The sequence below is a fragment of the Bacillus sp. GW823-FHT06A11 genome (assembly GCF_058795355.1).
This window is the reverse complement of the sequence record NZ_JBXAHS010000005.1, coordinates 115,343-215,118: the sequence shown is the minus strand read 5'-3', so window position 1 is coordinate 215,118 and position 99,776 is coordinate 115,343. Positions and strand designations below refer to the sequence as shown.

The window sequence follows — 99,776 nt, the reverse complement described above, 5'->3', positions numbered from 1 at the left end:
ATACCACAGTCAGGAACGACACCATTACAATCGAATCCGATGGAAAGCAAACCAATCACAATACCACAGTCAGGAACAACATCGATACCAGCGAATCCGATGGAAAGCAAACCAATCACAATACCACATTCAGGAACGACACCATTACAATCGAATCCGATGGAAAGTAAGCCAATCACAACACCACAGTCGGGAACAACGCCATTACAATCGAATCCGATGGAAAGTAAGCCAATCACAACACCACAGTCAGGAACAACACCATTACAATCGAATCCGATGGAAAGTAAGCCAATCACAACACCACAGTCAGGAACAACACCATTACAATCGAATCCGATTGAGAGTAAACCAATTACAGCACCACAGTCAGGAACAACATCGATACCAGCGAATCCGATGGAAAGCAAACCAATCACAACACCACAGTCGGGGACGACACCATCACAACCGAACCCGATAGAGAGTAAGTCAGTCACTACTTCCCAGGTGAGTACACCACAAAAACAAGTAGAGGTAAAACAAATTAATCAACAACAAACTAAAAGTGTTCCTAAAGTAAATAATCAGCAACAGGTAAAAGAAGGGGCAGCAATTAAAAAAGTTGAAACGAAAGCACAAACGCAACAAGAAGCCTTAAAAAATGTAAAAGCAAAAGAGACCATAAAACCAAAATAATTCAGCTCGTGAGGGAGGGTTTATACATTGAGTGCGGAACCAAATCGCGACTTTGAAAATGAACATCATCCTGAAGCTGAGCTAGGGAATGCTAAGCCTGCCTTGAAAAAGGCAGGCCATTCTTTAGGGAAGACGGCTGGTAAAGGAACAAAAGTAGCGGGTAAAGCAGTTGCACAAGTAGGGAAGAAAGTAGCAGTTAAAGTAGCTCAAAAGGCAGCTACAGTTGCTGTTGCAAAGCCATTATTAATAATAGCCGGTGTTATTCTGGCTGTTGTTGCAGGTTTAGGTATAGTCATATTTTTATTAACTGCTAGTATGAGTGAAGATGAAGTCAGTCCTGGAGGAATTGGTGGTCCTTTTGCCCCAGGTACAGCAAGTGTTAGTCCTGAAGTAATGAGATGGGAGCCATTGGTAAGGAAATATGCGGCACAGCATGGTATTGAAGCAATGACTCCTTTAATTCTTGCTCTTATCCAACAAGAAAGTTCTGGAACACAATTAGATGTAATGCAAAGCTCAGAATCACAAGGGTATCCTCCAGGGTATTTTACTGATCCAGAGGAAAGTATAAAATATGGTTTAATGCATTTTGCTGATTGTCATAAAAAATCCAATGGGGATCAAAATATTACATTACAATGTTATAACTATAGAACTGGCTACGCTAACTATGCAGTTTCGAAAGGTGGATATACTCACGAGAATGCAAGGGCATTTTCTGCAGAGCAATCAGCTAAAAATGGTTATAAATGTGGTTCGTGGCGAAGTGCAGAGGCTGTAGCTAATAATTGGTGCTATGGTGATCCCGATTATGTCCCACATATTATGAGATACTATCAACCTGGACAAACTCCTGGTGGTTCTGGTGGAATTGCTGGTGGTAGTGTTTTAGGTGATGATGTATTCCAAGCAATTATGGCAGAAGCACTAAAGTATCAAGGATGGCCATATGTTTTTGGAGGGCGAACGCCAAATACATCATTTGACTGTAGTGGAATTATTGAGTATACGTATTCAAGGGTTGGTATTAATTTATTTGGTACTGCACAAACCCAATGGGATAAAACCCAACGTGTAACAGATCCTAAGCCAGGAGATTTAGTATTTTTCCATAGCACTTATGCTACAAGTAACTACATTACGCATGTTGGCATTTATGTAGGAAATAATACAATGTATCATGCTGGCGATCCAATTGGCTATGCTGATTTAAGTAAACCATATTTTCAACAGCATTTTGCGGGATATGGTCGTGTAGTTAGATAATAATGCATGTAACATCTAGCAACTTATGAAACTGCGAAAAGGAGGTAAATCATGAAGAAAATCACCATTATAATAGCAATTTTATTAATAGCTAGTGTAGGGTTTTTAATAAAATATCAATCTGATAACGAAAAACTTAAAACTGATAATATAAAATTAACGAAAAAAGTGGAAAAGGTGGAGGCACAATACAACGATACGAAAAAAGAATTGTCAGCTCTAAAGAGTAATAATCAACAACAAGTAAAGGAAGCTGCAGAACGATTTCTTAAAGCTTTCCGTACTTATGATACAGGTAAAGGCGAATCTTACCTTGCTAATATCGATGCATATATAACACCAAATGCAAAGAAAGAATTAACACCACCAGGTGGACCAACGCAATCTGCTCCTGGAACTGGAGATGAGAAAGAAAAGAAGAAAGTTTCATTTCAATCTGAATACACAGGTGGCGAGTTGTATTATGCATTTTTGGATACTACAAAAGCAAATGTATTGGCAAAAGTGAAAAGTAAAATTACAGTTAATGGTGTTTCATCTGATAATATGTCATTAATGCAAATAAATCTTATCTATGATGGAAATAAGAAATTATGGCTTGTCGACAAGCTTATACCTTTAGCAGATTTAAAAGATCGTATGCCTTAGGATTTGTACACACTTAACATGTAGATTAATAAAAAAATTCCCCTCTTTTTATTTTTTACAAGAGGGAATTTTCGGGATTTTGTAAACTTAAAATAGGGACGTGAAGTAATTACTAATGTAGGGGTGTTTTATCTCTTCAATTATGTAGATAACAACTGATTTTAAGGGGGGATAAGTTGAAGAAAGGCACCTTAGGGTTTCTTTTTTTATTTACCTTCGACATAATATGACAACATGCGAATAAATAGTTTGCTATTATCATATAGAAATCTTACATTTATCTACATAATATTATTATATTTTAAAGTTTTTAAATGTGAAAATTTCCGATGTAAATACATACCATTTAGGGAGATGGGGAAAATCATGAAAAAATTATTAGTTTCAGCAACAGCGGTAACACTATTAACAGTGGGGTACAGTTCTGCTGCATTTGCAGAAAAAAATCCAAACGACAAGGATTGCGGTCACTTTAAAAACAAACAAGAGGTTATGGAATTCTGGCACAGCAATGGATACAGTGCAACTAACGATCCTCATGACTTAGATCGTGACAATGATGGCTTACCTTGTGAAGTGAAAAAAGGGGACTACGATCAATTTGTAGCTAGCAAACAAACTACTAAAAAGGATGAAACAAAACCACAAGAACCAGTTAAACAGGAAGATACTAAAAAAGAACCTGTAAAACAAGAAAATACACAACAAAACAACCAAGCAACTAACAATAAACAAGAGCAAACTAAACAAACAGCTGTAAAGAATGGAACAAAAAAACAAGGTGAAAAATTACCTAATACAGCATCAAACGGTGTTACGATGATGCTAGCAAGCGCTGCTCTAGTATTAGCAGGTTCAGTTCTTGTATTCCGTCGTAAAAAAACGAATGCCTAAACTAATATCTAAAAACGGCAGGAATATTCCTGTCGTTTTTAATGTGGAGTGATAAGTTTGAACAAACTTGTTTGGTTAGGAGTTTTATTAATTACTATCGGCTCTTTTACTTTTGTTTATTACTTTATAGATTGGTATGATGCAAGAAAAACTGTTGAAGCCTTAACAAGTACTGAAATTCAACAATATAAAAATATACAACCTGTTACTAATGATAAAAAAGATGTCAAAAATGAATCAAACAAAGAACAATCCCAACATAGTCTACCAAATCAAGAACCTAATTTTACAAATACTAGTGAACCATTACCAGAATCACCAAAACAGATTCCAGCTTCTCAAGTTCAACATCAAAAGGGAGAACAAATTGCCTACATGGTGATACCGAAAACTAAACAGAAATATCAAGTTTACTGGGGTGCTGATGCTAAAACTTTAAAAAAAGGGGTAGGAATGTTTGTTAGTGACATTACAACCACTCCTTCTGGAAATGGACATACTGTTTTAAGTGGACATCGTGATACGGTATTTACTAATTTAGGAGATTTAGAAGAAAATGACTATATTTTAGTTGAGTATGATAAAAAAATATATATCTATCAAATTCAAAAACACTGGATTACAGATGCGAATGATCGTACCGTAATTATCGCAAGAGATACACCAACATTAACACTAACTACATGTTATCCATTTAACTATATTGGGGATGCACCTGAGCGATACATCATTGAAGCATCTTTGGTTGCTATTAATTGAGAGTGAGAGCTATTGCTCTCTTTTTTTATTTTCTTCGACATGATACAACAAAACAGTTATTACTGGATTTGTTATGCTTGGAGGAGAAATTCTACATTCCCTATAATCGGAGGAAACGAATTATGCAAAACTCATTTTATACAAAGTGGTGGTTTTGGTTTATCATTGCCATTGTCGTAATTGTTGTTGTTGGCGGAAAAAACACCAAAGAAGAAGCTACAACAACTCCAACCGAACCAAAAAAAGAAATAAAACAAAAACAACCCAAACAAGATGTTCAAGTTCAACCAGAAAAGAAGGAACAGCCTAAACAAGATATTCAAGCTCAACCAGAAAAGAAAGAACAACCTAAACAAGATGTTCAACAATCTGCATCGGGATTTACAAATCCTATAAAAAATATCGATAAAACAGCTGCTATGAATGCCGTCAAAGAAAAAGCAAAGAAAGACTTCCCAGATGATTACATGACACAGAATTATGTAGCAGATGAACAATCTAAGGCGTTTGATTATCTAAATGGTATTGACCTCAAATCTCAGGAAGAACTAAACGTTATGAAGAAAGTGATCAACGACTTCCCTAATGACTTCATGACTACTAAATATGTTTATGAAGAACAGATAAAGGCTATGAACAAACAGTAATAAGATACTATACTGTTCTTTTTTTCTAATTGAAGATATGGATAAATACGGTGAAATAATATTCGGCTGGGGATCCAATACATATTATTAAAATTAAGATGGTTCAAGTCGGAGGAAGGCACCTTAGGGTGTCTTTTTTTCTACCTATAAATGCTTAATTGATATATAATAATATTATTGTATTTTAGGAGGAACATAAATGAATAAAAAACTAATCATTGGAATTATCGCTGTACTAGTAGCTATCATTGCTTCCGTAGCTATTTTTAAAGATTCCAAATCAGAAGATATGAAACCTAAGTATTCACAAAAAGATATGGATAAACTTATCGATCAACACTTTAATGAACAGCAAGAATTAAAAACACAAATCAAAGAGTTGAAATCTAAAGTAGACTCCTATGAAAAAGAGCAAACTAGGTCACTTCAAAAAACTACACAGCCGAGTCAAGAAACACCTAAACCGCAAGAACAAGAACAGCCTAAAAAAGAAGACGTAAAGCCGGAGTCTCAACCGGAAAAGAAAGAAGTACCTAAACCAGAACAAACTACTGGAACATTAGCGAACCCAGTAAAGAACATCGACAAAACAGAAGCTATGAATAAGGTTAAAGAAAAAGCTAAGAAAGACTTCCCAGATGATTATTCTACTCAAAATTATGTTGCAAATAAACAATCCAAAGCATTTGACTATTTAAATAACATTGAAATTAAATCGCAAGAAGAATTAAATATTATAAATAAGGCACTACGTGATTTTCCTACTGATTTTTCAACAGCAAAATATGTATATGAAAAACAAATGAAAGCTAAAGGTGAGCAAGAGGCCCAGTAATAATTTAATAAAATAGATAATAAATATTATTAAAATTAAAGTGGTTCAAGTCGGAAGGCACCTTTGGGTGTCTTTTTTTATAAAAAAGGACTCATAAAACGCCTTGAATTATTTAATTCAAATATTTGTATTATATTAATACATTATAACTAAATATATTAATATAAACACTAAAAATTTGTTATAATTAGTAAAGAATTCTATTAATTAGTATAGAGAGGATACAATATTATGGGTTATAAATTTCGTAGAATTATCCAGTTTTCCCCGGGTGTGAAAATTAACTTTACATACACAGGTATGGGAGGGAACTCTATTTCACCTGAATCAAGAACAACAACTTATGTACCTGGAACTGGAATCTCGTATACACCACGAATAGCTGAGTCAAACAACTATTATATACAACGAGGGTATCAAGGACCAAACACTTCCTATCCCACTATGGATGAACAAGATTACAATACGGTAAATGCATTTGAGCCAATAAAAGAAACCCAAACTTACCTTGTTACTGCTTTTCGTAAAAAGGATAATCAAGTAAACTCCGTAGGTAGAAAACTAATGAAACCACTTTCCATAATTACAGGCTTGTTTGCGGGCCTATTCTTAATTATGATGCTTATTATACCTGCTCTAATCATGGCATTCTTTTCTTTCCTATGCTATAAAAATATAAAAACACCATTTGCAGTTGTATGCCCAGAATGTGATGCTGAAAATCTATTCATTTTTGAAGAAGAGAAGATTGCTTGTCGTAAATGTGAGAGTACTCTTATAATCCAAAAATAAATGGTTCTCAAATTAACGTCACTTTATTAGTCAAAACAATATAAATCTAATCATAAATATAAATAGATAAAAAAGAGGGATAAGTGAATATTATTAACTTTTAAGCGTTTAATCCAACTATAAACGACTTAGCTATCAAACTTGCTATGGTACTGTTTATACCGTTATTCTTAGCATTGATTGTCAAAGTGATACTTATGAAATTTATGAAAGAATCAATTGCTGGCAGATTAGCAAGTCTATCTTTGTTATTCTTTATGTACTATGTATTTAAATTTATTACAGCGTAAAAGGCACCTTTGGGTGTCTTTTCTTTATGATTAGCAATAATTTTTAAATTTTGCAACGACATCCAAAGAGCTTATGAGAAGCTAGACGAACGTTAGCAATGCCGTTTTGCAAAACAAGTTTCATTGTACGTGAAAATGTTGCAAAACAAAGAGGATATACTGTGATTTGATTTCATCATAAAAGAAATCATTTCCAAAGGGAAGAGGTGATATTTTATATAATTTTACCAATTATACCAACAGGACTAATTGGTCCTGTTTTTTATTTTTCTCCGACAAAATATGACAATATAGTTGTAACTGTTTTTGTTATGCTTGCTGTAAATCTTACATTTTGAAGGGGAGTAAAGTCAAGGGGAAAAAGAAAAAAGAAAAACAGCCAAGTGAATTAGAACTTGCTAAACAAACTATAGCTGCTAAGTATCAAAAAGAATATGGAATTACCCCTATTATCGTAACTGTTGCTCTTGGGGGAATTAAAACAGGATACGCTGCGGTTTCAAAAGAACACATTCAAACATTCACTTACGATAGAGATGCAAAGGATGTAGTTAGTATCTCTACACATTATTTCAATGACTATACTGATGTGTTTATTGATCACTACGCTATTAAATCTAACTTTGAGTTCAAGGGGATAAAAGATACTTTCGCCTTTATTCCAAATGGATCTGGAAAAGAAATAGAAAGCTTGATTAAAAGCTATACAGATATTGAAATACATAAAACTGAGCGTAAATGGTATCAAAAGATACTTGGATACCGCTCTGGTAATAAAGCGAAAATGGTGCTTGCTTCTTTAATTTACCTGGTCATTGTTGTTTCTATCTTTAATACGGTTACTGGAAAGAAAGAAGAACCAAAACAAGAAGTGAAACCTGCTGTCACTACAAAAACAGCCCCTGTAAAGGAAGAAAAACAAGTTGAACCGAAGCTGGTAGAACAACCAGTTGATAAGAAACAAGATAAAATTAATAAATTTAAAGATGATACTCAAAAGAAATTAACAGAAACCTATAAGAAGATTGATGGTGTTAATCCTATGGTAGCTATTAGTGATGATGGGAAATTAATTACTTTGGCTTTCGATTTGGATGCATATGCAAAACACGATAAGGTAGACAAAGAGTTGTCTGTGTCCACTTTTAAAACATCTGCTGGACCATACGAAAGGTATAGAGGTACAGCATTCAGAGCTTATGGAAAAGAAGCCAATATTGCTAGCAAAGATGACATTGTGGTTAAAATTGTAGATTCATCTAATAATCAAGTGGTAATTGATGATGTAAGGAATTATAAGGAAGAACAAAAACAGACTACTACTCCAGCAAGTCAGCCTGAGGAACAACAAAAACAATCAGAGCAAAATAATGTGGTGTACGAAAATTGTACGCAAGTGAAAAAAGCCGGTAAAGCTCCAATTAAACAAGGAGAACCTGGATATAGCAAGAAATTAGACAAAGATGGCGATGGGATCGCTTGCGATAAGTAATGGACACTCCAAAAAAGTGCTTTTCTTTATTTATCAATGAATAAAACAATTTAACATGGTAAAATAATAATTGAATGGGATTCCAATACATATTATTAAAATTAAGATGATTCAAGTCGGAGGAAGGCACCTTAGGGTGTCTTTTCTTTATTTTCAAAAGGACCTGCTCAATTCATTCTTAAATACATAAGGTAATGTAAACCCATTAAATCACATGGAATGAACCCTAGTTTTTCCCTCTGAGCTAAAGGAGGCACTATTGTTATGGGATATGGTGGTAGTTGCGGCGAAGGCTGCGGTTTCGCTGGAGGATTTGCTTTATTAGTTGTATTGTTTATTTTATTAATCATTATCGGATGCAGTTGCTTCTGCTAAAAAAACTATTGGAAAAGGCACCCTTATATGGGCGCCTTTTTGTATATTAAAAACCTACCTATTTTCATAGGCAGGCTAAATATAATTTTGCACATTTGAATTATAGCAAAATCATTTATATTGAAAGTAATTAAATTTAACTTAGTAATCCTAATACCCTAATAATCTCAATTGTTTTATTATCTTTTATTTTAAAATGAAGTCTTTTCCCTATACGTTCACTAATTACAATATTTCCAGAGGCTAATTTACGTAAATGTTGTACAATCAAATCTTCTGTAATTTTTGTTTGCTTACTTAAATCAGAAACTGACAACGATCCATATGTAATCAATTTACAAACAATTGATAATCGAGTAGAATTCCCTAATAACCCTAAAACTTTTATATTTTCTGTATAGAAACTAAAATCCATATGAAAAGCATGTAACAGATCTTCCAACCTCCTAAAATAAGATGAGTATCAACCAAAATATCTTAACATTAAAAATAGTAAAAAACACCCTAAAATATACCAATTATTCATTGAGAAAAATGATACTTGAATGGGGTTCCAATACATATTCTTAGAATTAAAGTGATTCAAATCGGAGGAAGGCACCTTTGGCGTGCTTTTTTATTTATGGATTTTTTTAGAAAATATTTGAAATATAATACAGTATATTATATTATTGTGCGTATGATTTCTGGTTTTAAAAATTACAAAAATTAATAGGGGGAAACAATAATGAAGTTAGGAAAATTAGCATTAATTGGGGCGTTAACTTTTAGCGGTTTTACTGCAATAGAAATGAGTAAGCCTACCTCACAAGCAGCTGCAGCTTACTCAGATCCACTTAATGATGATTGGGGATTTAAAACCATTGTGGATTTACAAAATTCAGAGGAAAGTACATATCAACCAGATTGGAAGATTGGGAATTTAATAACTGGTGATACATTTTATTTAACACAGCACTTTGGTAGAGAACATTTTGGTGCGCAAATGAAAATTTTTAAAATCCACACAAATGGTACCCTAGAACGATTCCAAACAATAGCACCAGAATTTATTCCTGGAACAGAAATTTGGCAAACCCCTATCACAGATAGCTATACAAGCGGTACTTATGTCGCTGCAATTAAATATCGTGGTGAATTCACGTATTCAAACCAATTTACAATCAATTAGGGATGTAATAAATTGAAAAAAGGCACCCTTGGGTTTCTTTTCTTCTGTACATTATATCTATTACGTGCTCATTGATTTTTTATGTACGTTTGAATTACTGTAGTAGTATTACAGTAATAGCTTGTGTATATAATAAAAGAAGAGATGCGCTAACATCTCTTCTAATAACTGCTACCGTCAGGGTGGTGGTTATATCATTAATTTTTTACGAAACCCACCCTTTTGCTTTGGACGGCGACGAGGAGTGGGTCTTTGTTATCTTTTTCTAAAATTTGTTTCCTAAAAACTTACCCAGAAACTTCACGTACAATGGCTTTTACAAATTCTTTTAGAAGCTCCAACAAAAACTCCATAGGTATATCACCCGCTTTCCTATCAAATGGAAAGAAGGGATAACTAATCACCTCACAATATACAGTTAAAACTACCTAAAAAAGACCACCAATACTGGCAGTCCTTTTTAGGTAGTTTTAGAAATTAAATTATAACATATCGATATACGGATTATAAATATATTTTTCCAAAAGATACTATAAGTTTTTGATAATTCTTGATTTCTCAATCTTCATTGCATGATAAATTTTCCTATAAGGATTAACAAATAACATTAAAATTATCAATCCACTAGATTATTAGAAAAAACTGGTTATCTATATAATTATTTGGTAAAATATTGATATAATTTAAGAGAGTAAAGTTAATATAGCTCAACTAAGTAATGGAAAGAAAATGTTTTATTGCATAGAAAAAGGCTCCATTGCTGGAGCACTCAAAATAAATAAACGAATTAAAACAAGAAACAGACAATTTAATTATATAGATAAAATATAAATAAATCTATATATATGCAAAATTACATATAAAAACTCTATTTATTAATGCTATAATAAACTTACTCGATGAATGTTATATTTTTTTATGGTTTTTAAGCAATACAATACCTTCTTAAACCAAGTGTACAAGTAAAAGAAGACATCTAAATCAATGTCTTCTTTTCTTATATAATAACAACACAATAAAATTAAGATGGTTCAAGTCGGAGGAAGGCACTTTTGGGTGTCTTTTTTTATTTTCATTCGACACTATATGACAATATACGAATATCAATTTTGATAAGATTGTGCAGAAATAGTACATTTTATATATCTTGGAGGAATTAAATTATGAGCAAAAAATTATTAATGGCTTTAGCATGCAGCGTGTTACTTATGGGGTTGGCTGCTTGTGGTTCAAATGATAAAGCGAGTACATCAGAAGAACCAAAACAAGAGACTAAAAAAGAAGATGAACAAAAGAAATTAGATGAGCAAAAACAGGAAGAGGAACAAAAGAAAATAGAAGAACAGAAAAAAGCCGAAGAACAAAAGAAGTTAGAAGAACAGAAAAAAGCCGAGGAGCAAAAGCAATTAGAAGAACAGAAAAAGGCTGAAGAGCAAAAGCGATTAGATGAACAACGCAAACAAGAAGAGACTCAAAGACAACAGGAAGAACAAAAGAAACAACAAGAAGCAGCTCGAGCAAAAGAACAGGAACAACAAAAAGCTGCAGCTAATACAGTACCACAGCAACAAGCTGCACCTAAGCAAGAGAAAGTTCACTTTGCAAACTGTACAGATGCAAATAATGCTGGTTACTATGATATAACTCCAGATAGCCCAGCTTATGCTTCGCATCTAGATCGTGATGGCGATAGCGTGGCTTGTGAACGAAATAAAGGACATAAAAAATCTAGTAAAAAACATTAGATTTATGGAAAAGCACTCTTATGAGTGCTTTTTTCTTTTCGTTCGACAGAATATGACAATATTCAGATTGATTGTTTGCTATGATAGGCTCGGAAATCTTACATTTCATTTAAAAAATACCAAAAAAGGCGGATTGCATATGGAAACACTAGCGGTATTAATTTTTCTAGCTTCAATAGTGCTGTTTGTATTATTTATCATTGCTCTGTTCAAAAGAAAACCTAAGGCGAAACTTTTTATTAGTTCGATTGTATGCCTTGTGTTAGCTATGATATTAATACCAACAAAAGATAAAGAAGAGAAACCTAAAGCTAAAGAAACAACTCAACAAGCTTCTACAGAGGTAAAAAAAGAGCCTAAAAAAGAAGAACCTAAAAAGAAGGATGAGCCAAAGGAAGAGGAACCTAAAAAAGAAGAGCCTAAAAAGGAACTTTCTAAAGAGGGAGAATCCTCTAAAGTGAAAATTACTGTAGGATCTGTTGAATCAGTAGACTCTGTTGGTGGAGAATATTTAAATGAAAAGGCAAAAGGTATATATAAAGTAGTTGAAATTTCAATTACTAATAACCAAAAAGATGCTATCACTGTAGACGCAAATAGCTTTAAATTAATGGATAATCAGGACCGTGAATTTAAGTATTCTACACAAGCTCAAACAGCTTATGATATTGGAAATAGTGGTAAATCAGATTTCTTCTTAAAACAACTTAACCCCGGTTTAACTCAAACAGGTAAAATTATTTTCGATGTTCCTGCTGACGCACAAGGCTTAGTTTTAAAAGCTCGCGGCGGAATGATGGGTAAAGAAATTAAATTAAAAGTAGAATAGTTGAAGGCACTCGAAAGAGTGCTTTTATTTTACTCTCTGACATAAATAAAATTAGAGGTGATGTGGTTGAAAAAACTATTACTTATTATTTCTGTTCTTGGAATACTAACGGTGGGTTGCGAAAATAAAACTGTTGAAAAAAAAGAAAAACCAAGTTCAAGTGAAACAACCTCTAGTAATACAAACGATAAGAAAGAAACCTTAACCGATTCTGAATATAGAGCCAAACTGGATCAATCGTTTAACGATATTGATCCATATACAACAGCATACTTAAAAAGTGTAAACTCAGGATCTATACAGATGGATAATGAAGACTGGAGAAAAGAAGTAATTACTATTTTAAGAGGATTTGAAACAGTATCAAATGATATGCTATCAATTAGCGCATCTAATAAGTACAGCAAGCTACATAGTACGATGGTAGAAGCAATGCAAGGATTCTCAGATGCATCTTTTATTATGAAAAACGCATTAACAGCTAAACATGTAAATGAATTTTAAAAAGGTCATGATTTGATGCAAAAATCAGCTAGAAAATATACAGAAATTTTCCCTTTGTTACGCGAAATCGACGGAAAACAAACTACTACACCAAATATCCCTAATCCAACACCAAAAACAACACCAGTACCTAAAACAGAAGAGCCTGCTGTTCCTAAAGAACAAGTTCCACCATCTACTTATGACCCTAAGAAAGATTCGGCCAACTATGATAAACACGGAAATTATAAACCAGTTGACCAACTGACTCCAGAAGAGATAAAAAAAGAAGCCGAAGAATTCATGACAGATTATTTAAATCGATAAAATATAGATTTTGTTCACTTTTACGATACATTTATGAAACATTCGTATGTTATGTTATATAAGTCCTTTTTTAAAATCATTTTCATTCTGTCAAAAAGTCCTAGTCCCTCTAGGACTTTTTACATTTAGATAAAGAGGTATAACAAATTTCTCAATGTACAACATTACTTAATGTGGTAAAATAATAATTGGATTGGCGTCCAATACATATTATTAAAATTAAGATGGTTCAAGTCGGAGGAAGGCACCTTAGGGTGTCTTTTTTTTATGAAAAAATCCCCACACATTGTGAAGGGATTATCATGCTACGAATATATATAAATAATTATTTAATATATAACTAATTATTTAATATATAACGAAGTGCGCCACGTATCTCTTGGATAGTTTATTGAAGTCTTTTGATATTCAAAAGTCCCTTCTTGATGATTTGATGCGTCCCATTTATATTCCCAACCTACAATAGGATTACCACCAATTATTTGTGAACCAATACTTTTTACATCAAATCCATTCATTTTGGCAAAAGGAAACTGTCCATACCCTATTTCTTTTGTGTAAACATATAAGTAACTTCCCCCATGATCTTTAGTTGTACTAAAACTATTAGGGGTAATGTATTCAACTCCACCCAATTGTGATTCTACTTTTACTACACTTAAAGAAGTTAGAGGTGCTGCTGGCCCTGCTGATGCCTCCGATGCCATTCCTAACCCAACTACTGTTGCCACCGCTAATGATGATATCCCCAATGTAACTTTTTTAAACATATAAACATCCCCTTGTTTTATAATAAGTACAAGTTTGATATTAACAGAAAATTATAATAATATTCCTTATTTTGAAAACGTTAACAAATTCTACTTTTTTAGATATGCAATTTAGCATATTGATTGACATGCAGGATAATTAATCCTCTACTTTCGATATACAAACTATTTTCAAAAGGACCTGCTCAATTAATCCATAAAAACATAAAGTAATTTGAATCCATTAAAATACATGAGTGACTCCTTATTTTTCTCCTACTATTTAAAGGAGGAATTATTATGGGCTTTGGTGGTAGCTGCGGTGGCGGCTGTGGCTTTGCAGGAGGGTTTGCTTTATTAGTTGTATTATTTATTTTATTAATTATTGTTGGAGCTTCTTGCTTCTGCTAAAAACTATGGGAAAAGACACTCTTATTTGGGTGTCTTTTCTTTTTTCTCAATATAAGAGCTATAAAAATATGCTATGGTTTTAATAGAAATTCCCTTTTGTGCAATGAGATAGAAATACCCAACAAAAAACCCACCTATTTCCGTAGGTGGGCCTTATCTTTATTACACAATACCAAATTATACTCTCATTTTTTCATAAACTTTATGCAATTATACATATTCATAAAAATTACACCAAATAAATATTACATATAGTAAAATATAAAATGTGGATACATTCTATAAAGCAGATTCTTTTGAAAGGCGTAACATGTCGATCGTTATAGAAGGTGTGGCGTCACTCTAATACTGATCTCAAATCTCTTGTACTTTATGAACTAACAATCTGGTGTATATAGACGATTCTGCTTTATAGGATGTGTTTACACGTATAACAAAGGGGTAATACGTGTATATTTATATAAAATTAAAGTGGTTCAAGTCGGAGGAAGGCACCTTAGGGTGTCTTTTCTTTATGCATACAAAAGCCTTATCTTCCTATAAAAAAGATAAGTCCTTTATATACTACCTATTATCCGATTCATCAGTTTTATTATAAACACATTTAGCTTCTCCAAAAAGACCATCTGTGTCCCATCCTCTACCATAATGAGCACATCCTAAAGGATTACGATCGTCTCGCATACTTGGATGTGTATTTGGTTCATAGCCAGTATTCACAATACTACCAACAATAAATACGCCTCCAATTACAAATACCACAGCAACGATTAATAGTGTCTTCCCATTAAGACCAGTAACAATGTCGTTTATAACTTCTTTTGCTTCTTGCTGAGTTCCGATTTTTGAAAATAATGAAAAAATAATAGAAGGTTATAAATATGAAAAATAGCACAATTATAAATTTCAGAAAATATTTCTAAAAAGCTTAGTTTCTTAGCTAAAAGTAACAATAATTCAAGTAGAAGTATTATTTTTGAACTTTATAAATATTGAACGAGGGAGAGGAGATATTTTTATGGATTCAAAAACGTATAAAAAGCTACAGGGACTACGTAGATATAAAGAGCCAATTCAAGCCGTATTGAGAACGGTTAAAAGACACGATAAAGACGATCCAGATACTGAATATGCTGAGTTCGCCCTTGAAAACGGAAAGATTATAGGTATTTGTAAAAAAGAGGACTTCTCAGATTATTCTTTTAGAAGTATTACACAATTCACAGGTAATATTTTTAACGTAGTAATTACTCAAATGTCTGATGAACTGGATGGAAATAAAGTTCAGGTTTCAGTAAAAGAAGCAAGTAGACGATCTGCAGATGCTTTAATGCGTGAGTTAATAGAATTGGAACAAGATGAAAGACTGCAAGAGCCAATCTACGAAGCAGAAGTAACTGGATACAACATGAATGCTCAGGTTCCAACTATATTCTTACGCATCAATGGTGCCGAATGTTTCATGAAATTACATGAACTAAACTATGGAAGAGTGTATAAAAACGCTGTGGATCGTTATGCACCTATTGGTGAACGCATCCCAGTTAAGGTTCTACAATTTAATCCAGAGCAACGATTAATCCACGTTTCTAGAAAAGCAGCAGTGGAAAACCCTTATCAGTTATTATCTGAATTAGCTGAAGGAGATACAATTGTAGGAAGGGTAGTAAATGTTGACCCGCGTTTTGGAGTTTTTGTTGAATTGGACCAAGGCTGCACAATTAAAGGAATTGTCCCTAAAACAATCGAACAGCCAGTATTGGATGAAGTAGTAAGTATGAGAATTGTGAATGTGGATGTAGAAAAAGAGCGAGGGTCGGGGGTTATCTTCAAGTTTCCTTTTGGACGCAAAAAAGTTAACGACCCAACGGCATTTTTATATAACTAATGAGTGCGCCGCAGGTTTCCGTACAAGAGAATGGAAAGGCGGTTCAATATTGGCTTAATAGGGATCAATCTTTATCACTTTGGGATGACCCCTCTTTGCAGGGGGGACCAATTCTTCCAGATAAATTCAAACCACTCACAGATTTACGTAGTATTTATGACAGAATTAATTCAGGTTTTATAAATGAAAAAGATAATTTAATACTAAAGCTTATTTGAGATTCATTAGCGATTACTGAAGCTCAAATTAAGAATTTTGTGGAATCTAAAATTAGTAGGTCACAGGTTTCAGAATCGCTGAAAAAACTGGTACTGTATGGATTTGTTAGTAGATGGGAGATAAAATCGGAGCTATTTCCGGATCAGCCCAAAACCTCTGCTCCAATCACTTTAAATACTGCTGGTCATTTGATGATGTGGGCTTATCATAACCGTAATACAAACTATTCTTTAAAGCCAGAACAGTGGTTAAGGCTTGGAGTAGCAGGGGTACAAAGATTTGTCACTATGAATCAAATAAAATATGAGTTTGCAGTAGGCCAACAGCTATTAAAAAACTGGTGCTGGTATCCAAGGCTAAAAGGTACTGGTAATGGATATAATCCAATTGCTGTTGGGGAAATTAAAACTCCGATTGGAAATCAAAACTTCATATTTGAAAGGGTACAACAAGGTCAGCGATATGCACAACATTTAAAATCGCGATTGAAAATTTGGGAAGATCAGATTCAAAATGGACCAGATAATTTATTGAATTTCGAAAATACGAAGAGTTTACCAGGTATTTTTATTTTATCTATATCAAATCTCGCTTTAGCAGAACATGTTAGAAAGGAGCTAATGTTAGACTTACGAAAGATTCCTATAATGCTCATAATAGACGAATGTATTCACAGTGAGGGATTCGCAAAATCTTTTTATATTTCAACTCAAAACGGAATTCAGCAAGCACCATTACCATTTTTAAGATAACAAGAGCTGCTTCAGGTAAATATGCTGAAGCAGCTCTTTTAGTTAAAAGGTAAAGTAGATAACAGTCATTTATAGTGTACTAAATAAGATGAAGATGAATGAACTGAATGATTTAAATTGAGGTCAAAAATGATTAGTAAGATACAAATATAAAACTAACTTTGAAGATTGGCAGTTAGAGTTAAGTGCCGATGAAGAAGAATTATATTATTTTGAAGAAGCAAAACCAAAAAAGGAACCTATAGAATTTGCAATTTATATTTAATATAGGAATTGTTTAACAGGAAAGGCGGTAGTGAAAAGCATTGAAAAAAACAGTTGTAGTAAAGGGAATTACTGTTTTATATGGTTATAGATATGTATCACCACGTTGAAAATATTTTAACTTTTAAACAAAATAAACAACAAGGGGTAGATAAAATGGGGAAATATGTGAAAGACCAAAAGGTAGTTGCCTATACACTATTAGGATTAGAACCTTGTACAGTTGTAAGAGTTGGTTGGATTTTTATTACGGTAAGAGAAGAAGAAACGGGTCATCTATATTCTGTTAGAAAAAGTAAAATGACACCTATAGAGGAAGAGGAACACTATCTTGTAGAAGAAAGTATTGATGATGAAGGGTTATTCGGTATAGGTAGATTGTTTGCTAAAATAGAAGCAGAAGACATGGAAGTTGCAAAGAAATCATTTGAAGAGAATGAAGACTTCCCTAAATACGAAGATTTCCATAAACCATCAGAAGGGAAACTGTATGGTGGAGAGTACTATACTACAATTAAAACAGGTAAAGAGTTACTAGAACAATACTTTAATCGAGAAGAGCTAGAACGTAATGGTACTAATTAAATTAGATGTGTAAACAGTTAAAGGTCAAATCTTATTTATGTTAGGTATATAGACTAAGAAAATTTATATTTGTTTTTTGGGAGGACAAAATAATGGATTTGGTAAACAAATTTTTAAACGGTTTGAAAGCAGCGTTATCAACAGATGATCTCGAAGCATTAAATAAAGCATACGGTGCTACAAAAGGAGATATTGATATATTAAGGACGAAATATCCAAATTGTCCAGAATCATTAATCACTTTACTTGAAAATATCGATGGTACATATTGGCGGAAATATGGAGAAAACGAAGTCACGGTATGTATTTTAGGTTCAGATGTTGAAGAGTATCCATATTATTTGCTTTCTACACAGGAGATGATTGAAAGTTCAAAAGAAGAAGAAGACGTCTCCTATCTTTTAGAATACCAAGATGACGAGGATGCTGTTGACTCCAAGATAAATCCAGAAGGACTTCTCCCTGGCACGTATATTCACTTTTCAGATTGTATGAACAACGGTGGAACATCAAAGCTGTATATTGATTTTAACCCTTCTGATGAAGGTGTATGTGGTCAAATCATTCGTTTTTTACATGATCCTGATGAATATGAAGTGATTGCAAACAGCTTTGATGAGTATTTACAGAATCTTATTGATGGTAATTTTAATTTTCTAGACGAAGAAGAATCTTAATAATGTGTGAAGAATTTTACTCAAATATTGGAGGAGATTGCGATGAATCAAGATCCAATTTTACAAAAGGAAATAAATAAAGGGGAAAATATGAGCTATGATTCTTCTTTCCGAACAGCATATGAAGCTCGAGAGAAATTACTTCTAGATGAACAAGCTAAGTTAGCGCATGCAGAACAAGAGGGCATGGAAAAAGGAATTGAGCAAGGTAAGATGCAGATAATCCGAGGGATGTATGAAGTTGGTGTACCGCTTGAAACTATTGCAAAAGCAAGTAAGTTGAGTGTGAAGGAAATAGAACGTATCTTAAATCTAAAATAAATATATGTGAGTATATAGAACTCATGAGTAGAAAAAAATAGACGTTCGTTATCATAGTACGTTTAATGGGAAAGCATTGCTGAAGATTTTGGCAGTGCTTTTTCTTAATCAATTTTTTGATGTTTTTCATGCTGCTCACAATTATATAAAAAATTCGAAAGAAGAACGTGAAATGTATTCACGATTAATAAATATGATGCAAATCTAATGTAATGTTGAGAACAGAATTCTTTAGTAATTCAATATGTTTTTTAATGATTCTTCTCCCTGAGATTTTGTAGGAAGAAAATACAAAAATGTTTACTATAAGGTCTCAATATATGAGGTTTTTTATATGTGTAAAGTTACTTTCCAAAAAGAATAGTTAACTTAAGGAGCCCTTCTCAAACTTGAACCGTCTTAATTTTATTTTATGTATTGAATTCTCATCCACATCTTATTTTCCCGCGTTATGTAATGATGGTCAGTGAGAAAAAAGGTACTCTTTCGAGTACCTTTTTTCTATTCTACTTTTAACTTAATTTCTTTACCCGTCATACCACCACTAGCTTTTAAGAAAATTCCTTCAGCATCTTTTGGTATATCAAATACAATTTTACCTGTTTGTGTTAGACCAGGATTCAATTGTTTTAAGAAGAAGTCAGTTTTTCCACCGTTAGCTAAGTCAAAAGATGTTTGACCTTGTGTTGAATATGTGAATTCGCGACCTTTACTATCTACTAATTTAAAGCTGTTAGCATCAACAGTGATAGCGTCTTTTTGATTATTAGTAAGTGTAACTTCTAAAATTTTAAATACACCTTGTGCTTGTTCTTTTGTATATTCATTGCCTACAGAATCTACTGTTTCCATAGATCCTACAGCGATTTTCACATCAGAAGATACCCCTTCTTTTGATACTGCTTTAGTGTCTGTTGAAGTTGTTTCTGTTGAATCACCGCCACCAGCAACCATAGCAATTATTCCGATTACAAATAAAACTATAATGCCTAGGCATCCAAACTTAAATATTTTTCCCACGTTTGTTCCTCCAATTATGTAAAATTTAAGATTGCAACAGTAATAATAACACATCACATATCTTTATATTGTCATATTATGTCGAATGGAAATAAAAAGATAGTTTGGAAGTTTCAGATTTCATTTCTGTCCTATGACCTATTTTTCCCCGTATTTCGTCTGTATCTCATATTCATAAAGGTAAATGCGCTATAGTCAAAAATTTTCGTCTATTTTTGGTAATTGATTCATGTAAAATTTGTTTGTTGGTACATAACTTCATCTATTTTTTACTATTGTATTATTAGGATACTAAGGTGAAAATAATTATGTATATGGGTTTCGACAATCAGGAAGATTGACAAAGTATTGAGAATTACTGGATTGTCTGGCCAAATTTAAGAATTTAAACAAATGCATTATTAAAAAAAGAACTCTTATGGAAAGATAAGAGTTCTTTAAAAAATGTTGTATTTGAAACCCGTGATGTTTCACAAAAATATTACGTATATGTAATATAATGAGTCAATGAAAATAATAAAGGTGCATATAATCTATATTTTAATTAGTTCAGCCCCTTGGAGGGCGCTCCAAGGGGCTGAGATTCGAGAATTTTTAAACTCTTGTTAATTTATATGAGAACTCCGTGAACTACTCGCCACTTAGCAAAGCTTGAAGTGGGAGCTTCTCAGTTCCACGACGAAAGTAACCTTTCGTCTCCCTGAGCGTTACTTCGGGGTGTTCCACCCCTAGATGTCCAACGCATGGATGCTCTGTTGGTACGGTTGATATTTTATGCAGGAACCGAATGGCTTGGTTTTCGCACTCTATTTTCTTCCTGCAACCTTCTATACCAAGTTATCAAAGAACTTCATATAGCAAGTTTATCAAAAGTTTTTGGCTATGCCAAACCGAAAGTCATCTCCCACCTATCGTAGGGCTACGCCCTTCACACGCTTGAGGAAGGAGAATTCTTTCGGGGAATACGTTAAAGAGTACCTATGCAAATTTAACACTCAACCATATATTTTTGAAACTATATATAGAGATTTATATGTTAGTAGGTATCATGTTGCGTAACCATAATTGGTGAGAGAAGGTGAGGGGACAAAAGAAGTACTGACTGGACCTACGGAGTATAAATGAGAAGATTCTTGGTTTTCTCCCAACCACCAAACATAAAGCGATTAGTTAAGAAAGATAGAAAGTTATATGATGCAGGTGCTTTTTTTAGTTATATAGAAATTATACATTAAACATACTTAAGGAGTCATTTAAGTATAAAGATAATTGATAATCATACAATGATATGGAAAGGTCTTTTCGAACATGTTAGTTAATTCAAAGTATATGTATTATTTGGAACCTGTGCGAGGGTGCTTTTTTAATTCACATTATTATAAGGACAAGCATATTATGTAATAGGACGAGTTCCTCGTGTCCTATTCAATGCTCAGGATAACCCCGATTCACATTGAGAGCACCGGTAGTGGGGGTGCTCTCTTTTTATTGAAAAATATATTTAAATGTATATAATATGATTATTAAATTTATTTTTCAATATAAGGGGTACAAATTCGATGCGACGTAAAGAGGATTTGTTAAAACAATGGAAGGTGGATCTGCAAGCTGTTCAAGAAGAAAAGAGGATGAAGAAGAAAGCTAAGAATAAAAAATATAGCATTCCTGGTAATACAGCGGGATTCATGAATGGAAAGAATACTTATCGTAAAGAGAATGGGGTATGGAAACAAAGAAATAAATGACGTGAAGGTAAATAAGTTTAGTTAAGTTTATAGCAAGTATTGTAGGCGCTTCCGTGATCTGGTTGGCGTCTTGTTTGTTGTTAAGGAAAAATAACAAAATCAAAGAATATAAGTACGGGATTAGGAGAAAAAATAATAGTCTTGTCGTTTGCTATAACCCACTAGGAAAAAGCGAATAACAAGACAATAGACAAGTAGTGAGAGGGAATTCCCATTCTCAATTGAAATTACATCGCAAAATCCAAATGCCGTATAAGAAATATTAAACTTATAAATGAAAAAAGAAACATGCTAGTGTCCCAAAAATATAAGTTTTTAAGGCTCTACCAGGATATGAATTGCAGGTACATCCCCGTATCGGTATAACGCGGAACACAATGTTCTTGGAACGGTGGACAGTAGTTGCCACGGAGAAGTCGGGGTGTTGGTTGTTAACAATGAAGTTCCTAAAGAAGAAAATTATGCAAGATCATGAAATTGAAAGAGGTACTCGTATTGCTAAAGGCGACATAGCTTCGGTGGAAAAAGCTCATTTATAGAAAAAAAGAATGAGGAAAGTGGATTGGATTATTAGCTAAATCCAACCATAATCATTTCTTCATTTTTTATTTCAATATCATAAGCAACCCAATTATTATATAGAAATACAAATTCAATGACTTGAATTCAATGTTTTGTTACGCTATAAATAGCTTGATTTGTTTTTGACTTAAACATATTAAGAGTACTTAATAATTTTTAGGAGGCTTTTTTGAATGAAGTTATGTAAGGCGAAAACCTGGTTACCATTATCTGCTGCAATGATTACAGTAGTATCAAATCCAATAGGGACTGCGGCTTCAACGGTTTATACGGTTCAAAAGAATGATACCCTAGAAGCGATAGGTAAACAATATGAGGTGTCCGTACAATCACTTAAACAAGAAAACAATAAAGCAAATGATCAAATTAATATTGGAGAACGTTTAACAATTCCAGTATCATCAACTGCAAACAAATATTTTCAAAAAACTAATTCAACAGTTTCAACTAATACATATCAAGCAATTTACCAGGTGAAAAGCGGGGATACATTAAGTTCTATATCACAACAATATAAGGTTTCAATACAGTCCATAAAACAAAACAATAACGTAGAAGAAAATCATATTTTTGTCGGTCAGCACTTAAAGATTGATACTGGTATTTCATTACAAGAAGTGGATTTAATGGCTCGATTAGTAAATGCAGAAGCAGGGGGAGAACCGCATGCAGGAAAGGTTGCAGTTGCAAAGGTAGTATTAAATCGTACTAACGCAAATGGTTTTCCAAATACAATTACAGGCGTAATTTATGAACCCATTAAAAATGGTTATGCATTTACTCCTGTTACAGACGGTAGAATTAATCAGCCTGCTACACAGGAAGCAAGAATGGCAGTAGAAGAGGCTCTCACTTCAAAAGGAACAAATTCTGATTGGCTTTATTTCTACAATCCAAAAACCTCGACTGATAAATGGATTACAACACGTCAAACCGTTGCACAAATTGGAAACCATCTGTTTGCTAAATAAAATAATCGTACATTAATAGGTTTCCAATGAGATAAGGAGAGGTTATTTTTGCGTGTAGTTCATTCACTATTAGCAATATTAGCAGTTATATTTTTAATTTGTGGTGTTATTATTCACGAGTATGTATTGGTGTTTTTGGTAGGGATTTGTTGCATGGTGATAGTAAGTTTTATAATTTCCAGTATACGTAATTGGAAAGAGAATAGAAAGCGTATTTCTATCGTGTATTTTACTTGTGTATTAATATTATTGCTATTGACAATATATCTTTTGTTTGTCACTTTTTATACACGTTCTGTGGAATTTTAGCACTTTTATATAAGCTAACGCGGCACATAAATCAAAAAGAATGATGAATTCTTCAAAAAATAATCAGCTGGGTTTAACGAGCTGATTATTACATCCAGAAATCCTCAAAGTCTACGCTGTAACCTTTTCTTTTTAAGGCCCTAATTAATTTTTGGCCATTCCCTAATGAAGGTTTGTATGTATTTGAACGAGAAATACGACTAATTGTATTTTGATTTACTCCGCTCCATTCCTTTAATTCGGTTTGAGTAATACTATTTCTTTTTAAAAATTTACCAAACCTTGATAATGGTTTCCCCAAGCCAAACATTGTGAACACTCCTATTCATAAATTCTCTATTAATCACATCTTTACCAAAGCATGATTTTTTTAAACAAAAGTGTTAATAATGTACAAGCCCCACGCAATATGATGTATCAAGGTAGCCACTCTGGTATTTAGCAAACTTATTACCAAATTAGATACCAAATCAACCAGCCTATGTACTAGAAAGGTATCTACCAAGTTAACAGTCAAGATAGTGTTATCAAGGTAATAGGCACATAAACCCTATATTTTATCTAGTTTGTTCATTTTGTTTATAGAGGAGGGCAATTAAATGCGTGGTAGGAAGGAAACAATTTCTTTTCGTGAGTGTATGAATCGATCTTACGAAGAGAAAGAAAAGAAAATACGTAAATACAATTCAGTTAGTCCTTTCGCATTTCTTCATATGTCGGATCAGGTACTACATACTTACATTGCATTAGGAGTAATGGGAACGGTTTTAATAGGGGCAGTCATATTAGAAAAATATTTAGTGCGACATGACCATATATCAGCAGCTAAATTTATAAGTGAAGGTATTTATTACGGCATGCGAATAGTTGGAGTTTGTTTGATTGGGTATGTATTTATTCGCATCCTAATCATGTTTTAGGGGGAAGTATATGAGAATGATAAAGAATTGGCTTCATGCAAAAAGGTTAAGGAATCAACTTATAGAGATATTTGGAAAAGCAGGTCTATATACGGAACATCAAACACGCGGGGGAAAAGTGCCTATTTATCCAAAGATATATAATATATCTTCTTCAGCGGAAAGCGTGAGGTATGTATTTACCATACCAAACGGATTAGATCCACAGAAGATTGAAAAGAAGTGGTTTTGTTTTCAGCAAATATTAGGACGGAATATTACGATTGAAGGGGATGTGAAAAAGTTTGTCCTACATGTATTTCATTCGAATGCTGGGCTAAAGCCGTATACTTATTGTTATAGAGAATGGCAGCCTCAATTAAAAGGTTACGGTTTACCTGTTGTGGTAGGCAGGGACCAATACGGAAAAATAATTGCGTACGATATGATTGGTTCCAATTCACCGCACTTATTAATCGCAGGAGAAACGGGAAGTGGGAAAAGTAGTATGGTACGTGTTGTACTATCCACACTCATTCAATATATGTCTCCTGAAAAGTTGCATTTGTATCTTGGTGACTTAAAAAACTCTGAATTTCATTTTTTACGTAGAGTGAAGCATGTAAAAGAAGTTTGTATGGAAGAAATCGAAATGAAAATAATGCTCCAAAAGTTATGGAAGGAAATCAGGGAACGAAGAAAACTTATGGAAGAATATGAAGTTGATCATATTGATACGTACAACAAATTAAATCCAAATCATCAAAAGCCATATATCCTACTTGCTATTGATGAAGTGGCTATGCTTAAAGATGAAAAAGAGTGTATGGCAACGATTGAAAAGATTTCAGCAGTCGGGCGATCACTTGGGGTTTTTCTTTTGCTTAGTATGCAGAGGCCAGATGCCAAGGTGTTAGATGGTAAGTTAAAACTTAATATGACTGTAAGAATGGGCTTTAAATGTGATAGTGTGATTAATAGTAATATTATGGGTACTCCTGGTTCAGAGTATTTAGAGCAAACTGGACAAATGATTTTTAAACGCAATGGATTAAAGAAAGTGCAAGCTCCTTATTTGGAATTAAGTAAGGCGAAACAAATTGTTGAACCATATCTCATGTCTAAAGGGGAGAAGATACTCAAAAATTCATCGCAAGTAGAAATGCCGTTATTTGGGGTGTTAGATGATGAAGAGTAGAGATAAAGGAATTCTGAATGATTTGAAGCAATTTAGATGCATGTCTCGAGATGATATTATTGACTTGCATTTTCAAGGCTTAAAGAATGCGATAACCTGCTGTAATACGGTTATGAAACGATTAAGAAGAGACGGCCATGTTGATGCTAACGTATTGCAACACCCATACATTTATTTTCCGCAACCTAGTTCTATCAGAAAAACCAGTCAAAAAATCCCTCATTTCCTTGGTATTGTGGACGTATACAAACAACTTGTTCATTATGAAAATCCTAAGTTATTCAAAGTGGAACCAAAGTATGGGAAGGAATATATGGAGCCGGATGCTTTTACTATATGGCGTAGGTCGCCATTCTTTATTGAAGTTCAAAAGTCAGTGTACAGTAAAAAGATAATGCAAGATAAGATAAATAGATATGAGTTATACTACCATAGCCAAGAATGGCATAATGAACCTTGGCAACCGAGAACTTCTAAATTCTTTCCTTCAATTCTTATCATTACCGATAAATATTACGACGTTCAATCTCCTTATTTCCTTATATTTCAGGCGAATTCTATAGAGAGTTTTATGAATAATTTAATAGTGAAATCATAAAGAAAGCCTGCATAGTGCAGAGCTTTTTTCCTTTCAATAATGTATTAAGTCATGTGTGATGATCGTTAGACGGCAATAAATGCGAAGAGTGAATTTGAAGCAAGTTATGAAATAGTAAAAAAATGAAGAAAGTAATCGTTTAAATAATTTTTAATGGTTACGCGAATATCTCATTTATAAACATTGATATAGGTAACTTTATTATCTTTCGAAAATGTAATGTTGACGTAAGGTTTTTGAATTTCTCTTCAACCGAAAACAGATTAAGATTACAGTAGCATAGAAAATCAATGAGGTGAACAATATGAAAAAATATATGGCACTTTTTAGCCTTTTAGTTGTATTTGCAAGTCTACTAGTTGGATGTGATATTAATCGTATGGGTAAAGATGAATATTACGTCCAAATTACAATGGATGGAAAAGAGGGAGTTTCAAAATCTATGGATGGGAAAGTGATGGGAAAGGAGTATGAATATACATTATCGGGTTTTGATAAGGAAGGTAAAGAAAAAGAGTTACAATTTATGGCACAAAAGAATCTTCGTAAAGAAGCATTCCTACGTGTATATCATTCAGATAAAAAAGGTGTAACAGCTTGGGAGGAAGTGCAGGAAGACGAGCTTCCTAAGAAAGCAAAAGAAAAACTAGGTGTGAAATAATCATTTATTTGTGATGGTGGATTCTCCTACGTGGAGGGTTCACCGTTTTTTATTATATGTTATTTTGTAGTTTTTTATATAAAGCATATTGAAAAAATAAGGTAAATTTTCCGGAATGAGATCTCCATAATTAATAATTTGTACGTTAACCTTTCCGTTATTACTAAATCCATTTATATCAACAATTTGTCCCACATATCCCGTTGTACCAATATCTTTTAAAGTACGTATAAAAAATGCCCTTTATCTTATCTTTATCTTATCTTTACCTTATCTTTAAACTTTTATATTAAACTTAAAACCTTAAAGTATTGATGTTTGAGTCTAAAGAGGGCGGGAGATAGATGTCCATTACATAGTTTGTAAATAACCAATTACCTTTGAAAAATTGAATTTTTTATACGAGGAGGAATATATGAAGGATACAAGTAAAAAACAAATTATAAAAGTGTTCCTTATTAGTATTTTGGGCTTAGGAATTATACTTGGAATGCTATATTTTAATCATAAAACCAATATTCAACAAAATAAAGCGCTAGCCACCGAAAAACGTGTATTGCAATATGAATCTACCTTGAAAAAAGAATTAGAAAAATATAATTTAGGAGAGAAAACAGCAGTTTTATTAGGAATTATGTACCAAGAGAGTAGAGGTGAGGGAAACGATCCTATGCAGTCATCCGAATCACTTGGATTAAAGCCAAATGAAATTCAAGAGACAAGCTTGAGCATTGAACAAGGAGTAAAACACTTTGCTAAAATGTACAAATATGGCACGGACAAGGATGTTAGCATGGATACAATTATTCAAAGCTATAATATGGGGCCAGGGTATATTGATTTTGTTGCTAGTCAAGAAGTTAAACAACACTCGGAGGATTCAGCCAAAAAGTTTTCTAAGATGAAAGTTGATCAAAATCCAGCGATGTATACTTGTGGTGGAAATAAAAATAATTTTAGGTATCCATATTGTTATGGTGATTTCACATATGCCACAAAGGTAAATGAAAAAACAAAATTTATTGAAGAACTTCTTCGAAATGTACATGCCTCTTCTAAATAAGCTGTAAAATGATACTGTCAGTTATCAACAATAAAATATTAGAATGTAACTTATACTTTAAATAATTCTTTTTTGCTTATATTTTTGTTATGCTCTGATGCAGGATTCTTATAATAGGGGTCACGCAATATAGCTATCAGGCTAACAATACAAAATATTCCCTAAAATAAAAAAAGACGCTATTCTTTCTGAGAAATCATTGGAAAAAATAACGTCTTTTTATCGATGTGAAGGTATCCTATATAAAAAATTTCAATCTTATTTCAATAAGGTGAAATAAGATTGAGACTCTTTTGTTATTTACTTTATGGATAATGGAATGGTAATTAAAAATTGTACGCCTTGTTTTGTATTACTCATAGAATACGTGATAAAAAGGGATTCTAAAATTTGTTTTACAATATATAACCCTAAGCCACTCCCTCCTGTATTTCGATTTCTTGACTTTTCGATTCGATAAAATGGTTTGAAAATATGTTGTATTTCTTCTTCTTTTATTTTGACACCTGTATTGATAACTCGTATTTGGATGTTGTTTTGTTTAGAATCCTTTGTTAACTTTATATAGACTTTTTCGTTATAAGGTGAATACATAATCGCATTATGAATGATGTTTTTACAAGCTTTTTCTAAAAGAACATAATCCGTATAAACAAAAATGTCAGAATCGACTTCTTTTATTATTTGAATGCCTTTTTGAGAAGCAAAAAATTCGAGTTTTTTTGTGATTGTATCTATTGATTTCGAAAGATTTACTTCTTCCACTTGAAGTTTAAAGGTATGTTGTTCTAATCTTGACATGCTTAAAATTTCGCGAACTAGCTGTTCCAGATTTTCGATTATTTGGAAATTTTTATTTAAATATTGGTCGCGATTTTGATAAGGACCGATATTATATATCATCCCTTCTAAGTATCCTTTCATAACAGTAAGAGGAGTTTTTAATTCATGTGCTACAATAGCAAAGAATTCCCTTCGCTTTGTTTCTATTTCTCTTTCTTTTTCAATATCACTTTTTAATTGCTGATTAGCTTTTTGTAAATCAAAAATTGCCTGTTGTAAATTTATAGACATATCATTCAAGCTATTGGACAATTCCCCTAATTCATCCATAGAGCGAACCTCAATTTTTTCGGAGAAATCCAAGTTTGCCATCTTTTGTGCACCTTTATTAATATAAATAAGTGGTTTAGTAATAAACCTTGAATAGAGATAAGCACTTCCTAAACCAATAACTAGTACAATGATACTAATATAGGGTAGAAAACGTACTAAGACCTGTGAAGCTTCATCAATCGGCTGAAATGTTGCGAACACCACAAGCGTTAAGTTAACATCTTGGAATTGTATTGGCTTGCTAACCTCATATGAATTACGAGGATTATCTAAACTCCTTGCTGGTACTGTTTTAACAAAACCTTTTGCTTGAGTACCGCCTTGAATAGTACCCTCTTGAATAGTACTTTGAAGAAAAGCAATAGAAGGAGAATAAATAAGTCTTCCCTCATTATTTTGAAGGTAGATCACCGCATTATTTTTTTGTGCGTATTCATCAACAAGTGGTATTGCATTTTGAAGCGTAAGATCTTTAGATTTATCAATTATTTCTTCGATTCCCGTTTGAAGCTGATCTGTTTTGTATTGCTCATAAAATTTAGGGAGAAAGAAGTATAAAGTTACATAAATCAAGGTTGCAAAGGCTAACAAAATGAGGGATGTAGTCATAAAGAGTTTATAGGTAATTCTCTTCATCTTCATGATTTTTACAATCCTATTCATCAATTTTATAACCAATGCCCTTTACTGTTTTAATATAGGGTATATCTAGTTTTTTTCGTATGTTTTTCATATGCGTATCAATCATTCGTGTGTCCCCGGCATACTCATATCCCCAAATTTTTTCTACGATATTATCTCTTGTGAGTACCTTTTTTTCATTTTGAAGTAGTAGTTGCAAAATTTCAAATTCTTTTGTCGTTAAGGGAACTTCAACTTTATTTACATATACTTTATATGCATCGCCATCGACATGTAGTTCTCTAAATACAAAATGATTATCCGTACTTTGATTATTACTTCTTCTCAGTACTGCTTCGACTCGTCTCATCAAAACATGGAAAGAAAAAGGTTTCGTAATATAATCATCGATTCCAAGATCAAATCCTTTCATTTGATCTTGTTCTTCTTCTAGCGCAGTTAGCATAATAATTGGTATATTTGACTGACTTCGAATCATTTTGGCAACTTCAAATCCATTCAGGTTTGGCATCATCACATCTAGAAGAATTAAATCGAAGGACTGCTTATTAAATTGTTTCATGCCCTCTAATCCATCTGATGCAACTATAACTTTATACTGTTGTGTCATTAAAAATTGTTTGATTAATTCTTGTATTTCTTGATCATCTTCTACCACCAGAATGTGATAGTTCTTCATAATATCACCTCTTGTAGTCATTATAACCTTCTAATCTGGAGTTGATGTGGAGACGTATTAGAAACACTATAAAAACTTCACAAGAAAACTACATGTATTTCAGATTAGCTCCAGATGCATGAGATAGGTTATATACATAACAAGACAGAGGGAGGTAATTAAGATGTCACTAGAAGCAAACATCATTCTTTCTTTATTAGATGTACAACTGTGGATAGCTCCTCATTCAAATAATAGACGCATAAAAGAGAAATAACAAAAATTGAAACCAGCATCGTGCTTAAACAAATACACAAGTGTAAATAAAAGAAAGCTATATAAGTCTATTTTTGTATTCCATAATTAGGTACTGAAAGTCTTTACTATAACTCTAGATTAACTCCATATAGAATACAGATTAAGTTTGTATGATACATGTACCAAATAGAAAGGAATGATACATGATGTTGACGACTTACACAATCTATCAAATTTTATCCCTTCCTTCTTATTTACACACAAACCTATTACCATCCATTCTCACGAGAATGCTAGGATCTAAGTTTATAACAAAAGAATAAATAGGATAATGGATGTTTATTGTCCCTTGTTTCCACTTTTTGCAAAACACCTGTATAAACACACATGCTACTTTGTACATTGATTACACTATTTGTTGAGAGCCGAATAGGCTCTTTTTTTAGAAACAAGTTCAAAGTGTGTTTGAATATCGTTATACATATATTCATAGGAAATTTCAAATATAATGTTACCCCTACGAAAAAACAGTTGATTTATGTTTAAACCATGCCCAAAGGTAAAATTTTCTTTTTTTGAAATGATGATTCTTAAATATTACATTCATACATCGTATTTCAAATATCAAGATAAAAATATTCAATTGTAAATTAAAGGAGAAAGGGATGTTCACAATGGGATACTATGATACAAATCAAACAGAAAGCAATAGGAATAAAGCCTATAAAAAAACAGGGTATTTTTTCACAGGAATAATTGGTGCAGTGATTGGTGCAATTACCATTGGATTGACCACGCCTTATATAAATGAAATCAAAGGAAGTGCAGGTCAATCTCCTAAGCATAACGAAGTAAATCAGGCTACGCCGATCTCTTACAAACCAGAAGATGTGAGCAATCCTCAAAATATGATTGAATCTGCAAAAGAAGTTGTCGTAGGTGTCATTAACTATAAACAAAATGCAGATTTATTTAATACGCAAGACCAATCAGAAGAAGCTGGTTCGGGGTCGGGGGTCATATATAAAAAAACTGGCAATAAGGCTTTTATTGTTACAAATAATCATGTGATAGACGGTGCGAATAAAGTAGAAGTGAAATTGAATAATGGTAAAAAGGTTCCCGCTAAAGTAGTAGGGACAGATCCATTATTAGATTTAGCGGTATTAGAAATTGACGGGATAGATGTAAAAAGAGTCGCAACACTTGGAGACTCAGAAAAAATTCGTACAGGGGAAACGGTAATAGCCATTGGGAATCCATTAGGACTAGAAGGTAGTGTAACAAAGGGGATTATTAGTAGCAAGGAACGAGAAATACCTGTTAGTACCCTCGGAAATCAACAAGTGGATTGGCAAGCACAGGTAATTCAAACAGATGCAGCTATTAATCCTGGGAATAGTGGAGGAGCTTTGTTTAATGAACAGGGTGAAGTCATTGGAATTAATTCGAGTAAAATTGCACAACAAGCTGTTGAAGGAATTGGATTTGCAATTCCGATTCATATAGCCAAAATGATCCTAGAGTCTCTTGAGAAAGATGGGACAGTTAAACGTCCGATGATGGGTGTACAGTTATTAGATGTGGAGAAACTGACAGATTCTGCACGCCATCAATTAAAATTACCAAAAGAGATATCGAATGGTGCAGTATTGAGGAATATCTCAAACCAATCACCAGCAGAAAAAGGTGGATTACAACAATATGATGTTGTGATTGCATTAGATGGACAAAAAATAGAAAATGTCGTTCAATTCCGTAAATATTTATATGAAAAGAAAAAATTGGGGGATACAATTAAAGTAACAGTTTATCGAAATGGTGAAAAACTAACAAAAAACGTGGAATTAACGGATTAAATAAGTGACGCTTAAAAATATAGCCACCTTTGGGTGGTTTTTTTATATGTGCTTTTTGTGTGGGTACTAGATAGATTAGGAGTGGTAAATGTAATGAACCAAAAAGAATGCCCACATTGATATTCCATACAGGAGGTTAATTTGCCAGCTATAGAATCTCACCCTGTACTGTATGGGTCAAAAATAAAAGGAGTTATCCCTTGTTTGAATTCCTTCCTCTAGTTAATCAATCGGTGACCGTATTTATTTTATATTTATTATTATTCCGTTTGTCCTCATTCCACAATAAATGGACTGATTCCTTACTAATGTTCAAAATTGATTACGTATTTTAATTTGTGTTCCAGTTTCTCTTACTATATTAATGAATCACTACATATAAACTCCAGATAAGTCCTAATATCTTTAGATAATCTACTGAATATCTTCATATAAACTCCAGATAGTGTATTTAGAATAACAACTATCAAGGAGGTTAGGAAAAATGAATTTTATAAAACGTGCAATTCTCAGTATGAAAAAAAGAATAGGAACATCATTAATTTTGGTGGCGGTCTTTCTGATTGTTACAAACTTAGTGCTGGCAGGATTTGCAATCCAAAATGCATCAAAAAAAGCTGCGGATGCAGCAAGAAAAAAATTAGGTGCAGATGTCACTTTAGGTCTTGATTTTGATAAATTAGGTCAACAAGCTAGGGAAACTGGAGAGATGCCTAAACCACCAAAGCTTAACACAAAAGAAGCAGATCAATTAGCTAAGTCCAAGTTTGTAAAAGATTATAATTACATAACCAATACTTTCGGAATTTCGGATGGATTTAAACTAGTAGGTGCTTCAGAAGGAGAAGACGAAGGAAAAGGTAGAGTTGGAATGGTGGCAGCAGCGGGTGGATCAGGTTCGGGCTCAGAAATAGATATGAATTCTTCTCTTTTAATAGAAGGAGTTCGTAAAACTGTATTACAAGAAACTTTTAAAAATGGGAAAAGTAAAATCATTGATGGGAAACCAATTACAGAACAGATGAAAGATCAGAATGTAACTTTAATGGAAAAACGATTAGCGGAACAAAACAATTTGAAAGTAGGAGATAAGATTAAAATTCAATCAGGGGATAAGAAGCAAACTCTTGAATTTGAAATTATTGGTATTTATGAAACGAATGAGCAACCAATGGGTCAGCATGCTCCTCCTATGATGGATCCAGCTAATAAGCTATATATGCCTTACTCTACTTTAAAAAAATTAGAAACCGATGACGGTATGGGTAATAGTATTCAAGCCGTGTACTTTTTGAACGATCCACAATACATTGATGGATTTAAAAAAGAAGCAAAAAAATCTGATATTGATTTTAATTATTTTAAGTTAGATGCACATGATTCATTGTACAAACAAATGATTGGTCCTATCGAAAATATCGCTTCTACTTCTCAAATGATTATCTATATGGTATCTATTGCAGGTGCAATTATCTTAGGATTAATTATTATGTTATCGATTAAAGCACGTCGTAAGGAAATGGGAATTTTATTGTCCATTGGAGAGAAAAAATGGAAACTGATGGCACAGTTCGTAGTAGAAGTAGTATGTATCGCTATTTTAGCATTTGGATTATCTCTAACAACAGGAGCTAAAGTTTCTCAATTCGTAGGGGATAATTTACTTTCGAGTGAAGTTGCTACAGCAGGCGAAGAAACAGACACTTCACAAAATGGAACTGTAATGGTGGCTGGACCAGGTGGAACTGTACAAAATCAAAAAGAGGATCCAATAGATAAAATTAATGTAAGTGTAACTGGGGAAGACGTAGGGAAAATGGGGGGGATTGGACTAGCTATTGCTATATTAGCAACGCTTCTTCCGGCATTATCTATTCTACGCTTAAATCCAAAACAAATTCTTTTAAAAGATGAATAAGGAGGCTCGATATGGAGACAATTTTACAATTTAAAAACTTAGATTATTATTATGAAAGTAATGGAAAAAAGGTAACGATACTAGATAATGTGAATTTTTCTTTTCAAAAAGGGCATTTCTACACGATTTTAGGGCCATCTGGATCTGGTAAAACTACAACTCTTAGCTTAGGTTGTGGGCTGGATATACCTAAAAATGGTTATGTACTGTATAACGGGAAGGATATTCGAAAAATTGGTTTGGATCGATACCGTAATCAACATGTGTCTGTAATTTTTCAATCGTATAATTTAATTACCTATATGACTGCCATTCAGAATGTACTAACGGCAATGGAAATTACAGGTGTAAAGGTAAAAAATAAAAAAGAAAGAGCATTAGAATTATTAGAGAAGGTAGGACTCACTGAAGTAGAAGCGAAACGAAATGTCTTGCAATTAAGTGGCGGGCAACAACAACGTGTAGCAATTGCTCGAGCGCTATCTTGTAATGTCGATTTACTAATCGCTGATGAACCAACCGGAAACCTTGATGGAGAAACAGCGAAAGAGATTATTGAGTTATTTCAGGAGCTCGCCCATCAAGAGAATAAATGTGTAATCGTTGTTACACATTCACAAGAAGTTGCAAAAATATCAGATAGAGCAGTTTATTTAAGTAAAAAGAAGTTAGTAGTAAACGAAATTAATAATAGTTAAGAAAAAGGTTACTATTGTTCTTAATTCACATAATTTTCTAAATTTAAATCCGTGGCTGTTAATATTTGTTATATAATGTATTTGTCAAAGCATTATCCCTGTAGTTTCTGTGATGAATCTGTAAGATAGTTTGTTTGTCACTTATATTCATCTGAAACTAAAAAGAACTTGTAGAGATTTCTACAAGTTCTTTTTGTTTTAAGGGTTAAATATGGATTTAAAATATAGTTGCAATTTTTTGAGGGGGGAAAAGTACATGTTTGTAAAAGCAGAAAGATTATTAATACGTAAATTTGAGTTCAAAGATTGGCAAGCTGTCCATGAGTATACATCAGATATCAATGTCATGAAATACATACCTGAAGGGATTTTTACAGAAGAAGATACAAGGAACTTTGTGAATGAAAACATTGGTAAAAACGCTAAGAACTTTCCTGTGGTATTAATAGATGAAGATATCCTGATTGGTCATATAGTATTTCATAAATATTTTGGTGAGCATACTTATGAGATTGGTTGGGTGTTCAATCAAAAATACTGCAATAAAGGATATGCTTCTGAAGCAGCACAAGCTACATTGAAATATGGTTTTAAGGAAATGAAATTACATAGGGTTATCGATACATGTCAGCCACAAAATATCCCCATCTTATCGAGTAATGGAGAAGATTGGAATGAGAAGAGAAGGATATTTCAGGAAGTGTATACCACATGGGAATGAATGGTGGGATGAATATTATTACGCTATTTTGGAAGAAGAGTAGTGTCTCAGAACGCATTTTTTAAATTGGGAAATTTATAGTTTTTATCATATTTTATTAGATTCATTCTATAAAATTCAAAAGGATTTCTCATTACAGCCTTTCCCGAACGAGAAAGCCCCTCGCCTTTAGGCATGGGATGAAAGTGAGGTTGGATAAGGAGTGCTACTAAAAACCGCAAGGTTTGTGGCACTCTAAGTATCCAAAATGTCGGTATCTTTTATTTTTTCATCTTTTGCGTTGCAGTTTTATAATCTAACTGATACAATGCAAACGTGATGAATGATTATAGAAGAACCAAAACAACCGTGTCATTAATTAACTATCATTTTGTGTTTTGCCCACGATACAGAAGAAAGATTTTTCTTAATACAAAAGTAGAAGAACGTTTCAAAGAGTTGGTTCAAGAAATATGCGGAAAATTGGATATTTCTATTGTTGCAATAGAATGCGACAAAGACCACGTTCACTTGTTCTTAAATACACCACCAACACTTAGTCCTGCTGATACAATGGCAAAAATTAAAGGAGTGACATCAAAACGTTTGAGAGAAGAGTTTCCTCATCTTCAACACTTGCCGAGCCTATGGACGCGTTCTTATTTTGTTTCTACTGCTGGAAATGTATCAAGTGAGACAATAAAACATTATGTTGAAAATCAAAAAACGAGGGGGTGAAACTTGTGCCACAAACCATCACAGTTAAAGTTAAATTGCTTCCAACAAAACAACAAATCATGCTATTGGAACAAAGTAGCCACGAGTATATAAAAGTCATTAATGCCCTTGTATCTGAAATGGTTGAAGCAAAGAAAAGCACGAAGAAAAGTACAAAGGATATTGAGGCTAATATCCCAAGTGCGGTGAAAAATCAAGCAATTAAAGATGCGCAAAGTGTATTTTCTACAAAGGTAAAAAAGAGTAAATACAAAATCGTTCCGATTCTAAAAAGACCTGTTTGTGTATGGAATAACCAAAACTATTCATTTGACTTCACGCACATTTCAATTCCGTTTATGGTAAACGGAAAGTCAACTCGTTTAAAGGTTCGCGCTTTATTAAACGACAAATATAATCGCAATTTCGAATTGTTGAAGCACAAGTTAGGTACACTCCGTATCACTAAGAAATCTGCTAAATGGATTGCTCAAATATCTGTCACGATTCCTACAAACGAAAAAACGGGAACAAAGATTTTAGGAGTAGACTTAGGTCTTAAAGTTCCTGCGGTAGTCATCACAGATGATGATAAAGTTCGTTTCTTCGGGAACGGTAGGCAAAACAAATTTATGAAACGTAAGTTTCGCAGTGTTCGCAAGAAGTTAGGAGAAGCTAAGAAACTAAATGCCCTTCGTCAACTTGATGATAAAGAACAAAGATGGATGCAAGACCAAGACCACAAAGTAAGTCGTGAAATTGTTGATTTTGCAACGGATAATAATATTTCTGTCATTCGATTAGAGCAACTAACGAACATTAGACAGACGGCACGAACAAGCCGTAAAAACGAAAAAAATCTACACACTTGGTCATTCCATCGTTTAGCACAATTCATCGAGTACAAAGCAACATTAGTTGGCATAAAGGTCGAATATGTGAACCCTTCTTATACAAGTCAAACATGTCCGAAATGTTCTGAAAAGAACAAGGCGCAAGACAGAAAATACAAGTGCCAATGTGGATTTGAGGAACATCGTGATATCGTTGGGGCGATGAATATTCGCTACGCAACTGTGGTTGGCGGTAATAGTCAATCAGCCTAAGAACCTATATGGTCTGTCTTAGGAGGGGTGATGGCGCACCCTCATCTTGAAGGCTGTTCAAAACAGAAATGGACTGCGAATGCTTAGTCATTCAAGAATCCCATCCGTTACACCGTAAGGTGTAGGACTTGCGGCTTTAGCCGTGGGAGTGTCAATCTGTCTATTATAAAATGTTAATATTGTTGTTGATATTGTCTTATAAGAAGGAATTCATTTAAGATATTAATTGAAAATATTAATTGGGAGGATGTTAGAAATGGAATTAAATAATGGGGATAGAATTAATATAGAAAAAAGTACAAGTATTAACATGGAAGAAATGGAGTTATTATTGCTAGCCGATCCCTCAACAGAAGTAGTTAATGGGTATCTTAAAAAGGGAGATTGTTTTGTTTTAAAAAAAGATGCTGTTACTGTAGGTATTATGATTTTAATTCCTACCCGAACTGAAACAATTGAGATTATAAATATAGCAGTTTCCGAAAAAGAGCAAGGAAAAGGATATGGGAAATACCTACTTAAATTTGCTATAGATTATGCTAAAAAAGAAAAATATAAAACTATAGAAATAGGCACAGGAAATTCTAGTTTAATGCAATTAGGCCTTTATCAAAAATGTGGTTTTAGAATAACTAGTGTGGATAAGGACTTTTTCTTACGAAATTATAATGAAGAAATATATGAAAATGGTATTCAATGTATGGATATGATTAGGTTAACGCAAAATTTATAAAAATTATTTACATCAAAAAAATCGCAACCCTCTACATTTAATGGGTGTTGCGATTTTTTTGATGTAATGCGTCATTATGATTTATGGGTAGCATTATGGAGTATATGCATTTGAGAATTATTACAAAATCAACAAGTGTTAATAAATTCATCTGTTATGTCAACAATTTGAATATATTTCAAATTGTTTTTTATAATTCAGATAGTTCTTTTTCCATTAATTTTAATAAAAAGTAAAAATATGAAATTCATCCATTTTAGTTATGGTAAATGTTCATTTAAACAACCAACTGATGGGACTTATTGGATAATTATTGGCGTGTTTTTTTTATTTATTCAAGGATGAAAATCGTACTAAATGTAGATATAACAACTATTATATTGGTTTAATGATATAAAAATATTTGGGTTTTTAAAAAATAATTTTCTGAATTGTAAATATTATTATATATTGAGAAAGTAAAAAAATAGAAAAATATCAATTGAATCCCAAAAAATAACGTGTGAATATTATAGATATAAATTACACCTTGATATTTCACATGAATTTCTACAAATTTAGATGTTTATTAAATTAGGAGGATTGATAGTGCTAAAAATGTAGTTTGTTGCTAATTCAGTATTTTATATGCATCCATGGGATTTTAGAACGCACAGTTATTATTTGCTAGTTGGCATTTTAATATCAAATCTTTTGGGGAAGTGATAAGTAATGGTCACAGTATTAAATAATGAAACTAAAAGTTTATTAGTTGAAAAAATTGCAAATAAAAATGCGTGTATTGGATATGTAGGCCTAGGTTATGTTGGCCTACCATCAGCTCTTAAATGTTTAGAAGTAGGTTATGCGGTAAGAGGTTTTGATAAAAACTCAGCAAAAATAAGAAAACTAGAACGTGGAATAAGTTATATCAGTGATATTCAAGATACTGAAATCCAAGATGCTTTACATACAAATAGATTTTTTGTTAGTACAGAAATGAATGATATAAACGAATGTGATGTTGTAGTTATATGTGTTCCTACACCATTAGAAAGAACTAGTAAACAACCAGATTTAACATATATTCATTCAGCAGTTGATGAAATAGTTAAATACATTAAAAAAGGTACATTAATTATCTTAGAAAGTACTACTTATCCAGGTACTACAAGAGAAGAAGTTTTATACAAATTAGAAAAGAAAACTAATTTTAAAATTGGTGTAGATATATTTGTAGCATACTCTCCAGAGCGAATCGATCCTGCAAATCAATCGTTTTCAATTCAAGATATTATAAAAATCGTAGGTGGAGTTACATCTAATTGTACCGATTGTGCAGCAGCTTTCTATAGTAACTTAATTAAGGATATTCATAAGGTGAGCAGTCCAGAAGTAGCAGAGACAGCGAAGTTATTAGAAAATACGTATCGTTTTATAAATATCGCTTTTATTAATGAAATGACACAAATTTGTAATGAGTTAAACATAAATATTTGGGAGGTAATTGATGCCTCAGGAACTAAGCCATTTGGATTTCAAAAATTCTATCCTGGTCCTGGCGTAGGAGGACACTGTATTCCGATTGATCCTATTTATTTTAAGTGGATTGCAAATAATAAGGATTTAGCAACAAAAATGATTGATGTGGCAAGAGAAATTAATGAAAATATGCCTAAATATGTTCTTAATAGAGCACTACAATTACTAGATGATCAAGATGGTAAGAATATTCTTATGGTTGGCGTTGCATATAAAAAGAATGTGAATGATGCTAGGGAATCGCCAGCTTTGGATATTATGAATGATTTAATGATAGAAGACTATAACGTGGATTATTATGATCCGTTTATAGAGGAACTCATTGTGGGCGATAACACATTGAAAAAATCTATAGATTTAAACCTAAGTCAATTAGACAAATATGCTTTAATTATTGTTCATACGGACCATGATTGCATTAATTTTAAATTGCTTAATGAGGTAAATTGCTTAATTTTAGACACAAGAAACATATTTAAAGATGAATCAGTATATAAAAAAAATATTATAAGTTTGTAGGTGATTATATGGTAGAGTTTATTCCTTTTTATCGACCAGAAATCAATGATGAAGATATAGAGAGGGTAGTTTCTGCCCTTAAATCTGGATGGCTTTCAAAGGGGCCAAAAGTGATAGAGTTTGAAGAGAATTTAAAAGAATATCTGAATACTGAACATGTAGTAAGTTGTAATTCAGGGACTGCCGCATTACATTTAGCATTACTGTCTCTGGGAGTTGGATTAGAAGATGAAGTAATAGTTCCAAGTTTTACTTTTTGTTCTAGTGTAAACGTTATTATGCATGTAGGTGCAAAACCTGTATTTGTAGACATAGATGAAGAGAATTTATGTCTCGATCTTCAGGATGTTAAAAGAAAAATCACTAAAAAAACGAAAGCAATTATTGCAGTTCACTTTGCTGGATATCCGGCTAAATTAAAAGAACTTCAAAAATTATGTAAAGAATACGGACTGTTTTTGATAGAGGATGCAGCGCATGCATTGGGGACAAAATATGATAATACTTTAATTGGTACACATGGAGATGTTATTTGTTTTAGTTTTTATGCCACAAAAAACATAACAACAGGTGAAGGCGGAGCGTTAGTCACTAAAAATGAATCGATTGCTGAAAAAGCTAGATTATATGGTTGGCATGGTATCACCAAAAATGCATGGAATCGTTATGGTGAGGAAGGAAGCTGGCGTTATGATGTTCTACTACCTGGGTTTAAATATAACATGATGGATCTACAAGCTAGTTTGGGTATTAGTCAGTTAAAAAGAGCTGATGAAATGATTGAAAAACGCAAGAGAATAGCTGAAAGGTACCAAGAGGAATTAAAAGATGTTCAAGAGTATATAACGTTACCTAATTATACTAACGATCCAAGTGTAAAACACGCATGGCATTTATTTGTTATAAAAATTAATTCTAATTCTCCTGTTAGTAGGGATCAGGTAATTCAGGAAATGAAAAAGAGAAATATTGGGCTTAGTGTTCACTTTATTCCTGTTCATATGCATCCGTATTATGAAGAGAGATTTAACGTATATTTACCTAAAACGGAAGAAATATTTAATCAAATTATTTCATTACCACTGTATAGTGCTCTTACAGACAATGAAGTTGAACATATTATAACGTCTTTAAAAAGTCTATATCAATTAAAAATAGGGAGGTAAATATTTATGAAAATTGGGGTTATTGGTGGCAGCGGATTTATTGGTAAGCATGTTACAAAGGAGTTATTAGCAAGGGGTTATGAAGTAGTTATATTTGATAAATTTAAACCAAGTATTGATGTTCCTTTTAAGGAAATTGATATTTTAGATATTGCAACTTTAAGAGAAAATCTTATTAATGTCGATGGGGTAATTCATTTAGCTGCATTAGTGGGTGTTGATAATTGCCGTTTAAATGAAGAAGATGTAGTGAGGGTGAACTTTGAAGGTACGAAAAATATTGTACAGGTTTGTAGCGAAAATAGTATAGAAAAATTATTATTTTCTTCCAGTTCAGAGGTATATGGGGATGGCGTGAGTGTTCCGTTTAAAGAAAATGATATTAAAATGCCAAAATCAGCTTATGGAAAAGCTAAACTAATGTCCGAAGATTATTTGAAAGAATATGCTAGTGATAGTTTCAAAATCAGAGTGGTACGTTATTTTAATGTATACGGTTCACAACAAAATGATAACTTTGTAATTTCTAAGTTTTTAAAACAAGCTCATAGTGGTGAAGATATTACTATTTATGGAGATGGACAGCAAATTAGATGTTTTAGTTATATAAGTGATATTGTTAACGGAACTATACTAGCCTTTGAATATGAAGGAGAGAACTTTGCAGATTTTAATGTTGGCAATAACAAACCTATATCTATGGAAGAACTAGCAATAAAAATTAATGAATTAATGGGAAATAAAAGTAAAATTAAATTTCTTGATTTAGGTGAAGAGGGAGTCAGAAATTCTAGCATTGAAATCTTTAGAAGAATTCCTTCAATAGAGAAAGCTAAATTATTTTTAAACTATCAACCAATTATTTCATTAGATAAAGGACTAGAGAAAATAATAGGGGAGAAGTATGGAAACACAGTATCTATATCCTAAGAACCCAAAGAAAATTAAGTATCCTATATATTCTTCTTTTTGGAGTATATCTGATCATGTGTTTTTTTTGAAAAGTGTATATAGACCTAATGATTCTAACCTTAAAAAAAATCTTCAAGATTTTTATCCGGATGCAGAAATTATATTAACTAATAGCGGTACATCTGCATTAGTGGTTGGTTTAAAGTACTTAAAAGTAGCAAAGGGAGATGAAGTGATTCTATCAAACTTTAATTGTCCTAATGTGATAGAAGCAATATTAACAGTGGGAGCAAAACCTGTATTAATTGATTTAAACACAAATCATTCAATTTCTCTTAATAAAATAAAAAAACATTTGAATGCTAATACAAAGGCAATTATTCTTACACACTTGTATGGATGTCATGACGATTTAGAAATTATTGACTGGGCTAGAGAAAATAATATTTATATCATCGATGATGCTGCACAAGCAATGTTTTCTTATCAAAATGGAAAGCCAGTTGGTAGTTTAGGCGACATTGGTATTTTAAGTTTTGGTGGAACGAAACCAATCCCAAGTATTGGGGGAGGGGCGTTACTACTTAATCGTACCATAAGTGAATTGTGTGACATGGATGAAGAAAAGAAAGAAGAAGTGATTTTAGATTATAAGAATCATTTAAAAACACAATTCGCTATAAGAATAAAAAAGAGTAGAGTACTGAGTTTATTTACTAATTATTGGAGGAAATTCGAGATTCTGCCCTTCTATAATAATAGTAAATTAGATTCTTTACCGGAGAAAGCGGACGTTATAAATCCAAAAAGAATGTCTATAGTACGTTCACTATTAATTGATAAACACCTACAAAAAACAAAGAGGATTTTAGACATAAATATATGTAACGCTAGTCTGTGTTATACAATGCTGCAGGAAATTGAAGAAAAGTATGGCGTTAAGATTATATTTTCAGCTCAGAACGTTTATTTGAACTATTTTACCATTATATTCAAAGAACCATCTGATAGGTATGAGTGTTCTGTACATTTAGCGGAAAAAGGTATACAAACTTGTTGGAATTATTTACCCCTAAGTGAGATCCCTATTTTTTCGAAGTACGCAACTGAGTCAGAAAATATAGATTATTTATGGCCAAGGGTATTATCAATACCTTTTAAATATCCTTTAGTAGACAAGGACCTTAAGTATATATGTAGTCATATTCTGAAATATTTAGAGAATAAGAATTAAAAGGTGATTATATGGAAATCGAAATATGTACTGACGCCCAATATTGGGATGCCTGTATGGAAGAATACAATGGTTCTGTATTTCATAGTTACGAATGGGGAAAGTTAATGGAATTATTACCTGGTGTTCAATTTTTCCCAGTACTAATAGAAACACGAGATACAGTAGTTTTAACTCCTATGTATGTACAGGATGGTAGGCTTTTGGGAAGTTTAATTGGTTATGGAGGTCCAATAATAATTGGCCAAGACAAAATAGATTTTTCAGTTTATGAATCCATAATAAATAAGAAGTTTGAAAATAAAATTCAAAAGCTTTTATTACCTATAACGATAAATCCTTTTCAAAGTTATAGTAAGGAAAAGTGGGATTATAAAGAAACTTATATGTTAGACCTACCAAATAGGTTTGAGGATTTATGGACATCGTGTTCTGGTAAAGCTAGGACAAGTGTTAGGTATGCACGTAAACAGAATGTTGAAGTTCGTCCTATAACTGTAGCGGAATTAGATGAGTTTTACCAATTATATCAAGAACATAATAACAGTATAGGAGCTAGTTATTCATTTAGTAGAGAGTTTTTTTATCATTTAGTTCTTAATTTACAAGAAAAAATTCTTTTTTTAGGGGCATTCTTAGAAGAAGAACTAATTAGTTCCAGCCTTTTTATAATGGATAAACAGGTTTTATATTACTGGATTAATATTAATAATACCAAAGGAAAAAATTCGCAATCTTCATATTTACTACTAAATGATGCGTTTGAATTAGCAATTCATAATAAATTAAAGTATGCGGATTTAGGATATTCACATAATAAAGGGATTGCTAGACCTAAGATATACTGGGGGGCAGCTTTGAAAAAATGTTTTTGTTTAAAAGAAAGGATTTAAACTATGATTATTAGTGGCCACCAACCAAGTTATTTACCTTGGTATGGTTTTTTTGAAAAAATTCATAAATCAGATGTGTTTGTATTTCATGATATAGCACAATTTGAAAAAAAAGGTTTTTTAAATAGGAATCGTATTAAGACTTCACAAGGAGCGTCTTGGCTAACGGTTCCAATACAAACGAAGAATTATAAAGAAATTCCATTTAATGAGTTAAAGATAGACAATACTCAAGATTGGGAACGGAAGCATTGGAAAACGATAAGAATTAATTATTCTAATGCACCTTATTTTAATGTATATAAGGATTATTTAGAAGGTTTTTATTCAGAAGATTGGATTAATTTAAATGATATGAACATGAATTTTATTCATTTTATTATCCGTGAATTAAACATTGATACGGAGCTATATTATGTATCAGATCTAGAAGGGATTACAGGTAAGAAAAGTGATTTTGTATTAGAATTGTGTCAGAAATTTAATGCCAGTACTTATTATTCTGGAAGTTTAGGGCAAGATTATTTAAACGAAAATGACTTTGAGAATGAGAATATAGAAATTATCTACCAAAGAATAAGAGATTATTCCTACAAGCAATTATTTGGGGAATTTATACCACATTTGTCTATTTTAGATATTTTACTAAATTGTGGGCCAAAGGAAACAGAAAAATTAATTAAAGGAGTCTAAAATTCTATGAATGTACTTGTATTTGCCGCTCATCCGGATGATGAAATAATTGGTGTTGGTGGAACAATAGCGAAACACGTGAAACAAGGTGATGATGTACATGTTGTAATACTTGCAGAGGGAAAATCTTCTAGAGCTAAAGAATATAAAGAGCTAGATTTAGAGGTTAAGAACTTATCTTATAAAGAAACAGAGGGGGCATGTACTACACTTGGTGTAAAGAGTTTTGCAAGACTAGATTTCCCTGATAATCGTCTTGATACATTACCTTTACTTGATGTAGTGAAAGAGATTGAAAATCACATTGAAAAAATAAATCCTACAATTATTTATACTCAATATGGTGGAGATATAAATATTGATCATACTATTGTTTACAGAGCAGTAATGACAGCGACACGCCCTCTGCCAGATACTAATATCAAATGGGTATTTGCATATGAAACTTTATCTTCTACAGAGTGGAATTATAATGAAAAAGATAAGTTTCTTCCTAATTATTTTGTGAATATTGAAGATCATTTGGATGAGAAATTAAGTGCGATGAGACATTATGAATCTGAGTTAAGGGAATTTCCTCATCCACGCTCTATAGAAGCAATGAGACATAACGCAATGGTATGGGGTGCCAAATCTGGATACCAGGCGGCTGAGGCATTTATGTTAGTAAGGGGGACATGGTAGGTGAAGAGAATATGTTAATACCACAGGTCCCGTTCTTTGGTTTAGATAGTAAACAGATTGACTTAAAATGGGTTGAAAAAGGCTATGGATTAGAAGCAAATATTTTTGATGGAAAATCTTTATTTGATAACTCATATACAAAAAGGTTTTCAGAGGTTCTTTCTTTTGTTCAAACCCTTAATCCATCCTTGTTAACGCTGCATTTTCCTACTGATAATGCAGACTATCTCAATGATGAATTTATTAAAAAGCAACTATATGAATTTATTGACCTTGCTATAAAGTATAATGCATCTGGTATAACGGTGCATGCTAATCAATTCATGAATGTCGCGGAATTTCAGAGCTATAATCTTCTTGATAATAGAAAAAGGATTATAGAATTCTTTAACATGCTAGATGAAGAAATAAAAGGAACTGATATATGGATTGGCGTTGAAAACCTACCCATTATTGGAAACTTGGGCGATGATTTTGATCCTATATTTATATATCCCGAAGATTTTACTGATTTGGTTAATTTGGAGTTATCTAATGTTGGAATAACATGGGATATATGTCATTGGTCTATAACCTATCTTACACGTTTAGGTATTTCTAAATTATTAAGGCAAGAGGAAATTGAATATAAGGATTTTCATAAGTATTTAAGCTTAATGGATCATATTAAACATTTTCATTTTAGTTCTTTTAAGCATTTAACGATTCCTTATAGTGAGGTACGTTGCTTTGAGGGAGAGAATCCGGTTAATGGATCTATTGATGAAAATTTATTACATGAAACTTTATTAAAAGTGAAGAACAATACCTTGGATAAAAACATAGGAATTGTATTTGAGGTTCAGGAAACTGATTATACGAATAGAAAGAGGTCATGGGAGACTCTTAATTGGTTTCAAAAGAATATTGCTGGTATGCAAACAAAAATGAATTTTTTGGAGATATAAAAAGCAATATCAGTTTATTTATTTTTACATGCAATTTGAGTTAGAGATTATTTTAATGAACCTTTTCTTCTAAGTAAGTGTGTTAGGAGGGAAGGTTTTACTATTAATCTTTTTTAATTATAGGGAGGACAAATGAAGAAACTAATTCTGACAAAGAAGTCTATTGTAACTTTTGGGGTTGTATTGCTTTTCCTTTTTAGTAATTTATCTGGAAAAGCAATACCAGTACATGCTATGACTAAGAACGATCAGCGTTCTCTCATGACAGATAAGGTTCGTGCTAGTCGAGCTATTGAACATATACGTTTTCTGTCTGAGAAAATTGGTCCACGTCCAAGTGGGACTAAGGACGAACATAAAGCAGCTACATACATTGGAAATACATTGAAAAAATTAGGGTATGAAGTTGAGTATCAGGCATTTCCTGTACCAGATCAATATATTGGGAGTATCTCTTTTAGTATGTATGGAGAAAAAGAATGGCAAGTTGGAGCAGCGTCTAATGCATCTATACCTAAAGATCCTGTCGTGGGACAGGTAGTTTCTATTGGAAAAGAGAATGATATTAAAAATTTACCTGAGCCAATTCATGGGAAAATAGTATTATTAGAACAAGCTGATACGTATGAGAAATATAATGAGCAAGTTGAATATGCAGCAGAAAAGGGAGCAAAAGCCGTATTGTTATATAGTACGATTGGGGATAGAGGCAACTATGGAGAAGCCTTTAACCCAGTTCTAAAAAAGAAACAATCAATACCTGTATTTGGGCTTGCTTATAATCAGGGAATTAGAATGAAAGAAAAGATAGTGCATAATAAAAATATAGTTAGTTTAAAGGCAAAACACGAAATGAATTTAAGTTCATTAAATGTTATTGCGAAAAAAAAGCCCAAATACAAGACAGACAATGAGGATGTAGCAATAATGAGTGCTCATTATGATAGTGTTATCGGAGCACCTGGAGCAAATGACAATGCTTCTGGCGTAGGACTTTTATTAGAGTTAGCATACAATTTTAAAGATATAGAGACTAATAAAGAAATTCAATTCATAGCCTTTGGAGCAGAAGAAAATGAATCTTTAGGTGCTTACCATTATGTTAATCAGTTATCTACAACAGATAAGAAACATATTCTAGGGGTTTTTAATGCAGATATGATAGCGACAAGTTACCAGCAGGCTAAGGATTTATATGCAATGACACTAGATGGTTCTCAAAATGAAGTAACACATACTGCGGTAGCCACTAGTAAAGCATTAGGGAAATCGGTTGTATTAACTGGAAAGTTTGATTCTAGTGATCATGTACCATTTTACGAAGCTGGAATTTCCTCGGCACTATTTATTTGGATGGATGTAGAGAGTTGGAATCCCCTTGTTTATCATGTTGAAAAGGTATTCCATACACCTCAAGATACCGTTTTAGAAAATATTTCTCCTCAACGTATGCAGGAGGCACTAGAAATTATAGGGACAAGTTTGTATTACTTTATCAAAAGATAGGTTTTTTCGGAGGTTTTAGCATAGCCAGCTAAATTTAGATTTTAATAATAATATAGTAAAACTTTTGTTGGGATAAAAATATACTTTGAGCATAGGCGAGGTAACTATATGAGGAGTACATGGAAAGAATTAAGGGGGATGGACCTTAATGTCTGGATCCGCTTTATCGGGGAAGCTTTAAATGGTATTGCAATGATGATGTTAATGCCATTTTTTGCATTATATTTGAAGGACAAGGTGGATTCTCTACTTGAGGTAGGCATAATTATAGCCTTATCTCCAATTGCAGCAAGTTTTGGTTCATTAATTGGAGGGCATATAGCGGATACTTATGGACGGAAACCAACTATGGTACTCTCTATGGCCAGTAATGGGCTACTAATGCTTGTCTTTTTGTTTATTGATAGTTTTATAGGGTATGCCATTTTATCAATTGGTTTAGGGCTATGTAATTCTTTCTTTGAACCAGCGGCATCTGCAATGGTTACCGATGTAACAGAACCTGAAAAAAGAACTGAGGCATATGGATTACTTAGAATGGCTCATAATATAGGAGCTGCGATAGGCCCTATAATTGGTGCAGCAGTTGTGGTTGTATCAAAAGATGTCATATTTTTGATTACTTCTGGAACCATGCTGTTTTATACAATATTAATGTTATTGTTTCTAAAGGAAACAAAACCTAAAAATATAATGATACATGAGGAAACACATAAACAGTCAATAAGATTTACGTTAAGAGTTGTTATAAGAGATAGAATATTTCTATTCTATATAGTGACGGGAATCATTATATTTATGGGATTCTCACAATCGGAAGGTATGTTACCACTTCATTTTAGTAATGAGGATACAATGATTTTTGGAAATAGTAATCCATTTCCATATTTAATGACTTTAAATGGCTTATTGGTTGTATGTTTTCAATTTCCAATTTCAAAGTGGTTAACTCACAAATCAATTGGTAAATCAATGCTATATGGTGCCATTCTTTTTGGAATTGGCCTTTTAGCAATAGGATGGTTACCAAAGTGGTTTCATGTAATAGACGCAAATGATTTAGTTATCCTAAGCTCATTATTAATAGCTTATACAGTTTATACAGTAGGGGAAATGATTATGTCACCTGTCCAAATGACATTTGTTGCTAATATAGCTCCAGAACATTTGAGGGGGACTTATATGGGAGCAGCTAATCTGCAATGGATTACAGGTAATGTATTTGGACCTCTTCTAGGTGGTGTATTACTGGATCAGCTTTTAGGGCATATGTTATTTACAATCTTAGGTGTAGGTTGTATTATTTCTGGATTTGTTTACTTACTTTTAGATAGACTTATTGAGAATAGAAGTAAAGAATTACCTATAAAACAAACATCTTAATTTTAATATTGTTAATGAGTTGAAAATTAAATTTTATGTTTTAAGAATTAAATAAAGTGCACGTTTATTATTAGTAAACGTGCACTTTATTTATTAGTATTTAAATTAACTCATATATATAAATTTTTTAGGTTATGACCTAAGTGTATAAAGTAATTTACTGCTTCTTTTAATCAATTACAACTAAACTTCTTGACCTATCAATATGATTAAGTAACATACGATACTCTTCTTCGTACATAGTTACACGTTGTAGAAGGGACTGGTTTTCTGCTTCTAAATTTTTTATTTGGTTTTGTAAGTTTGTAAATTCATTTGTTTTTTTATAATTTTGTAGAAAGAGAATAATATCATCTAATGTCATAGATAAAGAGTTTGCTTCTTTTTTTTGTTGAGTGGGGGAAATACTGTTTCCCACTTTTCGATTTTGTTTTGCTTGTTGTATTTCCTCTTGGTATTGTTTTCGCACATATGAATTCCAACGAAATCCGCAAGCGGCAGGTGTTCTAGCTAATAATTTTGCTACTTCTTTGAATGCAGCTAACTGTGTTCCACCGTTACGAATATTCTGGAGTACTGTTGATGCGAGAAGTAAATCGTTATCGTTAGTCCAGGAATCTTGTCTTGAGAGTACCACGTTTTGCCCCCTTTATATGTTTTATATTACATATATGCAATTACCTATAATGATAGAAGCCTAACATCTATTTAAAATATTTAGGACTAAGTGGATACAATTAGACATTCTTTAAAATGCGAAATTGCATAAAAAATTAGATTGACTATTTGTTATAGTTGTAACTATAATAGTTACAGTCATGCGGCTAAATTAATAGGTTTAATGGTGTGAAGTAGTTGCATTAATGATGTTTAAGCAAATATTAAAAAATGAACGGAGTTGGAAATATAAGAAGCTTATATAAAAAGAATTAAGGCCATATAAAGCATTTTATAATCATATATAAATTAAAAGAGGTGCACATTTTGAAAATTTTTAAGGGAATTATAGTTTCTTCAATTGCGTTAACAGCATTTAATGGGGTGGGTGGACTACTTCCAAGTGAAAAATCAGAAGTTGCCTATGCAGCTACTTACAATTATTCAAATAAGCAATTAAATTCTACTGTACATAAGCAAGTTACGAAACAATTAATTTTGAAATTCAAAAATGAAGCGAATTTACCGTATCAGGATGGAATAGAAAAGTTCATTAAAGAAGAAAAACAAGATCCTGAATTAATTGGAATTTTAGCTGAATATCCAAATGTAACTATAAATCGACTTTTTAATTCTTTAAATCCTAAAGAAATTAAAAATCTTGGTAAAGAAATAAAAGATTCCAATCATATTTCTTCTAATTTGCTAAACTATTATATTGTAGAAAACCAAGGTGATATTGATGTACAAGCCTTACTTGCAAAGTTTGAGAAATCATCTCTTATTGAAACGGCGTATTTACAGGAAGAAGAAACGCCACCTGAAGAGCATTTACCAAATTTATCTGTTAATCCATATGATGAGCCTAGACTTACAAGACAAGGTTACCTTGAACCAGCACCATTAGGAATTAATGCACCTTATGCCTGGAGTATAAAAGGTGGGGACGGAAAAGGAACTACTTTCGTAGATATGGAGTATGGTTGGTTATTAAGTCATGAAGATTTAGTGAATCAAAAGATTGAATTGATGTCCGGACAGAATAAGAGTGAACACCATGATCATGGTACCTCAGTATTGGGAATTGTTTCTGCAGAGGATAATAACATAGGTGGAATTGGGATTGCACCAAAGGCTAAGGTAAAGGTTGTATCCCAGATTAGGGATAACGGAAATTATAATACAGCTGATGCTATTTTAAGTGCGGTTAACAATATGCAAGCTGGAGATATTCTTTTACTAGAGGCACAAGCAACTTACGATGGATATGGAGATAAGAACTATTTTCCAGTGGAAGTAAAACCAGACATATTTGATGCAATTCGTATGGGAACAAATAAGGGAATTATTATTATTGAAGCAGGTGCAAACGGCGGAAATGACTTGGATCAATTTAGAGACCGTAATGGTAAACAAGTTTTAAATCGTAATAGTCCTGATTTTAAAGATTCAGGGGCAATTATGGTTGGGGCAGCTTCTGCAAGGGTTCCTCATAAGCGTTCATATTTCTCTAATTACGGTAGTAGAGTGGATGTGTATGGATGGGGGAATGCAGTAGATACTACAGATGCTAAACCAAGTGAATTTATAACAAATCTATATACATCTAGTTTTGCTGGAACATCTAGTGCATCGCCTATTATTGCTGGCGCTGCAGCATCAATTCAAGGAATTGCAAAAAATAATCAGGGGAGAGTATATACACCAAGACAGCTTAGGGATATTTTAAGTGATTCTAGCACCGGAACGAAATCTAATGATCCAACTTCTGATAAAATTGGTGTTTTACCTGACTTAAAAGCCATTTTATCTAAACTTGGTTTTTCACCAAACTTAAGTAATGATTCTTCCATTGTATTTCCTGAGGAACAAGAAATAAATAAAGGGAATAAGAGAAATGAAGGATCTACTATTACGTTCCCAAAAGAAGATTCCGCTAATAGTGAAGGGGACTCTAGCTTTATTTTCCCAGAATAATTGTAGGGATATCTTCTATTTAATATAAAAGAATTTCATATAACTAGTTGAGTATAATAATGCTGAGATAGGCTCTTATGTGTAATAGCATAAGAGCCTATCTGTTATACTTTTAACTATATAAGAGGGAAAGTACTTCTTTAGATATTTACCTTGCTTAACAAACCAAACATTACAATGGACATAATGAATTCGTACTAGTGGGTATTTTTATTTGTTAAATTAATGGCGGGGCGGATCGATACGGTAGAATCCCTTATCTTAAAATAAATTAGACAACAAAGGAATGGAGAATCCATTTTAAAATGTTATATTTTCATGGGATTTATAATTTTATAAAATTATGACATTTCATGTTTTTTTATTTTAATTTATTTAATCTGCATTATTTTTTATAAGGAAGTTTTTCGTATTACTAATTGCTTGAATTGATTTAATTTTAATAGTGATTTTATTTGGAGATTGTATAATCTTATTAGTTGAATTATCTTTTATCTGTAGATTTGGCCCAGTAACAGCAATTGATTCTTTACCAATACTCATTATAAAACCTTTAATATGAATTTGTTCTAAAAATATTATGATGGGTAAATGAATTAATTGATAATTACGTAAAAGTTTTTGGATTTCATTTGTAATATCTTTAATATTTTTAGACGTGTTGATTTGATACTTAGAAATCGATTGTGGATTATTTTGTTTTATCTTGAATCTTTTTGACTCTGCTTGCGGAACAAGTGGGGATGGTAATTTTAATAAAACTGTGGAAATCTTTTGTGAACATGATGGAATATTTGTAGATTTTGATGAAACTGTAGATTTTTGTTGTGAACGTGATGGAGTATTCGTTGGTTCTGATGAAACTGAATTATTTTGTTGTGAACGTGGTAAAGTATCTGTTGGTTCTGATGAAACCGAATTATTTTGTTGTGAACGTGGTGGAGTATTCGTTGATTCTGATGAAACTGAATTATTTTGTTGTAAACGTGGTGAAGTATCTGTTGGTTCTGATGAAACCGAATTATTTTGTTGTGAACGTCGTGGAGTATAAAAAGGGATAGGATCTATATTAAACAATTTAAACTTAGGTTGTTTAATATTTTTTTGATTTGAACAAAACTGATACATCTAAACACCTCCTAAAAAGAGTTGTACTATATAGTAAACAGATTATGTAAAAGAGTGCTAATAAAAAAATAATAAACAAGCCAAAATTATTTTCTATATAAGTGATATTCTAGGCTAATTTATATCAATTAAGGTTTTGTAAAATGAAATTTTAAAAAATGCAATGGGTATTTACAACCCATTGCATTTTTGGGTTTTATTGATTATTCCCCTTGGTCATCACTAACTGATAAAATTGAACTAATTTTAACACTAATTTGGTTTGGATTTTCAAGGTCTCCACCAGTAGCATTACTTTCTACTTCGACACCTTCGCCGTTACCACGACGAAGAGTAACAAAGTTTTCTCCAATTCGAGTGATAAGACCTTCTACATGAAACGATGGTAAAAATAATACGACTCTTGCACCTACTAATTGAAATGCGTGTAACAATTCACGGATTTCATCTTCATGACGTTCTGGCATTTATATCTTCCTCCTCAAATAAATTAAAAAAGTAGAAAGGGGTTAAAAAAATACCTCTTTGCTACTTCTCAAGATAGGATATGTTGAAAATTACTAATCGAAATAGACAAAGTGGTAATTTATTTTTAATGATGCGGAATTTTACTAGGGTTCAAATATCTCTATAGTGAGAAGTTATTAAGAGGTTATTAGCCCTTAAAATAGTAGTTAATCTTGTGTTTAAGTGAGAGATTATAGACATTCTGCTAATTTTAAATGGTAAATAATCTTGTTTTGGATTCATTTTAGTCTGTTTAATATTTTTGATTTAAACAAAACTGACATATCTAAATACTCTCTAAAAAGAGTTGTATTATAAAATAAACAGTTTGTATGAAGGAGTGATAATAAAAAGAATAATAAAGGAATCAAAATCACTTTCCATATAAGTAATATTTCAGGGTAATTCATACCAATTAAGATTCTGTAAAATGAAATTAAAAAAATGCAATGGGCATTTATAATCCCATTGCATTTTTGGGTTTTATCGATTATTCCCCTTGGTCATCACTAACTGATAAAATTGAACTAATTTTAACACTAATTTGGTTTGGATTTTCAAGGTCTCCCCCATTAGCATTACTTTCTACTTCGACACCTTCGCCGTTACCACGACGAAGAGTAACAAAGTTTTCTCCAATTCGAGTGATAAGACCTTCTACATGAAACGATGGTAAAAATAATACGACTCTTGCACCTACTAATTGAAATGCGTGTAACAATTCACGGATTTCATCTTCATGACGTTCTGGCATTTATATCTTCCTCCTCAAATAAATTAAAAAAGTAGAAAGGGGTTAAAAAAATACCTCTTTGCTACTTCTCAAGATAGGATATGTTGAAAATTACTAATCGAAATAGACAAAGTGGTAATTTATTTTTAATGATGCGGAATTTTACTAGGGTTCAAATATCTCTATAGTGAGAAGTTATTAAGGGGTTATTAGCCCTTAAAATAGTAGTTAATCCTTTGTTTAAGTGAGGGATTGTAGACAGTCTGCTAAATTGAACTGATAAATAATCTTATTTTTATAGCCATAATAAACTTTGATGAATGGTATTTTTATATATATTCATAGAATGGAATTAGCGTATTGTATACTGGGAAGATTAAGAATGAATAGGGATGAAACCTTATTACATCCTGTTACGGTTGTTAAGTATGTAATTCTTGTCGAACAATTATTAAATAAAATTTGTTTTGGGATAGAATCATGAGGGAGCACTCTTTTTTCTTTGAATGGAATTTGAATATGAGGATGTTTTTCTAGTTTAATAGATAAATTCTACTAATTATTTGAGCAGATTGTACAAATAAAAAGATTTAACTCAGAAATACAACAAGCTGCAACTAATATTTGGATATTTAAACGGAAAATTCTCACATATAAATTGTCAGGACAAAATAATTTTTTACTGTTCGTTGACTATACAAGTAGGGGAACTGATTATTTTAGAAAAATGTTTTCTTGTTAAGGATTGCAGCAGAGTCTGCTAAATTTATTGTTCATCTTCTTGCTCCATCGGAAAAAAAGCTTGTAGACACGGACAGGTTAACGGTCTAATGAGCGATGATACCTCCTCATACATCGAGTTACTAATTGAAGAAGAGAATAAGGATCAGAAGGAATTATTGCATTAATCAGGAAGGAAACTTTTATAATAAAGAAGGCTCCAGAACCTTTATTTTTTGTTATCGGATATTTTATTTGCTTTAACAAATTAATTATTACAGTGGATATATTGAAAAAAGACACCTCAAAGTGTCTCTTTGTTTTTATATACAAGCCGCGTTTTAAGAAGGTTTAATTGGCATATGAATTAAGGAGATGTCTTACTTGTTCTATAAAATAATGATGGTGTATATTATTTTTTGATACTCGACTAGCCATAATAGCTCCTTCCATGGAAGAAGAAAGGAAAGAAGTAAGTGACATAACATTTATATCATCTTTAATTTCTTTTTTTTCGGTTCCGTCTTTAAGTACTAAGAAAGTTTAATTTTGTTTATGTATTTGTTGAAGCTTAATGGATTTCGTAATGATTATGATATAATAAAGTTCAAGTATACTAAGGGGGATTAATTAAATGATTTTTCAAAGCATGATAACAGCTATTATAGAAAAATTACAAGAGACGGTAAATCCCTATTGGATAATTGTGTTTGGATCAACGGCTGAGAATAGAGAACGGGAAGATAGTGATATTGATATAGCTTATGTAAGTGATACAACTTTAGGGAATTATGAACGTTTTTTATTAGCACAGGAGTTAGCTAACATTGTTCATAGAGATGTTGATTTAGTTGATTTATCCGAAGCTTCTACAGTTTTTCAAGCTCAGGTTATACATACAGGAAAGACAATATTTTGTTCTGATGAAGAACGGAAAATCATTTTTGAAATGAAAACTTTAAAAATGTATTCAAAATTGAATGAGGAACGCAAGATAGTATTCGATGATATAAAGAAAAGAGGCTCAATATATGAAGAATGAGGTTATTTTAAATAAAATCTCCACAATAGAGCGTTGTTTAAAAAGAATCCAAGACGTGTATGGAAATGACCCTGAAAATCTGGAGGATTACACAAAGCAAGATTCAATAATATTAAATATACAAAGAGCTTGTGAAGCGAGTATTGATTTAGCAATGCATATTGTTGCTGGAAAAAAACTAGGACTACCTCAATCTAGTCGAGAAGCTTTTGATTTATTGGTTACAGCAGGACTACTTAGCGCAGAGCTGGCAAATAAGTTAAAGGCGATGGTTGGATTTCGAAATATCGCTGTACATGATTATCAAAGTGTAAATTTAGATATTGTTCGGCAAATTATTGAAAAACATTTAACTGATTTTAAAATATTTACAAAAGAAGTTATGGGGATATTGGAATTATAGTGAGACACTATATAGGTGAGGAGAGATTGATATGCTCTTTTCTAATTTTAACATAACAATTTAGTTGTTTGCCTACTTGATTTAAAGATGAAAGAAGCAAGTAATATATGGCTGCATAGTGGAAAGATACTCTTTAAAGAGTGTCTTTCTTTGATTTACTGCGTTTACATCTAAACACTAATGTTTCTTTAATTAACTCTGAGTTTTATGTGTAAACAAATCCTGAAAAGCAAAGATATTTATTATGCTAAATTGTCAGCATTCAAATATATAGTTTTAAGTTTTAAGTTTTAATTATCTCAAAATAAATCTAAGGCAGAAAATAGCATAGAGAAATTTGAGGAATTACCATAAAATAAAAAGCGGACCAGATTGTCCGTTTTTTATTTTATCAGGAGAGAGTCCTAAATATTACTTTATAATAATAAAGTGAATAGGGTGTCTTTTAAATGTATTACTACTTTGTTTTTTATTATGGAAAATTTGAAAGGTGATTTTAATGAAAAAATATTGGCTTAAGCTATCGTTACTTCAAAAAAATATATTACTAACGGTATTAGTAATTCTGACGCTTGTGGGAAGTATGGGGGCGTTAAGTTTTAATATGTTTCAAAATAGTATGATGTCTATATTTGAGAGGCAGTCTTTTGAAACAGGAGATACAGTAATAAATCAATTAGATGTAGAAATAGTGAGAGATGTAGCAAAAGACCCCACGGCACAAAGAGTGAAGAAAGAAAAATTGACAGAGCAATTAGATAAAGCTATAAAAGATATGAAAAGTGTTGGACAAACATATGTTACAGGAGCCAAGCTAAATGATAAAGCTGAATTACAAATAGTAGCTTTGGATACAAAATTAGCAAATACTGTTTCTGTAAAACCAGGTGAATATTATGAGCAGCCTACTTATTGGATGAAAACATATGATAAAGTAATACAAACAAAACAGGCACAAATGACAGAAGTGTATGAAGATGAATTAGGGTTCTGGGTAACAATTTTAGAGCCAGTAACAGATGAAAATAAAAATATAATTGCAATTGTTGCAGCGGATTTGGATGCTTCTATTATTCCTCTTACAAAGAAACAATTTATGATACAAGGTTTACTATTTATTATAATTTCATTAACAATCGCAATTACAATTCAAATATTTATCTCACGAAGCTCTCTATCGCCTTTAAAGGATTTACAAGAAGGGTTACGTAAAGTTGGTGAAGGGGATTTAAGTATTAAATTGAATGAAAGATCTGATGATATAGGAATAACTAATATCTATTTTAATAATACTATTAAAAAGTTTAATAGTATTATAGATAAAGTAAGGCAGACTGCTGAACAGGTGTCTACATCTTCACAGGAATTATCGGTAAGTACAAAAGAGAATAGCATAGCCTTTAAAGAAATTGCAAGTGCTATTACAGGATTAAATTTAGGAGCACATTCTCATGAATATGTAGTGCAAAAATGTTTAGGGACTGTTCAAGAAATGGAAAGTAAGATGAAAGAAATTAAAGGAGCTGCAAAACAAGTTGGCAATGCTTTGGAAGACATGGACCAGCATTCTGCAAAGGGAAAAGATTTGATTAAGCAAATCGTGAATCAAATGAAAAGAATCAAAGATACAGTTCAGGATGTATCTTCTAGTATTTATGCATTAGAAGCACGATCTAAGGAAATTCATGAAATTCTTACTGTAATTACAACCATTTCAAATCAAACACATTCATTAGCTTTAAATGCTTCTACTGAATCCTCATGTGCTGGAGAGATGGGGGAAGAATTTTCAGGTGTTGCGGACGAGGTACGTATATTAGCGAAAAGAACCGAGGCATCTGCAAGGGATATAGCTAAATTAATTGGTGAAACCCAGGCTGAAGCAGAGAGAGCTGTAAGATCCATACAGAAGAGTTCAAAGGAAGTTGAATCAGGAATAACACTTGTTCAAAGTAGTGGTGCTTTCTTTGAAAAGATTTCAGAATCTGCAAAATCTGTTACAAATCAAATTAAAGCGAATTCGAATAATTCAAGTGACATTCTAAAAGATAATCAAACAATTGTTCAGTTTGTAAATGAATTATCACACATTGTAAATACATATGTGAATAGCAGTAGTAATGTGGAGAAAAGTATGAAAGAGCAAGAACTATATGTACAAGATATTGCAGAGTTAGCAAATTCTTTAAATTGGCTCTCGCAAGAGTTACAGGGGTTAATAGGGGAATTCAAAAGTAAGTAGGATAGGAGAAGGTGTAGGTATAGAGTATGACCTATACCTTTATTTATTCCCACATTAGAGATGAAAGCTTAGGTATATATGAAAAATAGCTAAACGAATAATTTTTTTGCATATTTTGTTGGAAATAGAGCATGATATTCCCAAATTCAACGGAGGTGTTTAAAAAATGCAAATTCGCGAAAATAATAATTCAAACGAAATCTTAATAGCAGCGGCAGCAAGTGCAATTGAGCAAATGAGGTATGAAATTGCTCAGGAGTTTGGCGTTACACTTGGACCAGATTCAACATCACGAGCAAATGGTTCAGTAGGTGGAGAGATTACGAAACGTTTAGTTCGTATGGCGCAAGAGCAGTTATCTGGTCAATATAAAATTCACTAAAGTTAAAGGTATATTCCATTGAAGGGATATACCTTTTTAATTTGCTTTTAAAGAGGATCGTTAAATTTTTTATTGTTGGTTAAGTTTAGAAACTGCAAATTTAGCTGTGAAATTCATTTTCTTCATGTAAGAAGAATTTACTCCTGCTTGAAATTGAACAGAAATATTACCTTCTTTTTGTGCTTTGAATACGCGACCATATGGTGAATTAGCATTGTATGTGCCAATTACTTGATTATCTGCATCAAAGACTGTATAAGAAATTGGGAACCCGGAATTTTGTACAAAGACTGTAAGTTCTTCCCCTTTACTAAGATTAAATGATTCTTTTTGAGAAACTTCATAGGAATTCATAGAGTAATATTTTGTAACTTCTTGAATTTCTAAATTCGTAGTTTCCGCACTCGCTTTTGGTGCCTCTGCTCCTGGTAAATTCATACCTGATAGTACTGCAATTCCTAGTGCCCCTGCTAAAATAGCTTTTTTCATAATGCTAGTTCCTCCTTTAATATATTTTGAGATTTGAAAAGGAAGTGAGGATACCACTTCTTGAAACCATTATAGTTACAATGAGAATTATTTTCAATAGAGAATAATATGTAATTCTGCATACACAAGATAGCCCTATAAGTTAATTTATTCGAAATTTGAAATGTTATTAAAAACAAGAGATCCTGCTAAACTCCTATTAATCTAAGAGTTTAAAAATATTCTAATGTGTGGAGATAATAAAATTTTTTAATTTATAATAAAGTCCTTTAAAAAATAATTAAGTTGTTTACTTCTTTTAGGACTAACGAAGTAGTTTAATGGAAGAAGAATTTATAGTAAGTGTTATAATAACCAATTGAAGAAAATAAACAAACTTCGTAAAGTTTGTAATCTAGTTACTTTAGTATAAAAGAATAAGATGGGGCGCTGTATGTGGTGAAAGTCGCACAAACAGTGCTAAGTGAGATATTGTAACTAAGAAGAAAAAAGCAGCTAGCAAACTGCAAACTGCTTCCAAATGAAATGTGTATTTATATTATATTTTAGCTGCCCATACTTCTATTTCAATTTTAATTCGTGGTAATCCTAATGCTGAAATATATCCAATTGTCATTGCTGGATATTCAGTATTAAATAATTGTTGCCATTCAGCATACATGTGTTCCCAATCAATTTCTTTAGTTGCCCATATATTTACTTTTATTATGTTAGCAGCAGTTAAATTTTCAGACTGTAAAACTTTATTTATATTTTGAAAAGTATTACTAATTTGTTCGTTCATACTTTCTGGAAATTGGCCATCTTCATTAATCCCAATCTGTCCTGATGTCACAAATAACTCTGCATTTCTAGGAATCTTAGTAATATGTGTATATCTTCCAACTGGTTGTGGCATGTTTATTGGATTTTTTCTTGTAATTATTTCATTTCTCATTTGATCCACCTCATCATAATAAAAATAACTGCAGTTTCTTCTGTAATCTGTTTGGACACACTTCACCCTATAAAAATGATTTTAGAAAAAAACAGCAGTTGAGTACCCATATCCATTTGATAGAAATTTTATCGATTTTTTCTTCATGGTTTTGATACTCTCCTTTCTTTAAAATGATAAAGTAAAATATTATTTTAAATAATAGATTAATATTATCTAAATGGCAACTAAGTTAAAAGGAAGATATTAATAAAAAAGTAAAAAAATAAAGAAATTTACAAAAAAACATTGACTTTTCTAATTTTTGGTAATTATAATACGGTGAATCAAAAATAATTAAGCAATAAAACAGGCAAACTTTATATTTTGTTTGCAACTATGTTGGTACCGCGATATAAAATTGTCCTTACTAGATTAATCTAGTAGGGGTTTTTGTTTATTTGAGAAGCAAGGAATAACCAATCTAGAAAAGGTTACATACAAATCGAGGAGGAAGAAAATATGTCAAATACAGACTTACAAGTAGTGGAAAATAAGATTGATGAGATTGATGTACAACTTTTAAAACTTTTAAAAGTTTTAAATGAGCGTGAAATCTTAGATAATATTGTAGAAAAAAACGCAGATTTATTTGATGCTCCGACAATGAAGGATGTATTCAAAACAATTTTTAAAGAGTACATAAATCTTCAAGAGGCAAATCAGCTTAAGACGTTACTTGTATCACGTAAAGCAAAATCACAAAATACAATTATTGATATTAAAGGTGTGAAATTCGGAAACGGTGAACAGAACTTCATTATGGGACCATGTGCAGTTGAGAGCATTGAGCAAGTTCGTATAGTTGCAGAGGCGATGAGGGAGCAAGGAGTAAAATTAATGCGTGGCGGTGCATTTAAACCGCGCACTTCTCCTTATGACTTCCAAGGTCTTGGTGTAGAAGGATTAGAAATTTTACGTCAAGTAGCGGATGAATACGATTTAGCAGTCATTAGTGAAATCGTAAATCCATCCGAAGTGGAAATTGCTCTACAATATGTAGATGTAATCCAAATTGGCGCACGTAATATGCAAAACTTTGAGTTATTAAAAGCAGTAGGATGTGTAAATAAACCAGTCTTATTAAAACGTGGTTTATCAGCAACAATTGACGAGTTCATTCACGCAGCAGAGTACATTATCTTGCAAGGTAACAATCAAATTATTTTATGTGAACGTGGAATTCGTACATATGAGAAAGCGACACGTAATACGTTAGACATCTCAGCGATACCAATTTTAAAGAAAGACACGCATTTACCAGTAATAGTAGATGTTACGCATTCAACTGGTCGCAAGGATTTATTATTGCCGACAGCAAAAGCAGCTCTAGCAATTGGAGCAGACGCAGTAATGGCGGAGGTACATCCAGACCCAGCTGTAGCATTATCTGATTCAGCGCAACAAATGGACATCACACAATTTAATGACTTCATGAATGAATTGAACAGATTTATAAATAAATTAGCATAATATACAAAAGGAAGTTAGTCTATCATTTTATATATGAAAATTAGCATTGTTTAAAAATATTTAAAAGAAAGGAGAAACGCGGTGAAGAAATGTATTTAACAAATAACAAATAGTTATGCGGAAACACTGCTAACAACCTTTTGGAGAACATCTATTTCTTCAAATGTTGTTAGTGGTGCTTTTTTTTTCATTTAGAGCCAATCCCTTTTTGAATTTAAAAAGTAATAAGGGGTGTAAAAATGAAGAAAAATACACATATAGACTATAATCAGCATTTAGCAAAGGATTTAGCTATACAGAAAGTGCTGAATAAGATTAGAATTTCTGATTTTGCTACTTATCCATTGTACTGATTAGCAATCTTTTCATGAAGTCTTGCGACTTGTATCATAGCTTTGTCTCTCTTAGCCGAATCTTCCTTTTTACACGATAAGGAATGTTTTAGAAACACTAATCTTTTTTCAGATTTTCTCAACCATTTAGGGCTTCCATATTTTGAACCGTTAGACGGTATTGCAAACTCTTTCAAATCAACATCGATTCTTGTTTTTGTATAGGGGATAATTGCCAGTAGGTGTTTGAGTCGTACTAATGTTTTTAATTTTTAGTAGTTTGATATAACGATTCTCAATACAGGTTATTCCTTTTTAAATATTGTTTGTATAACTTCAATGGTTATCTTTCTTAGCTTTGACACCTGGAAATCTTACAAATTTATAACGGAATAAATTGGCGTATGCTTTATTTAGATTCAGTTTGGCATTGGCTAACATCAAACTATCAACTTCTTTTAGAAAAGAAAAGTCAACCATGTATCGTGGAGGTTTGGGATGTTTTATGGATCTATCGAAGCTTTTTATGATTTCTGATAAGAACTAATTCCACCCGAAAGCATTGTATTATAAACAAAACAAACGCAACCATCAAGTTAGAAAGGGGCATCCTGACAACAGAAAGCACGTAATGTTTTAGGACAAAAGTTCAGGAGAGTTGGCATAGGATTCGGTCTTTGGATCCCCATTCATTGTGTGCCAATTGAAGGTGCATCATTTTGATCTTTATCAGAATTTCCATAAAAAAGGTTGTTTTTCCATATATTTGTGTTAATATGTGAACCAATGTTAATATTTCAAATAATTAAAAAATATGTAAATTTTTAATGTATTTTTAATAATTTTTACCATAAATGGTTTGTTTTACCTTTATTTTATGTTAATATGTGAATCGACACCGATAAATTTCTATTAATTCAAAATCATGTAAATTTAAATATGGTGGATAAGGAGATGTAACAGGAAATGTAAAAAGGAAGACAACGGAGTAGTGAAAACAAAAATGAAGATTTGCCAGTACAAGATATACAAATCTACACCTCTCTAGTTTATTTAAATTTAAAACGTAATATTTGAAACAATCTTTCAGCCCATTATTAATAATTAGAGTGTTACTTAACAAATCTTAAGTGCCTAAACTGATAGTATGTATTTCAACTGTCATTGACTCTTTAATAAGGGGAATAGTGACTTGGATATAATTAGCAATTCGCAGTAATAAGATGCTTAAATGAGCTCATTCTTACAGTATTACAGAGTTTGATTTTTAAGGTTAATTGGATTCCAAGTAATTACATAAAATCACTATAGTAGATTGATTTCCTTTTAATTAGAATTTTTCTTTTAACTTAAATGATAACAAAAAAATTTGGAGTTATATTGGAGGCTAAGATAATGATTAATACTAATTTTGATACTATTATCGTAGGAAATGGAGCAATAGGATCCTCTATAGCATACGAGCTTTCTTCTAGAGGACAAAGGGTTGCACTAGTAGGTAAAGAAACACGTGAGTCAGCTGCTTCTACAGCTGCTGGAGCGATGAATGGCTGTTATGGAGAAATTACTAAAAGTCTTATGAAAAGTGAATTTGGTCGAAAAAAATTATTAATGGATATTAAGGCTAAAAACATGTGGGAAAGCTGGCTATCCAGACTGAAGAAAGATTCAGGTGATGAAGAAGAGGTGATAATTTCCAGAGGGACGGAAGTAATCCTTAACACGGCAGGAACAAGAGATGTGGATTCCGTAAATTTTATTGAGATAGAGAATGCACTTAAAGAAAATTCGGAGCAATATGAATCGATGGATCCAGATAATCATAAATGGCTAAAACCTGATGAACAAGTAAGACCTCTTAAAGCATTATTAATAACAGACGAAAATGCTGTAGATCCCAATATTTTATTAAATAAATTATCCAAAGCAATTCATAATCTTGGGGGAATCATATTTAATGAAAATGCTTTATCAATCATTAGAGAAGGAAATAAAGTTTGTGGAATTGAACTTAACGAAAAGAAAATTTTTGCAAAAAACATAATTATAGCTGCAGGGGTTCAGTCGCTAGATTTATTAGATTTCGATATGGAATTGAAAAATAAAATACCGCCAATGTTTTCAGGTTATGGAGTATCAATACTTGTAGAATTGGACGATATGGAAAATTATCATAGGGTAATCAGAACGCCTAATAGAGCGTTTGCATGCGGTTTACATTGCGTTCCTAGAAATGAAAAGGAGTTGTACATCGGTGCAACAAATATACTATCGGAATTTCCAAAGAAAAATGCATATGTATCTGATGTACAATTTTTATTAGATTGTGCAGTTGAACAATTACACTTAAATCTATTTAATGCTGACATAAAAAAAATTCAAGTTGGAAATAGACCGATACCAGCTGATGGATTTCCATTAATCGGAAAAATTGAATATGATGGCCTTTGGCTGGCAACGGGAACATATAGAGATGGATTACACCAATCTCCTTTAATAGCCGAACATCTAGCAAACGAAATAAATGGTATTGTAAACGAAATAGACCTTTCTGATTTTAATCCAATTCGAAAGCCTCTCAATAATACAACAAGACATGAATTGATATCAGGAACAACCTCAGAAATGTTTGCAACTGGTTACGAATATCGTTGGGACATACAACCTTATTGGCATCCTATATTAGAAAAAGGAATGTTGCATAGTTTTGAAGAGATATTAGACGAGCTTCATACAGAATTCGCTCCACCACCTGAAATACTTTCTCTTTTCCTTACGCATCCTAAATCTTCTAAAGAAAAACTACAAACATACTACAATGCATGGAGTTAATGATGAATATAAAAAATGACTATATCAACCTCTTAAAAAATTCAGGAGTGTGGGACCCTGAGGGGGATTACGAAAAAATATACAATAAATATCGTTTTAGGGAAACTGGACAAGATGTCGGAAAAGAAATAAAAGAATTTGAGGCAGATATCAATGAAAGATGTAATAGAATTCCCTTGGGACATATTTTAGGTTACGTAGAACTGAATTCCAACAGATATGTTGTTGGAACAGGAGTCTTTATACCAAGAATACAAAGCTTAGGAATAATTGATTGGATAAAGGAAAATAAACGAATTGATTCTAGTTCTTTAGTTTACGACTTATGTTCTGGTTCTGGCGCAATAGGAATTGAGATGTGGAAAATGACTAATGCAAAAATTATTTGTATAGAAAAATCAGATGTAGCTGCAAAGTATCTCAAGAGAAACATTTTACGTCATAATGCCAAAAGGGTTTCAGTTTGCAAAGGGGACATCAAAGAATATAGTGACAAAATGATCCAAAAATCAGGCGAAGCGGATATAGTTATATCGAATCCCCCATATGTACCTAAAAAAATGAAACAACCTCCTGAGTGGGGGGTACATCATCCTGAAGAATCTGTATATGCAGAACAGGGTGGTCTAGATATTATTAATGCTTCGGCTCTATTTGCAAAGGAAACATTAAAAAAAGACGGAGTAGTATTAATAGAACATGACGAAAATCAAGGAGAAAGCGTCAGTGAGATATTAGCAAAGAATAATTTTTATAAAATACAAACAATAATAAATGAGAACTATTCAGACGAAACAGGTCTTTCTATATTTACTATAGGTTATAGACAATAAATAAGGATGAGAACAATGTGTTTAAGTAAGGAATGAAAAGGATTATTTAAATATCATTTATCTTTAATAAATTATCATCAATATTAGTTTTTACTAGTTTACTATTTGATACAAACATATATGAATCGCGTATTATTAAAATGAAATTTTCATCTAGCAAATTGTAATGATGAAATTATTTAATGTAGTAAAGGAGGAATAATTAATGAAGGAAGGTTTACTTGAAGAGTGGAGATCAGAAATCGATAATATAAACACTAAAATTGTTGAACTGTTATCGGAAAGAATGAGAGTGTGTACAGAAATAGCAAGGTATAAATACAAATACAATATTAATATGATGCAACCTAAAAGAATCGAAGAAGTATTAAAGAAAACAAGTATAATAGCGAAAGAAGAAAATATAAATCCGAAATATATTGAAGATATATTCAAAATTATAATTAATGAAACATGTGAGGTAGAAGACAAATTGATTAAAGGAATGAAAGAAAACAAATGAAAACACTAATAATAGACAATTATGATTCTTTTACCAATAACATTGCGCAATACGTTTATAGAGTAACTAATACCTGTCCTATAGTAATAACTAATGATTATCCTTTTGATAAAATTAATTTATCTGAATTTAAAAATGTTATATTATCTCCTGGCCCAGGAACACCAGAAAAAGATGAAGATTTTGGTATATGTAAAAGGATAATTAATGAAGTGAATATTCCCATTTTAGGCATCTGTTTGGGTCACCAAGGTATTAATTATTGTTTAGGTGGAGAGGTCGGAAAGGCTCCTAAACCAGTACACGGTTATAAAGAGTGTATTTTTAATAGTGGCGAAAATATATTTAAGGACTTACCAAATAGTTTTTTCGCAGTGCGATATCATTCTTTGATCTGTACCAAACTCGCTCCTTCACTTAAGGTAACCGCTCAAACTCAAGATGGTTTAATAATGGGCATTGCACATAAAGAGTTACCTATTTATGGCGTGCAATTTCATCCCGAGTCAATTGATTCGGAGTTTGGTGTTGAGTTAATTAGAAATTTCATTGAAATTTCTATGGAAAATTCCTACGGGAGGCAATTAAATGTACCAGATTTCGCTTAAAGAAAAGTTAGAACGTGTAGGTTGTCCAATGAGTGTGGCTTCAAAGAATATTGAACAAGATTTAGGGTTCTCTAGTATAGAAGTATATGAAAATTTATTTTATGGTTCAAAAGATAGTTTTTGGTTAGATGGAGAGTTATCAAGTGAGTTTGGCAGTAGGTATTCGATTATGGGAAATTGTGATCAAGATTCTACAATTTCCTTCATTTATTATGTTAGAGATTCAAGATTGGATATAACTGGTCCTAAAGGTCAAGAATCGATTTATGGAGACTTTTACGAGGTCATGGATTGTATATTTTCTTTAATTGACAATAAAATTTCAAAAGATGTTCTTCATCCGTTTCAAGGAGGGGTCGTTGGATATTTAGGATATGAATTAAAAGCCCTTAGAGGGATTCCAAATAAACATACATCAGATATGCCGGATGCAGTTCTTTATTTACCTAAAAATATCTTAGTGTTTGATCATAAAAATCAAAAGAGTTATATGTGTAACTTTTGGGGTGAAACTTTAAGTATACCAGACGCTATAGTTAATAAGAGTGAAAAGTTTATACAAACAAGAAAAATCGAACGCTTAATCCCCCCAACAGAAGATGAGGTTAATTTAGAAATTGTTGGTGATGATTATAAAGAAAAGATAAAATTGTGTCAAAAATACATTACTGAAGGTGAATCTTACGAAATATGTTTAACCAATCGTGCTTCAATGCCTTATAGTTTTGATCCATTATTGCTTTATAAAGAAATGAGGCTTTTGAGCCCAGTGAGATACAGTGCCTTTTTCAATACCAAGGGTTTTTCAATATTAAGCTCTTCTCCAGAAATGTTTATAAGTATTGATGAAGAGGGAGAAATGACATCTAAACCAATTAAGGGAACCAGAGCAAGAGGCACTACTGAAAAACAAGATAGTTTAGAAAAAGAAAGTTTAATGAATTCCTCAAAGGATAGAGCAGAGAATTTAATGATTGTTGACTTAGTAAGACATGATTTTAATGAAGTTTGTTATCCTGATACAGTGCGTGTACCAGAAGCTTTTGTTGTAGAAACATATTCATCTGTACACCAGTTAGTTTCAACAGTCGCTGGAAAATTAGATTGGAAAAATGGCATTTTTAAATCTATAGGAAAATGCTTTCCAGGAGGCTCAATGACTGGAGCTCCAAAACTGCGAACCATGAGAATAATAGATGAACTTGAAGAGTCTCCTAGAGGTATATATTCAGGGTCTATAGGATGGGTTGGTTTTAACGGTTATACGGATTTAAGTATTGTAATTAGAACTATAGTCCTTAAAGATCAAGTTGCAACCTTTGGAGTAGGAGGAGCTATTATAGAGGCATCAGAGCCTGAAGATGAGTTTCAAGAAACATTAATTAAAGCTTGTGTCCCGTTTCAGAGTATAAGGAGGGTTCAAAATAAAAATGGAAAATGAGAAAATTATTATATTAGGAGGAAATGGATTAATAGGACGGTTTATATCCGAATTACTAATGAAGTCTGGAAAAAATCTAGTAATTTTAGATAAAGATAAGTTCGAGTGTAATTTTTTAAGGACTGAGTGCGAAAAGTATTATTCAAACCTAGAAATCATAGTATCTGATGTACTATCTGATGATATTAATTATCTTTTCTCTTCGGGTGATGCAATTGTTTTTGCATTACCTGAAGCTGCCTGCTTAGAAGTAATGTCATCAAAGTCTCATTTAATTAAGGAAGAGGTAAAAATAATAAATACATGTTCAATACAATCTTCTTTTTTCAAGCATGCTAAGACCTTTTTACCGAATAACCCTTTGGTAGGTATTAATTTTATGTTCTCTCCCACTTTGCCTTATAAAGGAAGAGGAGTAGCCATAGTAAAGGAGGAAAATTCTGAGGTTTATACTATGGTGAAAAATTTAATTGAAGATAATGATATGGTAGCATTTGAGTTTGACCCACATAGCCATGATGAGAAAGTTTCTCTTGTTCAAGCACTTCCTCATATTTTAACTCTATCATTGATTAGTGTATTAAGCGAGAAACATAACTTTTCAATAGAAGAACTAATACAGCTCTCCCCACCACCTATGCAGATGATGTTATGTCTATCAGCTAGACTAACAGAAAATTCACCTGATGTTTATTGGGACATTCAAAAGCATAATCCTTATGCTGAGAATATTAGAGCCGATGTAATCGATTCTATATGTAATCTAATTAGGATAATAGAAGGCGATTACTTCACTGACTTTTCTATTTTGTTGAAAAATCATGAAGATGTTTTGGGTGGATCTTTAAATGAGCTCAAAGTAAAATGCAACCAATATTTTAATATTTTATAATTGATTACTCTTATGTTCACAATAGAAGGAGTCGTATTATGGAAGAAAAATCTGTTAGACCTTTTGTCTCGATTATTAGAAGTAAACCAAAATTATTGGCGCTTTTAATAATCTTATTACCTGTTTTGAGCGTTACAATTGATAATACTATACTCTCATTTTCCTTACCACAAATCACATATGCATTATCTCCTAGTGCTGCTCAACAGCTCTGGATAATTGATGCTTATGCTTTAGTACTGGCAAGTTTACTTGTTACTATGGGAGGGTTTGGTGATCGCAAAGGGCACAAAAATGTACTTTTTATCGGCAGTCTTGGCTTTTCTATAGTATCTTTTTTAATCATTTTTTCGCAAAATGCAGGCCATATTATTGCTGGAAGAGCAGCTCTAGGCTTTTTTGGCGCAATGATTTTACCAGCCACATTAGCTTTAATACGTTCAACTTTTCTAGATAGAGAGGAACGAAGATTAGTAGTAGCTGCTTGGGCTACTTGCTTAACGATTGGATCGTCAATTGGACCGGTTGTTGGTGGAGTATTGCTTACTTTCTTTTCTTGGCATTCTATCTTTTTAATTGCAATTCCTTTTTTTATTCCTGTAATATTGTTGATTCGTAATTTTATTCATGAATCAACAGAAAAGTTAACTGGAAAAATAGATTTCTTAAGTATTGGAATTAGTTTCATTGCAATGTTTGGTATTATGTTTGGTTTGAAACAAGTTGCTACAGGAGGAGAATGGCCATTAACATTTCTAAGTATATTTATTGGAGTGATTTTTGGTTTTCTGTTTGTAAAACGACAGCTTGTTTTACCTAATCCATTGTTAGATATGAGTCTCTTTAGAAATACAAGCTTTTCCTCGCTTGTATTCATCAATATGATAAGCTTAGGTTCATTAATAGGCTTTATTTTTTTTGCAACACAATTGCTTCAAATATCACATGGAATATCGCCATTAGTTAGTAGTCTTATCCTTGCCCCAGGTGAATTATTGGCTATTGTTTCTGGAATAGCAATTGTGGCAATTGCGCAAAAGGTTAAACCAAATTTTATAATTAGTGGCTCCCTTATTCTTATAGCTATTTCTTTTTTAGCTGTATATAGTTTAACACTTACACCTCTAATTATTGGTTTATCATTTCTGTTCATTAATAGTGGTGTTGGTATTATTGCTACAGTATCTAATGACCTTATCATTTCGTCAGTCATTCCCGAAAAAGCTGGAGGGGCCTCATCCGTAAGTGAAACTGCTTATGAAGTTGGAGTTGTTCTGGGTACGACTCTAATTGGAGGAGCGATAACGTGGTGGTATAGAAAATCGTTTTTGTTACCAAACTATCTTAATGATGAGATTTCAGAAGGTTCGGCAGATACGCTTGCAGGTGCTTTATCCGTAAGTAATTCTTTACCAAAAGATATAGCTAATGATTTGCTCAATATTGCGAACTCTGCCTTTTTAACTGGAGTTGAATATACGAGCTTAGCAGCATTTTGTTTTGTTCTACTTACTGCTATTCTATCTTTCTTTTTTATTAAAGAAGAGAATCCCTCTAATAATTAAATTTAGAGGGATTCTTTTAGCGGAAAATTAGCTTAATAACTAAATTACGTCTTATGAATGTAGGACGCATAAGCTATTAATCACCTAAGAGGTAATACTTACATAGAAAAGCAGCAACTAAGGTCGTTAAAGCTAACTTTAAAAACAAAGATTCCTCTTTGGAGTTGTTATAATATTTTTTATTATTAGACTTGATAAATAATTTAAAAAGAAGGATTGATTATTTATGAAAAACAATATCGATAACCTAAGTGAAATAGAAGAGAACATTGGAAAATTTATTAAATCTTTTTTATCAGATCAGCAAAATTTGCATAACCAAGATGTAATTAAATTCGCAAACGAGGATGTATTTAGTATATTGGGTGATTTAGAGATACCAAGTGAAAGTAGACCGATGAGCGATGTTATATCTGATGCAGTAGAATATATTTATAAATATAGAGCTAAACTAAATCACCCTAGATATTTCGGTTTTGTACCTGGTCCTGCGTCATTAATTTCGTGGGTAGCTGATGTTGTGACAAATGCGTATAATATGCATGCAGGGAGTTGGATGTCAACACCTACGGCTAGTTTTATTGAAAAGGAAATCATATCTTGGTTAAATAATAAAATAGGTTACTCAAATCAATCTGGTGGGATTTTTGTATCAGGTGGTTCTATTGCAAATATTACAGCTTTGACTGTAGCACGCGATAACAAGCTTAATGGAGATTTGGCAAAAGGAGTAGCATACATCTCAGATCAAACACACTCATCTATAATCAAAGGTCTAAAAATAATTGGCATAAACGAAAGTAATATTAGAATAATTCAAACTGATAAATGTTTTAAATTGAATACAAAGATGTTGTGTGAACAAATTAAAGAAGACCTAAAATTCGGTTTAAAGCCATTTATAGTTATAGCGAGTGCTGGAACCACTAATACAGGAAGTATTGATAATATGGAGGAAATTCATATCATTTGCAAAAAGTTTAATCTTTGGATGCATGTTGATGGAGCCTATGGAGCTACTGTTCTTCTTTTAAAAGATTATAAAATTAAATTAAAAGGAATTGAAAACGCTGATAGCATAAGTTGGGATGCGCATAAATGGTTATTTCAAACATATGGTTGTGGAATGATTTTGGTTAAAGAAAAAAATTTATTATTTAATAGCTTTAATACTAATCCTGAATATTTAAGAGATGCTCAAATAAATAATGAAGAAATTAATTTTTGGGATTTTGGTATAGAACTTACTCGTCCAGCTAGAGCTTTAAAGTTGTGGTTCACTTTGCAAGTTCTGGGGTTGGAAAAGATTAGAGGATATATTAATCATGGTATAAGTCTAGCAGAATATGCAGAAAGTGAAGTGTTGAAGTACAAGGATTGGAGCATCGTAACCAGAGCTAACTTAGGGATATTAAATTTTCGATTCTCACCAAAGGCTTTTGAAGATGAGATATTAAATAAAATCAATACAGAAATTTCTAGAAGAATTGTAAATAGTGGTTATGCAGGGGTCTTTACGACGGTATTAAACGGTCAAGTAGTTATAAGAATTTGTTCAATAAACCCTGAAACGAGTTACATAGAAATGAAAAATACAATAGCACTTCTGGATAAGTATGCAAGAATAATTTCTGAAGAAATTCTGTTCAGTTTAAATAAGAGCAAAGATCTGCAGAACTCAAAATGATGAACTTGATTCGTCAATTCATTTCACATTTTCGCTCGCTAGGTATGGTGCATTTAGAAATTACACTAGAAGAAAGGAAATACGTTACCTTATAAATAATCAATGTACCCACTAATCTTAGTGGGTACATTGATTATTGTAGCGGTATGGGATGTAGCTAAAAATATAAACGTTTTCTACGATGTGAATCTAATAAATGATGAAAAACCAGATATAGAAGTGCCAACCAAGCCATCTTGACTATAAGAAGTAAAGACTACCTCAAATAGTGTAGAACTTAATTGGAAATCTGCAACAGACAATGTAGATATGAGTCATTGTATTGTATACAAAGAAGTCGGAGGAGCTATGAAAGAAATAGGTACTTCTCATAAAAATTCAGTTATCGATAAGAATTTGCGAGCGAATACAACATATAAGTATGAAAAATCTGCTGTGGATACATCTGGTAATGAATCAATGAAAAGTGATACCTTCACAGTTACAACAAAAGAAAAAGAAATCTCTTATTGAACAATGGGGTGTATATAAAACAGGAGATTGAACAGTTCATGAGGGGAAGAGGAAGATATACGAGGCAGTTCAGAGTTACCAAGAGAATGGAAATCCAAATTGGATTATTTTCCTTTTTATTATGAGAATAATTTACACCCCTATGGCTAAATCCACAAGCTGACTAACGTCAGTGGGATTCTTGCTACTGAAGGCGAAGTCTATTTTCTAGTATCGCTGACGTGCAAGATTGCGGTGTGTCATCTTGATTAATAAACAAAGGTTATGGGATTTGCTTACTGTAGCTATTTCATATTTATCGCTAGGCAGCTTTATTAATAAGAGAAAAAGTTGGTAAAATAAAGGGTATCATTCTAATTAGAATGATACCCTAAACCTGTTTTAAATTTCTTACTGAGCTACTTTTTCAATTGTAGGCATAACAGCTATTGGTGGTAGGGATTTAGTCCATGCAGCTGCATATACATTTAATTTCTCACCTAATGTGTAGTTTGCACCATCTGAAACAGGGACCCTTAAAATCTTATTTTGAGAAACTAGATCCCACCAATCATGTTGATAAGCAAGAGCTTCATCTTTTGTAGACGTAGCAGCAACTACTAAATAATTGTTCTCTACTGAAATGACATATCCAGTAAAAGGTTCTTGTTCTTGGTTCTGAATAGAATGAACAGGAATATTGTTGGCGGAAATCTTGTTAAAATCTGCAAAGGCCGGTGTTAATCCGAATGTAAATCCACATCCTAGTGTTAAAGCTGTTACCGTTGTTACGAATGTTTGTTTTTTGTTAAACATGATATATCCCCCTTATATTTTATCCTTACACTATCCAATTTCAATTTACATACATATAAAGCCTTTTAATATTAAGATACTTAACAATTTTGCCACAATTATTCCAATAATGTTAATATTACCTATTAATGGAATTGGGTTTGTGTTATAATTCACTAGGTGAACTATTGTTGTTCCTTTCATCTCTTGATGAATGGATGCCCTTCCTTAAATGTAAAGATGTTCGATTTTATTGGTGAAGAGAGGATATATCCCTCTTCTTTTTTTATTAATATGGGATTTTAGGGAATGAACAGAAAAAGAACCCTATGGGGTTCTTTTTCTAGGCATATTAACAGTAAGGAGAGTATTGAAATGCTATTTTCAAATCTTTACAAGGAGAAAAATTTGAAAAAGCTTATCATGCCATTATTTTTACATACATGTAATATAAAGTAAATTGATAATGTTTAGACTCACTATTACTAATATTCAATTAAGATAGTTAGTACTGCATTGATAGTGTTAATTATCCTGATTGGTGTGGAATGTGATAGGAAGCATAAGTTTGCCGCAAACTTATGCTTTCAGGATTTGAAGAATATTCTTAATATGGATTTTAAAGAAAATACAAATTTTTTACTAGATTTGAGAAAAAGGAATTGAAAATATCCTTTAAAACAAGATGTATTCTGGTCAAAAAATTAGAGGGCATCAATTCATTAAAGCAGTAAAAAACGTTTTTATGAATTGGTGTCCTTTTTGTTTTAAAAAGAGAATATATTTTCTCAACAGGACAAATGGTAATTAGCTATAAGTATTAATTATAAGGATAAAAGGAAAATAGAAATTAATAATAAAGGAGAATGCGAAATGATAACATTAATATCTGAAAGAAATCTAGCTGAAATCCATGAAGACGATGTAGATGTATTAAAAGTAATGGCACATCCTGTTCGATTACAAATTGTAAATGAATTAATGCACCATAAAATATGCAATGTTACACAGTTAACGGAGATATTGAGACTTCCACAATCCACTGTTTCACAACATTTATCAAAATTGAGGGGAACCGTACTCCGCTCAGAAAGAAGAGGGTTAGAGATGCATTATTATATAGATAATGCTAAGGCCCGTCAGATTGTTGAAATTTTAGGTTTGTAGGTTAATAACACGTAAAAGGTTTCCTGTTATAAGGAAGGAAACCTTTTTTATATGTATAACTAATTGTGTGATAATATCATACCGTAGAAACTACCTAACAATAATTAAATTTAAATAGAAATTAGATATAACAATGGATAATGGTAAGTGTATTAAAGAAATTATAGAATTAATGAAATGAAAAATAATAAATAGTTGTTGTAAAGGCTTATTCTGATAATAAAAGGAATTAGATATATTAAATTCAACTATGAGTTGTTTACTAAAAATATGTAGGTGAAGAGTATAAGCAACATAATCCTTTTGTTGCTTATGGACAAAAAGCCTTCATGGATTTCTTTAAGGAGTATTTTGTTAAAAAACCTAATTCCTCTGCAGAGATTAAACGTGTAGTAGCTGAAGGGGATACAGTTGCTCTTCATGTACATTCTCGTACTAATTCTCAAGATAAGAGAAGTTGCTATAGTCGATATATTTCGTAACAAGGATGGAAAGATTGTCGATCACTGGGATGTAATTCAAGAGATTCCAAATGAAGCAGCTAATGATAATACGATGTTTTAGGTAGAATAAAAATTTAATTGTTAGGGATGTATAGAATCTAGATATTATAAAATGAAGAGGATGTCCTAGGTATACTACTAAGACATCTCTTTTTGTTTTACTAAGATTCAATTTATTATAATTTGTAAGGTGCTTACTTCATATGTCTTCTGATAACTTACCCCTAAAACTGCACCATGTTAATATTAGATTATTGTATTAATTTGTAAGAAAGGTATTTTGTATTGAGCAAGAAAAAGCAATCAAGTATAGATTTTGAAGAAGTACCAAGTATGATTGAACGTTTAAGAGGCGAAAGCGGGCAGTATATGTCTCTATAATAAGAAGTTCAAATTCCTGACACAAAACGTGCTGAGTTTTTTTATGTTGTGGGTAAAACACTTTTATTTGAAAGAAGAGTAATTCACCCACAAAACGCTCACAAAAAAATCAAGATTTCTTGAAACTAGACAAGATAAATTCCTGCTATAAAAAAGAAGGGGAGAAAGCCCCCTTACTTTAAAAATTTATTAAAAAATAACTTAATTCATTGATGAAATATTATTGAATTGGTGCACAACTCCAAATGTATTTTCCAACTACTTTTATTTCTGGACAATTTTCTATATCTGTACAATCAAACATTAATGGATGTATACTAGGATTAAAAGAATCTGGTTCTAGGATAATTCTATTATTGGTTTTGTAAATTCTTTTTAAAGTGGCGTCATATCCGTTGATGAGTACAGCGGCTATGTCGCCATTATTTATATTTGTTGTCCTCTCAAGTACAGCTATATGTCCATCATGTACAATTCTATTCATACTGTCTCCGTTTATACGAAGTGCTAATAGTTTTTCAAATCCATATTTATCTAAAATGATATCAGGTACCTGTATATCCCCAATTACATTTTCTATAGCTTCAATTGGTTTACCAGCTGCGATTGTACCATAAATGGGAATATTTCGTTTGGTAATTGCGTGATCTTCAGGACAATAGGATTCATTTTCATCAATAAAGTAAGTTGCAGAGACATTTAATATCTTAGCGATTTGAGATATTTTTGACATTTTAGGGCTTCTTTCACCATTTCTCCACCGCAAAACAGTAGTTCTACTAACAGATAATAATTCAGCTAATTGCTCGTCTGTCATATTATTTTTCTTCATCAATTGAGATAATTTTAAACCGAATGATTTCATGACTTTTTGTCACCTCCGTCTTGATTGATTATATAATTGGTGTGACAAAAATGCAACTTTCTTCGTGATTTGGTAAAAAAATTCTTGACTGTTTTGTCACGTAGTACTATATTTGAATTTGAAAAGAGGTGACAAAAATGCACAAGATGATATTTTTAGAAAGAAAATTAAAGAGAAAAACTATTGAAGAAGTTGCTGATTTTCTTAATGTTTCTCCACGTACATATTGGGCAAAAGAACATAATAAAAGTGAATTCACTCTGAAAGAGGCACATATGTTATCGTGCTATTTAGAGAAATCTATAGAAGAATTATTCCCTGATCTTTTTTTAAATAATTTGTGACAAAAATGCACGTATTTATATATGGATTATAGGATGTTTTTTTGAGGTATTTTAAACAAAATATCTAATAATCCTACTATTAAAGGTACTTTATATATAGTTTTTACTTAGAAAAGAAGGAAAGAAATCTAAAAAATGAAACGCTAAAGTGTATTTGGTATATAAAAATCTAGATGAAATATAGAATGCTAAATATTCAAGTAGGTGAAAGAGTGATCAAAAGATTATATTTAGAAAAATTAGAAGCAAAGCTTAAAGAAGTGGGTGCAGAATTTTTATTTTGGGATACAAGGGAATTTTAAAAAAGAACGTGCATGTCGAGGATTACTATTCAAAAAGAATTCTATTTTGATCAGTGTTTACAAAAATTTAAAGTGGACGGGAAATGGTATTTTTCGGCTAAAGAAACGAAGGCATTTTTATTAAATTGGCTAACAGAGAATGTGGTGTAAGAAAAGAAAGACTATCGTCTTAAAAAAACAAATCTTATAGGAAGTCCTATTGTAAGGAGGATTAATCATGGTTTTTAGAGTGACAAAAAAACAAGGATATGTCAGCAAGAGTACTAATGAGAATAAAGAATTTAGAAATACTAGTTGTTTCGAATCAGAAAAACTTTCGAATAAACAGTTAAAAATGATTTATGCCAAAATTCATATAATAGCATTGGAATATGATGGAGTAATTTCAAAAGAGGAAATCAAAAATAAATTAAAAGTAAAACTTAAAATTCAATCACTGAGTGATCTTACAAGGAAGCAAGCTAATCACGCTATAAAAGTATTAATAGGTTGGGAAATTTAAAGGTTTTGGAGAATAAAACCTTTAATATTCAAGAAGCTTAATATATTGATTTTAAGAAAAAATCTGGAGGAAGATAAAATGAGTAGTTTGCTAATACAGGATGAGCCATTATTAGTATTACCTCGATTAGCAAGTAAGATTGGATTGAACGAGGCAATTTTTCTTCAACAAATACATTATTGGCTCAAGCGCTCGAAACATTATTATGATGATCGTTATTGGGTCTATAATAGCATTTCAAATTGGCATAAACAATTCCCGTTTTGGAATGAAAGAACGTTGAAACGTATTGTTAAAAATCTAGAAGAGTTTAATTTATTGATAAGTGGTAACTATAACAAATTAAAGTTTGATAAAACAAAATGGTATTCAATAAATTATGACAGACTAGTTGAATTAGAAATAGATAACGTTTGTGACAAATTGTCTCAACGAAAAGAACATATTGTCATGATGGAAAATGATAATATGTCTCAACCAATACCAGAGACTACACAAAAGATTAACTCAGAGAATACCACTCAAAAAGATATAGTAGAGATAATTAATTATCTCAACAGTGTATGTAATACAAGTTATCGTATTTCAACTAAAAAGACACAAATGTTAATTAAATCTAGACTACAAGAGGGATTTAATATAAATGAATTCAAAGAAGTTATTGAGACGAAGGCGAAAGAATGGCTTTATACAGAACAGGCAAAATATTTAAGACCAGAAACCTTATTTGGAACTAAATTTGAGGGATATTTGCAGCAGAGAAAGATGGTGAAATCAAATGGCTTTAACAAAGGTAACAGATATAGTACAAAGTCTTTCGAAGAAAATGAACTTCCTTTCTGAAACATGTGTGATATGTAATCAGGAGAGGAAGCGAATGGTAAGATTGATGGAGATTCAGGGTGAAACGATTTGTCCAGTATGTCGTTTAGAAGAAGAAAATAGAAGGTTAGAAAAAGAAATGAATGTTTTTCGTTATGAGAAAGAGGAAAGAAAACGTAAAAGTATATTTTACGATCATAGTCTTATTAAAGATGAAACTATTAAATTAGCTAGATTTTCGACATTTATATCAGAATGTGAAGAGGATGAAAAGAATTTAATTTTAGCTAAAAAGGCTCTTACAGACTATTTAAATGATATTCGATTTAATTTGATTCTTGTGGGGAAAGTTGGAGCCGGAAAAAGTCATATTGCATACTCTATAGCACATGAAATGAATGAACAAAGTTCGGATAAAGTTATGTATGTTACAAGTTCAGAACTCTTTGATTACATACGTTCGACATTTAATACGCAATCTTGTGAAACAGAGCATAGCATAACAAATATGCTAATTTCTATGGATTTATTAGTCATTGATGATCTAGGAGCAGAGCTAGGGGATATGGATATTAATGATTTAAAAGCAACAGCATTTGTAAATCGTGTGTTATTTAAACTATTTGATGGACGACAAGGAAAAAAAACAATTATTACAACAAATTTAACAGGTGAGGCAATTATAAAAGCGTACGATGAAAGAGTTACATCTCGTATGTTTAATACATATCGACACATAGAATTTAAAAAAACAAGAGATAAGCGTAAGAGAAAATTACCTTTTTAGGAAAAGAATATATATTGTGTAGGAAATATAGATGCAGATGAAAACATATTGTTCAAGAAATTTGTACTGTATGAATTGGTTCTTTTAATTAGCGAGTAAGTGAAGTGATTCGGAAGTTAAGAAAGAATATGAGGAATGGAAAGAGCATTTAATCAGAAATTCCACATATGTACATTGAAAGCAGTTTTTAAGTTTATTCTATATGTTTTAAATAATTAAATGGAGGCATCTTGAAAATGAGAACATATAAAGGATTTGAAGCAATTAAACGAATGAAAACAAATTGGATTACAACAGTACAAGAGACACCGATGTGTTGGAAGATAGAAGGTGAAAGAGTGATTGCTGATTATTTAGGTAAAAAAGAAAGCTATCAACAAATTAATTTCTTTTTTGAGAATGAATTTATAGATTGTAGAGAAACAATTCGAAAAGGAGAACTATTGTATATTGAAAATGAAAAAAGTGAAAAATTCATCGCTGAATATTGTAAAGAAAATGAAAAAGAAATAAAGCATGGTAGTTGGTTCTGGATTAATGGAGAGGAGTTCTCTAATAATTATGGTCATTTTGAAAAGAGTACGAAATTAAAAATTAGGAAAGCTGAAAAAAGTGAAAAATTATTATTTGAACGGGCAAAATTATTCGCTATTAAAGGGCGTAAAATAAATGAGTTTAGACTTGGTGATGTAGTTGAAAGAGATAATAAATTGTATAAAGTGGCTATTGTAAAAAGTGGAAGTGAATCTCAAATTGTAGTAGGATGTGTTCCGATAAATGGGGGCGCAATTTGTTATTATAATTCAAAAGATATAGAAATTCAATTTTTCGTTGAAGATATGGTGGTGCAGCAAGATGAAGTTATTTTTAATTAATCAACTTATTGAAAATGGAATTTACAAATATAAGGATAAGCAATTGTACGAATTAAATAGTGATGAGTTAATAAAATTAATCAAAAATTATAAGGATAAGAAAATAAATGTTAGCAATACAATGTATGAAATAATACATGAAGGATATAAGCCTTAATAGCAAATCATTGTAATGATTTTGATATGTGAAATTCAAATTATGATTAAGGATAAATGATAAGAAAGGGGCTTAACATGTTAAATATAGAATTACCAGTATTAAATAAAGAAGCTACTAAAGAAAATGTACTGAAAGCTATAAAGAAATACAGATTATTTATGAAGTGTAATTATCTTAATGAAACGGTACTCTCGAAAGAAAATATATTAAAAGAAAATGCGAAAGAAGAGCGGGTCAATTATATTATTGCGATGAACAAAGGGTTAGAAAAGCTAGATATTGAAAGTGATAGAATAATTATTCAAAAATATTTGTTAAAGAATCGAGTTAATAGATATGAGGTTATGAAAGAGTTGAATTTATCCGAGGGAGATTATTATAGAAAAAGAAATACTGCTTTTTACAACTATGCATATGCATTAGGGATTGAGGTTGAGGAGTGTTAAGATTATTAATCATAAATAAGTTTTTAATATGGATTATAACCACCTGTGTAAACAAACAGGTGGTTATTTTTATGTAAAAAAATGATGAAAAAGAGATAAAAACGAATCGTTATATACATATATCATATAAGTACAAAGTAGCAATGATAAATAGTATTAAGGAAGATTTTTTTAAAAAAATTTTAGTTTTTGATGAGAAAAAATAAATGGAAATTAAATGTAGATTTAGATGGTCTCTATTTTTAACAATTTTGCTTTGTTATAAGGGTGGGAATGGTATATGCGAGATTTAATTATCCAATATAAAGAAACGTTATGTAAGCTAGAGAGTGCAAAAATAAGTGCAAAAGAAGAAGAGATTAAAATATTAACAAGTATGATTAGTGATGTCACATATGCTTTGGAGTGGATGAAGAATGCAAAGATGCCAGGTAATCGCAGGGGAATAGAACGTAGAGCTGCTTATCAACGAGAAAAATCATATGATTCCTTGTTAATGCAAAGGTATTTTCGTAGTACTGATACAACATATGAATGGGATGATGAAAACAAAGAAAGTGTCATTTCAGAATGGGAAAGAATAAAACTAGAAGATGCGCTCTCTACTTTGACAAAATATGAAAGAGAAATATATATCATGTCAAGAGGAAGAGGCATTACACAAGAGAAAATTGCTAAATATTTGAATGTTTCAAGAAGCACAATTAAAACGATTCTATATAGATCTGAAATAAAAATTGCTAAACAAGTAAGAAAAAGTCTTTTCTGCGAAAGTAGTTAAGGCTTTTTTTCATTTACAAATACATTCTTGTCACCATAGTGCCACCTATAAATAGAGAGTAATAAAATAAGTTTAAATGAAATATAAAAAATGAAGAATGGATACTAGCAAAAAGAAAGAGTGATCCAAAGGATATCTATAAATTAAATGAGAGATTTTAAAAGTGACGGCATCTTTTTATTTACTACAAAATAGGCAGTAGTACATGAAAAACTACAGAAGGATGCGATTAGATGTTAGAACAAGATATAGATACAATGCCAATATGTTCAATTTGTCTTGAAAAATGTTTGTGGGTTTTGAAATTTCCAATCACAATTCAGTATTGTGAACAAATGTTAATTCGTGAGGTAGTTGACGACAATATAACAACAATATGTATTGAGTGTTTAGAAAAAGAAGTACAAATGATGAGTTAAAACGGGAGGGAATGCTAGTGGCGCGACCAATGAAATTGAATGATGAGCTGATAAATAGGTTGACCCAATATATTAGAGTAGGGAATTATATTGAAACCGCATGTGCGTTAGTTGGAATTAGTAGAAGTATAGTTTATGTTTGGTTAAAACAAGGGCGTAGAGCAATTGAAACGAGTGAAAAGACAGGTGAAGTAGTACCGAGAAAAGATAAGATTTATGTGAAGTTAGTCATGGAAATTGATCAGGCATTAGCATTTAGTGAAGCTAGAGACGTTGAGACAATTGGGGAGCATGCAAAATCTAATTGGAAAGCCGCAGCATGGAGATTAGAAAGAAAATTCCCAACTAAATGGGGAAGAAAAGATCAATTGCAAGCAAACGTAAATCATTCAGGAGAAATGAAAGTAGAGCATAATAAAATGGCTATGAAAATTGGGTGTGATGAGGAAATGCTTGATTTAGCTATGAAATTATTTGAGAAAGTTCAAGGAGGGGAATTACAATCATGACACGGATGAATGTGCATAAGTTAATAGATGAAAATACATTTAAGGAATTGGCAAAAGTGAACTACCCCTTTCTATGTTCAGTATACACATAAGGGATTCTATAAACATGCAAAGCACACAAAATTAATAACAAAGATTTGCCAAGATTTAATTGAAGAGAAATTATCGACTAATAGATTAATGGTGTTTATGCCACCTAGGCATTCAAAATCACAGTCTATAACAGAAACATTGCCAAGTTGGTATTTAGGAAAGTATCCAAATAAGAGAGTTATAGAGGTATCTTATGCATCAAGTTTAGCTGAAAAGTTTGGTAGAAGAAATCGTGCTAAGATTGAAGAGTTTGGTAAAGAAATATTTAATATTAGAATTGATGAGCGACAAGGTTCCGTAACAGATTGGGCACTACATAACCACTCTGGTGGAATGTTGTCTGTAGGAGTTGGTGGTTCGATTACAGGGGAAGGAGCAGATTTATTAATTATTGATGACCCTATTAAAAATCGCCAAGAGGCCGAATCAATTACATACCGAAATAGACTATGGGATGAATGGGAAGATACTTTATCTACACGTTTACAAAAAGGTGCAAAGGTAATTCTAATTTTGACGCGATGGCATGAGGACGATTTAGCTGGTAGATTGTTAGAGAAAGAACAGGAGAAATGGACTGTGTTATCAATTCCTGCTATAGCAGAGTCAAGGGATGATCCATTGAACAGAGAAATAGGAAGAGGCTTATGGGTTGAACACTATGGCCAAAATTATTATGAAGATAAAAAGAAGTTTTCCTCTGCACGCTCTTGGTTATCTTTATGGCAACAAAAACCATCAAGTGATATAGGGAATATTTTTAAAAGGAACTGGTTTCAATATTATGATGTGTTACCAAATTGGGAACAATTTGATCAAATTATTACTTCCTGGGATATGGCTTTTGATAATACTACAAATAAAAGTTCATTTGTGGTTGGACAGATTTGGGGAAAAATAGATGGAGACAAATATTTAATTGATCAAGTGAGGGCGCAAATGAATTTCCTAGAAACAAAGAAAGCATTTGTTGTTTTTCATCATAAATATGAGTCGATCCTTCGGAATTCTGGTTTTAAAAAGTCCATTCCGAAATTAGTTGAAAAAAAAGCAAATGGCCCTGCCATTATTAGTTCATTGAAGAATGAAATAAGTGGAATTATCCCTATAAATCCACAGGGTTCAAAGGAAACACGTGCTGAGGCAATATCCCCTGAATTTCAATCTGGAAATGTATATATACCTAATCCTAAAATACAATCTTGGGTATATGATTATGTAGATGAATTAGCTTCTTTCCCATCTGGTAAGCATAATGATCAAGTAGATACAACGTCACAAGCCTTAGAATACTTTTTTACTAAGCAAAAAAAAATAATGGGTGGAAAAATAAAAAGGGTTTAGCTGAACATGTAATGTTCAGCTTTTTTATATTGGTAAAGTTTTTATGAAAAACATTGAATAAATGATTTGTATATGAAAGGAGGCATAAATTTTATGGTTGAGAAGAAAGCAATTAAGAATGTGAAAGTACTTAAATTACAAAATCGTGAGATGACTTTACGTAATGAGGAACTTCAAAGTAAACAAATGGCAATTGATCCATTTGCACAAGTGTACGGTGATAAAGAACTAGTAAAGCCTCCATATGATATGCAAGTATTATTAAATTTGAGAGAAAGTAACCCTATTCACTCGGCATGTATTAGTGCAAAAGTAAATGATATTGCTGGTATGGGATTTGATTTTGCACCGCTAGATGAAGTGACAGAGGCAAATCAAGAACAATATAAAGAATTAAAGCGCTTTATGAGATATTGCAACAATGAAATGACAAGTAGCGAAATACTTAGGGCAGTTTGGGAGGATTATGAAACTGTAGGTTGGGGAATTATAGAGGTTGTTCGTAATTTAAAAGGAGAACCAACGCAGCTTCACCATATTCCAGCACATACGGTACGTGCGCATAAAGATAAGATTCGATTTGCACAGATTGTAAATAATGAGGAGAGATGGTTTAAAAGATTTAGTTATCCATATGATTTTAGGTTAGTAGATGGAGAAATGATTAGTGATAGCTTAGATGAAAACTCGTTATTAGACACTGAAGAAAAAGCTGGTGAAGTTATTGTAATTCGTAAATTTGGTTCTAGATCATCATACTATGGTATTCCCGATTATGTGAGTTCTATTGGTTCCATTGTAGGATCACAAGCTGTAAGAGATTACAATATTAATTATTTCACTGGTAAAACAATTCCAGATGCTGTTTTGTTTGTTGAGGGTGTTGATGAAATAGATGATTCAGTTGAAAGAGAATTAAAAACATTTTTCTCTGTCGAAACCAAAGGAGAACATCATAAGTTAGCAGTTGTTCCTGTCCCTGAAGGAGCAAAAGCTCGCTTAGAGAAATTAGGGCCTGATGTCAAAGAAGCGAGCTTTCGTTTATATCGCCAAGATAATGCTATGGAAATTTGTGTAGCTCATCGAGTTCCACCATATAGAATTGGTTGGGCTATGACAGGATCACTTGGACAGACGACAGCAAAAGAAATGAATGAAATGTATAAAAGATCAATTATTGAACCAGGTCAACAAATTTTAGAACATCGATTAAATACACAATTATTTAAAGAGTTTACAGGAACATGGGGGGAATTGGACTGGCAGTTTCAATTAAATGAAATTGATACAGATGATCGAGCAAGTGATATGCAATATGCAATAGATGGATACGAAAAGAGTATATTAACAAGAAATGAATGCCGAAAAGTTATTGGATACGAACCAGTTCTAGAAGGAGATAAATTTTTAAATGAAGATTCAAATTCGATTTAGTAGTCTTGCTAGAAAGTAGGAATATATTATGCCAAATGAATTGAAAAATGTAGAAATTAGTTATGTTTCATTAGTAACAAAGGGGGCTAATGGTAGGCCATTTGCAATTATGAAGGGTATGAACATGAATGGCTCTAACGTTTTGAAAAATGTCCCTATTTTAAAGAGGGAAGATGAAAAACAACTTGTAACAGGGGTTGTTTATGAACCTAATATAGAAGATGCACATGGTGATATTATGACGGCTGAAGAAATTGAAAGAGCGGCTTATAATTTTTTAGAGAAATATAGATACATAGATAAAAACCATGACGAGTTGGCAGGAAAAGGAACAGTAGTAGAAAGCTGGATTTCTAAAAATAATACGGTTGTTGGGAAACAAAATATTAAAAAAGGAACATGGCTTATGACTGTTCGAGTAGACGATAGTGAAACATGGAAAGAGATCAAAAAAGGGAAAATCACAGGCTTTTCGATGGGAGGGGTTGGAGAAAGAATGGAGATGCCACAAATGGATGAGTTTACACAAGATGAGAAAGGTGTAATTCGTAAGATGTTTAATTTTTTTAAGTCACATTATGACGAGGAACAAACTCAGGAGATGGATAATCAGTCAGTAAATAGTAAACAAAACTCTAAAATGCAAAAGCTATTTAATTTGTTTGAAGATGTATTTTATGTTGGGATTTGGGAGGGAAATGTAGATATTAAGCGGATGGTTTCCACCTTAGATGAAATGAAGGAAATTTTAAATACAATGAAGGGTGGTGATACAGATTTCTCGCCAGAAGATATTACTATTAATTCCATAAATGAAGTAGGCAAAATCTTATATAAGAAAAACGATAAAAAATTTGATGAAATGATTTCTTTGATGAACCAAATTAAAGAAAATAAGTTACAAAAAAATGCAGATCAAAATTCAGATGAAATTGCAGACATTGTAAAGAGAGAAATGGGTCCTTTTCTTGAGAGATTACAGGAGTTGGAAGAACAGTTAAATAAAGAATTTGAATCAACTCATGATACTAATGAATTAGAAAATGACAGAGAATCTAAAAAGACAAGTGAATTTATTCAGAAGGTAATAGACCCTATTTCAAAGAGACTTGAAGTAATTGAGCGATCAGCACAAGTTCGTAAAAGTCTTGGGGCCGATGCCAAACCAACAAACGAGATGAGAAAACCAGTAAATAAATGGGTAGGATTAGATCTATAAAGATAAGGAGAAATGAATCTATGAATAATAAAGAATTATTAGCACGCATTGAACGAATTGAAAAGAGCACAATGACAACAGGAGGAATGAAAGCGGGGCTATTATATCCGGAACAAAGTAAAGAATTTTTCCGAATGGTATTTGATGCAACTCCATTTTCTCAATTGCATCGTAAAGAGATTCGCAAAGCGAAAAAAGGTGAATTAGATAAAATTGCAATCGGTGGTCGAATTTTACGTAGGAAAATGGAAAATAGTGATGATGGCTATCGAGCAGGTGTAGAAACGTCGAAAGTTGAATATGATACAGTTTCTATTCGTTTACCATGGGAGATTACGGAGGAGCTACTTCGAGAAAATATCGAAGGTGAAGGATATGAAGATACTGTTATGACATTAATGTCAACTCAGTTAGGTATTGACCTTGAAGACCTTCATTGGAATGGGGATGTAACTTCAGAGGACCCATTTCTACAAATTAATGATGGCTGGTTAAAACAAATTAAACAATCAAGTAAATCTCATATTGTCGATCATTTTAAATTAGTGACGGGAACGGGAGATGCTGAAGCTAGTGCTGGGTTTAGTAAAGACTCAATCTTTAATTTATCTAAGGCGATGCCTAATAAATATAAAAATGAAGGTTTAAAGTGGATTATGTCACCTGCTCGTAGAGAGAAGTGGATTGAATATTTAACAACTCGTTCAACTGGCTTAGGTGATGCTGCGTTATTAGGTACAGGGGATCAAGTTAATAAGCCGTTGGGGTATGAGATTGTTACAGTCCCTTCTATTCAAGATGATGTAATTATTTTTGCAGATCCTAAAAACTTTATTGCGGTAAATACGTATGACACGCGAGTTCGTAAGACTGTAGAAGGTAAATCTGCTGTTATGGAAGATAAGCGATTCTATGTTATTCATTTGGATGATGATGCAGTTATTCAAGAAATGGATGCAGTAGCAATTCTTACTAATATACCTGATAATTTTGGGAATTAAGTAAGGTAATTTGTATATGAAGATTATAGAATTAAAATTAGGCGGTACATATACTGCATATGGCTATACTTTTTTTAACGGAGTAAAGGAAAAGGTTGCAAATGAGAAAGCAAACTATTTACTAAGTACAGGACATTTTAAGTTAATAGATAGTATAGAGGTTAAAAAGAAAGAGAAGTAAAAGAGGTGGAAGGATGGAAATTACTGTACAGGACATAAAGAACAGGGTGAATGTTCAACGAATGCCCGATACGGTAATCCAGGAGCTCATTAGTCAATATGAATTGATTACAAAAAACTATTTGAGGAGTAAGCCAAGTAACCCAATGAAAGAGAAAGTTAGAACAAGTAAATTGGCTTGGCTTTCTTTTCGAGCAGAAAATTTGATCAAGGTAATCCATATTGGTTCTGGAGAAGAAGTTACCAATTCAGTTTTTTCTGATGGTTGCACTGTATATGGTTTAAGTGAGAATCAATTATATGAATTTGAGTATACCATACAAGATTATGATGGGCTTTTGACTTTAATGAAAAAATGCATCATCGATATGACATGTTATGCGGTAATTCGAACAAATCTACAATATGAAAATATGAAAAAATCAGCAAATATCGGAGATTATTCATATGAAATAAATATTGAATCGCTAGATGAGGAAACTGTTAATAAAAAGATTTTAAGAGTATTAAAAAAATACCGAAGTAGAAACCCTTTAATAGCGTTATGAATGAAAGAATAGGCTGTGAACATTAGATATGGAAGAATTATATATACATGAAGTAACTGTGAAAAGGAATCAAAAGGTAAAACAGCCGGCAGGAAATTTTAAAGAAGAGCCTGTCATTATTTATGAAAGAATGAAGTGTCGTGTAACAACACACACAGCAGTAGATAATGAAAGGTTAAAAAGAAATAAACAAAATTTTGAGCCGAATTTTAAAATTTATACTTCTGCAGAACATAACATCCATACAAATGATGTAATCTATTTTCATGATTATGTATTTGAGGTAAGAGGAGAACCAAGAAATCCATCATTTTTAAATCATCATATTGAATTGTATTGTGAGTTGTTGGAATAAAATGACGAATACATCGGAATTCATGGTTACACGTAATGTAGAACAGGTTAAAGAACAACTTAATAAAATGATGGTAGAAAGAATTATAAGTGCTTGCAATCAACTGCAACGAGAAATGAAACAAACAGTATCAGGTAGTCACAATGGTGTGAAGTATAAAATTCCACGATCAAGTCGCACATATATTGCTTCAAAACCAGGAGAGACATTTGCTTCTAGAACGGGAGAATTACAAGATTCTATTAAATATGGCTTACATATTACAGATACCGAAGTAGTAGGAACGATTGGAAGTCAATTAAAAAGAGCGGTGTATGTCGAAAATGGTACAAGTACTGTAGAAGCCCGACCTTTTTTCTTAAAAACGTTTGAAAAAGAGCGTGGGGAATTAAAAAGGACATTGGGAGGAGAACAATGACGACAAAAGCGATTGCAACAATTAGAAATATTATTGAGAAAGATACAATTGTGCAAAGTAATCTATCGAGATATGAAGGAGAGCCCGCTCTAACATTTCAAACTGCACAAAATGATATGAAAATGCCTTATGTGGTAATGAGAATTGAATCTAATAATCCGGATGATATAGAGGTAATTGATCGTATGATCCTCACTTTTGATATATATTGTGGCCAAGGTGATTATGAAAAAGCGGATGTAATTTCAAGGCGAATAGAACATTTGTTAGACAGAGAAGCGGGATTGTTAAGAGATTCTGGTATTATTACGATTCATCGAGCAGGCAGTATTACAGTTCCAGATGAAGATCCATCAATTATTCATATTAGTATTAAGTTTCTTGTACGGGTAGGAAGAATGGAATTATATTAAGGAGGGAAAAAAATGAGTTGGAAGCTTATTAATGGTGTACGTGAGGGTACAACTGATAATTTTGTTATTGGACCGGGTGTAATGTATAAAGGTTTTAAAAGTGTAAAAGACCTAGGTGAGATGTTAGGAGCTACTACAGGTGGCTGTAAAGTGGGGTTTACTAGAGAATACTATGATGCTGATATTGATGGTGTTTTAGGAAAACTAGTTCGCGGAAAATGGCTATTAAAAGATGAACCACATATGGAGGTTACACTAGTAGAATTTACGAAAGAAAATTTAGAGTTAGCTCTACCAGGCGTAGATGTAGATAGTACGACTGATAACGATTATAACATTGTAAAACCAACCAATGAAATTAAAGACGCAAGTTATAGTGATATTGCAATAGTAGGTGTAGTTTCAGGAAGTGATATTCCGGTTATTTTTGTTATCCGAAATGCAATGGTAGTTTCTTCTGTAGAAATTGATTTAAAAGATGGTAAAGGAACTGTAGGACTTAAATGCAAATTTATTGGTCATTATAGTGAAAGTTCGCCTAATACACCCCCTTATGAAATTTATTTACCAAAGAAAAAAGCACCTAAATTACCTACAACAAGTAAATAAGTTGTAGGTTTTATTTTTAGGTTATAAAAGGAGATATTGAATATGACAACAATGCTAGAAAAAATGATGCATAATAGTACAGAAATTACAATTTCAGGTCAGAAGATGAAGATGAGACGTTTAAATGTAAAAGATGTTTGGCGTTTTACTAAGATTATTTCTAAAGTTGGTCGTCATGCAATGACTGATTTTATGGAGTTCGGGAAAGAAAAGAATGAAATTGATGAAAAAATTCAATTGGCCCAAATGAATGAAGAGCAACAAGAACAGTTAAATGAAATTGAAAAACAAAAAAAAGAAAAGGGTTTAGAGTTTGTCTTTCAATTATTGTCTATGATTCCGGAATGTGAAGATGAGTTTTCGGAATTTTTCTCTAGTCTATTACAGATTAAGCGTGAAGAATTCGATCAGTTACCACCAGAAGCCATGGTAGCAGTTATTGAAGGATTATTAGAAAGCGAAGATTTAATGTCTTTTTTCAATCAGGTAAAGGGTCTAATCAAATCTCAAAGTCTCAAGTGGAACAAACAAGAAATGTAGAAAATGACTCTAATAAATACATAGAAGAAACAGAGCAAAATATGCTAAGGGCTTTTGATAAAGTCCAAAAACGGTATGGATGGACAGATGATTATGTTTTATCCATACCGTATTCTCGTTTAATGGACTTATTTTCTTTTATTAGTCAGGAAGAGCAGCAAGAAGAATTAAATGAATGGAAAAAAATGGCCTTTATCGGATTTCAAACAAGGCAATTAGAAGAAGGAACAACTTTTCAGGACTATTTGCAAGCTTTTGGACTTACGGAATCTACGTCGGATGGGGAAGAAAATGAGACTATGGAAGTTTGGTCCAAAGAGGAATGTATCGACCATGCAAATAAGCTGATTGCAGAGTTTCAGTTTGAAGACGATCAAGAATAAAAAACTTCCTAGTTAGAAAGGGGGGAGTGAATGTTTACAGAAGTATTCCAGTTGTTTGGTACAATTGGAATTAAAGCAGATGAAGCTTATAAGGATTTAGCAAAGTTTGAGGAAAGTTTACAAAAGGCTTCTAAGAACATACAAGAAAAATTTCAAAAACCAGCAGAAGTACTTAATCAAATAAATGGCCAAATTCAAAAATTTGGTAACGGAGCGACCAATGTTTTTGGGAAGATTGGTAACAAAGCGGATCAGGCATATAAAGGTGTAGAAAAGTTTGAAGAGAGAGTGCAAAAAGCCTCTAATACAATGCAAGAAAAAATCCAAAAATCAGCAGATTCTCTTGGGAATATTAGTAAGCAAATGCAAACATTTGGTGACACTATTTCAAATAAAGTTACAAAACCTATAGAACAAGTCAATAGCAAAGCTTTACAATTTGCTACCGATGTGGAAGGTTCTCAAAAAAAACTACAGGATATGCTTGGGTTAACTGAAAAAGATGCAAAGAGTTTGGCTGGAACTATTCAACCTATCGCTCAACAAGTCGTGAAGATTTCCAATATAGTAATACCATCGTTGAAGCAAACGGTTGAGTTAATCAAATCTGTTTCTAGTCTTATATCTAAGGCGAGTGAAATCATTGGTGGCCTTGTAAATATAGTTAAAACATTAATGCAAATACCGGGTGCAATTACGGCGATTATTAAAGATGCCTTAAAACTAATTAAAGTTTTTAGTGAGTTCGCACAGATATTGACTGGTCTTGGAAAATCAATGTTTTCATTAGTATTAAGTCCATGGGGCATTGCAATACTTTTAATGGTTGGTTTAGTATATGTGCTGTATAAAAATTGGGATTCAATTGTGAAATATACAAAGCAGGCAGTGCAATGGATCAGTGATATTTGTTCTAAAGCCTGGGATGCTATCGTTAAAGTTGCGAAGTCAGTATGGGATAGCTTGTCAAAGTTTTTCTCAAGTTTTTGGGAAGGAACAAAAAAAGTATTCCAATCTGCGGTATCGTTTATAGATAAAATACTTAGCGGGGCATGGAAAATAATTACTACTGTAATTACAATGTATATCAACATATGGAAAAAGACATTTGAAATTGGTTGGAATTTAATAAAAACGATATTTAATACAGTGCTAAACGTAATAAAAAGTGTTGTTAAGTTTGCTTTAGAATTTATTAAAAGCTATATTTCTACTGCTATTAAAACATGGCAAAATATTTTTAAAACTGGCTGGGATATTATAAAAACAGTTTTTACGACGGTGCTAAACTTTTTGAAAACATTTATAAGTGGTGCATTTCAAGCAATTCGCAGCATAATTACGACTGTGATGAATGGGATAAAAACCGTCATTTCTACAGTGTGGAATGGAATAAAGGCAATTTTTACGACTGTATTAAACTTCTTAAAATCAGTTGTAAGTAGTGTGTTTCAAGCAATTCATAGCATAATTACAACTGTAATGAATGGAATAAAGACGGTTATTTCTACGATTTGGAATGTAATTAAAACAGTTTTTATAACTGTATTAGAGACTATAAAGAATTTTGTGGTTACAGCATTTCATTTTATAAAAAACACAATTACGACTGTAATGGATATCGTAAAGTCTATTATTGTAACCGCATGGAATTTTATTAAAGAAACAATAATAGTTGCTGTTCGGACATTTGTTAACTTTGTGGTGGATAACTTTAATAAGATAAAAAACACAATATTTAGTGTTGTTGGTGCTATTAGAGATTTCATAGTAAGTAACTTTGCAGCAATTAAAAAAGCTATCGTCGGAGCGTTTGACGGCATTGTTGATACAGTAAAGGATGTATTCGGTAAAGTTGGTTCTATAGTGAAAGGGATAGCAAACGACGCTGTAAGCTGGGGGAAAGATATTATTGCTGGTATTGGTAAAGGTATGACATCTATGGCTGGCTGGGTTGTTGATAAAGCTAAAGGCGTTGTAGACGGAATACCAAAAGCAGTTAAAAGTTTCTTTGGTATAAAATCTCCTTCTCGTCTAATGATGGAGTACGGCGGATATATTACAGAAGGTCTTGGTGTAGGGATGGAAAAAATGATCCCGGCTGTGGACAAGGCTTCTGGATTGTTAAATAAAGCGGTTGTTCCACCGAAACCGATGCAACTAGTAACGGATGTATCTACCCGAATTGGACAAATGGGGGCACATTCTGCTGATATGATTGGAAAATCTGCACATCCATTTGCTGGACACTCTTCTGTTGAAAAGAAAACAGATAAAGGTGTTACAATTCAAAATGCTACATTCAAAGTTGCTGTTGAAAAATTGCAAACTGCAGAGGATTTTGTGAAAATGAGAAAATTACTACAAAACGTAGTTGCTGACGATCTAATGGGAATGGCGGTGCGTAATGTATGAGTATATTAAAAACATTGCATAGAAGAGCTGGTTCATATCATCTCTTATGGGATGTTACAGAATTAAAAAGTACAATTAAATATACTATTAATTTTTCATGGCCTGGGACATATAATTTTTCTTTTATGTCCCAAGTTCCTATTGGTTCTGATGGTATGTTACCAGATAAATACTTTATTGTTCGAGTAAATGGTATTGAAAAATTTAGAGCAAGAGGTGCTTATGCCTGGGAAGCAAGAGAAATTTTTGTTGGTGCAGGGCCACAAACAATTGAATTTACAACAATCGGTTACGGTTCTTCTGACGTAGCCTATTTGCGCGATGTTTATTATCATGCATATGGACCGATACCTACAATTGCAATGATTGAACAAACGAAAATGCCTAAATCCTTAAACGGATTAAAAAATTACAATGTTATGCATGGATATCCTCGTTACCAAAGTACTGGTAATAAAGGATGTGAAGTAGAATTTACTGCTTTATTCAATGATATCAATCATTGGCGTGAGTTCATGAGTGAAATATATCGCCCTCATATTATTACAGGTGATTACGGTACCTATGGTGGTATTATTCCACCTAATGAAGTTGATGCAATACGTAAAGGAACACTAGTAATAGCAAAGTGTAAATTAATATCTATGTCACAAGCAGGTATTGGAGTTGATGGAATGTGAGAGAAGGATCTATTTCTTTAATCAGAATGTTGGGGAGCTATTTCCAAGTGGGGAATAATGCTCCTAATTTAATTGTTTATATGAAAAAAAGAGAATCTTCTTCTTATGTACAAATACAACATCGTGTAGTAAGCCTGGAAGTGCAAGAGAACGCAGATCAGTTCGCAAGTACATTTTCTATTACCTTTGCTAATGAATATGGGCAAATGGCACCTGATAACTGGTATGGTAAGTTTTCTTCCATTCAAGAATGGTTTTATAACAGTGAAGTAACAAACACAAACCAACTATATCCGCAGACTGAATTTAAGGTTTCTATCGGTTATGGTGAAGAAGCTTTACCGTATATACATGGTTTTGTATCTGACGTAAAGGTGAATGCCGAAAGCGGCACAATATCAGTTACCTGCACAACATCTTATAAAAAGGTTCTACAAAAATCAGTAATTCCAACGCCGGGATCAGATGAAATTGTTGCACCGACTGGAAATGTGTATGATGTAGTGAAATTCTTCCTTGAAAAAGCAGGAGTTACATTACACGGTAGTAGGGTAAATATTCCCGGTACAAATCAAAGCTGGATTGTTGAAGGGGCAACTGGAAAGAGGTTTCAAAAGTGGGATGAAATTGTAAGGGATATTATAGATACAACATTCCACTACATTAAACATGAACCAGATGGAAGTTGTACATTTATGAAAATGCCAGACTATGCAATTAATGAGCCTGCAAAGTTTAGTTTTAGAGAAGGCGAAAACCTTATCTCTTTAGATATGCAATTAACAGATCAGGACATTAGTAACAGTATTGTTATTAAATGTGGAGATTATGCTAATGGTTTTATTAATTCATTCTTACTTAAAAATGTCTCTTTAGGGGATTTGCGAGAGGAAATGATAGAAGTACCTTGGGCAACAACATTCTTTGCAAGAAGGGCAGTTGCTGCAGCTTATCATTTAAAAGCGATTCAAAAGTTCAGAACATTAACAGTTGCTGTGATAGGGGATCCGCGAATTCAATTGTTTGATGTGGTTTCCGTCTATAATAGGGATTCTGGGCAACAATGGAACTACTTTGTTAAAGGAATTAACACAATGATTTCTGCTGATGATGGATTCTATCAAACTTTAGATTTATCTGTTAACTATGGGTATGAACCTACCCCATATACAGATATAGCAGGAATCACAGTAAATGTTGATACATTAAGATTAAAGCTTTGGGATTGGGATGTAGAGGATGGAGATTTATTAAATATTTATTGTAACAATAAATTAGTCGAAGAAAATTATTTTATTCGGAACAATCCTACATACGTTGATATTTCGCTTGAATATGGAGTAAATATCATTGTATTTGAAGCGGTTCGAAATCCTAAAGGGATTCTTACAGGCCGTTTGCAAGTACTAGATACCAAGAATAATATCTTGTTCGATTATGGTTCCTTACCAGATTTATCATTTCCTCGAGTAAATCAAGATAAAGATCACTATTATACCCAAAGGCCAGCAAAAACTTGGTCTGTTACAAGGGTAAATTAGGGGTGATTCTATGATAATGCAAAAGAATTTATATGATCCTATTATGTATTTAATGAAAGGATTAATTGATAGAGAATTTTACAGCGGTGGAAAACCGATGCCTGGTGATGATCCAAATGATGTTTTTAAAGAGGGTATGACCGAGGGATATACACTGGTTCGTGATGGTGCTCGGTTATCGGCAGTTGATGGAGATAAATATCTGCACTACGATTTGGTTTTTAATGGACAAGCACTACTTGAAAAGGTCCTTATATCCCATAAAATAACAGGTAAAAAGATGGAGATGCAACTAATTTATAACGCAAACAAACAATTAGATCGAGTACAACCAAGGCTTATTAATAAAGGTAGCGGTATGTTATCTGATTTACCAATTCCCGATGTGTCGTAATGATGCATGGGGGTTTTTTAATACAATAAAAAGGGTGATTACCTTTGTTTGAAACAACTTATATAGCTGGTGGTCGATTAGATGCGCCATTTTATCCAACGAAAACTTTTCCGTATATGAAAGGTTTTATAATGGATTCTAAAGCATGGACAGAAGATAAGATGGAATACGTATTACCAATTGACATGGAGTTTTATGCCATTAGCGTAAGTAGTTCTATGTATGAAATCGATGATAAATGGTCGCTTATTGTAAATGACGGTATTGTCTGTGAGGATATTTATACAAAAAAAATACCAGAAGGTATAAGTCTTATGTCCTATATGCAATTAAAAGCTGGAGATAAAATTATTTTTAAATTTCATAACCAAGGAATTAATAATAAGCAAGTATGGATTGCTTTACAGTTTTTGAAGTAATTGGAGGGAGATTATGAGTTTTGCTGTAAATTATATGGCGGGTGGCCGATTAGATGCTCCATACTTTCCAACCAAAACGATTCCTTTTATAAAAGGAAGAAGAATAGGTGTTTATGAAAATATTCATCATAATGAATTTATAGCACCAGTTGATATGGAAATGATTGCATTTTCTATTGGTGCATCAAAATATAACGATAATGACTATTGGAATTTATATATTAATAATGAAAAAATAGCAGATGAAATTTATATGAAAGATGTTCCCGAAGGATTTAATTTTTCTGTTGTTAAACAAATTCCTGCGAAAGCGATTATCCGTTTTGAATATATAAATAAATCTTTAGAGAAAAAAGCTATTTGGCTTAATTATCAATTTTTAAAAGATTAGGAGTGAAGTAAAGTGGCGTTTATTGAAAAGTTATTTCAAGAGGGAAGTTTCTTAGACGATATTACAAATCTAGTAACTAATAACGGATGGACAAAGGTTAAAAAGTTTCAAAAGGCGGGGTATTCCTTACAACTAAGAAATAATTATTATGATAGAGACAGTTTAATTAAATTTGGTTTAGCAGAACACACAATTATTAAAAATGTAGAAGGAACTATGTATGGATTAGTTCAAATTGCTTCTTGGGATATACCTAAAAAAGATGTTACTTATAAATTTGATACAGAAGAGGATAAGGCGGAGTTTATTAAGGATGCAAAATTAAGATATAGTAGAAATCTTGATCGTTCTTGTTTTTATATTTATATGATTGAAAAAGAACCGGTATTTAAAGAAGGAACAGCATCAGTAGTGACTTTTGATACTTTTCCAAAGGGTCTAATAGATGTAGAAGTGAGTAAAACAGACATTTATATGAAGGATGGTGACCCGGTTATCGCCTATACTGATGCTAATACAGACGTTATGATGTCACCATTTGTAAAAATAACATTACGAAACCCAAACCTACAAGGTATTGATGTGAAAACAAATTGGTGGCCTGATTCATTAGTTAGAGTGACTGGCCAAGTAGATAAGGATCGTGTAGTTTTATTAATTCAAGCAGATAATACACCTGCATTTGAAAATAATGTAGTTCCGGTTACACCTTTATACATGGGCAAAATTGAAAGCTATGCGAAAGATGATCAAATTGGTGACGCACTTTGGGCTGGGACAGCATTTGATACAGGTACAGAAAATAGCTCACATGCATTTGATTTTAATGATAAGAAACCATATAGAAATGTGAATGATAGTTTGCCAATTTTAAAAACGTATCCTAAATCACCGGGTAATGGCATTGATAACGTTATTATTAAGCGTTCGCGATTAGGGGCTAGATATCAAGCGCATTATATTGCTTGGAATGTTGCTCCGAATGAGATGCCGCCTGATAGAAAAGGAGTAAATGGTGGTCAATATCCACTAGCTTGGCAGTCTCATGATAATGATGAATATAAGTATCAATTTAATCCTTCGGTATATAGTGGTCGAGTTCATACATCTCGTGCTTATATTGTTCATCCAGATGAAGGTGTGCGAGGTTTCTTACCTCATATGGTTTTACTATCTCCTTTAGGATTATTGAATGGGGATAAATTAAAAGTGCGAAAAAATACTTGTCCAGATACATTTGATATTTATCGTTTTTATAATGTTGATGCGATTTCGCCAATTACAAAAAGACCAGCGACACCATATCGTCCAGCTGGATTAGGAATTTATGAGAAGTCAATGTAAAGGGGAGAGAAAAACATGTGGTTTGATAAAGTAGCTTATTTACAAACATTACCGGTTGAATTAGAGAAAATGATTACAGAGCGAGGATGGAGTCGAAAGTTATACTTTAAAATTAGAAGTGGTATCAATAAATTTATTGATGTTCGATTATTTGAATCGTTAGGTAGCGATGGAGAATGGCGCAGATTTGGAGTGGCAAATGCTTATGATACGAGCGATTCTGATTTTACAGATGGTAGATTTATTCCTGTGGATTCTCCATTAGGAAAGCTAGGCATGGGAGATGGAGTGAAAAAGGAATTTCAAATTCCGACATTTCCTGTAGTTGAAAGTTCTTTATTAGTGTATGTAAATAGCATTTTACTAGAAAAGGATAAATATAAAGTTGATGCTAAAGCGGGGAAAGTTATTTTTAATCAAGCGATTTCAAAAGGAGATAAAATCACCTGTGAGTATCGATTAACAAATGATGCATACG

Annotated in this window: 101 protein-coding genes and 10 pseudogenes (1 of these 111 cut by a window edge); 95 read left to right on the top strand and 16 right to left on the bottom strand. The window is 32.3% G+C overall.

Annotation, left to right across the window (positions count from 1 at the left end; genetic code table 11):
- From AC1Q8L_RS23230 to AC1Q8L_RS23185, 10 genes and pseudogenes are all read left to right on the top strand, one after another.
- Positions 1-678 (top strand): annotated as a pseudogene (locus tag AC1Q8L_RS23230) (CD3337/EF1877 family mobilome membrane protein); the annotation flags it as partial.
- A 27-nt stretch (positions 679-705) separates the two neighbouring features.
- Positions 706-1,944, top strand: a complete 1,239-nt coding sequence (locus tag AC1Q8L_RS23225; protein WP_492339499.1) for a bifunctional lytic transglycosylase/C40 family peptidase — start codon at positions 706-708, stop codon at positions 1,942-1,944.
- 51 nt (positions 1,945-1,995) lie between these two features.
- Positions 1,996-2,592, top strand: coding sequence for a YddI family membrane protein (locus AC1Q8L_RS23220; RefSeq protein ID WP_000724393.1), 597 nt, complete (start codon positions 1,996-1,998; stop codon positions 2,590-2,592).
- Positions 2,593-2,958: 366 nt separating this feature from the next.
- Positions 2,959-3,486 (top strand): excalibur calcium-binding domain-containing protein, encoded by a 528-nt coding sequence (locus tag AC1Q8L_RS23215; protein WP_098311878.1) that lies wholly within the window; start codon positions 2,959-2,961, stop codon positions 3,484-3,486.
- Positions 3,487-3,543: 57 nt separating this feature from the next.
- Positions 3,544-4,245: a class D sortase, LPxTATN-specific gene (srtD, locus tag AC1Q8L_RS23210; protein ID WP_025118677.1), complete on the top strand. Its 702-nt coding sequence runs from the start codon at positions 3,544-3,546 to the stop codon at positions 4,243-4,245.
- Between the two features lie 122 nt (positions 4,246-4,367).
- A complete protein-coding gene (locus tag AC1Q8L_RS23205) occupies positions 4,368-4,892 on the top strand; it encodes a hypothetical protein (RefSeq protein WP_098311879.1) in 525 nt (174 codons plus the stop codon).
- A gap of 199 nt (positions 4,893-5,091) precedes the next feature.
- Positions 5,092-5,727 carry a hypothetical protein gene (locus AC1Q8L_RS23200; RefSeq protein WP_001035532.1) on the top strand — a complete coding sequence of 212 codons (636 nt, stop codon included), beginning with the start codon at positions 5,092-5,094 and terminating at the stop codon, positions 5,725-5,727.
- Between the two features lie 231 nt (positions 5,728-5,958).
- Positions 5,959-6,519: a DUF4236 domain-containing protein gene (locus AC1Q8L_RS23195; protein ID WP_000540754.1), complete on the top strand. Its 561-nt coding sequence runs from the start codon at positions 5,959-5,961 to the stop codon at positions 6,517-6,519.
- Positions 6,520-7,143: 624 nt separating this feature from the next.
- The gene (locus AC1Q8L_RS23190) at positions 7,144-8,301 is read left to right on the top strand and encodes an excalibur calcium-binding domain-containing protein (protein ID WP_098311869.1); all 1,158 of its coding nucleotides are present in this window, start codon (positions 7,144-7,146) and stop codon (positions 8,299-8,301) included.
- Positions 8,302-8,565: 264 nt separating this feature from the next.
- Positions 8,566-8,676 carry a YjcZ family sporulation protein gene (locus AC1Q8L_RS23185; protein WP_000540371.1) on the top strand — a complete coding sequence of 37 codons (111 nt, stop codon included), beginning with the start codon at positions 8,566-8,568 and terminating at the stop codon, positions 8,674-8,676.
- A 136-nt stretch (positions 8,677-8,812) separates the two neighbouring features.
- Here AC1Q8L_RS23185 and AC1Q8L_RS23180 read toward each other — a convergent pair whose 3' ends face one another.
- Entirely contained in the window at positions 8,813-9,091 is a 279-nt protein-coding gene (locus tag AC1Q8L_RS23180) for an ArsR/SmtB family transcription factor (protein WP_002153664.1), read from the bottom strand.
- A gap of 312 nt (positions 9,092-9,403) precedes the next feature.
- Here AC1Q8L_RS23180 and AC1Q8L_RS23175 point away from each other — a divergent pair, with 312 nt between their 5' ends.
- From AC1Q8L_RS23175 to AC1Q8L_RS23155, 5 genes are all read left to right on the top strand, one after another.
- Positions 9,404-9,847 carry a DUF5065 family protein gene (locus AC1Q8L_RS23175; protein WP_000765889.1) on the top strand — a complete coding sequence of 148 codons (444 nt, stop codon included), beginning with the start codon at positions 9,404-9,406 and terminating at the stop codon, positions 9,845-9,847.
- A 1,163-nt stretch (positions 9,848-11,010) separates the two neighbouring features.
- The gene (locus tag AC1Q8L_RS23170) at positions 11,011-11,592 is read left to right on the top strand and encodes an excalibur calcium-binding domain-containing protein (protein ID WP_098311868.1); all 582 of its coding nucleotides are present in this window, start codon (positions 11,011-11,013) and stop codon (positions 11,590-11,592) included.
- A gap of 139 nt (positions 11,593-11,731) precedes the next feature.
- Positions 11,732-12,421, top strand: coding sequence for a DUF4352 domain-containing protein (locus tag AC1Q8L_RS23165; RefSeq protein ID WP_000448839.1), 690 nt, complete (start codon positions 11,732-11,734; stop codon positions 12,419-12,421).
- Positions 12,422-12,487: 66 nt separating this feature from the next.
- Positions 12,488-12,925, top strand: coding sequence for a hypothetical protein (locus AC1Q8L_RS23160; protein ID WP_416084265.1), 438 nt, complete (start codon positions 12,488-12,490; stop codon positions 12,923-12,925).
- A gap of 15 nt (positions 12,926-12,940) precedes the next feature.
- Entirely contained in the window at positions 12,941-13,231 is a 291-nt protein-coding gene (locus tag AC1Q8L_RS23155) for a hypothetical protein (protein ID WP_416084264.1), read from the top strand.
- Between the two features lie 344 nt (positions 13,232-13,575).
- Here AC1Q8L_RS23155 and AC1Q8L_RS23150 read toward each other — a convergent pair whose 3' ends face one another.
- A complete protein-coding gene (locus tag AC1Q8L_RS23150; protein ID WP_025118671.1) occupies positions 13,576-14,001 on the bottom strand; it encodes a DUF4879 domain-containing protein in 426 nt (141 codons plus the stop codon).
- Between the two features lie 279 nt (positions 14,002-14,280).
- Between AC1Q8L_RS23150 and AC1Q8L_RS23145 the strand changes: the two genes are divergently transcribed.
- Positions 14,281-14,391 carry a YjcZ family sporulation protein gene (locus AC1Q8L_RS23145; protein WP_000505681.1) on the top strand — a complete coding sequence of 37 codons (111 nt, stop codon included), beginning with the start codon at positions 14,281-14,283 and terminating at the stop codon, positions 14,389-14,391.
- Between the two features lie 564 nt (positions 14,392-14,955).
- On the opposite strand, the pseudogene AC1Q8L_RS23140 reads toward AC1Q8L_RS23145, so the two are convergent.
- A pseudogene (locus tag AC1Q8L_RS23140) lies at positions 14,956-15,301 on the bottom strand (hypothetical protein).
- Between the two features lie 108 nt (positions 15,302-15,409).
- Between AC1Q8L_RS23140 and AC1Q8L_RS23135 the strand changes: the two are divergent.
- The 6 genes and pseudogenes from AC1Q8L_RS23135 to AC1Q8L_RS23110 form a co-directional block, all read left to right on the top strand.
- Positions 15,410-16,279, top strand: coding sequence for an RNA-binding protein (locus AC1Q8L_RS23135; protein ID WP_098283023.1), 870 nt, complete (start codon positions 15,410-15,412; stop codon positions 16,277-16,279).
- A pseudogene (locus tag AC1Q8L_RS23130) lies at positions 16,279-17,250 on the top strand (hypothetical protein). Before AC1Q8L_RS23135 ends, AC1Q8L_RS23130 begins: the two are co-directional and overlap by 1 nt.
- A gap of 148 nt (positions 17,251-17,398) precedes the next feature.
- A pseudogene (locus AC1Q8L_RS23125) lies at positions 17,399-17,624 on the top strand (transposase); the annotation flags it as partial.
- Positions 17,625-17,670: 46 nt separating this feature from the next.
- Positions 17,671-18,099, top strand: coding sequence for a hypothetical protein (locus tag AC1Q8L_RS23120; protein WP_003193323.1), 429 nt, complete (start codon positions 17,671-17,673; stop codon positions 18,097-18,099).
- Between the two features lie 92 nt (positions 18,100-18,191).
- Positions 18,192-18,776 (top strand): SMI1/KNR4 family protein, encoded by a 585-nt coding sequence (locus AC1Q8L_RS23115; protein WP_071714735.1) that lies wholly within the window; start codon positions 18,192-18,194, stop codon positions 18,774-18,776.
- 9 nt (positions 18,777-18,785) lie between these two features.
- Positions 18,786-19,097, top strand: a pseudogene (locus tag AC1Q8L_RS23110) (Rpn family recombination-promoting nuclease/putative transposase); the annotation flags it as partial.
- Positions 19,098-19,598: 501 nt separating this feature from the next.
- Here the strand turns inward: AC1Q8L_RS23110 and AC1Q8L_RS23105 are convergent.
- Entirely contained in the window at positions 19,599-20,117 is a 519-nt protein-coding gene (locus tag AC1Q8L_RS23105; protein WP_000516011.1) for a DUF4352 domain-containing protein, read from the bottom strand.
- A 1,559-nt stretch (positions 20,118-21,676) separates the two neighbouring features.
- Between AC1Q8L_RS23105 and AC1Q8L_RS23100 the strand changes: the two genes are divergently transcribed.
- Positions 21,677-21,862 (top strand): hypothetical protein, encoded by a 186-nt coding sequence (locus AC1Q8L_RS23100; protein ID WP_098311867.1) that lies wholly within the window; start codon positions 21,677-21,679, stop codon positions 21,860-21,862.
- Between the two features lie 755 nt (positions 21,863-22,617).
- Positions 22,618-23,415, top strand: coding sequence for a cell wall hydrolase (locus tag AC1Q8L_RS23095; protein WP_000762315.1), 798 nt, complete (start codon positions 22,618-22,620; stop codon positions 23,413-23,415).
- A gap of 397 nt (positions 23,416-23,812) precedes the next feature.
- On the opposite strand, the gene AC1Q8L_RS23090 is transcribed toward AC1Q8L_RS23095, so the two are convergent.
- Positions 23,813-24,034 carry a helix-turn-helix domain-containing protein gene (locus tag AC1Q8L_RS23090; protein WP_000467343.1) on the bottom strand — a complete coding sequence of 74 codons (222 nt, stop codon included), beginning with the start codon at positions 24,032-24,034 and terminating at the stop codon, positions 23,813-23,815.
- A gap of 289 nt (positions 24,035-24,323) precedes the next feature.
- Between AC1Q8L_RS23090 and AC1Q8L_RS23085 the strand changes: the two genes are divergently transcribed.
- From AC1Q8L_RS23085 to AC1Q8L_RS23065, 5 genes are all read left to right on the top strand, one after another.
- Positions 24,324-24,644: a hypothetical protein gene (locus AC1Q8L_RS23085; protein WP_098311866.1), complete on the top strand. Its 321-nt coding sequence runs from the start codon at positions 24,324-24,326 to the stop codon at positions 24,642-24,644.
- Positions 24,645-24,654: 10 nt separating this feature from the next.
- The gene (locus AC1Q8L_RS23080; RefSeq protein ID WP_001242353.1) at positions 24,655-25,821 is read left to right on the top strand and encodes an FtsK/SpoIIIE domain-containing protein; all 1,167 of its coding nucleotides are present in this window, start codon (positions 24,655-24,657) and stop codon (positions 25,819-25,821) included.
- Between the two features lie 22 nt (positions 25,822-25,843).
- Positions 25,844-26,419, top strand: a complete 576-nt coding sequence (locus tag AC1Q8L_RS23075) for a replication-relaxation family protein (RefSeq protein ID WP_002094250.1) — start codon at positions 25,844-25,846, stop codon at positions 26,417-26,419.
- A gap of 304 nt (positions 26,420-26,723) precedes the next feature.
- Complete coding sequence (locus AC1Q8L_RS23070; RefSeq protein ID WP_000760452.1) at positions 26,724-27,080, top strand: YxeA family protein; 357 nt, start codon at positions 26,724-26,726, stop codon at positions 27,078-27,080.
- Positions 27,081-27,495: 415 nt separating this feature from the next.
- Entirely contained in the window at positions 27,496-28,143 is a 648-nt protein-coding gene (locus tag AC1Q8L_RS23065) for a lysozyme family protein (RefSeq protein ID WP_000655720.1), read from the top strand.
- 300 nt (positions 28,144-28,443) lie between these two features.
- Here the strand turns inward: AC1Q8L_RS23065 and AC1Q8L_RS23060 are convergent, their stop codons facing one another.
- Positions 28,444-29,901, bottom strand: coding sequence for a sensor histidine kinase (locus AC1Q8L_RS23060; RefSeq protein WP_002094251.1), 1,458 nt, complete (start codon positions 29,899-29,901; stop codon positions 28,444-28,446).
- Between the two features lie 13 nt (positions 29,902-29,914).
- On the bottom strand, positions 29,915-30,580 hold the full coding sequence (locus tag AC1Q8L_RS23055) for a response regulator transcription factor (RefSeq protein ID WP_000800734.1): 666 nt from the start codon (positions 30,578-30,580) through the stop codon (positions 29,915-29,917).
- Positions 30,581-30,743: 163 nt separating this feature from the next.
- Here AC1Q8L_RS23055 and AC1Q8L_RS23050 point away from each other — a divergent pair.
- The 18 genes and pseudogenes from AC1Q8L_RS23050 to AC1Q8L_RS22965 all read left to right on the top strand — a co-directional run bounded on the left by AC1Q8L_RS23050 (position 30,744) and on the right by AC1Q8L_RS22965 (position 50,006).
- Positions 30,744-30,926 (top strand): annotated as a pseudogene (locus tag AC1Q8L_RS23050) (hypothetical protein).
- 556 nt (positions 30,927-31,482) lie between these two features.
- Positions 31,483-32,676: a S1C family serine protease gene (locus tag AC1Q8L_RS23045; protein ID WP_025118668.1), complete on the top strand. Its 1,194-nt coding sequence runs from the start codon at positions 31,483-31,485 to the stop codon at positions 32,674-32,676.
- Between the two features lie 484 nt (positions 32,677-33,160).
- Positions 33,161-34,594, top strand: a complete 1,434-nt coding sequence (locus tag AC1Q8L_RS23040; RefSeq protein WP_025118667.1) for an ABC transporter permease — start codon at positions 33,161-33,163, stop codon at positions 34,592-34,594.
- Between the two features lie 11 nt (positions 34,595-34,605).
- Positions 34,606-35,292, top strand: coding sequence for an ABC transporter ATP-binding protein (locus tag AC1Q8L_RS23035; protein WP_016513576.1), 687 nt, complete (start codon positions 34,606-34,608; stop codon positions 35,290-35,292).
- A 256-nt stretch (positions 35,293-35,548) separates the two neighbouring features.
- Positions 35,549-36,056, top strand: a pseudogene (locus AC1Q8L_RS23030) (GNAT family N-acetyltransferase).
- 272 nt (positions 36,057-36,328) lie between these two features.
- The gene (gene tnpA / locus AC1Q8L_RS23025) at positions 36,329-36,730 is read left to right on the top strand and encodes an IS200/IS605 family transposase (RefSeq protein ID WP_080017743.1); all 402 of its coding nucleotides are present in this window, start codon (positions 36,329-36,331) and stop codon (positions 36,728-36,730) included.
- 5 nt (positions 36,731-36,735) lie between these two features.
- Entirely contained in the window at positions 36,736-37,815 is a 1,080-nt protein-coding gene (locus tag AC1Q8L_RS23020) for an RNA-guided endonuclease InsQ/TnpB family protein (protein WP_025118665.1), read from the top strand.
- A gap of 256 nt (positions 37,816-38,071) precedes the next feature.
- Positions 38,072-38,548 (top strand): GNAT family N-acetyltransferase, encoded by a 477-nt coding sequence (locus tag AC1Q8L_RS23015; RefSeq protein WP_000422450.1) that lies wholly within the window; start codon positions 38,072-38,074, stop codon positions 38,546-38,548.
- A 711-nt stretch (positions 38,549-39,259) separates the two neighbouring features.
- The gene (locus AC1Q8L_RS23010; RefSeq protein WP_000259074.1) at positions 39,260-40,588 is read left to right on the top strand and encodes a nucleotide sugar dehydrogenase; all 1,329 of its coding nucleotides are present in this window, start codon (positions 39,260-39,262) and stop codon (positions 40,586-40,588) included.
- Positions 40,589-40,596: 8 nt separating this feature from the next.
- Positions 40,597-41,754, top strand: coding sequence for a DegT/DnrJ/EryC1/StrS family aminotransferase (locus tag AC1Q8L_RS23005; protein WP_000229113.1), 1,158 nt, complete (start codon positions 40,597-40,599; stop codon positions 41,752-41,754).
- 6 nt (positions 41,755-41,760) lie between these two features.
- Entirely contained in the window at positions 41,761-42,684 is a 924-nt protein-coding gene (locus AC1Q8L_RS23000) for an NAD-dependent epimerase/dehydratase family protein (protein WP_000690429.1), read from the top strand.
- Positions 42,659-43,900, top strand: coding sequence for an aminotransferase class V-fold PLP-dependent enzyme (locus AC1Q8L_RS22995; RefSeq protein WP_492339498.1), 1,242 nt, complete (start codon positions 42,659-42,661; stop codon positions 43,898-43,900). The genes AC1Q8L_RS23000 and AC1Q8L_RS22995 overlap by 26 nt, the downstream gene beginning before the upstream one ends.
- Before the next feature lie 11 nt (positions 43,901-43,911).
- On the top strand, positions 43,912-44,793 hold the full coding sequence (locus AC1Q8L_RS22990) for a GNAT family N-acetyltransferase (RefSeq protein WP_025118688.1): 882 nt from the start codon (positions 43,912-43,914) through the stop codon (positions 44,791-44,793).
- 3 nt (positions 44,794-44,796) lie between these two features.
- On the top strand, positions 44,797-45,486 hold the full coding sequence (locus AC1Q8L_RS22985) for a WbqC family protein (protein WP_071731707.1): 690 nt from the start codon (positions 44,797-44,799) through the stop codon (positions 45,484-45,486).
- A 6-nt stretch (positions 45,487-45,492) separates the two neighbouring features.
- Complete coding sequence (locus AC1Q8L_RS22980; protein ID WP_098312011.1) at positions 45,493-46,170, top strand: PIG-L deacetylase family protein; 678 nt, start codon at positions 45,493-45,495, stop codon at positions 46,168-46,170.
- An 11-nt stretch (positions 46,171-46,181) separates the two neighbouring features.
- A complete protein-coding gene (locus AC1Q8L_RS22975) occupies positions 46,182-47,117 on the top strand; it encodes a TIM barrel protein (protein ID WP_033795575.1) in 936 nt (311 codons plus the stop codon).
- Positions 47,118-47,249: 132 nt separating this feature from the next.
- A complete protein-coding gene (locus AC1Q8L_RS22970; protein WP_492339497.1) occupies positions 47,250-48,623 on the top strand; it encodes a M28 family peptidase in 1,374 nt (457 codons plus the stop codon).
- Between the two features lie 108 nt (positions 48,624-48,731).
- A complete protein-coding gene (locus tag AC1Q8L_RS22965; RefSeq protein ID WP_025118683.1) occupies positions 48,732-50,006 on the top strand; it encodes an MDR family MFS transporter in 1,275 nt (424 codons plus the stop codon).
- Positions 50,007-50,175: 169 nt separating this feature from the next.
- On the opposite strand, the gene AC1Q8L_RS22960 is transcribed toward AC1Q8L_RS22965, so the two are convergent.
- Entirely contained in the window at positions 50,176-50,643 is a 468-nt protein-coding gene (locus AC1Q8L_RS22960) for an RsfA family transcriptional regulator (RefSeq protein WP_000244510.1), read from the bottom strand.
- A 347-nt stretch (positions 50,644-50,990) separates the two neighbouring features.
- Between AC1Q8L_RS22960 and AC1Q8L_RS22955 the strand changes: the two genes are divergently transcribed.
- Positions 50,991-52,640 (top strand): S8 family peptidase, encoded by a 1,650-nt coding sequence (locus tag AC1Q8L_RS22955; RefSeq protein WP_025118682.1) that lies wholly within the window; start codon positions 50,991-50,993, stop codon positions 52,638-52,640.
- A 375-nt stretch (positions 52,641-53,015) separates the two neighbouring features.
- On the opposite strand, the gene AC1Q8L_RS22950 is transcribed toward AC1Q8L_RS22955, so the two are convergent.
- The 3 genes from AC1Q8L_RS22950 to AC1Q8L_RS22940 form a co-directional block, all read right to left on the bottom strand.
- On the bottom strand, positions 53,016-53,768 hold the full coding sequence (locus tag AC1Q8L_RS22950) for a hypothetical protein (RefSeq protein WP_025118681.1): 753 nt from the start codon (positions 53,766-53,768) through the stop codon (positions 53,016-53,018).
- A 203-nt stretch (positions 53,769-53,971) separates the two neighbouring features.
- Positions 53,972-54,235 (bottom strand): hypothetical protein, encoded by a 264-nt coding sequence (locus tag AC1Q8L_RS22945; RefSeq protein ID WP_065705211.1) that lies wholly within the window; start codon positions 54,233-54,235, stop codon positions 53,972-53,974.
- Positions 54,236-54,765: 530 nt separating this feature from the next.
- Positions 54,766-55,029 (bottom strand): hypothetical protein, encoded by a 264-nt coding sequence (locus AC1Q8L_RS22940; RefSeq protein WP_001115161.1) that lies wholly within the window; start codon positions 55,027-55,029, stop codon positions 54,766-54,768.
- A 361-nt stretch (positions 55,030-55,390) separates the two neighbouring features.
- Here AC1Q8L_RS22940 and AC1Q8L_RS22935 point away from each other — a divergent pair.
- Positions 55,391-55,827: pseudogene (locus AC1Q8L_RS22935) on the top strand (DUF2935 domain-containing protein); the annotation flags it as partial.
- Positions 55,828-56,079: 252 nt separating this feature from the next.
- Here the strand turns inward: AC1Q8L_RS22935 and AC1Q8L_RS22930 are convergent.
- Positions 56,080-56,262 (bottom strand): annotated as a pseudogene (locus tag AC1Q8L_RS22930) (TetR/AcrR family transcriptional regulator); the annotation flags it as partial.
- A gap of 100 nt (positions 56,263-56,362) precedes the next feature.
- Here AC1Q8L_RS22930 and mntA point away from each other — a divergent pair.
- From mntA to AC1Q8L_RS22910, 4 genes are all read left to right on the top strand, one after another.
- On the top strand, positions 56,363-56,770 hold the full coding sequence (gene mntA, locus AC1Q8L_RS22925) for a type VII toxin-antitoxin system MntA family adenylyltransferase antitoxin (protein WP_000577228.1): 408 nt from the start codon (positions 56,363-56,365) through the stop codon (positions 56,768-56,770).
- Complete coding sequence (gene hepT, locus AC1Q8L_RS22920; protein ID WP_000787553.1) at positions 56,760-57,173, top strand: type VII toxin-antitoxin system HepT family RNase toxin; 414 nt, start codon at positions 56,760-56,762, stop codon at positions 57,171-57,173. Before mntA ends, hepT begins: the two co-directional genes overlap by 11 nt.
- Positions 57,174-57,672: 499 nt before the next feature.
- A complete protein-coding gene (locus AC1Q8L_RS22915) occupies positions 57,673-59,415 on the top strand; it encodes a methyl-accepting chemotaxis protein (protein WP_000761129.1) in 1,743 nt (580 codons plus the stop codon).
- Positions 59,416-59,581: 166 nt separating this feature from the next.
- On the top strand, positions 59,582-59,797 hold the full coding sequence (locus AC1Q8L_RS22910; RefSeq protein WP_492339496.1) for an alpha/beta-type small acid-soluble spore protein: 216 nt from the start codon (positions 59,582-59,584) through the stop codon (positions 59,795-59,797).
- Positions 59,798-59,866: 69 nt separating this feature from the next.
- Here AC1Q8L_RS22910 and AC1Q8L_RS22905 read toward each other — a convergent pair whose 3' ends face one another.
- Entirely contained in the window at positions 59,867-60,286 is a 420-nt protein-coding gene (locus tag AC1Q8L_RS22905; protein WP_000709195.1) for a hypothetical protein, read from the bottom strand.
- 538 nt (positions 60,287-60,824) lie between these two features.
- Positions 60,825-61,223, bottom strand: a complete 399-nt coding sequence (locus tag AC1Q8L_RS22900; protein ID WP_001243362.1) for a RidA family protein — start codon at positions 61,221-61,223, stop codon at positions 60,825-60,827.
- Positions 61,224-61,724: 501 nt separating this feature from the next.
- Here AC1Q8L_RS22900 and AC1Q8L_RS22895 point away from each other — a divergent pair.
- The 10 genes from AC1Q8L_RS22895 (at position 61,725) to AC1Q8L_RS22850 (ending at position 73,940) form a co-directional block, all read left to right on the top strand.
- On the top strand, positions 61,725-62,735 hold the full coding sequence (locus AC1Q8L_RS22895; RefSeq protein ID WP_000072211.1) for a bifunctional 3-deoxy-7-phosphoheptulonate synthase/chorismate mutase: 1,011 nt from the start codon (positions 61,725-61,727) through the stop codon (positions 62,733-62,735).
- A gap of 1,727 nt (positions 62,736-64,462) precedes the next feature.
- Positions 64,463-65,899 (top strand): NAD(P)/FAD-dependent oxidoreductase, encoded by a 1,437-nt coding sequence (locus AC1Q8L_RS22890; RefSeq protein WP_000611144.1) that lies wholly within the window; start codon positions 64,463-64,465, stop codon positions 65,897-65,899.
- 2 nt (positions 65,900-65,901) lie between these two features.
- Entirely contained in the window at positions 65,902-66,732 is an 831-nt protein-coding gene (locus AC1Q8L_RS22885; RefSeq protein WP_001022343.1) for a N5-glutamine methyltransferase family protein, read from the top strand.
- A gap of 205 nt (positions 66,733-66,937) precedes the next feature.
- Positions 66,938-67,234 carry a chorismate mutase gene (locus AC1Q8L_RS22880; RefSeq protein WP_000657987.1) on the top strand — a complete coding sequence of 99 codons (297 nt, stop codon included), beginning with the start codon at positions 66,938-66,940 and terminating at the stop codon, positions 67,232-67,234.
- Positions 67,231-67,842: an anthranilate synthase component II gene (locus AC1Q8L_RS22875; protein ID WP_002094255.1), complete on the top strand. Its 612-nt coding sequence runs from the start codon at positions 67,231-67,233 to the stop codon at positions 67,840-67,842. The genes AC1Q8L_RS22880 and AC1Q8L_RS22875 overlap by 4 nt, the downstream gene beginning before the upstream one ends.
- Complete coding sequence (gene pabB / locus AC1Q8L_RS22870; protein WP_002094256.1) at positions 67,823-69,283, top strand: aminodeoxychorismate synthase component I; 1,461 nt, start codon at positions 67,823-67,825, stop codon at positions 69,281-69,283. Before AC1Q8L_RS22875 ends, pabB begins: the two co-directional genes overlap by 20 nt.
- Positions 69,273-70,175 carry a prephenate dehydrogenase dimerization domain-containing protein gene (locus tag AC1Q8L_RS22865; RefSeq protein WP_000426686.1) on the top strand — a complete coding sequence of 301 codons (903 nt, stop codon included), beginning with the start codon at positions 69,273-69,275 and terminating at the stop codon, positions 70,173-70,175. The genes pabB and AC1Q8L_RS22865 overlap by 11 nt, the downstream gene beginning before the upstream one ends.
- A gap of 38 nt (positions 70,176-70,213) precedes the next feature.
- Entirely contained in the window at positions 70,214-71,740 is a 1,527-nt protein-coding gene (locus tag AC1Q8L_RS22860) for an MFS transporter (protein WP_000391635.1), read from the top strand.
- A 226-nt stretch (positions 71,741-71,966) separates the two neighbouring features.
- The gene (locus tag AC1Q8L_RS22855; RefSeq protein WP_000794347.1) at positions 71,967-73,427 is read left to right on the top strand and encodes a pyridoxal phosphate-dependent decarboxylase family protein; all 1,461 of its coding nucleotides are present in this window, start codon (positions 71,967-71,969) and stop codon (positions 73,425-73,427) included.
- A 348-nt stretch (positions 73,428-73,775) separates the two neighbouring features.
- The gene (locus AC1Q8L_RS22850; RefSeq protein ID WP_002094257.1) at positions 73,776-73,940 is read left to right on the top strand and encodes a hypothetical protein; all 165 of its coding nucleotides are present in this window, start codon (positions 73,776-73,778) and stop codon (positions 73,938-73,940) included.
- A 390-nt stretch (positions 73,941-74,330) separates the two neighbouring features.
- On the opposite strand, the gene AC1Q8L_RS22845 is transcribed toward AC1Q8L_RS22850, so the two are convergent.
- Positions 74,331-74,735 (bottom strand): DUF3221 domain-containing protein, encoded by a 405-nt coding sequence (locus tag AC1Q8L_RS22845; protein ID WP_000482310.1) that lies wholly within the window; start codon positions 74,733-74,735, stop codon positions 74,331-74,333.
- An 852-nt stretch (positions 74,736-75,587) separates the two neighbouring features.
- Between AC1Q8L_RS22845 and AC1Q8L_RS22840 the strand changes: the two genes are divergently transcribed.
- Positions 75,588-75,881 carry an ArsR/SmtB family transcription factor gene (locus AC1Q8L_RS22840; RefSeq protein ID WP_000631352.1) on the top strand — a complete coding sequence of 98 codons (294 nt, stop codon included), beginning with the start codon at positions 75,588-75,590 and terminating at the stop codon, positions 75,879-75,881.
- Positions 75,882-76,147: 266 nt separating this feature from the next.
- Positions 76,148-76,445, top strand: a pseudogene (locus AC1Q8L_RS22835) (nuclear transport factor 2 family protein); the annotation flags it as partial.
- 540 nt (positions 76,446-76,985) lie between these two features.
- Here the strand turns inward: AC1Q8L_RS22835 and AC1Q8L_RS22830 are convergent.
- On the bottom strand, positions 76,986-77,630 hold the full coding sequence (locus tag AC1Q8L_RS22830; protein WP_000834513.1) for a LexA family protein: 645 nt from the start codon (positions 77,628-77,630) through the stop codon (positions 76,986-76,988).
- A 137-nt stretch (positions 77,631-77,767) separates the two neighbouring features.
- On the opposite strand from AC1Q8L_RS22830, the gene AC1Q8L_RS22825 reads away from it, so the two are divergent.
- The 30 genes from AC1Q8L_RS22825 to AC1Q8L_RS22680 form a co-directional block, all read left to right on the top strand.
- A complete protein-coding gene (locus tag AC1Q8L_RS22825; RefSeq protein ID WP_000549412.1) occupies positions 77,768-77,974 on the top strand; it encodes a helix-turn-helix transcriptional regulator in 207 nt (68 codons plus the stop codon).
- Positions 77,975-78,493: 519 nt separating this feature from the next.
- Positions 78,494-78,778 carry a hypothetical protein gene (locus AC1Q8L_RS22820; RefSeq protein ID WP_098312190.1) on the top strand — a complete coding sequence of 95 codons (285 nt, stop codon included), beginning with the start codon at positions 78,494-78,496 and terminating at the stop codon, positions 78,776-78,778.
- A 78-nt stretch (positions 78,779-78,856) separates the two neighbouring features.
- Positions 78,857-79,621 carry a conserved phage C-terminal domain-containing protein gene (locus AC1Q8L_RS22815; protein ID WP_000096617.1) on the top strand — a complete coding sequence of 255 codons (765 nt, stop codon included), beginning with the start codon at positions 78,857-78,859 and terminating at the stop codon, positions 79,619-79,621.
- On the top strand, positions 79,557-80,387 hold the full coding sequence (locus AC1Q8L_RS22810; RefSeq protein ID WP_050457802.1) for an ATP-binding protein: 831 nt from the start codon (positions 79,557-79,559) through the stop codon (positions 80,385-80,387). Before AC1Q8L_RS22815 ends, AC1Q8L_RS22810 begins: the two co-directional genes overlap by 65 nt.
- 236 nt (positions 80,388-80,623) lie before the next feature.
- Complete coding sequence (locus tag AC1Q8L_RS22805; protein ID WP_001261479.1) at positions 80,624-81,262, top strand: hypothetical protein; 639 nt, start codon at positions 80,624-80,626, stop codon at positions 81,260-81,262.
- Complete coding sequence (locus tag AC1Q8L_RS22800) at positions 81,243-81,419, top strand: Fur-regulated basic protein FbpA (RefSeq protein WP_098285486.1); 177 nt, start codon at positions 81,243-81,245, stop codon at positions 81,417-81,419. The genes AC1Q8L_RS22805 and AC1Q8L_RS22800 overlap by 20 nt, the downstream gene beginning before the upstream one ends.
- 77 nt (positions 81,420-81,496) lie before the next feature.
- Positions 81,497-81,868, top strand: coding sequence for an ArpU family phage packaging/lysis transcriptional regulator (locus AC1Q8L_RS22795; RefSeq protein ID WP_000931950.1), 372 nt, complete (start codon positions 81,497-81,499; stop codon positions 81,866-81,868).
- A 280-nt stretch (positions 81,869-82,148) separates the two neighbouring features.
- Positions 82,149-82,649 carry a sigma-70 family RNA polymerase sigma factor gene (locus tag AC1Q8L_RS22790; RefSeq protein ID WP_001205173.1) on the top strand — a complete coding sequence of 167 codons (501 nt, stop codon included), beginning with the start codon at positions 82,149-82,151 and terminating at the stop codon, positions 82,647-82,649.
- A 233-nt stretch (positions 82,650-82,882) separates the two neighbouring features.
- Positions 82,883-83,068 carry a hypothetical protein gene (locus AC1Q8L_RS22785; RefSeq protein ID WP_000892960.1) on the top strand — a complete coding sequence of 62 codons (186 nt, stop codon included), beginning with the start codon at positions 82,883-82,885 and terminating at the stop codon, positions 83,066-83,068.
- Positions 83,069-83,085: 17 nt separating this feature from the next.
- A complete protein-coding gene (locus tag AC1Q8L_RS22780) occupies positions 83,086-83,577 on the top strand; it encodes a hypothetical protein (protein ID WP_000113637.1) in 492 nt (163 codons plus the stop codon).
- A 189-nt stretch (positions 83,578-83,766) separates the two neighbouring features.
- On the top strand, positions 83,767-85,014 hold the full coding sequence (gene terL / locus AC1Q8L_RS22775; protein WP_002094259.1) for a phage terminase large subunit: 1,248 nt from the start codon (positions 83,767-83,769) through the stop codon (positions 85,012-85,014).
- Between the two features lie 93 nt (positions 85,015-85,107).
- The gene (locus tag AC1Q8L_RS22770; RefSeq protein ID WP_000229503.1) at positions 85,108-86,448 is read left to right on the top strand and encodes a phage portal protein; all 1,341 of its coding nucleotides are present in this window, start codon (positions 85,108-85,110) and stop codon (positions 86,446-86,448) included.
- Positions 86,449-86,476: 28 nt separating this feature from the next.
- Positions 86,477-87,667 carry an XkdF-like putative serine protease domain-containing protein gene (locus tag AC1Q8L_RS22765; RefSeq protein WP_098312191.1) on the top strand — a complete coding sequence of 397 codons (1,191 nt, stop codon included), beginning with the start codon at positions 86,477-86,479 and terminating at the stop codon, positions 87,665-87,667.
- A 20-nt stretch (positions 87,668-87,687) separates the two neighbouring features.
- Positions 87,688-88,668 carry a phage major capsid family protein gene (locus AC1Q8L_RS22760; RefSeq protein ID WP_098139200.1) on the top strand — a complete coding sequence of 327 codons (981 nt, stop codon included), beginning with the start codon at positions 87,688-87,690 and terminating at the stop codon, positions 88,666-88,668.
- Positions 88,669-88,684: 16 nt separating this feature from the next.
- A complete protein-coding gene (locus AC1Q8L_RS22755; protein WP_000691127.1) occupies positions 88,685-88,849 on the top strand; it encodes a YqbF domain-containing protein in 165 nt (54 codons plus the stop codon).
- Between the two features lie 13 nt (positions 88,850-88,862).
- Positions 88,863-89,396, top strand: coding sequence for a hypothetical protein (locus AC1Q8L_RS22750; RefSeq protein WP_000406977.1), 534 nt, complete (start codon positions 88,863-88,865; stop codon positions 89,394-89,396).
- Between the two features lie 28 nt (positions 89,397-89,424).
- Entirely contained in the window at positions 89,425-89,751 is a 327-nt protein-coding gene (locus tag AC1Q8L_RS22745; RefSeq protein WP_000392019.1) for a hypothetical protein, read from the top strand.
- A gap of 1 nt (position 89,752) precedes the next feature.
- A complete protein-coding gene (locus AC1Q8L_RS22740) occupies positions 89,753-90,169 on the top strand; it encodes an HK97-gp10 family putative phage morphogenesis protein (RefSeq protein WP_025117878.1) in 417 nt (138 codons plus the stop codon).
- The gene (locus tag AC1Q8L_RS22735) at positions 90,166-90,582 is read left to right on the top strand and encodes a hypothetical protein (protein WP_000208343.1); all 417 of its coding nucleotides are present in this window, start codon (positions 90,166-90,168) and stop codon (positions 90,580-90,582) included. The genes AC1Q8L_RS22740 and AC1Q8L_RS22735 overlap by 4 nt, the downstream gene beginning before the upstream one ends.
- A 12-nt stretch (positions 90,583-90,594) precedes the next feature.
- Entirely contained in the window at positions 90,595-91,191 is a 597-nt protein-coding gene (locus AC1Q8L_RS22730) for a hypothetical protein (RefSeq protein ID WP_000118565.1), read from the top strand.
- 42 nt (positions 91,192-91,233) lie between these two features.
- Positions 91,234-91,731, top strand: coding sequence for a hypothetical protein (locus AC1Q8L_RS22725; protein ID WP_000210326.1), 498 nt, complete (start codon positions 91,234-91,236; stop codon positions 91,729-91,731).
- Complete coding sequence (locus AC1Q8L_RS22720; protein ID WP_000438521.1) at positions 91,710-92,114, top strand: hypothetical protein; 405 nt, start codon at positions 91,710-91,712, stop codon at positions 92,112-92,114. Before AC1Q8L_RS22725 ends, AC1Q8L_RS22720 begins: the two co-directional genes overlap by 22 nt.
- Positions 92,115-92,144: 30 nt before the next feature.
- Positions 92,145-94,529 carry a phage tail protein gene (locus AC1Q8L_RS22715; RefSeq protein ID WP_000493743.1) on the top strand — a complete coding sequence of 795 codons (2,385 nt, stop codon included), beginning with the start codon at positions 92,145-92,147 and terminating at the stop codon, positions 94,527-94,529.
- On the top strand, positions 94,526-95,209 hold the full coding sequence (locus AC1Q8L_RS22710) for a hypothetical protein (RefSeq protein WP_000025595.1): 684 nt from the start codon (positions 94,526-94,528) through the stop codon (positions 95,207-95,209). Before AC1Q8L_RS22715 ends, AC1Q8L_RS22710 begins: the two co-directional genes overlap by 4 nt.
- Positions 95,206-96,750, top strand: a complete 1,545-nt coding sequence (locus AC1Q8L_RS22705; RefSeq protein ID WP_001206668.1) for a hypothetical protein — start codon at positions 95,206-95,208, stop codon at positions 96,748-96,750. Before AC1Q8L_RS22710 ends, AC1Q8L_RS22705 begins: the two co-directional genes overlap by 4 nt.
- 10 nt (positions 96,751-96,760) lie before the next feature.
- Positions 96,761-97,144 (top strand): hypothetical protein, encoded by a 384-nt coding sequence (locus tag AC1Q8L_RS22700; RefSeq protein WP_000605837.1) that lies wholly within the window; start codon positions 96,761-96,763, stop codon positions 97,142-97,144.
- A gap of 44 nt (positions 97,145-97,188) precedes the next feature.
- Complete coding sequence (locus AC1Q8L_RS22695) at positions 97,189-97,563, top strand: DUF8551 domain-containing protein (protein WP_000464270.1); 375 nt, start codon at positions 97,189-97,191, stop codon at positions 97,561-97,563.
- A gap of 13 nt (positions 97,564-97,576) precedes the next feature.
- Positions 97,577-97,954 (top strand): DUF8551 domain-containing protein, encoded by a 378-nt coding sequence (locus tag AC1Q8L_RS22690; RefSeq protein WP_000006644.1) that lies wholly within the window; start codon positions 97,577-97,579, stop codon positions 97,952-97,954.
- 12 nt (positions 97,955-97,966) lie between these two features.
- Positions 97,967-99,298, top strand: coding sequence for a hypothetical protein (locus tag AC1Q8L_RS22685; protein WP_098312192.1), 1,332 nt, complete (start codon positions 97,967-97,969; stop codon positions 99,296-99,298).
- 15 nt (positions 99,299-99,313) lie between these two features.
- A protein-coding gene (locus tag AC1Q8L_RS22680; RefSeq protein WP_000264163.1) for a hypothetical protein crosses the window boundary here: on the top strand, positions 99,314-99,776 show its start. It continues 1,274 nt past the right edge of the window; 463 of the gene's 1,737 nt are visible here — the first part of the coding sequence; it begins with the start codon at positions 99,314-99,316; its stop codon lies beyond the right edge, outside the window.

What these genes read in the sequence shown, in the direction of transcription:
- AC1Q8L_RS22740 (WP_025117878.1), top strand. Translation starts at nt 89,753, where the DNA reads ATGACGAATACATCGGAATTCATGGTTACACGTAATGTAGAACAGGTT.
- AC1Q8L_RS23195 (WP_000540754.1), top strand. Translation starts at nt 5,959, where the DNA reads ATGGGTTATAAATTTCGTAGAATTATCCAGTTTTCCCCGGGTGTGAAA.
- pabB (WP_002094256.1), top strand. Translation starts at nt 67,823, where the DNA reads ATGTACCAGATTTCGCTTAAAGAAAAGTTAGAACGTGTAGGTTGTCCA.
- AC1Q8L_RS22865 (WP_000426686.1), top strand. Translation starts at nt 69,273, where the DNA reads ATGGAAAATGAGAAAATTATTATATTAGGAGGAAATGGATTAATAGGA.
- AC1Q8L_RS22730 (WP_000118565.1), top strand. Translation starts at nt 90,595, where the DNA reads ATGAGTTGGAAGCTTATTAATGGTGTACGTGAGGGTACAACTGATAAT.
- AC1Q8L_RS22940 (WP_001115161.1), bottom strand. Translation starts at nt 55,029, where the DNA reads ATGCCAGAACGTCATGAAGATGAAATCCGTGAATTGTTACACGCATTT.
- AC1Q8L_RS22750 (WP_000406977.1), top strand. Translation starts at nt 88,863, where the DNA reads ATGGAAATTACTGTACAGGACATAAAGAACAGGGTGAATGTTCAACGA.
- AC1Q8L_RS22990 (WP_025118688.1), top strand. Translation starts at nt 43,912, where the DNA reads ATGGAAATCGAAATATGTACTGACGCCCAATATTGGGATGCCTGTATG.
- AC1Q8L_RS22895 (WP_000072211.1), top strand. Translation starts at nt 61,725, where the DNA reads ATGTCAAATACAGACTTACAAGTAGTGGAAAATAAGATTGATGAGATT.
- AC1Q8L_RS23045 (WP_025118668.1), top strand. Translation starts at nt 31,483, where the DNA reads ATGTTCACAATGGGATACTATGATACAAATCAAACAGAAAGCAATAGG.
- terL (WP_002094259.1), top strand. Translation starts at nt 83,767, where the DNA reads ATGCCACCTAGGCATTCAAAATCACAGTCTATAACAGAAACATTGCCA.
- AC1Q8L_RS22825 (WP_000549412.1), top strand. Translation starts at nt 77,768, where the DNA reads ATGCACAAGATGATATTTTTAGAAAGAAAATTAAAGAGAAAAACTATT.
- AC1Q8L_RS22745 (WP_000392019.1), top strand. Translation starts at nt 89,425, where the DNA reads ATGGAAGAATTATATATACATGAAGTAACTGTGAAAAGGAATCAAAAG.
- AC1Q8L_RS23065 (WP_000655720.1), top strand. Translation starts at nt 27,496, where the DNA reads ATGAAGGATACAAGTAAAAAACAAATTATAAAAGTGTTCCTTATTAGT.
- AC1Q8L_RS22690 (WP_000006644.1), top strand. Translation starts at nt 97,577, where the DNA reads ATGAGTTTTGCTGTAAATTATATGGCGGGTGGCCGATTAGATGCTCCA.
- AC1Q8L_RS22715 (WP_000493743.1), top strand. Translation starts at nt 92,145, where the DNA reads ATGTTTACAGAAGTATTCCAGTTGTTTGGTACAATTGGAATTAAAGCA.
- hepT (WP_000787553.1), top strand. Translation starts at nt 56,760, where the DNA reads ATGAAGAATGAGGTTATTTTAAATAAAATCTCCACAATAGAGCGTTGT.
- AC1Q8L_RS23095 (WP_000762315.1), top strand. Translation starts at nt 22,618, where the DNA reads ATGAAGTTATGTAAGGCGAAAACCTGGTTACCATTATCTGCTGCAATG.
- AC1Q8L_RS22905 (WP_000709195.1), bottom strand. Translation starts at nt 60,286, where the DNA reads ATGAAAAAAGCTATTTTAGCAGGGGCACTAGGAATTGCAGTACTATCA.
- AC1Q8L_RS23155 (WP_416084264.1), top strand. Translation starts at nt 12,941, where the DNA reads ATGCAAAAATCAGCTAGAAAATATACAGAAATTTTCCCTTTGTTACGC.
- AC1Q8L_RS22850 (WP_002094257.1), top strand. Translation starts at nt 73,776, where the DNA reads ATGAAAGAAATAGGTACTTCTCATAAAAATTCAGTTATCGATAAGAAT.
- AC1Q8L_RS23215 (WP_098311878.1), top strand. Translation starts at nt 2,959, where the DNA reads ATGAAAAAATTATTAGTTTCAGCAACAGCGGTAACACTATTAACAGTG.
- AC1Q8L_RS22970 (WP_492339497.1), top strand. Translation starts at nt 47,250, where the DNA reads ATGAAGAAACTAATTCTGACAAAGAAGTCTATTGTAACTTTTGGGGTT.
- AC1Q8L_RS23015 (WP_000422450.1), top strand. Translation starts at nt 38,072, where the DNA reads ATGGAATTAAATAATGGGGATAGAATTAATATAGAAAAAAGTACAAGT.
- AC1Q8L_RS22910 (WP_492339496.1), top strand. Translation starts at nt 59,582, where the DNA reads ATGCAAATTCGCGAAAATAATAATTCAAACGAAATCTTAATAGCAGCG.
- AC1Q8L_RS22820 (WP_098312190.1), top strand. Translation starts at nt 78,494, where the DNA reads ATGGTTTTTAGAGTGACAAAAAAACAAGGATATGTCAGCAAGAGTACT.
- AC1Q8L_RS23135 (WP_098283023.1), top strand. Translation starts at nt 15,410, where the DNA reads ATGGATTCAAAAACGTATAAAAAGCTACAGGGACTACGTAGATATAAA.
- AC1Q8L_RS23170 (WP_098311868.1), top strand. Translation starts at nt 11,011, where the DNA reads ATGAGCAAAAAATTATTAATGGCTTTAGCATGCAGCGTGTTACTTATG.
- AC1Q8L_RS22765 (WP_098312191.1), top strand. Translation starts at nt 86,477, where the DNA reads ATGCCAAATGAATTGAAAAATGTAGAAATTAGTTATGTTTCATTAGTA.
- AC1Q8L_RS23180 (WP_002153664.1), bottom strand. Translation starts at nt 9,091, where the DNA reads ATGGATTTTAGTTTCTATACAGAAAATATAAAAGTTTTAGGGTTATTA.
- AC1Q8L_RS22770 (WP_000229503.1), top strand. Translation starts at nt 85,108, where the DNA reads ATGGTTGAGAAGAAAGCAATTAAGAATGTGAAAGTACTTAAATTACAA.
- AC1Q8L_RS22800 (WP_098285486.1), top strand. Translation starts at nt 81,243, where the DNA reads ATGAAGTTATTTTTAATTAATCAACTTATTGAAAATGGAATTTACAAA.
- AC1Q8L_RS23120 (WP_003193323.1), top strand. Translation starts at nt 17,671, where the DNA reads ATGGGGAAATATGTGAAAGACCAAAAGGTAGTTGCCTATACACTATTA.
- AC1Q8L_RS22945 (WP_065705211.1), bottom strand. Translation starts at nt 54,235, where the DNA reads ATGCCAGAACGTCATGAAGATGAAATCCGTGAATTGTTACACGCATTT.
- AC1Q8L_RS22805 (WP_001261479.1), top strand. Translation starts at nt 80,624, where the DNA reads ATGAGAACATATAAAGGATTTGAAGCAATTAAACGAATGAAAACAAAT.
- AC1Q8L_RS23035 (WP_016513576.1), top strand. Translation starts at nt 34,606, where the DNA reads ATGGAGACAATTTTACAATTTAAAAACTTAGATTATTATTATGAAAGT.
- AC1Q8L_RS22975 (WP_033795575.1), top strand. Translation starts at nt 46,182, where the DNA reads ATGTTAATACCACAGGTCCCGTTCTTTGGTTTAGATAGTAAACAGATT.
- AC1Q8L_RS22890 (WP_000611144.1), top strand. Translation starts at nt 64,463, where the DNA reads ATGATTAATACTAATTTTGATACTATTATCGTAGGAAATGGAGCAATA.
- AC1Q8L_RS23090 (WP_000467343.1), bottom strand. Translation starts at nt 24,034, where the DNA reads ATGTTTGGCTTGGGGAAACCATTATCAAGGTTTGGTAAATTTTTAAAA.
- AC1Q8L_RS22785 (WP_000892960.1), top strand. Translation starts at nt 82,883, where the DNA reads ATGTTAGAACAAGATATAGATACAATGCCAATATGTTCAATTTGTCTT.
- AC1Q8L_RS22790 (WP_001205173.1), top strand. Translation starts at nt 82,149, where the DNA reads ATGCGAGATTTAATTATCCAATATAAAGAAACGTTATGTAAGCTAGAG.
- AC1Q8L_RS23220 (WP_000724393.1), top strand. Translation starts at nt 1,996, where the DNA reads ATGAAGAAAATCACCATTATAATAGCAATTTTATTAATAGCTAGTGTA.
- AC1Q8L_RS22880 (WP_000657987.1), top strand. Translation starts at nt 66,938, where the DNA reads ATGAAGGAAGGTTTACTTGAAGAGTGGAGATCAGAAATCGATAATATA.
- AC1Q8L_RS22760 (WP_098139200.1), top strand. Translation starts at nt 87,688, where the DNA reads ATGAATAATAAAGAATTATTAGCACGCATTGAACGAATTGAAAAGAGC.
- AC1Q8L_RS23000 (WP_000690429.1), top strand. Translation starts at nt 41,761, where the DNA reads ATGAAAATTGGGGTTATTGGTGGCAGCGGATTTATTGGTAAGCATGTT.
- AC1Q8L_RS23085 (WP_098311866.1), top strand. Translation starts at nt 24,324, where the DNA reads ATGCGTGGTAGGAAGGAAACAATTTCTTTTCGTGAGTGTATGAATCGA.
- AC1Q8L_RS23060 (WP_002094251.1), bottom strand. Translation starts at nt 29,901, where the DNA reads ATGAAGATGAAGAGAATTACCTATAAACTCTTTATGACTACATCCCTC.
- AC1Q8L_RS22840 (WP_000631352.1), top strand. Translation starts at nt 75,588, where the DNA reads ATGATAACATTAATATCTGAAAGAAATCTAGCTGAAATCCATGAAGAC.
- AC1Q8L_RS23055 (WP_000800734.1), bottom strand. Translation starts at nt 30,580, where the DNA reads ATGAAGAACTATCACATTCTGGTGGTAGAAGATGATCAAGAAATACAA.
- AC1Q8L_RS22915 (WP_000761129.1), top strand. Translation starts at nt 57,673, where the DNA reads ATGAAAAAATATTGGCTTAAGCTATCGTTACTTCAAAAAAATATATTA.
- AC1Q8L_RS22995 (WP_492339498.1), top strand. Translation starts at nt 42,659, where the DNA reads ATGGAAACACAGTATCTATATCCTAAGAACCCAAAGAAAATTAAGTAT.
- AC1Q8L_RS22700 (WP_000605837.1), top strand. Translation starts at nt 96,761, where the DNA reads ATGATAATGCAAAAGAATTTATATGATCCTATTATGTATTTAATGAAA.
- AC1Q8L_RS23145 (WP_000505681.1), top strand. Translation starts at nt 14,281, where the DNA reads ATGGGCTTTGGTGGTAGCTGCGGTGGCGGCTGTGGCTTTGCAGGAGGG.
- AC1Q8L_RS22985 (WP_071731707.1), top strand. Translation starts at nt 44,797, where the DNA reads ATGATTATTAGTGGCCACCAACCAAGTTATTTACCTTGGTATGGTTTT.
- AC1Q8L_RS23070 (WP_000760452.1), top strand. Translation starts at nt 26,724, where the DNA reads ATGAAAAAATATATGGCACTTTTTAGCCTTTTAGTTGTATTTGCAAGT.
- AC1Q8L_RS22980 (WP_098312011.1), top strand. Translation starts at nt 45,493, where the DNA reads ATGAATGTACTTGTATTTGCCGCTCATCCGGATGATGAAATAATTGGT.
- AC1Q8L_RS22735 (WP_000208343.1), top strand. Translation starts at nt 90,166, where the DNA reads ATGACGACAAAAGCGATTGCAACAATTAGAAATATTATTGAGAAAGAT.
- AC1Q8L_RS23010 (WP_000259074.1), top strand. Translation starts at nt 39,260, where the DNA reads ATGGTCACAGTATTAAATAATGAAACTAAAAGTTTATTAGTTGAAAAA.
- AC1Q8L_RS22830 (WP_000834513.1), bottom strand. Translation starts at nt 77,630, where the DNA reads ATGAAATCATTCGGTTTAAAATTATCTCAATTGATGAAGAAAAATAAT.
- mntA (WP_000577228.1), top strand. Translation starts at nt 56,363, where the DNA reads ATGATTTTTCAAAGCATGATAACAGCTATTATAGAAAAATTACAAGAG.
- AC1Q8L_RS23200 (WP_001035532.1), top strand. Translation starts at nt 5,092, where the DNA reads ATGAATAAAAAACTAATCATTGGAATTATCGCTGTACTAGTAGCTATC.
- AC1Q8L_RS22845 (WP_000482310.1), bottom strand. Translation starts at nt 74,735, where the DNA reads ATGTTTAACAAAAAACAAACATTCGTAACAACGGTAACAGCTTTAACA.
- AC1Q8L_RS22795 (WP_000931950.1), top strand. Translation starts at nt 81,497, where the DNA reads ATGTTAAATATAGAATTACCAGTATTAAATAAAGAAGCTACTAAAGAA.
- AC1Q8L_RS23115 (WP_071714735.1), top strand. Translation starts at nt 18,192, where the DNA reads ATGGATTTGGTAAACAAATTTTTAAACGGTTTGAAAGCAGCGTTATCA.
- AC1Q8L_RS22885 (WP_001022343.1), top strand. Translation starts at nt 65,902, where the DNA reads ATGAATATAAAAAATGACTATATCAACCTCTTAAAAAATTCAGGAGTG.
- AC1Q8L_RS23040 (WP_025118667.1), top strand. Translation starts at nt 33,161, where the DNA reads ATGAATTTTATAAAACGTGCAATTCTCAGTATGAAAAAAAGAATAGGA.
- AC1Q8L_RS23185 (WP_000540371.1), top strand. Translation starts at nt 8,566, where the DNA reads ATGGGATATGGTGGTAGTTGCGGCGAAGGCTGCGGTTTCGCTGGAGGA.
- AC1Q8L_RS23100 (WP_098311867.1), top strand. Translation starts at nt 21,677, where the DNA reads ATGCGACGTAAAGAGGATTTGTTAAAACAATGGAAGGTGGATCTGCAA.
- AC1Q8L_RS22815 (WP_000096617.1), top strand. Translation starts at nt 78,857, where the DNA reads ATGAGTAGTTTGCTAATACAGGATGAGCCATTATTAGTATTACCTCGA.
- AC1Q8L_RS23080 (WP_001242353.1), top strand. Translation starts at nt 24,655, where the DNA reads ATGAGAATGATAAAGAATTGGCTTCATGCAAAAAGGTTAAGGAATCAA.
- AC1Q8L_RS22860 (WP_000391635.1), top strand. Translation starts at nt 70,214, where the DNA reads ATGGAAGAAAAATCTGTTAGACCTTTTGTCTCGATTATTAGAAGTAAA.
- AC1Q8L_RS22875 (WP_002094255.1), top strand. Translation starts at nt 67,231, where the DNA reads ATGAAAACACTAATAATAGACAATTATGATTCTTTTACCAATAACATT.
- AC1Q8L_RS23150 (WP_025118671.1), bottom strand. Translation starts at nt 14,001, where the DNA reads ATGTTTAAAAAAGTTACATTGGGGATATCATCATTAGCGGTGGCAACA.
- AC1Q8L_RS23175 (WP_000765889.1), top strand. Translation starts at nt 9,404, where the DNA reads ATGAAGTTAGGAAAATTAGCATTAATTGGGGCGTTAACTTTTAGCGGT.
- AC1Q8L_RS22900 (WP_001243362.1), bottom strand. Translation starts at nt 61,223, where the DNA reads ATGAGAAATGAAATAATTACAAGAAAAAATCCAATAAACATGCCACAA.
- AC1Q8L_RS22755 (WP_000691127.1), top strand. Translation starts at nt 88,685, where the DNA reads ATGAAGATTATAGAATTAAAATTAGGCGGTACATATACTGCATATGGC.
- AC1Q8L_RS22950 (WP_025118681.1), bottom strand. Translation starts at nt 53,768, where the DNA reads ATGTATCAGTTTTGTTCAAATCAAAAAAATATTAAACAACCTAAGTTT.
- AC1Q8L_RS22710 (WP_000025595.1), top strand. Translation starts at nt 94,526, where the DNA reads ATGAGTATATTAAAAACATTGCATAGAAGAGCTGGTTCATATCATCTC.
- AC1Q8L_RS22725 (WP_000210326.1), top strand. Translation starts at nt 91,234, where the DNA reads ATGACAACAATGCTAGAAAAAATGATGCATAATAGTACAGAAATTACA.
- AC1Q8L_RS23005 (WP_000229113.1), top strand. Translation starts at nt 40,597, where the DNA reads ATGGTAGAGTTTATTCCTTTTTATCGACCAGAAATCAATGATGAAGAT.
- AC1Q8L_RS22965 (WP_025118683.1), top strand. Translation starts at nt 48,732, where the DNA reads ATGAGGAGTACATGGAAAGAATTAAGGGGGATGGACCTTAATGTCTGG.
- AC1Q8L_RS23165 (WP_000448839.1), top strand. Translation starts at nt 11,732, where the DNA reads ATGGAAACACTAGCGGTATTAATTTTTCTAGCTTCAATAGTGCTGTTT.
- AC1Q8L_RS22855 (WP_000794347.1), top strand. Translation starts at nt 71,967, where the DNA reads ATGAAAAACAATATCGATAACCTAAGTGAAATAGAAGAGAACATTGGA.
- AC1Q8L_RS22810 (WP_050457802.1), top strand. Translation starts at nt 79,557, where the DNA reads ATGGCTTTAACAAAGGTAACAGATATAGTACAAAGTCTTTCGAAGAAA.
- AC1Q8L_RS23205 (WP_098311879.1), top strand. Translation starts at nt 4,368, where the DNA reads ATGCAAAACTCATTTTATACAAAGTGGTGGTTTTGGTTTATCATTGCC.